Source organism: Paenibacillus plantiphilus (genome assembly GCF_927798095.1).
In the GTDB taxonomy this organism is placed as follows: domain Bacteria; phylum Bacillota; class Bacilli; order Paenibacillales; family Paenibacillaceae; genus Paenibacillus_Z; species Paenibacillus_Z plantiphilus.
In genome coordinates, this window is record NZ_CAKMMF010000015.1 from 1 (window position 1) to 115343 (window position 115343).

At 48.4% G+C, this 115343-nt stretch carries 102 protein-coding genes, 1 pseudogene, 1 CRISPR repeat array and 2 riboswitches (1 of these 106 running past the window's edge); of the genes and pseudogenes, 29 read left to right on the forward strand and 74 right to left on the reverse strand.

What is annotated here, in order from left to right; translation table 11 throughout:
• Nucleotides 1-668: 668 nt before the first annotated feature.
• Both ric and moaA read right to left on the reverse strand, forming a co-directional pair.
• The gene (ric, locus tag L6H65_RS14060; protein ID WP_236343175.1) at nt 669-1385 is read right to left on the reverse strand and encodes an iron-sulfur cluster repair di-iron protein; all 717 of its coding nucleotides are present in this window, start codon (nt 1383-1385) and stop codon (nt 669-671) included.
• 85 nt (nt 1386-1470) lie between these two features.
• Nucleotides 1471-2475 carry a GTP 3',8-cyclase MoaA gene (gene moaA, locus L6H65_RS14065; protein WP_236343176.1) on the reverse strand — a complete coding sequence of 335 codons (1005 nt, stop codon included), beginning with the start codon at nt 2473-2475 and terminating at the stop codon, nt 1471-1473.
• A 282-nt stretch (nt 2476-2757) separates the two neighbouring features.
• On the opposite strand from moaA, the gene L6H65_RS14070 reads away from it, so the two are divergent.
• Genes L6H65_RS14070 through L6H65_RS14090 form a run of 5 tightly spaced genes read left to right on the forward strand, consistent with a single transcriptional unit; the run spans nt 2758 to nt 5540 of the window.
• Entirely contained in the window at nt 2758-2991 is a 234-nt protein-coding gene (locus tag L6H65_RS14070; protein ID WP_236343177.1) for a DUF2249 domain-containing protein, read from the forward strand.
• 20 nt (nt 2992-3011) lie between these two features.
• Complete coding sequence (locus tag L6H65_RS14075; protein ID WP_236343179.1) at nt 3012-3335, forward strand: hypothetical protein; 324 nt, start codon at nt 3012-3014, stop codon at nt 3333-3335.
• 27 nt (nt 3336-3362) lie between these two features.
• Nucleotides 3363-3959, forward strand: coding sequence for a DUF2249 domain-containing protein (locus tag L6H65_RS14080; protein ID WP_236343181.1), 597 nt, complete (start codon nt 3363-3365; stop codon nt 3957-3959).
• Between the two features lie 13 nt (nt 3960-3972).
• Nucleotides 3973-5205, forward strand: coding sequence for a hypothetical protein (locus tag L6H65_RS14085; protein WP_236343189.1), 1233 nt, complete (start codon nt 3973-3975; stop codon nt 5203-5205).
• A gap of 35 nt (nt 5206-5240) precedes the next feature.
• The gene (locus L6H65_RS14090) at nt 5241-5540 is read left to right on the forward strand and encodes a metal-sulfur cluster assembly factor (RefSeq protein ID WP_236343190.1); all 300 of its coding nucleotides are present in this window, start codon (nt 5241-5243) and stop codon (nt 5538-5540) included.
• Between the two features lie 93 nt (nt 5541-5633).
• Here L6H65_RS14090 and L6H65_RS14095 read toward each other — a convergent pair whose 3' ends face one another.
• Nucleotides 5634-6119, reverse strand: a complete 486-nt coding sequence (locus tag L6H65_RS14095) for an HPP family protein (protein ID WP_236343192.1) — start codon at nt 6117-6119, stop codon at nt 5634-5636.
• A 241-nt stretch (nt 6120-6360) separates the two neighbouring features.
• Entirely contained in the window at nt 6361-7068 is a 708-nt protein-coding gene (locus tag L6H65_RS14100; protein ID WP_236343193.1) for a FadR/GntR family transcriptional regulator, read from the reverse strand.
• Between the two features lie 132 nt (nt 7069-7200).
• On the opposite strand from L6H65_RS14100, the gene L6H65_RS14105 reads away from it, so the two are divergent.
• Nucleotides 7201-8433, forward strand: a complete 1233-nt coding sequence (locus tag L6H65_RS14105) for an MFS transporter (RefSeq protein ID WP_236343195.1) — start codon at nt 7201-7203, stop codon at nt 8431-8433.
• Nucleotides 8434-8572: 139 nt separating this feature from the next.
• Here L6H65_RS14105 and L6H65_RS14110 read toward each other — a convergent pair whose 3' ends face one another.
• The 5 genes from L6H65_RS14110 to L6H65_RS14130 all read right to left on the reverse strand — a co-directional run bounded on the left by L6H65_RS14110 (nt 8573) and on the right by L6H65_RS14130 (nt 14567).
• On the reverse strand, nt 8573-10042 hold the full coding sequence (locus L6H65_RS14110) for a glycogen synthase (protein ID WP_236343201.1): 1470 nt from the start codon (nt 10040-10042) through the stop codon (nt 8573-8575).
• Between the two features lie 46 nt (nt 10043-10088).
• The gene (locus L6H65_RS14115) at nt 10089-11237 is read right to left on the reverse strand and encodes a sugar ABC transporter substrate-binding protein (protein ID WP_236343204.1); all 1149 of its coding nucleotides are present in this window, start codon (nt 11235-11237) and stop codon (nt 10089-10091) included.
• A 257-nt stretch (nt 11238-11494) separates the two neighbouring features.
• Nucleotides 11495-12109, reverse strand: coding sequence for a YqaA family protein (locus L6H65_RS14120; RefSeq protein WP_236343206.1), 615 nt, complete (start codon nt 12107-12109; stop codon nt 11495-11497).
• A gap of 184 nt (nt 12110-12293) precedes the next feature.
• Complete coding sequence (locus tag L6H65_RS14125) at nt 12294-13223, reverse strand: LacI family DNA-binding transcriptional regulator (protein ID WP_236343208.1); 930 nt, start codon at nt 13221-13223, stop codon at nt 12294-12296.
• A 162-nt stretch (nt 13224-13385) separates the two neighbouring features.
• Nucleotides 13386-14567: an FAD-dependent monooxygenase gene (locus L6H65_RS14130; protein WP_236343214.1), complete on the reverse strand. Its 1182-nt coding sequence runs from the start codon at nt 14565-14567 to the stop codon at nt 13386-13388.
• A 236-nt stretch (nt 14568-14803) separates the two neighbouring features.
• Between L6H65_RS14130 and xerS the strand changes: the two genes are divergently transcribed.
• Complete coding sequence (xerS, locus tag L6H65_RS14135) at nt 14804-15883, forward strand: tyrosine recombinase XerS (protein WP_236343224.1); 1080 nt, start codon at nt 14804-14806, stop codon at nt 15881-15883.
• A gap of 170 nt (nt 15884-16053) precedes the next feature.
• Nucleotides 16054-16353, forward strand: coding sequence for a DUF3817 domain-containing protein (locus tag L6H65_RS14140; RefSeq protein WP_236343234.1), 300 nt, complete (start codon nt 16054-16056; stop codon nt 16351-16353).
• A gap of 103 nt (nt 16354-16456) precedes the next feature.
• Here the strand turns inward: L6H65_RS14140 and L6H65_RS14145 are convergent, their stop codons facing one another.
• Complete coding sequence (locus L6H65_RS14145) at nt 16457-17350, reverse strand: LysR substrate-binding domain-containing protein (protein ID WP_236343236.1); 894 nt, start codon at nt 17348-17350, stop codon at nt 16457-16459.
• Nucleotides 17351-17574: 224 nt separating this feature from the next.
• On the opposite strand from L6H65_RS14145, the gene L6H65_RS14150 reads away from it, so the two are divergent.
• Nucleotides 17575-18963: a threonine synthase gene (locus L6H65_RS14150; protein ID WP_236343237.1), complete on the forward strand. Its 1389-nt coding sequence runs from the start codon at nt 17575-17577 to the stop codon at nt 18961-18963.
• Nucleotides 18964-19125: 162 nt separating this feature from the next.
• Here L6H65_RS14150 and L6H65_RS14155 read toward each other — a convergent pair whose 3' ends face one another.
• Nucleotides 19126-21294 (reverse strand): anthranilate synthase component I, encoded by a 2169-nt coding sequence (locus tag L6H65_RS14155; protein ID WP_236343239.1) that lies wholly within the window; start codon nt 21292-21294, stop codon nt 19126-19128.
• Between the two features lie 302 nt (nt 21295-21596).
• Between L6H65_RS14155 and L6H65_RS14160 the strand changes: the two genes are divergently transcribed.
• Nucleotides 21597-22118: a DinB family protein gene (locus L6H65_RS14160; protein WP_236343241.1), complete on the forward strand. Its 522-nt coding sequence runs from the start codon at nt 21597-21599 to the stop codon at nt 22116-22118.
• A 76-nt stretch (nt 22119-22194) separates the two neighbouring features.
• Here L6H65_RS14160 and L6H65_RS14165 read toward each other — a convergent pair whose 3' ends face one another.
• The 9 genes from L6H65_RS14165 to L6H65_RS14205 all read right to left on the reverse strand — a co-directional run bounded on the left by L6H65_RS14165 (nt 22195) and on the right by L6H65_RS14205 (nt 32377).
• Nucleotides 22195-22605, reverse strand: a complete 411-nt coding sequence (locus L6H65_RS14165) for a TerB family tellurite resistance protein (RefSeq protein WP_236343243.1) — start codon at nt 22603-22605, stop codon at nt 22195-22197.
• A gap of 88 nt (nt 22606-22693) precedes the next feature.
• Complete coding sequence (locus tag L6H65_RS14170; RefSeq protein WP_236343245.1) at nt 22694-23647, reverse strand: D-alanyl-D-alanine carboxypeptidase family protein; 954 nt, start codon at nt 23645-23647, stop codon at nt 22694-22696.
• A 146-nt stretch (nt 23648-23793) separates the two neighbouring features.
• Nucleotides 23794-24888, reverse strand: a complete 1095-nt coding sequence (locus L6H65_RS14175) for a sensor histidine kinase (RefSeq protein ID WP_236343253.1) — start codon at nt 24886-24888, stop codon at nt 23794-23796.
• On the reverse strand, nt 24878-25573 hold the full coding sequence (locus L6H65_RS14180; protein WP_236343255.1) for a response regulator transcription factor: 696 nt from the start codon (nt 25571-25573) through the stop codon (nt 24878-24880). Before L6H65_RS14180 ends, L6H65_RS14175 begins: the two co-directional genes overlap by 11 nt.
• 84 nt (nt 25574-25657) lie before the next feature.
• Nucleotides 25658-27424, reverse strand: coding sequence for an ABC transporter ATP-binding protein (locus L6H65_RS14185; RefSeq protein ID WP_236343358.1), 1767 nt, complete (start codon nt 27422-27424; stop codon nt 25658-25660).
• 190 nt (nt 27425-27614) lie between these two features.
• Nucleotides 27615-28887: a CRISPR direct-repeat array (repeat unit 32 nt; unit sequence ATTTCAATCCACGCTCCCGCATGGGGAGCGAC).
• Nucleotides 28888-29349: 462 nt separating this feature from the next.
• Nucleotides 29350-30306, reverse strand: coding sequence for a serine hydrolase domain-containing protein (locus L6H65_RS14190; RefSeq protein ID WP_236343257.1), 957 nt, complete (start codon nt 30304-30306; stop codon nt 29350-29352).
• Nucleotides 30307-30448: 142 nt separating this feature from the next.
• Nucleotides 30449-31132, reverse strand: coding sequence for a hypothetical protein (locus L6H65_RS14195; protein ID WP_236343259.1), 684 nt, complete (start codon nt 31130-31132; stop codon nt 30449-30451).
• Nucleotides 31125-32003, reverse strand: coding sequence for an ATP-binding cassette domain-containing protein (locus L6H65_RS14200; protein WP_236343261.1), 879 nt, complete (start codon nt 32001-32003; stop codon nt 31125-31127). The genes L6H65_RS14195 and L6H65_RS14200 overlap by 8 nt, the downstream gene beginning before the upstream one ends.
• Nucleotides 32000-32377, reverse strand: coding sequence for a GntR family transcriptional regulator (locus L6H65_RS14205; RefSeq protein ID WP_236343262.1), 378 nt, complete (start codon nt 32375-32377; stop codon nt 32000-32002). Before L6H65_RS14205 ends, L6H65_RS14200 begins: the two co-directional genes overlap by 4 nt.
• A 148-nt stretch (nt 32378-32525) precedes the next feature.
• Between L6H65_RS14205 and L6H65_RS14210 the strand changes: the two genes are divergently transcribed.
• Together L6H65_RS14210 and L6H65_RS14215 are read left to right on the forward strand one after the other, a co-directional pair.
• Nucleotides 32526-32861 (forward strand): ArsR/SmtB family transcription factor, encoded by a 336-nt coding sequence (locus L6H65_RS14210; protein ID WP_236343263.1) that lies wholly within the window; start codon nt 32526-32528, stop codon nt 32859-32861.
• A gap of 105 nt (nt 32862-32966) precedes the next feature.
• The gene (locus L6H65_RS14215; protein WP_236343264.1) at nt 32967-34292 is read left to right on the forward strand and encodes an alpha/beta fold hydrolase; all 1326 of its coding nucleotides are present in this window, start codon (nt 32967-32969) and stop codon (nt 34290-34292) included.
• Between the two features lie 81 nt (nt 34293-34373).
• On the opposite strand, the gene L6H65_RS14220 is transcribed toward L6H65_RS14215, so the two are convergent.
• The 8 genes from L6H65_RS14220 to L6H65_RS14255 all read right to left on the reverse strand — a co-directional run bounded on the left by L6H65_RS14220 (nt 34374) and on the right by L6H65_RS14255 (nt 41203).
• Complete coding sequence (locus tag L6H65_RS14220) at nt 34374-36548, reverse strand: YhgE/Pip domain-containing protein (RefSeq protein ID WP_236343265.1); 2175 nt, start codon at nt 36546-36548, stop codon at nt 34374-34376.
• A 24-nt stretch (nt 36549-36572) separates the two neighbouring features.
• On the reverse strand, nt 36573-36758 hold the full coding sequence (locus L6H65_RS14225; protein ID WP_236343266.1) for a hypothetical protein: 186 nt from the start codon (nt 36756-36758) through the stop codon (nt 36573-36575).
• A gap of 13 nt (nt 36759-36771) precedes the next feature.
• Nucleotides 36772-37374 (reverse strand): nitroreductase family protein, encoded by a 603-nt coding sequence (locus tag L6H65_RS14230; RefSeq protein WP_236343267.1) that lies wholly within the window; start codon nt 37372-37374, stop codon nt 36772-36774.
• A 90-nt stretch (nt 37375-37464) separates the two neighbouring features.
• The gene (locus tag L6H65_RS14235; protein ID WP_236343268.1) at nt 37465-38187 is read right to left on the reverse strand and encodes a CAP domain-containing protein; all 723 of its coding nucleotides are present in this window, start codon (nt 38185-38187) and stop codon (nt 37465-37467) included.
• Nucleotides 38188-38290: 103 nt separating this feature from the next.
• Nucleotides 38291-39160 (reverse strand): leucine-rich repeat domain-containing protein, encoded by an 870-nt coding sequence (locus tag L6H65_RS14240; protein WP_236343269.1) that lies wholly within the window; start codon nt 39158-39160, stop codon nt 38291-38293.
• Between the two features lie 97 nt (nt 39161-39257).
• Nucleotides 39258-39821, reverse strand: a complete 564-nt coding sequence (locus L6H65_RS14245) for a TetR/AcrR family transcriptional regulator (protein ID WP_236343270.1) — start codon at nt 39819-39821, stop codon at nt 39258-39260.
• 2 nt (nt 39822-39823) lie between these two features.
• The gene (locus tag L6H65_RS14250; RefSeq protein WP_236343271.1) at nt 39824-40240 is read right to left on the reverse strand and encodes a DUF5360 family protein; all 417 of its coding nucleotides are present in this window, start codon (nt 40238-40240) and stop codon (nt 39824-39826) included.
• A gap of 456 nt (nt 40241-40696) precedes the next feature.
• Nucleotides 40697-41203 carry a hypothetical protein gene (locus L6H65_RS14255; RefSeq protein ID WP_236343272.1) on the reverse strand — a complete coding sequence of 169 codons (507 nt, stop codon included), beginning with the start codon at nt 41201-41203 and terminating at the stop codon, nt 40697-40699.
• Between the two features lie 224 nt (nt 41204-41427).
• Between L6H65_RS14255 and L6H65_RS14260 the strand changes: the two genes are divergently transcribed.
• Nucleotides 41428-41598: a hypothetical protein gene (locus L6H65_RS14260; RefSeq protein WP_236343273.1), complete on the forward strand. Its 171-nt coding sequence runs from the start codon at nt 41428-41430 to the stop codon at nt 41596-41598.
• A gap of 42 nt (nt 41599-41640) precedes the next feature.
• Nucleotides 41641-41814, forward strand: a complete 174-nt coding sequence (locus L6H65_RS14265) for a hypothetical protein (RefSeq protein WP_236343274.1) — start codon at nt 41641-41643, stop codon at nt 41812-41814.
• Between the two features lie 123 nt (nt 41815-41937).
• Here L6H65_RS14265 and L6H65_RS14270 read toward each other — a convergent pair whose 3' ends face one another.
• From L6H65_RS14270 to L6H65_RS14310, 9 genes are all read right to left on the reverse strand, one after another.
• Nucleotides 41938-42456 (reverse strand): DinB family protein, encoded by a 519-nt coding sequence (locus L6H65_RS14270; RefSeq protein ID WP_236343275.1) that lies wholly within the window; start codon nt 42454-42456, stop codon nt 41938-41940.
• Nucleotides 42457-42711: 255 nt separating this feature from the next.
• Nucleotides 42712-42894: a hypothetical protein gene (locus L6H65_RS14275; protein ID WP_236343276.1), complete on the reverse strand. Its 183-nt coding sequence runs from the start codon at nt 42892-42894 to the stop codon at nt 42712-42714.
• A 49-nt stretch (nt 42895-42943) separates the two neighbouring features.
• Nucleotides 42944-45244: a 5-methyltetrahydropteroyltriglutamate--homocysteine S-methyltransferase gene (gene metE, locus L6H65_RS14280; protein ID WP_236343277.1), complete on the reverse strand. Its 2301-nt coding sequence runs from the start codon at nt 45242-45244 to the stop codon at nt 42944-42946.
• 143 nt (nt 45245-45387) lie between these two features.
• Nucleotides 45388-45592, reverse strand: a riboswitch (cobalamin riboswitch).
• Nucleotides 45593-45739: 147 nt separating this feature from the next.
• Nucleotides 45740-46180, reverse strand: a complete 441-nt coding sequence (locus tag L6H65_RS14285; RefSeq protein ID WP_236343278.1) for a DUF2203 domain-containing protein — start codon at nt 46178-46180, stop codon at nt 45740-45742.
• Nucleotides 46181-46251: 71 nt separating this feature from the next.
• Nucleotides 46252-47049 (reverse strand): undecaprenyl-diphosphate phosphatase, encoded by a 798-nt coding sequence (locus tag L6H65_RS14290; protein WP_236343279.1) that lies wholly within the window; start codon nt 47047-47049, stop codon nt 46252-46254.
• Nucleotides 47050-47079: 30 nt separating this feature from the next.
• Nucleotides 47080-47814: an ABC transporter permease gene (locus tag L6H65_RS14295; RefSeq protein WP_290370431.1), complete on the reverse strand. Its 735-nt coding sequence runs from the start codon at nt 47812-47814 to the stop codon at nt 47080-47082.
• A complete protein-coding gene (locus tag L6H65_RS14300) occupies nt 47807-48733 on the reverse strand; it encodes an ABC transporter ATP-binding protein (RefSeq protein ID WP_236343360.1) in 927 nt (308 codons plus the stop codon). The genes L6H65_RS14295 and L6H65_RS14300 overlap by 8 nt, the downstream gene beginning before the upstream one ends.
• Before the next feature lie 91 nt (nt 48734-48824).
• Complete coding sequence (locus tag L6H65_RS14305) at nt 48825-49856, reverse strand: sensor histidine kinase (protein ID WP_236343280.1); 1032 nt, start codon at nt 49854-49856, stop codon at nt 48825-48827.
• Complete coding sequence (locus tag L6H65_RS14310; RefSeq protein WP_236343281.1) at nt 49843-50562, reverse strand: response regulator transcription factor; 720 nt, start codon at nt 50560-50562, stop codon at nt 49843-49845. The genes L6H65_RS14305 and L6H65_RS14310 overlap by 14 nt, the downstream gene beginning before the upstream one ends.
• 140 nt (nt 50563-50702) lie before the next feature.
• Between L6H65_RS14310 and L6H65_RS14315 the strand changes: the two genes are divergently transcribed.
• Complete coding sequence (locus tag L6H65_RS14315) at nt 50703-50849, forward strand: stalk domain-containing protein (RefSeq protein WP_290370432.1); 147 nt, start codon at nt 50703-50705, stop codon at nt 50847-50849.
• Nucleotides 50850-50935: 86 nt separating this feature from the next.
• Here the strand turns inward: L6H65_RS14315 and L6H65_RS14320 are convergent, their stop codons facing one another.
• The 3 genes from L6H65_RS14320 to murG all read right to left on the reverse strand — a co-directional run bounded on the left by L6H65_RS14320 (nt 50936) and on the right by murG (nt 55816).
• Nucleotides 50936-53503: a carbohydrate binding domain-containing protein gene (locus L6H65_RS14320; RefSeq protein ID WP_236343283.1), complete on the reverse strand. Its 2568-nt coding sequence runs from the start codon at nt 53501-53503 to the stop codon at nt 50936-50938.
• A gap of 396 nt (nt 53504-53899) precedes the next feature.
• Nucleotides 53900-54721, reverse strand: a complete 822-nt coding sequence (locus L6H65_RS14325) for a PP2C family serine/threonine-protein phosphatase (protein ID WP_236343284.1) — start codon at nt 54719-54721, stop codon at nt 53900-53902.
• A 15-nt stretch (nt 54722-54736) separates the two neighbouring features.
• Nucleotides 54737-55816 carry an undecaprenyldiphospho-muramoylpentapeptide beta-N-acetylglucosaminyltransferase gene (gene murG / locus L6H65_RS14330; RefSeq protein WP_236343285.1) on the reverse strand — a complete coding sequence of 360 codons (1080 nt, stop codon included), beginning with the start codon at nt 55814-55816 and terminating at the stop codon, nt 54737-54739.
• A 99-nt stretch (nt 55817-55915) separates the two neighbouring features.
• Here murG and L6H65_RS14335 point away from each other — a divergent pair.
• Nucleotides 55916-56047: pseudogene (locus L6H65_RS14335) on the forward strand (CatA-like O-acetyltransferase); the annotation flags it as partial.
• Between the two features lie 215 nt (nt 56048-56262).
• On the opposite strand, the gene L6H65_RS14340 reads toward L6H65_RS14335, so the two are convergent.
• From L6H65_RS14340 to L6H65_RS14365, 6 genes are all read right to left on the reverse strand, one after another.
• Nucleotides 56263-58554: a carbohydrate binding domain-containing protein gene (locus L6H65_RS14340; RefSeq protein ID WP_236343286.1), complete on the reverse strand. Its 2292-nt coding sequence runs from the start codon at nt 58552-58554 to the stop codon at nt 56263-56265.
• 153 nt (nt 58555-58707) lie between these two features.
• Nucleotides 58708-60996, reverse strand: a complete 2289-nt coding sequence (locus L6H65_RS14345) for a carbohydrate binding domain-containing protein (protein WP_236343287.1) — start codon at nt 60994-60996, stop codon at nt 58708-58710.
• Between the two features lie 353 nt (nt 60997-61349).
• Nucleotides 61350-63620, reverse strand: coding sequence for a carbohydrate binding domain-containing protein (locus L6H65_RS14350; RefSeq protein WP_236343288.1), 2271 nt, complete (start codon nt 63618-63620; stop codon nt 61350-61352).
• A gap of 197 nt (nt 63621-63817) precedes the next feature.
• On the reverse strand, nt 63818-65506 hold the full coding sequence (gene ilvD, locus L6H65_RS14355; protein WP_236343289.1) for a dihydroxy-acid dehydratase: 1689 nt from the start codon (nt 65504-65506) through the stop codon (nt 63818-63820).
• Nucleotides 65503-66192 (reverse strand): GntR family transcriptional regulator, encoded by a 690-nt coding sequence (locus tag L6H65_RS14360; RefSeq protein ID WP_236343290.1) that lies wholly within the window; start codon nt 66190-66192, stop codon nt 65503-65505. The genes ilvD and L6H65_RS14360 overlap by 4 nt, the downstream gene beginning before the upstream one ends.
• Nucleotides 66193-66294: 102 nt before the next feature.
• Entirely contained in the window at nt 66295-66654 is a 360-nt protein-coding gene (locus tag L6H65_RS14365) for an ArsR/SmtB family transcription factor (protein WP_236343291.1), read from the reverse strand.
• Nucleotides 66655-66840: 186 nt separating this feature from the next.
• Between L6H65_RS14365 and L6H65_RS14370 the strand changes: the two genes are divergently transcribed.
• Nucleotides 66841-67479, forward strand: coding sequence for a hypothetical protein (locus L6H65_RS14370; RefSeq protein ID WP_236343292.1), 639 nt, complete (start codon nt 66841-66843; stop codon nt 67477-67479).
• 103 nt (nt 67480-67582) lie between these two features.
• Here the strand turns inward: L6H65_RS14370 and L6H65_RS14375 are convergent, their stop codons facing one another.
• From L6H65_RS14375 to L6H65_RS14385, 3 genes are all read right to left on the reverse strand, one after another.
• Nucleotides 67583-68113, reverse strand: coding sequence for a hypothetical protein (locus L6H65_RS14375; protein WP_236343293.1), 531 nt, complete (start codon nt 68111-68113; stop codon nt 67583-67585).
• Nucleotides 68114-68161: 48 nt separating this feature from the next.
• Complete coding sequence (locus L6H65_RS14380; RefSeq protein ID WP_236343294.1) at nt 68162-68374, reverse strand: ChbG/HpnK family deacetylase; 213 nt, start codon at nt 68372-68374, stop codon at nt 68162-68164.
• A 160-nt stretch (nt 68375-68534) separates the two neighbouring features.
• Nucleotides 68535-70136: an alkaline phosphatase family protein gene (locus L6H65_RS14385; RefSeq protein WP_236343295.1), complete on the reverse strand. Its 1602-nt coding sequence runs from the start codon at nt 70134-70136 to the stop codon at nt 68535-68537.
• 150 nt (nt 70137-70286) lie between these two features.
• Between L6H65_RS14385 and L6H65_RS14390 the strand changes: the two genes are divergently transcribed.
• The 3 genes from L6H65_RS14390 to L6H65_RS14400 are packed head-to-tail and all read left to right on the forward strand — an operon-like array spanning nt 70287 to nt 74108.
• A complete protein-coding gene (locus tag L6H65_RS14390; protein ID WP_236343296.1) occupies nt 70287-71774 on the forward strand; it encodes a spore germination protein in 1488 nt (495 codons plus the stop codon).
• Between the two features lie 4 nt (nt 71775-71778).
• The gene (locus L6H65_RS14395) at nt 71779-72993 is read left to right on the forward strand and encodes a Ger(x)C family spore germination protein (protein ID WP_236343297.1); all 1215 of its coding nucleotides are present in this window, start codon (nt 71779-71781) and stop codon (nt 72991-72993) included.
• Nucleotides 72994-73004: 11 nt separating this feature from the next.
• Nucleotides 73005-74108, forward strand: a complete 1104-nt coding sequence (locus L6H65_RS14400) for a GerAB/ArcD/ProY family transporter (protein WP_236343298.1) — start codon at nt 73005-73007, stop codon at nt 74106-74108.
• 117 nt (nt 74109-74225) lie between these two features.
• On the opposite strand, the gene L6H65_RS14405 is transcribed toward L6H65_RS14400, so the two are convergent.
• Both L6H65_RS14405 and L6H65_RS14410 read right to left on the reverse strand, forming a co-directional pair.
• On the reverse strand, nt 74226-74627 hold the full coding sequence (locus L6H65_RS14405) for a GNAT family N-acetyltransferase (RefSeq protein WP_236343299.1): 402 nt from the start codon (nt 74625-74627) through the stop codon (nt 74226-74228).
• Between the two features lie 19 nt (nt 74628-74646).
• Entirely contained in the window at nt 74647-74841 is a 195-nt protein-coding gene (locus tag L6H65_RS14410) for a DUF4177 domain-containing protein (protein WP_236343300.1), read from the reverse strand.
• Nucleotides 74842-75157: 316 nt separating this feature from the next.
• Between L6H65_RS14410 and L6H65_RS14415 the strand changes: the two genes are divergently transcribed.
• Both L6H65_RS14415 and L6H65_RS14420 read left to right on the forward strand, forming a co-directional pair.
• On the forward strand, nt 75158-75763 hold the full coding sequence (locus L6H65_RS14415; protein ID WP_236343301.1) for a CPBP family intramembrane glutamic endopeptidase: 606 nt from the start codon (nt 75158-75160) through the stop codon (nt 75761-75763).
• Between the two features lie 100 nt (nt 75764-75863).
• Nucleotides 75864-77057 carry an oxalate decarboxylase family bicupin gene (locus L6H65_RS14420; protein ID WP_236343302.1) on the forward strand — a complete coding sequence of 398 codons (1194 nt, stop codon included), beginning with the start codon at nt 75864-75866 and terminating at the stop codon, nt 77055-77057.
• A gap of 147 nt (nt 77058-77204) precedes the next feature.
• Here the strand turns inward: L6H65_RS14420 and L6H65_RS14425 are convergent, their stop codons facing one another.
• Complete coding sequence (locus L6H65_RS14425) at nt 77205-78584, reverse strand: aminotransferase-like domain-containing protein (protein WP_236343303.1); 1380 nt, start codon at nt 78582-78584, stop codon at nt 77205-77207.
• A 138-nt stretch (nt 78585-78722) separates the two neighbouring features.
• Here L6H65_RS14425 and L6H65_RS14430 point away from each other — a divergent pair, with 138 nt between their 5' ends.
• The gene (locus L6H65_RS14430; protein ID WP_236343304.1) at nt 78723-79139 is read left to right on the forward strand and encodes a GNAT family N-acetyltransferase; all 417 of its coding nucleotides are present in this window, start codon (nt 78723-78725) and stop codon (nt 79137-79139) included.
• A 13-nt stretch (nt 79140-79152) separates the two neighbouring features.
• Here the strand turns inward: L6H65_RS14430 and L6H65_RS14435 are convergent, their stop codons facing one another.
• The 6 genes from L6H65_RS14435 to L6H65_RS14460 all read right to left on the reverse strand — a co-directional run bounded on the left by L6H65_RS14435 (nt 79153) and on the right by L6H65_RS14460 (nt 86448).
• Entirely contained in the window at nt 79153-81291 is a 2139-nt protein-coding gene (locus tag L6H65_RS14435; protein WP_236343305.1) for an MMPL family transporter, read from the reverse strand.
• Nucleotides 81292-81360: 69 nt separating this feature from the next.
• Nucleotides 81361-82503 (reverse strand): NAD(P)/FAD-dependent oxidoreductase, encoded by a 1143-nt coding sequence (locus L6H65_RS14440; RefSeq protein ID WP_236343306.1) that lies wholly within the window; start codon nt 82501-82503, stop codon nt 81361-81363.
• 26 nt (nt 82504-82529) lie between these two features.
• Nucleotides 82530-83246, reverse strand: coding sequence for a methyltransferase domain-containing protein (locus tag L6H65_RS14445; RefSeq protein ID WP_236343307.1), 717 nt, complete (start codon nt 83244-83246; stop codon nt 82530-82532).
• Entirely contained in the window at nt 83239-84402 is a 1164-nt protein-coding gene (locus tag L6H65_RS14450) for a type III polyketide synthase (protein WP_236343308.1), read from the reverse strand. The genes L6H65_RS14445 and L6H65_RS14450 overlap by 8 nt, the downstream gene beginning before the upstream one ends.
• Nucleotides 84403-84886: 484 nt before the next feature.
• The gene (locus L6H65_RS14455) at nt 84887-85330 is read right to left on the reverse strand and encodes a hypothetical protein (protein ID WP_236343309.1); all 444 of its coding nucleotides are present in this window, start codon (nt 85328-85330) and stop codon (nt 84887-84889) included.
• An 80-nt stretch (nt 85331-85410) separates the two neighbouring features.
• On the reverse strand, nt 85411-86448 hold the full coding sequence (locus L6H65_RS14460; RefSeq protein ID WP_236343310.1) for a glycosyltransferase family 4 protein: 1038 nt from the start codon (nt 86446-86448) through the stop codon (nt 85411-85413).
• Between the two features lie 253 nt (nt 86449-86701).
• On the opposite strand from L6H65_RS14460, the gene L6H65_RS14465 reads away from it, so the two are divergent.
• Both L6H65_RS14465 and L6H65_RS14470 read left to right on the forward strand, forming a co-directional pair.
• Nucleotides 86702-88312 (forward strand): MDR family MFS transporter, encoded by a 1611-nt coding sequence (locus tag L6H65_RS14465; RefSeq protein WP_236343311.1) that lies wholly within the window; start codon nt 86702-86704, stop codon nt 88310-88312.
• A gap of 78 nt (nt 88313-88390) precedes the next feature.
• Nucleotides 88391-88855: a MarR family winged helix-turn-helix transcriptional regulator gene (locus L6H65_RS14470; RefSeq protein WP_236343312.1), complete on the forward strand. Its 465-nt coding sequence runs from the start codon at nt 88391-88393 to the stop codon at nt 88853-88855.
• Nucleotides 88856-88937: 82 nt separating this feature from the next.
• Here the strand turns inward: L6H65_RS14470 and L6H65_RS14475 are convergent, their stop codons facing one another.
• The 6 genes from L6H65_RS14475 to L6H65_RS14500 form a co-directional block, all read right to left on the reverse strand.
• The gene (locus L6H65_RS14475; protein ID WP_236343313.1) at nt 88938-89720 is read right to left on the reverse strand and encodes a squalene/phytoene synthase family protein; all 783 of its coding nucleotides are present in this window, start codon (nt 89718-89720) and stop codon (nt 88938-88940) included.
• Between the two features lie 177 nt (nt 89721-89897).
• A complete protein-coding gene (locus L6H65_RS14480; protein ID WP_236343314.1) occupies nt 89898-90428 on the reverse strand; it encodes a GNAT family N-acetyltransferase in 531 nt (176 codons plus the stop codon).
• An 80-nt stretch (nt 90429-90508) separates the two neighbouring features.
• Nucleotides 90509-92092 (reverse strand): alpha-amylase family glycosyl hydrolase, encoded by a 1584-nt coding sequence (locus tag L6H65_RS14485; protein WP_236343315.1) that lies wholly within the window; start codon nt 92090-92092, stop codon nt 90509-90511.
• 37 nt (nt 92093-92129) lie between these two features.
• Complete coding sequence (locus tag L6H65_RS14490) at nt 92130-93152, reverse strand: LacI family DNA-binding transcriptional regulator (protein ID WP_236343316.1); 1023 nt, start codon at nt 93150-93152, stop codon at nt 92130-92132.
• 250 nt (nt 93153-93402) lie between these two features.
• Entirely contained in the window at nt 93403-98871 is a 5469-nt protein-coding gene (locus L6H65_RS26710) for a fibronectin type III domain-containing protein (protein ID WP_236343317.1), read from the reverse strand.
• Between the two features lie 473 nt (nt 98872-99344).
• Nucleotides 99345-100271: a DUF8832 domain-containing protein gene (locus L6H65_RS14500; protein WP_236343318.1), complete on the reverse strand. Its 927-nt coding sequence runs from the start codon at nt 100269-100271 to the stop codon at nt 99345-99347.
• A 284-nt stretch (nt 100272-100555) separates the two neighbouring features.
• Here L6H65_RS14500 and L6H65_RS14505 point away from each other — a divergent pair, with 284 nt between their 5' ends.
• Both L6H65_RS14505 and L6H65_RS14510 read left to right on the forward strand, forming a co-directional pair.
• Entirely contained in the window at nt 100556-101311 is a 756-nt protein-coding gene (locus tag L6H65_RS14505) for a polysaccharide deacetylase family protein (protein ID WP_236343319.1), read from the forward strand.
• A gap of 81 nt (nt 101312-101392) precedes the next feature.
• Nucleotides 101393-102040 (forward strand): YhcN/YlaJ family sporulation lipoprotein, encoded by a 648-nt coding sequence (locus L6H65_RS14510; RefSeq protein ID WP_236343320.1) that lies wholly within the window; start codon nt 101393-101395, stop codon nt 102038-102040.
• 57 nt (nt 102041-102097) lie between these two features.
• Here the strand turns inward: L6H65_RS14510 and L6H65_RS14515 are convergent, their stop codons facing one another.
• The 3 genes from L6H65_RS14515 to L6H65_RS14525 form a co-directional block, all read right to left on the reverse strand.
• Nucleotides 102098-102706 (reverse strand): beta-class carbonic anhydrase, encoded by a 609-nt coding sequence (locus L6H65_RS14515; RefSeq protein ID WP_236343321.1) that lies wholly within the window; start codon nt 102704-102706, stop codon nt 102098-102100.
• Between the two features lie 139 nt (nt 102707-102845).
• A riboswitch (cyclic di-AMP (ydaO/yuaA leader) is annotated at nt 102846-102992 on the reverse strand.
• Nucleotides 102993-103047: 55 nt separating this feature from the next.
• Nucleotides 103048-104202 carry a cation:proton antiporter gene (locus L6H65_RS14520; protein ID WP_236343361.1) on the reverse strand — a complete coding sequence of 385 codons (1155 nt, stop codon included), beginning with the start codon at nt 104200-104202 and terminating at the stop codon, nt 103048-103050.
• 277 nt (nt 104203-104479) lie between these two features.
• Nucleotides 104480-104767 carry a HesB/YadR/YfhF family protein gene (locus L6H65_RS14525; RefSeq protein WP_236343322.1) on the reverse strand — a complete coding sequence of 96 codons (288 nt, stop codon included), beginning with the start codon at nt 104765-104767 and terminating at the stop codon, nt 104480-104482.
• A 171-nt stretch (nt 104768-104938) separates the two neighbouring features.
• Between L6H65_RS14525 and L6H65_RS14530 the strand changes: the two genes are divergently transcribed.
• Nucleotides 104939-106024, forward strand: a complete 1086-nt coding sequence (locus L6H65_RS14530) for a ParB/RepB/Spo0J family partition protein (RefSeq protein ID WP_236343323.1) — start codon at nt 104939-104941, stop codon at nt 106022-106024.
• On the opposite strand, the gene L6H65_RS14535 is transcribed toward L6H65_RS14530, so the two are convergent.
• The 5 genes from L6H65_RS14535 to L6H65_RS14555 all read right to left on the reverse strand — a co-directional run bounded on the left by L6H65_RS14535 (nt 106013) and on the right by L6H65_RS14555 (nt 111725).
• Complete coding sequence (locus L6H65_RS14535; RefSeq protein ID WP_236343324.1) at nt 106013-106237, reverse strand: hypothetical protein; 225 nt, start codon at nt 106235-106237, stop codon at nt 106013-106015. The two genes, L6H65_RS14530 and L6H65_RS14535, sit on opposite strands and share 12 nt — an antisense overlap.
• 2 nt (nt 106238-106239) lie before the next feature.
• Entirely contained in the window at nt 106240-107451 is a 1212-nt protein-coding gene (locus L6H65_RS14540) for a Ger(x)C family spore germination protein (protein WP_236343325.1), read from the reverse strand.
• Nucleotides 107448-108533, reverse strand: coding sequence for a GerAB/ArcD/ProY family transporter (locus L6H65_RS14545; protein WP_236343326.1), 1086 nt, complete (start codon nt 108531-108533; stop codon nt 107448-107450). The genes L6H65_RS14540 and L6H65_RS14545 overlap by 4 nt, the downstream gene beginning before the upstream one ends.
• A gap of 18 nt (nt 108534-108551) precedes the next feature.
• Nucleotides 108552-110159 (reverse strand): spore germination protein, encoded by a 1608-nt coding sequence (locus L6H65_RS14550; RefSeq protein ID WP_236343327.1) that lies wholly within the window; start codon nt 110157-110159, stop codon nt 108552-108554.
• A 570-nt stretch (nt 110160-110729) separates the two neighbouring features.
• Nucleotides 110730-111725 (reverse strand): glycosyltransferase, encoded by a 996-nt coding sequence (locus L6H65_RS14555; protein WP_236343328.1) that lies wholly within the window; start codon nt 111723-111725, stop codon nt 110730-110732.
• 192 nt (nt 111726-111917) lie between these two features.
• Between L6H65_RS14555 and L6H65_RS14560 the strand changes: the two genes are divergently transcribed.
• Nucleotides 111918-112433, forward strand: coding sequence for a Crp/Fnr family transcriptional regulator (locus tag L6H65_RS14560; protein WP_236343329.1), 516 nt, complete (start codon nt 111918-111920; stop codon nt 112431-112433).
• Between the two features lie 52 nt (nt 112434-112485).
• On the opposite strand, the gene hmpA is transcribed toward L6H65_RS14560, so the two are convergent.
• Nucleotides 112486-113703, reverse strand: a complete 1218-nt coding sequence (gene hmpA / locus L6H65_RS14565) for an NO-inducible flavohemoprotein (protein ID WP_236343330.1) — start codon at nt 113701-113703, stop codon at nt 112486-112488.
• Between the two features lie 118 nt (nt 113704-113821).
• Nucleotides 113822-115343, reverse strand: partial view of a non-ribosomal peptide synthetase gene (locus L6H65_RS14570; RefSeq protein ID WP_236343331.1) — the 3' portion only. Its footprint extends 3290 nt past the window's final position; 1522 of the gene's 4812 nt are visible here — the last part of the coding sequence; its start codon lies beyond the right edge, outside the window; its stop codon occupies nt 113822-113824.

Sequence of the window (115343 nt, forward strand, 5' to 3'; positions counted from 1 at the left end):
ACAACCGGATCCGCATCCATTCGACGATCGGTTATCTTACCCCGCATCAATGCGAGAAAAGGTACTACGAGCAACACCAGGGCGCTTAGTTTCTGTGTCTACTTTCTTGACAGAGGTACAGAAAACCCTTCGACTATCTCCATAAGGCGGAAATACCGCTTTACAGCACGAAAAAGCGGCGCGAGGCGCTCTGTAAAGCTGAAAAACCCTCTTACAGACGACAAAGCATCGCAGAAAGCCCTTCGACTATCTCTATAAGGTGGGATATCGCGCTACAGCACGGAAAAGCGGCGCGAGGATCGCTGGATACTTGTGTTGCAAGCGATGGCTGATGCGAACCCTCGCCAGCTGAAAACGCCCCTGTGGACTATCTTAACAGCGAGGATAGTTGCAAAATGCAACGTTGGAGCATCAGCAGGTATACGTGCGGAATGCCCTTTCGCACCGCGCGCTAAGCTCCCAACTTGCCGAGTCGCGATGCATGATGGCGGTTGTTCACTGCGGCATGCAGGAACTGCCGCTGCCATCACGCATCGCCTCACCTGTTGGGAGCTGCGCAAGAGGTGCAGACACTTTCTCAACAGCCTGATTGCAGAGGCTGCATTGTTCTTCATTTCAACCGCGATGTGACCGCTTCGCAAGCTCTCCGGCTAACAATGCCGCGCCTGTCACTTGCTTAACGCCTCTATGCGAGGAAAAAGAATGTTGTTTTCCAGATGGATATGCTGGAACATATCCGATTCCAAGTCGATCAGCTTCTGAAAGGTCAGCTGATACGTTCTGCACGCTTCAGGCGGCAGCGCATAATCGCTCGTCAGCTCTCTTATATCTCTCAGCGCGTCTCCAACCTCGCTATGATCCGATTCCAGCTCATATAAACCCTTTAATACCTGCTCATTGCGAGCTGCCTCTGGCTGTTCAGCATATTGCTGCAGCAGTGGGAACAGCTCCTCCTCTTCAGCCGCCAAATGCTGCTCCAGTTCGGCCTTCATTTGATGAAACTTTTTATGCAGATCAGTCAGCACTGTGCCCTGTGTTGGTCCATGCACGCGCAATATCTTCGTTATAAACTCACTCAGCAGCGGCAGCTCTTCCTTCAAATAAGCATGATGCGCGTTAACGATATGGTGGATAAGCTGCGGTACTGGCACTTCCCGCCAATCCTTCTCGGCATTGATCCCATGATTGATCATCGCATCATAGCTGTCATTCAAGCGGCGAATAATGCCCGCTTCATCCAGGCCCTTCTGCCCAATAACCGATAACAAGGTGCGGTCACCGCCGCAGCAAAAGTCGATCTGCGCTTCCTTGAACAGATTGCTTGCTCCTGGAAACTCGGCTACGATATCACCAATTTTTTCTCGACCGTCATAACGTTTCTCCATCTCTGAACCATCCTCTCTATACGGAACTGACCCCAGTATAAATCGTTCACCGGCCGTCCATTGTGATAGAGATCACCATTTCCGATTATCCCCCAATTTGCGACATGCGCCGGATGGTTGGAGATTGGGTTTGCTGTTGTCCTGCAAGCGCTTTGGCCATCTCATGCGTTTCAGGCTTAGCGCCCAGCGCCTTCAGGAAGATGGCCGCAATAGCTGACGGGTTCCCGATATGCTTGCGGACATTATATTCATCTGACCAGTATAAGCAGGGCTTAATGCTGCCGTCTGCGGTCAACCGCAGCCTGTTGCAGCTGCTGCAGAAGTGATCGCTGACAGGATGAATCAGCCCGAAAGTTCCGGCTGCTCCATCGAATTGGTAGCTCTGCGCCGGACCATTGCCGTACACCTCTCCGCAGGGCCTGTAATCCAGCCCCATTCTGCTGCATCTCTCCAATACATAATCAAGCGGCAAATATGCAGCGCGCCAGCTGCTGTCCGCATGCCCAATCGGCATATATTCAATAAATCGAACTTGAATGGACTCCTTCAGCGTCATACGCAAGAAGTCATCCACCTCGTCGTCATTGATTCCCTTCATCAACACCATATTCAGCTTGATCGGATGAAAGCCCGCACGCTGACTCGCACGCAGACCAGCCAGCACCTTGCTGACATCGCCGCCTCGCGTGATCATCGCGAATCTGTCCGCCCTTAGAGAATCGAGACTTATATTAACCCTGGTCAGCCCCGCTGCTTTCAACCTGTCAGCGAATGGAGCCAAGTATATGCCATTGGTCGTCAGTGCTATATCCTCGATTCCAGGAATCGCTGACAGCATGGAGATCAGCCGATCCAATCCTTTTCTAACGAGCGGCTCTCCTCCCGTTATTCGAAGCTTCTTGATGCCAAGCCCGGCTGCAGCTTGTACAATTTCAGTAATTTCTTCATAGGAAAGAATTCGGCTGTCTGGCTCGAAGCTCAATCCTTCCTCCGGCATGCAATACACACAGCGTAGATTGCAGCGATCCGTTACGGCTATACGCAAATAATTATGCACTCTTCCATGGGCATCAACGAGCTGTGCAGCCAATGCAATCCACCTCCTCCACATTCTCGTACGAGCAACACAAGTTATTGTACCGGCAGCATCTGACCGCTGTTTGATAGCGATCTCATTGATCATGATCTTATACTGCGACGCCAGACTCCTTCAGTGATCTAGATCACACTCCCCTTCGGAGAGCCGATAGATCACCGTAGTCACAAAGAGGAATAAAAGATTTCCACCTGTGATAGAGGTCACAAAGTGCCCTCGTCCGCTGCACTATAATCAAATCAGAAAGGCCATTCAAATATCAGGAGGAATGCAATCATGAGTTCATACACTGCAACCGTTAATGCCACTGAATATCCGCCGCATCTGAAGCACAAGGTCATATTCGAAACCTTCGGCAAGCTGCAATCATCCGAAGCGATGCTCCTTATTAATGATCATGATCCCGTGCCGCTTCGTTTCCAGTTCGATGCGATGTATCCGGGACAATACGTTTGGGAGTATATTCAGCAAGGTCCTGTCGCATTCCAGGTCAGAATTGGAAAATTATAAGAGTATAGGAGCTGGCGCCAATGGCTGGCATCACTATTGTCGATGAACGCACAATCAAGATTAAAGTAACGCTGGAGGACGCCATATCGATGATTCGGGAGTCTTCCCATCATCTGGATGAATATGCCGCCGAGATCGTCACGATCTATGAGAAAATGCCTCAATTTCAATACATTTATTTTTGCTTCTATGCCTATGATAGCGCAAGGCTGTTCGAGCATATGCTCGGGATCGATCCCAAGCAGTATACATCCTTTTCTCTGGATGCCCCTGATGCTTTCTTCTTCGCGCTATATGGCGGCATGGCCGGGCTGTATGAGGAAGCCAAGAGAAGGATTTCATAGGATTCATAGGAAGGAGGACGATACGATATGGAACGACAGCATGCGAAAATCATTGAGCTGGATGTCAGGCCTCATCTTCGCAATAAGCTGGAGCCCTTCCAGCTTATTATGGAAACCGTCAAGAAGCTCGAAGCCGATGATATCTTCGTGCTGCATGCAACCTTCAAGCCTTCCCCTCTGCTCGGAATGCTGAAGCTGCGCGGATTTGCTGGTCAATCCGTACAGAGTGGCAAGGAGCATTGGATCACAACCTTCGTAAGCAAAAAGAATAAGCGCTGGCTTCATGAGACGGTCGATGACGACACGTGGAGCGATGCTCCAGTAGAGGCTTCCGCTGAAGAAGCTTCCTCAGAAGAGGATGCTTCTTCTGATATTTCGACAACAGCAACAGCGAATACAAGCCCTCTTCTCATCGAATTGGATAATCGCGGCCTGGAGCCGCCTCAGCCGATGATTCGGACGCTGGCTGCCTTGGAGCGGATTCATCCTGAAGGCGAGGTTGTCATTCATAATGATCGGGTTCCGGTATTTCTCATCGAGGAATTGAACAGTCTGGGCTGCGCCTATTCAGTTGAGGAACAGCCGGATGGTACGGCAAAGGTGAGCATACGAAAAAAAACATAAGGAGGCGAGCGTTATGTCACGTCTCCCCTTTTTCTTTATCATAACGGGGATGATTGGTTTCGTACTGTTTCACGGTGCGTCCCTGCTTACAGTTTCAGGCTGGCTCGGCGAGAGCGTTCGCGGCCCTTCAGGCTGGTTTCATATCCATTTGTTTGTGCTCGGCTGGGCTACCATGCTTGCAATGGGCGCCGTCTACCAGCTCATCAATGTCATTCTGCAGTCAAAGCTGTACAGTGAACGGCTCGGCTATGCTCATTATGTCTGTTTTACAGTTGGTCTCACTGGGCTGCTCTACGGTTTTCTGCAAGGCGAGGTGTATTATATCGCTCTGTTTGCCACATTAGCTATGGTTGGAATATTGCTTTTCGCTTGGAATATGGCTGTCACCCTGAAACGCGCCGCTCAATGGAATGCGATTACGATCAGCGCGGCCTGTGCAGTGCTGTACCTGGTGCTTACTGCGATCAGCGGCATGATCATGGGGATTAACTTTGCAACCGGCTTCTGGGGCGCCTATCATGAGCAGATCTTCCATGCCCACATCTGGCTCGGCACTATCGGCTGGTTTGGACTGCTCATAACAGGCTTCAGCTACAAGATGCTCCCGATGTTTTATTTGGCTCATCATTACCCCGTCCGGCTGCAAACCATCTCTATGCTGCTCTGGAATGCTGCTGTCCTCTTCGGAACGATTTCATTCCTGTCAGGGGGAGGCAGATGGCCGCAATGGTCCACCCTGCTCCTGCTTGCTCTGGCAATTATTATTTACAATATACATCTGCTTCAGATCATCCGATTTCGCAACAAACGCAATCCCGGGTTCGGAATCAGATGGTCGGTTTATGGCAGTCAAACGTTTGCTGCTGTAGTCATTATCGCACTGCTGTACACATTAGCGGCTCCGCAGCAGCTTTTTCAAGCCGAGTTCGTCCTCATTGCCGGATGGATCTATCTCGGCGGCTGGGTGTCCTTCACTATTCTCGGCTATGCGTCCAAGATCGTTCCTTTCCTCTGGTGGACGCATAAGTACGGCAAGCTTGTCGGCAAACCAGGCACACCGATCATGTCCGCACTGCTCAATGAGAAGCAAGTGAATATTGGTTTAGCAGCCATTGCGGGCTCCAGCCTCCTGCTGTTGTCAGGGCTGCTCTGGCAATCACAGCTCGTCTTCATGCTTGCAAGCTCCGCATACTCGTTGTGCTGCATCGCTTACATCTCAAGAATCGGTCTTGTGTTCACACGGTAATCTAATAAGCCATCATATGGGGGAGGTCTTCACAGATGGAGAATAATGAACAAATACTGAATGTGCTGCGTCAGGTCTATGACCCCGAGCTCGGAGTCAATATTGTTGATCTTGGACTTATCTATGACGTTCGGGAGGAACCGGAAAAAATCTATGTACAGATGACGCTGACAACACCTGGCTGCCCGCTGCATGATACGATAATAGGCGGTGTTCGAACCATACTGCTGGATCAGACGGGCAAAAGCGAGGTCGAGGTGGATGTCGTTTGGGAACCCCAATGGACACCGGAGCGGATGTCGAAGGCTGCCAAAGACTATTTGGCCTATTTTTAAGCCGATGATGATCATAGTGGACCAACTAAAAAACAAACAGGCGCCAGCTCTGAGCCAGCGCCTGTTTGCTTATAATGGATAATGCCGATTACACTACCCCTCCTGCTGCGATTCTACTGCTTTGCCGCGCAATAGCCCCATGTTCAAGGAGCCTTTGCTCAAGCCTTCGAATTTTGCGATCATCCATAAAGGCAGAAGAAGACCAAGCAAAGAAACGATAACAGCGACTGGCAATGTCCACATGGAAACCGGGTGGGCAAAGTATGGAATGAGCGACACCGCAAGAATGGGAGCCGCATTCCATTTAAAATATTGAATAAGCGAAATCGTCACTATGGCGGTAGCAAAAAAGGATACTGCCCCACTATCGATCAAATAGAATAGATTGCCGATTGTAACCGCGATAATCGCCCCAATAATGATACGTTTAATGTCATTAAACTTGTCCATTCGCTGCAGGAACAAAAAGCTGAATGCTCCCAGCGTAGGATAGAATACCATTTCGAGGGAAGGAAAATGGCTCGAAGCCCAATACGCTACCATCAAGTAGCTGCATATAATGACAGATCGCAAATGCATATTGTGATTTACCTATCCTTTTGCAAATGATTTCTAGCATCTCTTACAATTAGCGCTGTTCTATCGCTGTTCGCTAGACACTTCGCATTGTACTATAATCACTTTGCATGCCACAAATAAGAACTATTGATACAAAGGATAGTATTTATTTATGTCAGATTGTGTGACATGATCGTGTTGTGAAGCCGCTCGGATAGAAATTTTATCGGCTCAATCTATATCTTATCGGCGTGTTGCTTACTTATGATCTCTCCGCTTCATGCTGAGGCCATAATTCATCGACACTGCTTTTTAATCCGTCGATCAGCAATTGTACTGCTTTGCCGGCCTCCTCCGGATTCTGCGCTATAATAGCTTCTATCAGGTCCTGGTGATTGTCGCGGGGCAGATGATTCGCGAAGCTCTTCGTCAGGAAAGCTGTATTAGATTCCTGCAGCGCCTCGGTAATATGCGCATACAAATCAAACAGCATCCGATTCCCTGAAGATTCCACGATAGCTTGGTGCAATTGAATGTCAAAGACAACGAACTGTTCAATATCATCAGCCTCGGCATAGTAATTGCATCTCTCCTGACAGTACTTGAACCGTGCTATATCCGCTTCTGTCCGCCGCTCAGCGGACAATCTTGCAGCCTCCAGCTCAAGCGCATGGCGCACCTCCAGCGTATCAAGCAGGCTGGACCGCTGCACACGCCGTTGAATGGCGACACCCAGCGTACTGCTGGAGCATACATAAGTGCCATCGCCTTGCTTTGTATATAATACGCCAGCATGACATAGCGCTTTTATTCCCTCGCGCAGTGTATTGCGGCTAACGTTAAGCTCTGCAACAAGCTCCGGCTCAGCAGGTATTTTTTTGCCCACAGGCCATTTGCCAGATTCAATTAAGGCTTCAATTTGCAGGATGACTTGGTCTACAAGCGTTAAGCGTGTAGTCTTTTTTAACATGGCAGAACAAACCCCCAAACATAGGATGATTGGATCTTTAGTTGACTATTACATCATATCTATTTTATAGTGAAAAGTAAAATCAGGATCGGCGGCAGCGATCACAGCAAAGGAAGTGCAGACAATTACGCTATGAATACCAAAGCAGCAGTTGGCCAAACAGCCTCAACAATCGTTCCGACTACCGTATTCCCTATCCTTTTTGCAATTAGTATCGTCCATCTGCTGAACGATACGATGCAGTCAACCGTATCTGCGCTCTTCCCTATTCTGAAGGCTGAATTAAACCTCACCTACAGCCAGATAGGCATGATCGCGCTCGCGATGAATTTGACCGCATCGGTGCTCCAGCCTCTTATAGGACGCTATGCGGACATAAGGCCCATGCCATCGATTCTTCCGATCGGTGTCTGCTTTACGCTCGCCGGTGTCGTATCGCTTGCTCTCGCACCGAATTATGCCACTATATTGCTTGCTGTCATTGCAATAGGCGTAGGTTCAGCGATCTTCCATCCGGAATCATCCCGTGTCGCGTATCTAGCCGCGGGGTCCAGACGCGGGCTTGCGCAATCGATCTTCCAGGTCGGCGGCAACATCGGCAGCTCGCTCGGACCGATCATGACTGCCGTCATATTCGTTCATCTCGGGCAATTCGGCGTCATCTGGTTTGCCTTCGCAGCATTTGCTGCAATTGCCATTCAAGTCTATGTAGCGCGGTGGTACAGTGATCAGCGTCTGCTGCCAAGGCACACTGCCAAGCCGCGCGGCTCAGCCGGCGGCAAAGCCAGCGGGCTTACACAGCGGCAAGTTTTGTGGGCTGTGATCATTCTCGTCTTTTTAGTTATTTCGAAGAATGTCTACATGGCCAGTATAACAAGCTATTATACCTTTTATTTAATTAACGATTACGGGGTTACTGTTAGTCATGCCCAGTGGTTTCTGTTCGCATTTCTTGCAGCAGCAGCAGCCGGCACATTTTTGGGCGGACCTATGACAGACCGCTTTGGACGCCGCAATATCATTTGGTTCTCCATTCTGGGAACAGCCCCCTTCTCGATTCTGCTGCCTTATGCGAATTTGTTCTGGACGGGTGTGCTGGCTGTATTGGCCGGTTTCATATTGTCGTCTGCGTTCTCTATCATCGTTGTCTACGCCCAGGAATTAATGCCGGGCAAGATCGGACTTGTCTCCGGTCTGTTCTTCGGCCTCGCCTTCGGCGTCGGCGGTCTTGGTTCAGCCCTGCTCGGCTGGATTGCAGATGCAACCGACATTGCTTTCATCATGAAGGTCTGCGCCTTCCTCCCATTGCTCGGCATCCTCGCAGTGCTGCTGCCTAAAGACGAGCGGTTAAGGGAACAGCAATAACGGCACTAACAATAGAGAAGTCCCATAAGGGGAAAGCGAAACGGGACAGTCCCCGAAATGACAATAATAAAGCATCCAAAACCATTTTTTAAAGTGGAGTTGGATGCTTCTTTAATAGAGCGACATAACTATTATTATGTTAACAAATGACTCTTCCATTTCCGATATTTGCCGTATTCTTATAGAGCTCTATATACGACTTGGTCGAATTCTCCCAGCCTACAGGCAGCGTCATCACACGCTCTACCAGCTTCTGCCACTCTTCCTTCCGGTGATATACCTCAATTGCTTTGCGTATGGCATCAAGCATGACCCATTGGCTTGCGTATTTGAACGTAAATCCGGTCCCCTCGCCCGTCTGCGGGTTATAATGCTGAACAGTATCCCGAAGACCGCCTGTTTCACGAATAATGGGGACAGTCCCATACCGCATGCCGATCAGCTGGCTAATTCCGCAAGCCTCGGTATAGGAAGGCATCAGGAATAAATCAGCTCCTGCATAGGTTTTGTACGCCATATTGTCGCTGTATCCCGAATAATACATATTGTCAGGAAAGGACTTCTGCATATTATTGAACAAATAATCGTAATAAGGAATCCCGTCTCCAATGACAACAAACTGAAGATCCTCCTTGAGCAGCTCGTGAAAGGATTTCTCGATCAGATAGAGCCCTTTCGTAATTTCCAGTCTGGAAATTACCGCTACAATCGGCACATCCGCCCTTACAGGCAGGCCGAAGGTCTCCTGCAGCCTTCTCTTATTCTCTGCTTTCCCCCGCAATTGTCTGGCATCATAATTCGCGAACAGTCTCGGATCCACTGCTGGATTATTCTCGTCCAGATCAATTCCATTCAATATGCCATGCAGATTTCTTCTCCGCTTGAATAAGGACTCTGTCAATGGCTCGATATTCATCGGCGATATCTTGCTAATCTCCTTCGCATAGCTTGGACTGACCGTACTTACAACATCTGCAAGCAAGATGCCTACCTTCATGCAATTGACCTGATCGTAATAATCCAGCCCGTTCTCTACGAAATAATCCCAATCCAGGCCAAGCAGCCGCTTCGTATTATTCTTGTTGAAGACCCCTTGATACAGCAAGGCATGGATCGTGAAGATCGATTTCATGGAGCGGTAGAATTCCCGGCTTCTATACTGCGTCTTTAAGAAGAACGGAACGAATCCCGTCAGCCAATCATTGCAATGCACAATATCCGGCTTAAATCCGAGTAATGGCAGCGACTCCAATACAGCCTTGCAGAAGAAAACGAATCTCTCCATCTCATCGTCATAATCATAAATGCGGTCCCGATCGAAATAATAAGGATTATTAACGAAGTAAATCATATTGTCATTATGGGAAATGTATTCTACATCGCACTGAAAGGTTTTCCCCGCAAATTCGATATCAAAGGTGGCAGCAAGCTGCAGCCGATGACCGTACTTCTCTTCAATCCCTTTAAACTTAGGCATCATAATTCTGCAATCATAGCCTTGCGATCGGAGAGACTTGGGCAAGAAGGAAGATACATCAGCAAGTCCGCCAGTCTTGGCAAAAGGGAATACCTCGGTTGAAACAAATAATATCGTCGGTTGATTCTTCATGTACATTCAGCCCTTCCTCGTAATTGACCCCCTTCACGATTCTTATTTATTTAACAGCATTAATGATCATTTCTTCTCTCTGTACAATCGCATCATATGCAGACTCGGCCTGCCCTTTCTGAAGAACATCTAGTCCAGCGCCAATCGATGCCCATATCGCAATCATATTCGGATGGATCGGCATCGTACGGCTATGGTCCAGCAGCGACAGAATGGCTTGTTTATTAGGCGAGCCCTGCGCTAAGAGATTGCGTTGTACGTTTCCGTTACTAGGGATGCGCTGTACAAGCTCTGCCCACTTCATCTGGCATTCCTCGCTCAGCATAAACTGGGTAAAGGAAAGAATGGATTCCCGATCCTCAGATTCAAGAGAATCATTCGGATAGATCAGTCCGATAGAAGAATGAAACGGGACAGACGGCTTGCCCCCAATATCCGGCAGCTTCGCGACTCCCAGCTTTTGGCCAAGGTTTCTGTCCAAGTAATTGAAGATCCATTCTCCGCAAATAATTGCGCCGAGCTCCCCGGCAATAAATTGCTCCAGCAGAGCTGTAGGTCCATCCAGATTGGCCAGTACGCCTTGCTCAATCCGGCTTTTGACGAATTGCAGCGCATCTCTCATACTCTCATTCACGAGATCCGCCTTCCCATCCTTGAGCGGCCAACCGCCAAATGCGGTAAAAAACGGCATGAACCAATAGGATTGGCTCATATCGCCGCCTATAGGCTTAATTCCCCTCTGCTTGAGCGATTCAGACAACTGCTCAATTTCTTCCCATGATGCAGGGGGCTGTGCATAAATGTCCTTGTTATAATAAAGAACGAGATGATTGCCTGTCAGTATAGGTACGCCGTATGCTGTACCCTCCATCGTCATCGACAGTCGCATATTCTCCCCAAGCTCAGAGGCAAACAATTCAACAGGAGCTTCCGATAAAAGCGCACGATCCTTAAAAACGACCATATCTGCAGGGACAAAAGCCATATGCGGTCCTTTTCCAGTATGCTCGATGTCCACTAACCGATCTCCCAGCTCTTGAATGCTCATAACCTCAGAGATAATATGAACGCCGTAACGCTCACTGTATAAACGGCAAATCTCCTCCAGTACCTCAATAGATGTATCACCTGGTCCGTCAAACTCATGCCACACAACAAGCTCTTTCTTATTCTCGGTTTCTCTCTCTTCTCTCATTTCTCTCTAGCCTCCTATGCCATATTTCTGAGCTGTTTCCGACAACAACGACTGTAGGTACGCATGTCATGACCGTTAAGCTCGTAGGTTGTTATCTCCCCCCTCCCGGAATGCGCACAAATGTTTGTGCGGATATGGGAAAAATATATCATGATGAAGATGCCGATGTAAAGAAATGGCTCGTTTTATGTAATGGCAGCCAAAAAAAGCTGTCCGCAGATGCATGCTCTGCTGACAGCTTTATAGAATGAATATGATTATTCGGATGGTGTTTGATCCAGCGCGACTGAATTATTTGCATCCGCGTCCTGCTTCTTCTTCCCAAACTTTCTTTTGAGGAAGAGGCCGATAAGCAGAATTGGAACACCGATAAGAAAGATGTACATCGTAACCTCATGAACCATGCCTTTTGCCGCTCTGCCATAATAGTAGAACAGTGCGCCGATAGCATAGAACTTAATTGCTCTTCCAATAGCAGCATATACGATCAGCTTCCACAACGGAAAGGCAAGTGAACCGGATAGAATCGTAAACACTTTGAATGGAATCGGCGTGAATGATCCGATAAGAATCGCGGCTTCACCATTTTTCTGAAATAAGTTCGTAGCGGAATCTATCCATTTTTTCTTCAGAAATCGGTAGAGGATAGACTTTCCTAGCAGCTTGCCAATATAATAGCCAATCGGAGTGCCTAGCAGACAGCCGATAAAACCTACGGTTGCAAGCCATAGTGCTGAAGAAGGAGTCATAACGCTCAATGAAACCTGTGTGAAGAATGCAGGCACTGGAAAAATGATTGCATCCGCAAATGAGTGGATAAATAACCCCCACAATCCAAAATCTTCAAGAAAGTCTATTATGTTTTGAACCATTGGCGCAAACCCCTTCTAGTCAAACTAAACTTCATCTCTCTATTGTAGGACATTTTGGCTCAAACTCCAAATAGACTTATGTCGGTCATTCATACTGGACCATAGTCGAGACCTATTTCACATCATTTAGGCATATTGTACCATGCAAAAAAACGAATCCTTAGTATTATAGCATTAATTACATTTATTCTTCTACCAATTGCGTTGGAATCCAGATCATTTTTTCTGTTTCATGTTCATATTGGGCCTTTAAATGCATGTTCATTATTTCAAAAGCTCTTTCGGCCTTTCCTTCAAAAACAACCTTGGAAGCGCCGACTGGAACGACATGCGGGCAATCTGCTGTGCAAATAACGGCAAGCCGCTCAGCTTTTATATGCTTTGCAGCCATGGCTGCAATAAATTCATTAATGATAATCCCTTTTCCAGTTGTATGCTCGCTCAGAAAACGGGTTACTCCCGCTTCACTCTCTGCAACATGAATATGCTGCTTCTCCAAACCGCAGGAGCTGCTGATGAGCTGCATGAATTCATCATTGTTATAATTATCTGTTATTAAGAATGATAGGTTGCCGCCGGACAAATCTTTGGCCTGAGCGATAGCTTGAGGGAGATTCGGTACGATTTTGTGGAACAGGTCGTCGTCGATCAGGCTATCGATAATGACTGCGGGCACACCAACGGTGAAATGCTCGGCAATTTGGTAAAAAGCTTTCGTCCGAACACCCGCCATGTATACCCCATCCAAATTCCTCTCCAATATAATATGCAGCCGGGGGTCTTCCTGATCAATTGTCGAAACAAGCAGATGATAGCCCTGCTCCGACCAGAGCTTCTCCAGCCTGCTTAAGAAAGAAGCGTAGCTGAAGGGCCTCCATTCATCCCCTTTGCTGCCCGATGAGATAAGCAGGCCGATTAAGCCAGTCTTACTCTTTACTAACGATCTCGCCGCCAGATTCGGTACATAATGCAAACGCTGCGCAGCCTCCTGCACCATTCGGCGCGTTTCCTCCGGAATCGTCTGGTTCTTCACATTGTTAAGCACGTAGCTGACGGTAGCAACCGACAAATTAGTCTCTTTGGCAATATCTTTCATCGTAATTTTCTTCATCATGTCTCTTCTCCGGTTCTCCGCAGAATGCTAGCCAAGTATGATCATATCCCGTTCTGCCTGCCTATCTTCCATCTGACAGCCAGAATGAAGCAATACTTGATTCTATCATAAATTCGTACTGAGATGAAAATCATATTGATAACATAAATAATATTATGTTAACTATTTTCTTGCAACAGCATCGTAGCCATTCAACCAATCAAATTGTGCGACCTTCAAAGAGGCAGGCATGAGACGAAGCAGCATATTGCGTATGTAGATGGCAGCAGCATTTTCCATCTGGACTACTCTTCCCATTCTCCTGGACTGGCGGACTACACGGCTCGTTCGCGGTATTCGCAGCTGCTCGTAGCTGCGGATACCAGCAGCCACTGAAGAGTCTCGGAGACAGCTGGCCAGAATGACTGCATCCTCCATCGCCTGTGCACCTCCCTGCCCAAGATTGGGAAGCATTGGATGCGCCGCATCGCCCAATAAGACAACCCGTCCGTCGCTCCATCTGCGCAGCGGCTTACGATCATATATATCATGTGCCAGAATAGCCGCAGAATCGGTCGCAGCGATAACAGCTTCAATCGGGTTATACCAACCTTGGAAATGGCGCAAGGCTGCAGCCTTCCGATTCGTCGTTCGCTCAGCCTCTCCTTCAGGCGAATTAATGGCCGCGAACCAGAAAACCTGCCCTTGTCCCAAATGTGAGAAACCAAACCTTTTGCCGCTGCCCCAAGCTTCGAAACCTCCGCCCTTCTCCATGGAATAGCGGCTGTCGGAGAAGCTTGCAATTCCCCGCAAAGCAGTAAATCCACTATAATTACGATTCTCTGAGCCGAACATCAGCTCTCGAACAGTTGAATTCACACCGTCAGCACCAATCAGAATGTCAGCTTGCTCTTCAGTTCCATCCTCATACATGACGGTCACAGCAGCCTCACTCTGTTCATAAGCGATCAGCTTCTTATTAAATTGAACGCCACCTTGGTTCGAATGGTTTAGCCTGTCGCAAAGGATATTCTGAAGCGCAGCTCGATGGATGAGACAGCTTGCATGTCCATACCGCTTCTCTTGCAAATCGGTTGGAAGATCAACGATGAGCCTGCCGTCCCAGGCTCTAATTTCTGCCTTTCCGACTTTAGTCCCGGACTGGAGCACGACTTCAGCCGCTCCAAGATGCTGCAATACCTTCCATGCATTTGCTGAAAGCACGATTCCTGCGCCTAATTGGGCTAATTCATCTCTTTTATCCCCAATGACAACATGCCAGCCCTGCCTCTGCAGCGCAATTGCGGTACACAGCCCGCCAATGCCTGCACCTGCGATTACTGCCTTTCGATTTCCTGTCTGCATATTTCTGCACCTCCTTGCGTTTGCCTATGAACAACTATTATGCCATTAAATCATCAATTATGGTAAACAAAAGGTGTTTGCGCATCTTCCACCTCTTTGTTACCTTCAATTTGTCAGTGTCTTGTTATAAAATAAGAGGGGAAGAATAAGAGCAAGTATTTTAGTTTACATAACATTAATTATGTCGCCTAATATGCAACTTAAAATCGCAGCTCCATCTGAGGGGAGTCTCCATAATGAATATTATAAAAATAAAGGATCGTCAGGAGCTGGATCTTCGAACACCGACGATGCCTTGGTATGTAGAGAAGTTTATCCAGTACAAGCTGCCGGATCTCTCGCCTTCTTCCCTGCTGGAGTATGTTCGCGATTATGAAACCTTCTTCTCCTGGCTTCTGGCAGAGGGGCTGTCGCAAGGACCGGCGATCAGAGATGTTCAGCTTGAGGAGCTGGAGAAGCTTCATATGGATAGTATTGATAATTTCAAAATGTTTCTATCGACGCGTCAAATTCATACGAACAGCAAAACAACGATTTCCCGCAAGCTGTCCTCGCTGCGCTCGTTGTTTCATTATTTGAGCCAAATTGCTGAGGATGATCATTTCTATCCGCTGCTCAAGCGCAATGTTATGGCTAAAGTATCGATCAAGCGAACGCATAAGCCTAAGGATACCGCGGCCAGGCTGGAGGGCAAGCTGCTACAGGAGCAGGAGATCGACGAATTCATCGCCTTCATCAAAGAGGATTACGGCGCCGAGGTCGCCAAGAACAAGCAAGCCCTATACGCCTACATGCAGAACCGGATTCGGGATACATGCATTATCAGCCTTATATTGAACTCGGGGCTGCGTGTGTCGGAGCTTGTCAATATGAATACCGATGACCTTGATCTCAAGAAACGGCTGCTGTATGTGTTTCGAAAGGGTAAGAATGACGACACCTTCAAGACGCCTGTTTACTTTCGTCAGGATGCCATCCAAGAGCTCCAGCAATACTTGTCGCTTCGAGAATCCCAGTATAAAGCGCCCAAGCGGGAAAAAGCTCTCTTCCTTGCCATGGCCAACGGGAAGCAGGAAGGCTCGCGAATGACGAAACGCGCCATTCAGGAGATGGTCATCAAATATGCCAAACGATTCGGCAAGCCCTACCTGTCCGTCCATAAGCTGAGACATTCGTTTGCGACCGACTACTACTTGCGCAATGATCTCTACAAAACGCAGGAGCAGCTTGGTCATGCCTCACCCGAAACGACTCAAATCTATGCCCACTTGACAGACCGTACGATGGCCGAAGCGATTGATCGCATGAAGGAATAATGGAGTAGCAACACAGTTGATTCGCAGTCTTTGCAGCCCTCCAACAACGACACTTCACCAAATTGTCAATAAAGACACAGATCTGTCATAGTAAATAGTCTGCTATCAACAGATAATATTGTTATAGACATCATGTATAATATTATTTGTATCGGAGGATGCTATTTCATATGTTCAAAACTACAGTTGGGCGATTTTGCTTCATCGGCAATATAGAGGGGATCTCTTATCTCTTGCTGCTCTGTGTCGCAATGCCGCTCAAGTATTGGGCTGACATGCCCATTTATGTCGCAATCGTCGGCGCACTTCACGGCTTACTGTTCACCCTTTATCTGCTGGCGCTGCTCCATGTATGGATAGATCGCCGCTGGTCATTTATTCGCGTTGTAATCGCGTTCGTGGCATCACTCGTTCCGCTTGGAACGTTCTTCCTGGACGCTAAATTGCGCAAAGAGGCGTCGAGGTCTTAGATCACAGGCTAAGCATAGAAGCAGCGCATTTATTCTAGTGTAGAACAACGGCTCAGCATGAGCGGCAGTCCGCATTTCGCATTCGCGAATCGGGCTGCCGCTTTCAATTGCCGTCCCCTCGCCCTGCCACATGCTCTGCAAAAGCTTGCGCAACCGGTGGAAGCGGTTCATTCTCGCGTGTTACCATCACAATAGGATTCAATAGCGTTACATCACGCACCATCACCCTCGCCACCTCGCCGCGAGCGACAGCAGTCGCCGCCTCCAATGAAGAGACTAATGCTGCTCCCAAGCCCGCAGCAACTGAAGCGACTGTTTCATTAATGCCATTAACGACAAGGGCTGCCGTTGGCGGCATTAAGCCATTCACCTTGCATAAGGCCAATAGTCTTGCAAGTACAGCGCTCCCTGATTCCCGCATAACAAAACGCTCCTGCACCATTTCAGCCAATGAAATTGAACTTTCGGCGTAAGGATGCTTCGCTGGCACAATAAACCATAATTCGTCTTGACATGCAATCTGATGCGCAAGGCCAGCAGCTTGCTCTCCACCGCCACCGATAAACGCAATATCCGCCTTATTAAGAATCAAGCAGTCAACAGCCTCCTGCGCGTTATGGGTCAGCATTTTCACTTCTACTGCCGGATGCTCCAACTGATAGTTTGACAGCCACTTCGGGAGCAGGAAGTTGGCGGGAAGCGAGGTTGCTGCTATACGCAGCACGCCATTTTGCCCGGAACGATAGCGGTCCAGATCCCTCTTGATATCCTGCTCCAGCGCGAACAATCTTGCCGCATGTCCTGCGACTCTCTCCCCTGCTTCAGTCAGCAGTATCCCTCTTCCCTTGGGCGCGAGAAGTGTAAGCTCCAGCTCCTGGCTCAGGTTCCTCACATGCATCGTGACCGCTGGCTGGCTTATTCGCAGCTCATCAGCGGCACGAGTCACGCTTCCGTTCCGAGCCACATGATGAAACACCTTAAGTGCATACAAATTCATCTCCTTCACCTGCCCCATCTTTGCTGATTATCCGACCGACTTTCTCTATATGTATATTGTAAAGCTACATTCTAGTTACGACAAGCAGTCGCATTCATAATGAAAAGTTATGAGTAGCTGATATTTCGATATTGGAGATATTCCAGCAAATCCATTAACGTAAAGCTATTCTCACTATTAGAGTGACAGACTATCGGCAAATGAAAGAAAGATGAGGCGGGTTTATGAAAACGATATGTGTAAATTGCCAGCGGGAAACATCGTTAACGACTATGAAATATGAGTGCGAATGCGGCGGTTTGCTGGAGGTTGTCCACGACTATAGCCAATTGGATACAGACTATTTGAAGTCACTGTTTGCCAGCCGTCTGGCAGAGCGGAATACGATATACGCAAGCGGGGTTTGGCGGTACAAGGAGCTCATTGCACCGGAAATTCCTGATGACGCCATCGTCAGCAAGCATGAAGGAAATACCGGCATGTATGAAACACATCTGACTAGTACGTATGCGGGAATACGAAGACTGTGGCTTAAGGCGCAAAGCGAGAATCCAAGCGGTTCATTCAAGGATAACGGAATGACAGCAGCTGTATCGCATGCCCACTATCTGGGCTACAATCGTCTGGCCTGCACGTCTACAGGAAATACATCCTCCTCCCTGTCCATGTACGCGGCAATTGCTGGGCTGGAAGCAGTCGTTCTCGTTCCTGATCGGGATATTTCACCGAATAAAGTGCTGCAAACCGTCGCATATGGCGCGGATGTATGTACGTTCAGCGGAACCTATGACGATGGCATCCATTTCCTAGAAAAGCAAGGTGAGCAGCTTGGTCTATACATTTGCAACTCCATCAATCCGCTGCGAATTGAGGGTCAGAAGAGTATCATTTATGAGATCGCGCAAAATCTCGATTGGGAATTGCCAGATTGGATTATCATACCAGGAGGCGCACTTAGCAACGCATCGGCTTTAGGCAAAGGGCTGCAGGATCTGTACACGCTGGGCTTTATCTCCAGGCTGCCCCGAGTGGCAGTTGTACAAGCAGAAGGCGCCAGTCCGTTTCACAGGTTTGTACAAGCCGCACTTGGCAATACGGATACAAGTCCGCAAGCAGAGCGTTCTCCTGCAACTGTTGCAACTGTTGTATCAGCTGTGTCAGCTGTATCAACACCGAGACCAGCAGCCGATTTATCATTCACAGCCGAACTGCGGCCGCAGACGCGCGCATCTGCACTGAATATAGGCAATCCGCCAAGCTGGTATAAAGCATGGCGAATATTAGAGCAAACGAATGGCATCACCGTAGCCGTATCTGATTCCGAAATCATGGAAGCCAAGGCGGTCATTGATCGTTCTGGCATTGGGTGTGAACCTGCGTCAGCAGCGACACTTGCTGGACTGCGCAAGCTCATACGTCAAGAAGTTGTCCACCCCGAGCAGACAGCCGTTTGCATACTAACCGGCCATCTTCTCAAAGATACGGATGCTCTTCGCGAGTATCATCATGAGGGACGTTGGGGTGATCTGCTGCGCAATGGAATCAAGACCGTTGATCTGCAGTCAGCCAATGCAACACTCTATAAGCAGATTGCCGTGCAACAATTAGTGTAAACCGCTGATCCATCCGATGCTCTCCATTCGGTTGCTGCACAAACTCACAAAAAGCAAAAAGTCAATAACCTCACCTCTCAGAATGAAAATGGGAGGTGGGAGTTCGAAGTTACCTCAGTATCCGATCCCCCGATAGACGAGGGATCCTATTCTAGGCTTTCACTATTTCAGCAAAAGAGAAATGACATTCTCAATAATTCGAATGCCGGCATCTCCGCGCAGTGTCGCAATCGACTCTGGATGGAATTGCACGGCTGCAACGGGCAGCGTCTTATGCTCAACAGCCATGACGATGCCATCCTCAGAAGTAGCGGTAACGGACAAGCAAGCAGGAACCTCTTCCGCATAGAGCGAATGATAACGGCCAACATGAAATTCTGCAGCCATTCCAGCCCACATTGCACTCTCAACATCAGCTTTGACAAGCGAGATCTTCCCATGCTGCGGATAGTCCAACACATTCAGCTTCCCGCCGAAAAACTCTACGATGCCTTGTAGCCCCAGACAGACCCCGAAGACCGCCAACCCCTTCTCCATACATAAGCCAATCGTTCCATTCAAATCAAATTGCGAGGGCCGCCCCGGTCCCGGCGACAGCACGACCATATCATACTCCGCATCCCCTTGCAGCGCTTCGCGCGCGTAAGGAGCGCGCATGGTCACAACCTCCGCCCCGGTCTGCTTCATATAATTCGCTAACGTATGAACGAAGGAGTCCTCATGATCGACCAGCAGAATTCTCTTCCCTCTGCCTGCTCCTAATTGCAGCGAAGCTGACTCGCCTCTTCCTGCTCTTTCCGTACCGCGCACAGCACCGACCAGCGCAGCCGCCTTCGTCAACGTTTCCTGCTCCTCATCCGCTGGAACAGAATCGTACAGACAGGTTGCCCCTACACGTATCTCTGCTACGCCATTGCGGATATGGATCGTTCGTAGCGTCAAGCCCGTGTTCAAATTGCCGTCAAAGGAAAAATAACCGACAGCCCCCCCATACCAATGCCTTGGCGATGTCTCATGCTCTTCTATCCATTGAATGGCGGCTCGTTTGGGAGCGCCTGTAATCGTAACGGCCCACATATGGGTCATGAATGCATCCAATGCATCATACTGGGGGCGCAACTGGCCTTCCACATGATCCACAGTATGAATCAGATGAGAATACATTTCGATCTGTCTTCTGCCGATAACGTTAACCGTTCCAGGCTCGCAGATCCGCGATTTGTCGTTGCGGTCCACATCTGTACACATCGTCAGCTCAGATTCATCCTTCAGCGAGTTGAGCAACTCACGAATTTGATCGGCATCCTCGATGGCATTATGGCCCCGCTTGATCGTCCCCGAGATTGGACTCGTCTCAACCCTGCTGCCCTCCACTCTGACGTACATTTCCGGAGATGAGCCGACCAAATATTCCCCGTCAAGATTAATAATGAAGCCGTACGGACTAGGATTGATCCGCTCCAATCTGGAGAAGACTGCAGAAGGCGGACTGGAGCAGGTCTCATACAACGTGTGCGTAGGTACGACCTCGAACATATCGCCAGCCTTGAACGACTTTCTTGCCTCTTCGACAAGCGCAGCATATTTCCCAGGTGTGTAGGGCTCATCAGGCACTTGACCGTTCAACTTGGGCTCACGGCAGGCGCCGCTTCGTTCAAGGCCATCTGTGCTCTGTCCATTGAAGGTGAATTCATACGACAGCTGATAAGCCGCACCCTTGGAATGATCGACGACGATGATCTCATCGGGCAAATATAGAATAACGTCGGACTGGTTGTCAGCACGCTGATGCTTCAGCGGCATGGGCTCGAATTGGAAAACCAAATCATAACCAAATGCGCCATACAACCCAAGAAAAGAATCATTCGGGGCTTGGAAAAGATCGCGAATTGCGCGAATGACCGAGAAGATCGACGCTTGTGTCGTCCGCTCCTCCTCATTCAGCACATGATCACTGCTTCTGATTGTTCCCGTAATTTCGCTTGTCATATAGCGCAAATTTTCAACAGCCGGACAACTGCTCAGCTTGCGATGTATGAGCTCCAGCAAGAGCGCGCCTCTGGCATTCTCTGCCGAAATTGCGAAGCTGCTTTGATCAGCCTTCAGCTGCAGGGCAGGGTTAACAAACCCGATGTCCCACCGAGAATAACGTCCTGGAAATTCATAGCCGCTGGAGAAGAGTGCGCCCTTGCGGCAATCGATCTCATGTAAAATCATCGCCTTCGCGCTCGCAGCCTCAATCGGCTCGGAATGACGAGTGATGACTATTCCTTCTTGGGTAGTATATCTTTCTTTCTTAGGGGCAGCGCTGAATGCGGATAGAATACTCATATTTGTTCCTCCTCTAATCATAGAGGAGAACAGGAGAGTGAACGTATAGAGGGAATTTATTAGTGGAATCATCAAATAAACACTCGGCTCTGCTCGGCTCATCTCAACTGACCTGTTCTCATCTCGTCTGTATGGCATGTATCAATAATCACCTTTAATTTACATGACTCATCAATTAGATGTCAATCCTCGAATTGATTTCAATTCTCGGGCTGGACAGCTCTGTCAGCTTGTTCGACCCTGCGCATTCATGTTACCATTACTTGTAATCAACCATTACTTGACAAGAAGGAGAGATTTGAATGAGCATGCACAGCCGTCCAGATCCATCGTCATACCCGCACGCTGTTGCCAGATACATTACCAATGTACCTGAAGGTGATCTCATCCGACTGCTTCAAGAACAGCTTGATCATACCATCCAGCAATTGAGCAGCATCTCGGCAAGCCAGGAACAGTTTCGTTACGCAGAAGGCAAATGGAGCTTGCGAGAGGTTGTCGGACATATCATCGATTTCGAACGCATCATCAGCTACAGGGCGCTGCGCTTCTCGCGCGGCGATCAGAAGAACCTGTTCGGGTTCGAGGAGAATGACTATGTGCGCGAGTCTCGCTACAGCTCCGCCTCACTTGCTAGTTTAATAGAGGAATTGAAAGCAGTTCGAACCTCCTCCATTCACCTGCTATCCCGATTCACGCAGCAAGATTGGGACAAAACCGGCAAGGTGGAGGGCAATGAAATTTCGGTACAAGCGCTTGCGTACACCTTGTGCGGGCATTGGCTGCATCATTTGCAAATCATTTTGAGCCGATATCTGACATAGAAATATCGCTTGGGAGGATCATGTACAGCACACCATCTGCTGACATCGACCTCCCTTTTATTCTGGCGCTTCCCTTCTAGGAGGGATCAAGAATAAGCCGCATTCCCTCTATTTTAAGCTTGTCCATTCGAATGACCCAATCTCTGTACGTCTCATAGATTTCATCCGAGTAACCGAACAATCGTTTCATCTCCTGCGTAATCTGCTTCTCCGCATCATTATAATCACCATCAGCGAAGGTCAGCAGCAGAATTTCCACCAGGAAAATATTTTTCACCTGCTCGTCCTGAAGATCGCCGATAATTTCCGAGAGCTCCCGCACCGTATCGAACTGATAGTCCGCTGCCGACAGCTCCAGCTCATCCCAATACGCGCGCAAATAGCCCTGTTCCTTTCGGTGCAAAAATCCGTCAGCTTTCGCAACGAGATGCGCCAGCTCTATAAAGGCTTCTTTATGTTCCTTTTTATGCAGAAAATGCAAAAACAAGGCTGTCCACTCCTCTAATTCAAATCGTAGTACTACGTCATAGATTCGACGTCAACATAATTTCTCCTACCTGCTGGCAAGCACTTTATTATGACTTTTCGTTTCTGACGCTGTCAAATCCGTATTGCAGCATTTTCTGTGCATCATACCATACATCTGACGAAGTAGAGTGAAGAACAACAGCGATAAGGTCTGTATTCCCTCGCCCCGCGGATGCGACCAGACAATAGCCAGCCTCGCCGGTATACCCGGTCTTGATCCCGTTAGCGCCCTCATAATAATATTCACTGCCATTCTGCAGCAGCTGGTTGCGGTTAACAAATGTATATGTAGCTTGCTCTGTCCGTACGGTCCGCTCAGCCTCACTCACGATTTGCCGGAAAAGCGTATTCGATCTGGCTGTCTGAGCAATGAGCGCCAAGTCATAAGCAGTTGTATAGTGTTCAGCGTCATGCAGACCATGCGGATTGACGAAGTGGGAATTTATCGCTCCAATCTCTTCGGCCCGCTCATTCATCAGCTTCGCAAAATGTTTCGTCGCTTCCTCCATCGTAACTTGATGTCCGATGTCCAATTGAGTCACATATTTGGCAATTGTGCGCGCGGCATCATTGCCCGATGGCAGCATTAGAGCGGCTATCAGATCCTGCAGCGAGAGACGCTGTCCCTTCTGCAGACCAGATGAGCTCTCCCCTACAGTGCGGAATCGCACCTCATCGCCCACCTCTATCATGTCCTCCGGATTGCCCCGCTCCAATGCCAGCAGCGCAGTAAGAATCTTCGTCGTGCTTGCCGGATATAGACGATCATGCTCATTCTTCCCGTAAAGAATCTCGCCTGTCTTCTCGTTCATGAGAAGCGCGGCATCGCCTTCAAGCTTGCCAATCGTCAAATGCCCGTTGCTAAAGCGCAGTGCGCTAATTTCCTGCCACATATAAGATATGCCTGCTTTAATCGCAGGGCCGTGCACAACTGCCACATATACGATCAATAGTACCATTAGGAATCTGAACGATCTTCTCATAACTGCCGCATTCACCACTGGGGACAATCTCCTCTCTCCACTCTCATTAATCCCAGTATGAACGACAGCTTCTAACCTACCGATACGAAAAGATAACGAAAAGATAACGATTCTATTAATAAAAATAACGTTACCGCCTCCAGGTTCAGAAAGCGGTAACGTTATCAGGTTTGATGCTCCTTCAATCTTACGGAGAATACCGTACGCTCCACATCGCTGAACGCGCCGATTGCGCCGCCGTGCAGCTCAATGATTTGCTTCGCGATGGCTAGTCCCAGCCCAGATCCCCCGGTATGCGCAGAACGGGATTTCTCCACTCGATAGAAACGTTCGAATATATGCGGCAGATCGGATTGAGGGATGACCTCGCCATAATTAATAATGTCCAGCGCGACAACCCCATTCTCAAACTGCCCTTTAATATCCAGATACTGGCCATCCTGCCCGTATTTGATCGCATTCGTAATCAGATTCTCAAACACTCGCCGCAGCTTATTGCCGTCCCCGAGCACATACAATTGCGGTGTTGGAAAATGCAGCCGAGGCTGCAGCTTCGCCGTCTCCAGCTGCAGCTGGAACTGCTCCGTCATCTGATGAAGCATTTCCACGAGGTTAATGCGACTCGTCTGTAGCTTCATCTCATTGTTCCGCAGCCTAGTAAATTCGAACAAATCCTGAATAAGCTGGCTCATTCGCTCTGATTCCTCGTACACCAATGACACATAATAACGAAGCTCCACCTCGTCACGGTACAAATCCTGCTCGATCAATCCAAGGTAGCCCGTTATAGAGGTCAGCGGCGTTCGCAGATCATGCGATACATTCGTAATCAGCTCATTCTTGGTCTGCTGAGCTCTTCGCTCCTCATTCAAGGAGGTGTTCAGCCGTTCTACGAACCGGTTAATATTGCCGGCCAGCTGTCCCAGCTCCTCATCATTGCGGATCGGGATCTTCAGCTCAAAGTCCCCTTCTGCGATCTGCTGCACATGCTGCGTAATTTGCACGAGATATTGCTCGTTGCGAATTCGTTTGTCCCGCTTGAAGAAGTAGTAGACAGCGAGCAGGAAGATCGGAATGCCGGCAATGATGTAGGTTTGCGGATAACCAATATTCCGATACACCCACTGGAAGAACAAATTCGCATTCACGCTGGAGAAGGAGGAGTAGAACAGCAGCTTGCCCACCATAATAAGCGCAAACAGTACGAACGTTGACGCTGCAATACTCCAGAAGATCGGAATAATCCACCTAAGCTTCAATTTTGTAGCCTACCCCCCAAACCGTATGGATCAGCTTCTCGCCATCCATCTCTTTAATCAACTTCTCCCGCAGCCTGCTCATATGAACGGAGACAGAATTGTTCGATTCATAATACTTTTCCTTCCAGATCATCTCGAAAATATCTTCTGAGCTGAATACGCGGCCAGGATGGCTGGCAAGCAGGTAGAGAATGCTGAACTCGATTGGCGTCAGCTTAATCGGTCTGCCTTCAATCTGGACCGTATGCGTGAGCTTGTCAATAACGAGTGATTGCAGCCGAATCAGATGATCCTGCTGGGTTTGAGCCGGCTGAGTATGGTAATAAGTGCGCCGCAGCAATGACTTCACCCTCGCAACCAGCTCCAGCGGATTGAACGGCTTGATCATATAGTCGTCCGCGCCAGTCATGAGCCCCGTTATTTTGTCCATGTCGCCGTCCTTTGCACTGATCATCAGAATCGGCGTTGTTTTGTTCTCGCGGATTTTGAGACAGACGCTCAGGCCATCCATTCCCGGCATCATAATGTCCAGAATGACCAGCTCAATCGTATCGCGCTCCATCAGCTCCAGCGCCTGCAGACCATCGCTTGCTTTGCTGATCATATACCCTTCGTTTGCCAAATAGATCTCAATCAGCTGCGCAATTTTGGGATCGTCATCAACGATCAGAATATGTCGGTTCATTACACCCTTCCTAACTATCAAGCATATCCTACCTTTACTTGACGAAATAGTGTGAAAAAGAGTTTAACATGTATGGCATTGAATTTATATGCTCGCCGGTTCATTCAGGCGCAGCTGCTGAGTAGCGAATTCCCGATACAGCTCATGGGACTTCAGCAGCTCGTCATGTGTGCCGCTTCCCGTAATGGTTCCCTTCTCGACGAAAATAATCTGATCAGCCTCGACAACGGTCGAGAGGCGGTGCGCAATGACAAGCGTTGTCCGTCCGTTCATCAGATTCTTGAGCGCTTCCTGTACGATAACCTCTGATTTGCTGTCCAGACTGGAGGTTGCCTCATCCAGCATAAGAATTTTAGGGTTACGCAGCAGAGCCCGCGCGATCGCGATCCGCTGCCGTTGCCCGCCCGAAAGCATAATGCCTCGCTCGCCTACCTCCGTATCATAACCGCGCGGCATCTCTTTGATGAACGAATCGGCATAAGCCATTTGGGCGGCTTGCTCCAATGCTTCCTGATCAACCTTCTCATTTATGCCGTAACAAATATTATCACGGATCGTGCCGGCAATTAGCGGACTCTCTTGCGATACATAACCGAATTGGCTTCTCCAGGAATGGAGCGAGAACGTATCGATGGGCTCGTCACCCAACAGAATAGTTCCAGCAGTCGGCTCATAATATCGCTCCAATAAGGAGAAGAAGGTCGTCTTCCCGCCGCCGCTTGGTCCAACTATTGCAGTTACAGAACCTGGCGAAACCCGAAAATTGACATCCTGTAGCACAGGCTCGCCCGTTTTGTAATGAAACGAAAGATTGTTGACAATAATGGGCAGATCAGAGCGCTTAATGTCCTGGCCGCTGACATGATCCTCCTCTTCCGCATCCAGCATCTCGATAATGCGTTCAGTCGCACCGATTGCCTTCTGGAACTGCGTGAAGAAGGTCGTAATCTGACTCATAGGCATTACAATCTGAATCAGATACAGAATGAATGCAACCAGCTCGCCTGCCGTTAATGCACCGGAGGACACCCGCATACCGCCATATCCGACGATAATGACAAGCAGCATCATCATCACGAGGAACATAAGGGGCGCTATTAACGCCTGCACCTTCGCTTCACGCAGTCCGAAGCGGAACAGGCTCGTAATGCCCTTCTTGCCGTTGTCATATTCTCTCGTCTCCGCATTGGACGATTTCACGAGGCGAATCTCGGAGAGCACTTGCGTAAGTACAGTCGTGAAGGAAGCTGTTTCTTCCTGCAGCCCTTTGGATATTTTGTACATTTGTCTGCCGAGCGGCACTAGAAACAGCGCAGCCAGCGGAATCACGCTTAGCATGACAACCGTCATTTTCCAATCCAGATAAAGCAATACGACGATGGAGCCGATAACAGACAGAATGCCTGTGAAGAAGCTTGTCATATGGTCAGAGATGAGCGTCTTGACGACACCGGTATCATTCGTCATCCGGCTGATCGTCTCGCCTGTACGATGCTGATCATAATAGCCCACCGGCAGGACGAGCAGCTTCTTCCACAGTCGATCTCGCAGCTCCGCGACGATTCGCTGACCGATACGGTTGAGCAAGTAGATGGACAAGCCGCTCGCAATCGTCTGTACAATGAAGGTACCTCCGATAAGTGCGATCTGCCCCCAGCTCAGATTGCTAATGGAGAAGCCATCGACAAGATTCTTCGTTACGAGCGGGATGAACAATGCTACCAGTGTCGAGGCAATGCTCATGAGAATGGCTATACTCATAACGGCAACGGATGGCTTGGTGCTGCGGATCATTCGGATGAACAGCCTCCAGCTCCCTTTGTTTGGTGCAGTGGTAACGTTGTTGTCCATTTTATCTGTATTTATCATCATGCAGTCCCTTCCGTGAATCAATTATTATTAGACAAGTTTTCACCATTTATGATTACGAATTTCTATAATCGATAGTTGCATTTTCGATAAAAAAGCTGTCTCAACAGTACGGTTTCCACTGTTTGGACAGCTTTTCTGACGGAATGGTGACTACATAAACTCAGTGTCGATTTCAATTCTCGCTCCCGTTTGGGGAGCGACAAGAACAAACCTTCTACTTCTGCCGATGCTATTAATTTTCAATCCACGCTCCCGCACGGGGAGCAACCTATAAAGTCTTCGGGCTATCTATACTGCATGGGGAGCGACACAAGCGGATAGGCTCGTACGGTTCCACGACCGGTTATTTCAATCCACGCTCCCGCATAGGGAGCGACACAGAACGAGCCTTCGACCCAGTAGGTAAATACGATTTCAATCCACGCTCCCGCAGGGGGAGCGACTTCTTCTCTTCCTTCTCTTCCTCAACTGCTTCGATTTCAATCCACGCTCCCGCATGGGGAGCGACGTTTTTTCGATGACCGATACCCCGACTATGATCTATTATTTCAATCCACGCTCCCGCATGGGGAGCGACTGTATGGAGACTTTCATCCTTGGACTGTATTTCCAATTTCAATCCACGCTCCCGCATGGGGAGCGACGATCACATTTTGACCACCTTGCTCATGAGTTTGCTATTTCAATCCACGCTCCCGCATGGGGAGCGACCCGGTCAACCGTTGATGGGTCCATGTGACTAAAATATTTCAATCCACGCTCCCGCATGGGGAGTGACTGTGCATTCAATTTTACGCATTCTCCCTCATAGTTATTTCAATCCACGCTCCCGCATGGGGAGCGACTCAGTTTAACCTTGCTGCCAACCTTGCGCAGCGAATTTCAATCCACGCTCCCGCATGGAGAGCGACATATTAGATGCATTAGGAGTATTTTCGTTTAATGATTTCAATCCACGCTCCCGCATGGGGAGCGACCAAGATAAACACCATCTGCTGAACCTGCATGAGTAGATTTCAATCCACGCTCCCGCATGGGGAGCGACAGTCATTTTTGAATGGCTCGACATTTACAATTCGATTTCAATCCACGCTCCCGCATGGGGAGCGACTAATGATTAAATTAAGATCCATCGTCATATTACTCATTTCAATCCACGCTCCCGCATGGGGGGCGACTCATTTTAATCAGATTGAGTTCCATCGCTCGACGCATTTCAATCCACGCTCCCGCATGGGGAGCGACTACTCGGTTATTAGGGTCAAAATCGTAATAATTATTTCAATCCACGCTCCCGCATGGGGAGCGACTCTCAATGGGCATAGAAAAAAGCCTCCCTAATTGATTTCAATCCACGCTCCCGCATGGGGAGCGACTTCATTCAATGGATTGATGACTCGGAAATGACCAATTTCAATCCACGCTCCCGCATGGGGAGCGACAGCGGGCATTTTGAGCCCTTGTCTGGCAAGGCTTTGGAAGCGCTTAAGTGCGAAAGTCATTTTTTCATGCTTGAAAATGGTAAAATATGTTTATAAAATCCCTGAAAGCTGCACCAGCAGCGAGGTGCGAATCTCCCAGGGATTTCATGTGAGCTTCACATTCGCACCTTCCACCTTCCATATCGGTCAAAATTCGATGATTCCCATATTGTTTATTCACGTTGTTGGTTTAATGGTCTGAATCGAAAATATTTTGCAAATGTTCATTCACATGCAAAGATGAAACTAAAGATTTTACGTTGTACTCCCGACAGCAAACAGCTTTGATTCATGAGAGGTCAATAATGGTTCTATTTCGGCTAATCCCATTGAATTCGAGCAGTGGAATGCAATACCAGCTGTATGTAATTGTATCATACCACAGTGTTTGCTTCAGTCACTACACACTCAACAGTGCATAATCTACTGTTGGGACAGCTTCTCCGGCAGTATAGCCAACAAATGCTCGAACAGCAGCTTCTTCGAGAAAATAGCGCCGCTCTTCCCTTCCGGCTCCTTGCGGATGACCACTACCAGATCCAGCGGAGGGATCACGAAAATATATTGGCCGCCATAGCCCTTCGCGAAGAAAAGGTCCGCAGCGCCGTTATGCTCCTCCGCCGACAGCCACCAATGGTAGCCGTATTCACCGAATATCGGCGGCTCATAATGCAGCAGCCCTTTATGATGAACCGTCGTTGATTGCTCGACCCAGCTCTCAGGCAGAACCTGCTCCCCCATCCAACGTCCGCGCTGCAAATATAATTGACCGAACTTGGCCATATCCAATGATGACAGATGGAGTCCTGCACCACCCTCACTGATGCCTGCCGAGCTGTTCCATCTTGGTTTGCGAACATCCAGCTTGCCGAACAGCTCGCGCTGTGCATACTCATAGGCGGACATTCCCGTTGCCTGGGTCAGAATCGCCGACAGCAGATGCGATCCGCCAGAATTATAGGTGAAGGCTTCGCCTGGCTCGTGCGCCATCGGCTGGGCGAGAATATAAGAGATCCAGTCATCATTTCTTTTCATGCTCCAATAGGGCTTGTCAAAGTCAGGCCAGTGAATTCCCGGCGTCATCGTAAGCAGATGCTTCAGCTTAATCGCTTGCTTTCGCTTATCTGTCGAATGTCTGATCGTCTCGAAGTAATCGGAGATATACTGCTCCAGACTTTTAATATGCCCCTTTGCCAGTGCGATGCCTATGAGAGCGGACAGTATGCTTTTCGTACAGGAGTAGACAGCACCTACCCGGTCCGCCGCTTTGTCATGCCAGTCCCAGAGCAGCTCGCCATGATGAACAATAACGACATCCTTGATTTTCCATTCTGTCAAATGCGGCTGCAGCCTCTCCAACCATACATTCTTTCCCTCCATGCCCACGCTTCCCGCCACCACCATTCGACATCCTTCTACATTCCCATTTATACACTAAAAGAGGACCGCAAAGCAAAAACCCCGCAAAAAAAAGAAGCAGTCCCTCACGGGATGCTTCTTATTAATCCCTTCCCTGCTTCGATCAGATTGTCCTTCTGCTCGTAAACCACCAGCCAGCGGCCAGCAGCAGCAAGCTAATACCCATCGTTAGACCAAAGCCTTGAACCAGCGAATCATTGAAGAGCAAGGTCAGCAATCCGTCCGCCAGCTCTGATCGAAGGGACGCGATAGACGTGCCGATTGAAATTGCAGCAATGAGCAGAATCCAGATCACCCAGCCCAACACATGCCGCCAACAGGAACACAACAAATTTAGAATGGAAATAAGCAGCATATAAGCGCCAAACTGATAGAGGAACATACCGACCACATTGAATTGATCCCAATGAAAAATCTCTATTATATTGAAGGTTTCGATATATTCTCTCAGGAAGCCAACCTCCAGCTTAAGCCATACAATATTCAATAGAGAGAACAGCGCCGCCCAGAATGAATAGGTGACAATCAACCCTGAGTAATACTGCTTGCGGGTTGCGCCCAGATTAATGACCCTTCTAAAGAAGGTAAGCGGAAGACTGATAGCCATAACAATTAATAGGATAGTCAATAAATTCCCTAATGAAACTTGCGTATTATTGTTATCGGGAATGGATACATGAACAATGATATTAACGGCAGAGTTGATAACTACCATTGCAAGAATAGCCAATATATCAATGCGCATATGTCGAAAAGAAGCCATGAACAGCACAAATGATTTACCCAATTTGCTCTCCCCCTTCAATTAAATAAGCGAAAAATTTCTGCAGGGGCAGTCCTTCTATCGATATTCCCAGGCTGTCAGCAATTGCCCTATCTGACTCCTCAATCACATCATACACAGCAGCAAGTGTATGATTGCCGTAGGAATCCTGATAGAGAACCCGCTTGCCAAGTGTAAACTTCGCGATCGCCTCGCTGGCGCCAGTAAGCATATGGGATTGAGCACGAATGTTGTCCACATCATCATGCAGCAGGATCGCACCCTCCTCGATAATATAGATGCGCTCCACTACCTTGGCAATCTCGTCGATCAGATGTGTAGAGAGCAGAATCGTTCGCGGATGCTCCGCATAATCCTCCACCAACAGCCGGTAAAACTTCTCGCGCATAATAACATCCAGTCCAAGCACGGGCTCATCATAGATTGTAAGGGGCGCTCTGCTTGCCAGACCGATAATGTTGCCTACGAGCGATTCCATCCCTCTGGAAAGCTGTCGGATTTTCTTGTTCGGGTTAAGCTTGAAGGTGTGAATCAGCTCATGGGCAAAGTCCCAGTCCCAATTGCGTTGAAACTTGGAGGCCAGCTTCAGAATCTCAATAACCTTGAACCCCTTGAACAGGAAGTTTTTCTCTCTGATATAGCATGTATCTGCTGGAGATTCGCCGCGTCTGAGCGGTTTGCCTGCAATTGCAATTTCACCATAATCGGGGAAATCGCCGCCGGTAATCATATTAAGAAGCGTCGTCTTGCCGGCTCCATTGCGGCCCAGCAGACCATAGATCGTATTCTCCTCCAGCTTCAGATTCAAGCTGCGTACAGCCTTTGATCGGCCATAGCTCCTGTTCAAATTCGTACATTCAACGACTGCGTTCATCCTCTCCCGCTCCCCTTCTCCTCTTTGATCATTGCGATGACATCCTCTGCAGACAGCTCCAGCTTGCTGGCTTCATCAAGCAGCTTCTGGACAAACTCGGTGTAGAATCGATCCCTTCTCTTCCCCATAATCATTTGCTTCGCACCTGCAGCAACATACATGCCCAAACCTCTCTTCTTGTATAAAATGCCTTCATTCACAAGCAGACCGATGCCCTTCACAGCTGTAGCAGGATTGATCTGGAACGTTCGTGAGAATTGTGTTGTCGAGATGATCTGATCATCCTCCAAGTAAACGCCTTTCAGAATATCATCCTCGATCATCTCAGCAATTTGTTGGAATATAGGCTGCCCGTCATCAAAGCTAGCCTTCATAAGATCACCCTATCGGTTAGTTAGTCATGTAACTAACTATAGAACCAACAACTTCTCTTGTCAATAATTAACACAAAAAAAACCACCGGCACATTTGCGATTGATATATACGTTGACACGTATATACGCCTTAGTGTATATTTAATTCATGAACACAACTACAATGCAGTTAACGTTACTTACACTAGCCGAGCCGAATCGCTTCAACATTGTTGAGCTATTAAAAAAAGCGCCACGTTCGGTGAGCGAGATCGTTCAAGCCCTCAATATTGGTCAGCCGCAAGTGTCTCGCCATCTGCGGATTTTGAGCGAGGCTGGGTTAGTGCGCGCCCGCAACAAAGCACAGCAGCGAATATATAGCCTCGAAGCTCAGCCGTTTCAGGATCTGGATGAATGGTTTGATTCATTTAGTATCCTTTGGGAAGAGCGTCTCGATAATTTCGAGGATTATATGCTCGACTACAAAAGAAAGGAAGACGTCTGATAGCCTTTTATCTCAAGCTTTATCGAAGCAATATTCGGAATGACCAAGCACTTTGGAATGAGCGGTCTGCCACGCGAGACAATGATCTGAAAAGGATGAATGATGATGAAATCAAAAACAAGAATTTATAAAAATCAAGCTTCTCGTGAGCTGACTGTGGAACGGTTGGTCGCCTTACCTCCAAAGCTTGCTTGGGAAGGATGGACAAAGCCGGAACACATTGCGCGTTGGTGGGGCCCCAAATTATGGACCTCCACCGTATATGAGATGGATGTAAGACCCGGAGGCGTATGGCGTTATAGTTTGAAATCAGATGACAATAACGGGGAAGAGGCTTTCTGTAAAGCTGTTTATCAAGAGGTTAATGAACCCTCCTCACTGGTATATACCGACTCGTTTGCCGACAAAGACTGGAATATTGTAGAGAACAGCGAGATGTTAACGACCGTTCTATTCGAGAAAACGACAAGTGGCACGAAGCTTAGCATCATAACGAGATTTTCAAGTGCCGAAAAATTGAATAACGCCGAAGCTATGGGGATGGTTGAAGGCTTCACCGAAGCATTTGACCGACTTGAAAACTACTTGGAAACGATAACAGGAGGACATATGAATACAGTTATTTCAAAGGATGGAACAAAGATCGCTTATACAAAGCAAGGAAACGGACCCGCCGTTATTCTCATAGCATCAGCAGTTGCCGACCATCGCGATGCAACCCAGCTTGCCGAGCAGCTTGCCGGTCATTTCACCGTCTACAACTATGATCGTCGCGGCCGCGGCCAAAGCTCTGATGTCGCGCCGTATGCCGTCCAACGCGAAGTAGAGGATATTGAGGCTCTCATTCATGCTGCCGGCGGCAACGCTTGCCTGTTTGGAAGCTCATCTGGTGCGGTTTTAGCCCTTGAAGCGGCTAGCAGCTTAGGGAACCAGGTTACGAAGCTGTATCTGTACGAGCCGCCATTTATTATCAATGACAGCCGTAAACCTGTGCCGACAGATTACGTACAACATTTGAATACGCTTAATGAAGCCGACAGAAGAAGCGAAGCGGTCGAATACTTTGTGTCTGAAGCACTCGGCATTCCAGCGGAATATATCGGCTACATGAAAGCCGATCCGTCTTGGCAAACAATGGAGAGCATGTCTCACACTCTCGCCTATGACGGCATGATTATGTGTGACACGCAATCAGGCAAACCACTTCCAGCCGACCGTTGGAAAGTGAACGTTCCCACTTTGATCATGACAGGTGAGAACAGCGAGCCGCTATTCCACGACTCCGCCAAAGCGCTTGCTGATCTGCTTCCACTCGTTGATTCCCGTACGCTGCCCGGTCAGGACCATTCTGCAGTCGTGATGGCTCCGAGCATCATTGCGAAGACGATTATTGATTTTGACATCGCCAGAGAGGAGTACGAAATTGGCTAAACGAATGAAAGAACTACAGAGTGGAGCAGGGGCCCCTTTGTTCCTTTCAATCGTTCACCGCAATATACAAGAATTTGCCCGTTACGCAGGCATTTGCTGCTCTTGAACACGCCCTTCTCTTCGCAGCAGAAAGTAGATGAGCGTTAACACGAAGAACACCGCGCCGTAGACTGACAATAGTGCCGCCTGACGCCACATATCACTATAATCCCCGCTAGATATGACATCCCTGAAGCCCTGAATGCTGTACGACATAGGCATCCAGGGATGGATGGCCTTCGCCCAGCCGGGAAGCAATTCAAGCGGAAATGTACCTGCACTGGATACTAGCTGGAAGATCATAAGCAGCAACAGAAAGAACCTGCCCGGCTGATCCAGCCAAGTGACGAATGCTTGGCAGATGAGCATAAAGACAAGCCCCACGACCATTGTATACACATAAAACAGCGGAATGCTCTGAACCTTAAGTCCAAGCACAAACACCAGCAGTGTGCATACAATTAACGACTGGGCCAGACTCATCAGTATAAAAGTCAATGACTTGCTGATGAACAGCTTCAATCCCGCAGCGTCTTCCACAGAGGAATTGCGTGGCGAGAAAATCGTTGTAAAGATTAGAGCCCCCGCAAAAAAGGCAATAGACAAGAAATATGGAGCGATTCCATAGCCATACTTCTTAATATGCCGATCATCATTGGCTTTAATCGCAACAGGATGAGTGAACAGCTCCAATGTACGGTCATCTGCCTTCAATTCCGCGCTCCCTTGCGCGGCTTCTTTTAATTTCACTGCCAGCTCCCACGTACCAGCCGCTAATGCAGTGGCTCCTTCATTCAATTGCGTCCCGCCCTGATGCAGCTTTGCGGCTCCATCTGCCAGCTCGCTGCCGCCGCCTTGAAGCTGCTGCAAGCCGGATTGAAGGCGCTGACTGCCACCCTTAAGCTTTGCAGCTCCAATCGCTAGTTGATTCATGCCAGGCGCAAGCTGTGTGAAATTCGTGCTGAACTGCTTTAACCCAACACTCAGCTTCTCCCCGCCAGTCTTGAGGCGCGCTGCGCCTTGAAGCAGCTTCTGCCCGCCATCGCTTAGCTTCTGGCCTCCCTGCAACAGCTTCTGCTGGGCCTTGTTCAAGTCGCGGCTGCCTTCAAGCAACCTGGATTGACCGCTTGCCAGCTCCCTCGCTCCCTTGGCTGCTCCTTGACTCATCGCCAGCAGCTTCTGAAATTGTGAATCGGCAGCAAGCTCCGCATTACTGTTCTGCAATCGTTCCAATTCCTCCGCTATAGCTGAGACAGCGTCAGACAGCTTCCCGCTTGCTGAGAGCGATGCCGTAAGACCGGATTCCAATTGACTGCTCCCCTCTTCTGCCGCTCGGAGACCTGCTGTTAATTGATCCGCTCCTTCCGAGGTGGCGCGAATGCCTGCATCAAGTACGGGCATTCCCGCTACAAGCTCGTCCGCACCCTTTACCAGCTGCTTGTCAGCAGCGGACAGCTTAGATATACCATTCTGTAATTTATTAATGCCATCAAATAAATCCGCAACTCCCTTATGCAAGGTAACAGAACCAGTATGCAGCAGCCCCGCGCTGTCAGTCAGTTTATTAGCCCCGGTTGCCAGCTTCTCCAGATTGTTAGTGACATTAACTATCCCTTCTCGGAGCTTAATGGCTCCGTCATCAAGCTCCACCGCCCCTTCGCTTGCCTTAGCCAAGCCGCCAGATAAGGTTTCAAACTGAGCGAGGATGCTCTTGGAATAAGCTTCTGTCAAATTTTGCGATAGCTGCGACTTCAACTCCTTCGTGGCATTCTCGCTAATCTGCCCTGCGACAAAGTTATAATAGCTGTTCGACTCATAGACAATTTCCGCTTGCCTTGGATTGTCGCTGGTTAGTGAGGCTACAGCCGAGGAGAACTCCGTCGGTATCGTAATGGTGGCATAGTAGCGGTTGCTCTCCATACCCTCTCTTGCCTCATTCTCATCCACAAAACGCCAGCCAAAGCTTTGATTCTTTCTCAGCTCCTGGGCAAATTCCTCACCTATCTTCATCGGTTCACCATCAACGGATGCCCCCTGATCCAGATTGACGACTGCTACTGGCAGCTCCTCTAATTTACTGTAGGGGTCCCAGGCGCCTTTAATTAGAAATCCGGCGTATAGGGTTGGAATGAAAGCTACAGCAGTAAAAGTGACGATAAGCATTGGCTTGCGCAGAAACATTCTAACCTCTTGAACAAATACATCAAACGGATTCATCCCTCAGATTCGCCTCTCCATCTATTAGAATAACGTTTGCAGCATCAGATCCCATTTGCTCCATAGATTGCCCTCTGTCACCCCTAAACATGCGAAACGAATCGGTGCAATTCTGCGCAGCTCACCTGGCAGGTTTGGATGAATCAGAACATAAATAAAGAAGCTTGATCGCTCAAGCTTCTCCATCACTTTATATATAGGGCTGAGCAATTACAGCAGCCGCTTACTTGAACACCTGAACTCGCTTCTCCAATGGTTCGAATGACTTATCATTCGGTCCTGCCGTTGGCTTGCCGAAAGGCATTTGGGCGATTAGTGTCCAGCTTGCAGGTATGCCCCATTCCCTGCCGACCTTCTCATCAATCAAAGGATTGTAGTGCTGCAAGGATGCGCCATAGCCCTCCAGCTCCAGCGCCGTCCATATTACAAATTGCAGCATGCCGGATGAATGCTGCGACCATTGCGGGAACTTGTCCTTGTACGATTCGAACTGCTTCTGCAAGCCTTCGATTACGTTCTCATCCTCGAAGAACAGCACAGTTCCATATCCGCTTCGGAAGCTGGCCATTTTCTCCGCTGTTGAAGCGAAGCTGTCTTCCTTAACAATCGCTTTAAGCGTCTCTTCTGTGATGTCCCACAGCTTGTTATGCTTCTCGCCCAGCAGCAGAACCACACGCGCGCTCTGTGAGTTGAATGCAGACGGCGTATGCATAACAGCTTCCTCTACCAATTTTTCCAATTCATCATTACTGCGGACCGGTTCTTTACTAATTCCATAAATGCTGCGTCTTTTCTTAATGGACTCCAGGAAAGATTGGCTCATCATGATCAGACTCCTTTAGATAATTTTCAGGCTTTGTACATGTTACCCGTTCCAAAGGAGTATTAACCAGTCTTCGGCATACATGCCACCTTCTTAGCCGGTAAATTGCTGTACCCATTCCCCGCTGTAATGAGCGATTCCAATTCGGGTGTAATTTCCGTTCAGAATGTTGGCCCGATGTCCTTCACTGTTCATCCAGTCGTTCATTACCTGCTGGGCGCTGCTTTGACCCTTGGCAATGTTCTCTCCAGCATAACGATAAGAAATCCCGAATTGTCTCATCATATCGAATGGCGAACCGTACGTCGGAGAATTATGGTCAAAATAGTTGTTGTTATGCATATCCTTCGCCTTTGCCATCGCCACATTGGACAGCGCACTGTCCATCTCCAGCGCATTCAAGCCGGCTGTCGATCGGGCTTGATTAACCAATTGAAGCACCTCCTGCTCAAACTGGGAGGCGGTCCCATTATTATTTCCTGTCTTCGTATCTGTATTTCCTGTCGTCGAGCCTGTGTTTCCTGTCGTATCTGTATTTCTGTCTGCGGCTCTGTCTGCTGTCCGATCCGCTGGAGCTGAACCGCCGCCATTATAGATCGGCGCAGGGATAATGGGCAGAAAACCCAGTGGATCCCCCTTCATGCGAATCGGTGATTGCTCCGGCGTTATTGCTGTCGATGAGACGCGTCCGCCCGACGGCGAAGGCGCCGCCGCATAGTCCGGCCCCGGGCCTGACTTTTTGTCGGGCGCATTGTAATTAATAACTAACAGTCCGCCAAGAAGTAGTGCTGCAGCTATGGCAATAAATTTTTTCACAGTCATCATCATCCTCGCTGATTATTGGCGTAGCGAGTTTCAGTATGCCCCACAGCCCATTGATTTATTGCAGCGTATTTGTCCGCTTTGCCGTTACACCGCCTTATTCCATAATAACCCGCACTCCTCTGCCATTCAGCTGTTCCACTACATGCTCTGCCGTATCATTTAAAGGATTATCCGCTATGGAGACGATCTCCAATTGAGGAAGTTCGAGCAATATACTTATATCCTGGATTCTGTTGTCAGACAGCGAAAGAGAGGTAACTTGATCCAAGTCCTTTAACCAAGCGATCGTTGTTATCTCATTATTATCCAACGTTAGCTTCATAAGCTTATTGAATGCACGCAATGCTCCTAAATCCCAGCCGCTCATATCAATACCCTGGATCGTTAAGCTTTCCAGATTGCGGTTGTTCTGAAGATTGACGAGCAAGGATTCCTTAGGTCGAATTTTCGAGAAAATGTCCACTGACTTGAGATTGTGAAATTGCAGCAGTTGTTCATCATTAAACACGAATTCACTTCTACCGCCAATAATCGATAGACTCTGAATATTACGCAGCGGACTAATATCACTAATCTCGCCAACTTCGAAGAACAGAACCCCTTGCAAACTGTCCAGCCTGCCGAGCGGCTCTAGATTGATATCGCTCGCAATAATTGCAAGCTTCATCCCGTGCAAATACTCAATACCTTCTATACTCCTAAACCTTCCGTCAATAAGCAGATTGTCAAAAATAAATGCAGTATCTGTGATGCTGGGATGTCCGCCTAATTTCTTCATATCCTTTCGTTTGACAGCACCTTCAAAATCTTGATTAACAAACGTTATAATCGCTTGCCTTATCATCTGTTCAAATGCCGCATCCTCGAACATAACCTCACGATCCAGCTGCTTATCAACATTCCCGATTGACAGAATGAGCAGCACACAACAAACGATGATGACTACAAACCAGCGCTTCTTCATTCCGTTAAGTCCCTTCACCTAATATTGAACCCGGGATAAAATGAAAGGGAATGCGACAGCCAGAAACAAATTTGCTTTCACAATTCCCCTCCTGCTATCAACTATATTTTTTCACGCCGATTCCTTCGATTAGAAGCTCCGTCATATCCCCTAACGCCTTCTCCAAAGATACCCCCCTCTGGACAGAAACCTGGTAGTCCGTTAAACGATATAACGCTCCAATATAAACCTGGATGAAGAGCTCCATATCAAACTGACGGAACACCCCCCGTTCAATCCCCTCGGAAGCCAGTAATCGAAAGACGTCCCATCCTTGGTTAATAAACTCATCGATCACCCTCCACTGATTAGGATACCGCAGCTTAAGTTCATGCATTAAACGAATATCAAGAATAAATGAGTAGCTCGGCAGTAAAATAAGTGCTTGCTTCAGCTTCGCTTCGATGGATAATGTTTGATCATTAAGAAACTTTTGCTCCTTCTCTTTCATCTCACAGATAGACTGATCGACAATCAAGGAAATGATATCCTCCTTTGAATTAAAGTACTGATAGACCGTCTTTGTACTTATCCCTACCCGGCTCGCCAAGTCTCTAATAGAAAACTTTAAACCGCATTGCTTAATCTCAAGAATGGCTACCTCAATGATCCTCTCTTTCATCGTCATCCCTCCACTTTTGAATACACAGGGCCTAAACTATCTCGCATCAATCGACGCAGAAAAAATAAAGGATATAGGAGTAGAAAAAGATTTGGCGTCCACCACCACACATCAAAGTCAAGACGAATTCCCCAGAAAGCAATCGCTTGCAGTCCTGAGCAGAATGTGAGAACAAGTGAAATGATCGCAAATATTGACCATGACCTGAACTGCCTTCTATAAAAATAGATGCTTAACAACCCTGTAAACGAAATAAGCAGATCTAACGGAACAAAGGATAAATTCCATGATACCAACAATTCATTGTCATAATCCCTATACAAATAATCCTTAGGCAGTAACTCCAGGAAAGTAACTAACCAATAACCCACAAATCCAATATCGGTTATAATCATAAACCATCTTAACGTTCTGCTCATTTTATCACCCTTCCAATTTAAAAGCGGAAAACAAAAGAAACAAATTAGTTTCCCTGTTTTCCACTATATAGAAATCCTTTTTGTTTTGTCAATAACCTTTGATCGGTGATTCCGTTAAGAATAGTCGCCAGCGGATCAGTGTACAAAAAAACACTGACCTCGTGCTGTCAGTGTTCTTATGGTGGAGGCGAGGGGATTTGAACCACTGTCCCTACTCGGCCTTACCGCTTTAATACGTTTAACTAATTCTACGAAACCTTATCCCGTAAGACTTCGTGGAATTTTATTAATTATCTTGTCACTTTTGAATTTACAACAAAAATAGTATCGTCCAGTAGGGGGAGTCTCCCTATAAGACTCGGGGTTGAATCATATCCGCAGCACTTCACTTCTCCGACCATAAAAACAGGCCCCCGTGTTATTCAACACAGAAGCCTGCCGCCTCTTCGCCACTAATTAATCCTTGTACTCTTTTTTCCGTGCCACAAGCAGTAAAGCCCCTGCCAGCAGAATGGCTGCCGCAATGAGCGGCTCTCCCGAAATGTTGTTCAAGAGCGCTCCCGTAGAGAACACCATGAAGAACAATAAGGACAGGACGGTCAGAATATTAATCGGGATAAGCAGCCATTTGTTGCGCCCGCCGAACCAGTAGAATTCAAACAATCCAATTGCCGCCGCCATGATGAAGCCAGGCCACATATAGCTCCAGCTGTCAAACAGCATGGCGAATTGACACACAATACCGGAAGTGAATAGCACGCCGCCTGGGATCAATAATCCGACACCTCTCCGAGCGGTCATGTAGAAATACATCCAATGCAAGAACAGTCCAACAGGGATTACGAATAAGCTCGGCCAGAAATAAGCAAAAATCGTTCCCGGGCCGAATGATCCCCCTCTGTTCAAAAATAAATATGCGCCCAGAAAAACAAGCAATGTCCCGACAATCATCCTAATCTTCATGATACAGCTCCTTTTTTTGTTTCATTGATTGACTTGATTGTAGCATATGAAGGATGACATAGACCTCCTACCCTGGGTAAAACTCGACCTAGACCAAAGTCCAGTATTGTGATAGCAATCAGATGCGGATTTTTCGCCAAAAAATTACCTCCATTCGCCCAAACTTAACTAGCTGTCTCAACATAGGCTGTTATCATAACTTCGTTATAAGGAGTATAGCGCGAATGACAAAAACTACAACGGAACCGGTTGTAACCGAACTATCTGCTGATGATCTCGCTCTGTTCTCTGCAATTATTATTGTTATCGGTGATTTGATCGGACTGCTTTCCGTAATCAAAGCACGCTCTGAAAATAAATCCGCCACTGAAGACGATACCTTAACGATAATATAAGCTCTAATTGGGCACATAAAATGCATCTATGTGGAGGGGAATATGGCTAAGGAGAAGCAATTAACCGCTGAGGATTTAGAAAAAATTGCCGTTTCCTTCTCACTTCTTGGTGAGGCGATCGCATTATTATCGCTGGAGAAAGCGAGCTTGGACAAAAAGAAGGATACAGGAACAATGACAGCTGCGCTTAGCAATTTAATGAAGCGAATTCCTTGAGCTGGAATGAGAAAGCAAGCGGCCCAAACATCCTCATAAGGCAGCGAGGGCTGTCCCTTTAGCAGAGTATGCTTTTAGGAACAGCCTCACTTCTGAATTAATGAATAGTACGAAACGATAATGCTATTGGTTCTTGGTGTACATGTAGAGCGCATAATCAGTAGGAATACCCTGATGACCGATCTGTCTTAGCATGGCTGTTATATTCCCGCGATGATAGGTTCCGTGGTAGACAACATGCTGAATGAATTCAGCATAAGGCGCGCTATATGCGCCGTAAGGGCAAATAGCCGTCAGGTCATCATGCTGGTTAATGAATGCTCTGAATCGAGCGGCAAGACCAGTAAGCATGGTATCCAGCTCATCAATGCTCTTCCCTCTCGTTTCCTCTGTTAGCCGGTCTACAGATGCTTTAAGCTCCTCGATAAATTCCGCTGAGAAATCCGACACTCCGCCTCCGGACATTAATGACAGCCAGCCGCTGTCGATCACATACATATGGACGAGCGCATCATAGATCGTAGCAAAAACGCTAGTCATCTCTAGATGAGCAGCCTCCTCCGGCAATCCCTTCAGATGCTCACTAATCCTTTGGTTAGCCCATACATGATACTCATACTGCTGCAGTACTTGCTTGTTCAATGAATATTCCCCTTTTCCTGTGGGGAATCACGCAGTTAAAGGGCAATTATGCGCTAATCCCCTCAAGTTTATGCCCACTGCTATACGTTCCTTTCATAATAAACGCCTCCCGAAAATGACTTGCTTCAATAATATCACAGATTCCTGTCACGTATACACGTACAGTCCGAGCGAAAAAACCAACCGCCTTCACAGGCGGTTGGCTTAGGTGCAACAGGTACTATAAGGCTAACAGCTATGAGACTCATCAAAGCGCTAAAATGTATGAAGCATGATCTTCTCATAGACCGACTGCCAACGCTCCAGCGATTCTGGCGAAGCATAGCTAAGATAATGGAATAAGGTCGACAAATCTTCTCTGTTCATATTGTTCATCAGGGAGCTTATAACGTGCTCATCTTCCAAAGACATCAGAAAATATAAGAGATCCTGCCGCATATATTCCTCCTGCAGACCGATTTTTGGACCAAAACCAATCCATTCCTTGTTATGCTTTTACATTTTGCAACTTCTCTCTTGCTTGCTTCGCTGCTTGAATCATATTTTTGAGCGATGGCGCTGTCTCTGCCCAGCCTCTCGTCTTCAAGCCGCAGTCAGGATTAATCCAGAACAGCTCAGGGTCCAGCACTCTGAGCGCCCTGTCAATCATCTCCGACATTTCATCGACGGATGGAACACGCGGACTATGAATGTCATAGACGCCCAGTCCAATGCCATGATCATAGCCTTGCAGCTCGAAGCTGGCGATCAGCTCGCCATGGCTGCGCGAGGTTTCGATCGAGATTACGTCCGCATCCAGCGCCAGAATCGAATCGATCATGTCATGGAATTCACAGTAGCACATATGCGTATGGATTTGCGTCGTATCCTTCACGCTTGCCGTTGAAAGGCGGAATGCCTTTACAGCCCAGTTCAGATACGCTTCCTGATCCTGCTTCTTGAGCGGCAAGCCTTCACGCAATGCCGGCTCATCTACCTGTATCATTTCTATGCCGGCATTCTCCAAGGCGAGAACTTCACTTTTCAGCGAAAGCGCAATTTGATTCGCCACAGCCTCGCGGCTGAGATCATCGCGGACGAAAGACCAGTTCAGAATCGTAATCGGACCCGTCAGCATCCCTTTTACCGGAAGGCTCGTTAGCGATTGCGCATAAGCGCTCTCCTTGACTGTCATTGGTGCTGCAAAAGCGACGTCACCGTAAATGACAGGCGGCTTCACGCAGCGCGAGCCGTAGGATTGCACCCATCCGTTCTGAGTGAACAGGAAGCCGTCCAGCTTCTCACCGAAAAACTCAACCATATCCGTACGTTCAAACTCGCCATGCACAAGAACATCAAGACCGATTTCCTCCTGAATACGAATACAGGATTCAATCTCCTTGTTCACATATGCGTCATATTGTGCCTGATCCCATTCATTGCGGCGCCACTTCAGACGAGCCTGACGCACCTCCGGCGTTTGCGGGAAGCTTCCGATTGTAGTTGTAGGCAGAAGCGGGAGCTTCCACTTGTCGCGCTGAACATGAACGCGCTCGCTGAACGGAAGATTCCGGCCATCCCGGACTCCATTGATTGCAGCTATAGAATCAGCTACATCCCTCCTGTTCCGCTCTGGAAGCGCGCGGAATTGCGCTAATGCATCACGGCACTTGTCCCTATCGGCAGTCACGGACTCCTGCTGTCCGTTCAGCAGCGCTTTCAGCAGCATCAGCTCATCGAGCTTCTCGCTTGCATAAGCCAATGCGCCCTTAATGGTTTCATTCATTTTCACTTCGCGCGCGAGCGACACGGGCACATGAAGGAGACTGCACGATGGCTGCAAAATTAGCCGCTCCGCCGGCACTTGCTTCAACAGCCCTTCAACGATCGCAAGCTTGGCGTCCAGATCAGCGCGCCATATGTTGCGTCCGTCAATAATTCCTGCGCCGAGCCACTTGTCTGCCGACCAGCTATGGGCAGCTAGCGAAGCAGCATTGCCGCCATTGTCATGAACAAAATCAAGGCCAATCCCGCTTACAGGAAGCTTAATCAGCTTCTCATAATGCTCCGCAGCTTCAAAATACGTTTGAAGCATAATGTTCAGCTTCGGAACCTCCTTGCTAATCCGATCATAGATGGATTCTACCAGCGCGAATTCCTCTGCGTTCGTATCCGTTACAAGCGAAGGCTCATCAATTTGGACCCATGCCGCGCCCACTGCTTCCAGTTGTTGAAGCATGGTCACATATACAGGCAGGAATTGCGCGATCTTCTCTGGCAATTGTGCCGCAGGAAATCCTTTGGACAGCTTCAGAAATGTATACAGCCCTACAATGACCGGCCTTCCTTCGATTCCTGCTTTCGTTTTCGCGAAGCGATAAGCGGATAATGGCTTATTCTCTGTCAGTCGAGGAGCCTCGTTGCTGATCTCTGGAACGATATAATGATAATTGGTGTTGAACCATTTAGTCATCTCGCAAGCTGTAGCTGTCGCATTGCCGCGAGCCATCGCATAGTAAGTATCCAGGGATACCGTATCTCCGGTATGCTTGTAACGGGCAGGAATAACGCCAAACATCACTGCCATATCCAGCATATGATCGTAATAGGTGAAATCATTGACTGGAATCGAATCAAGCTGCTTCCCTTTCTGTGTTTCGATATGGGCAAGCTGAATGCGCTCCATCTCGGCGACGAACGCTTCCTTCGTGCTTTTGCCGGACCAATAGCCTTCCAACGCTTTCTTCCATTCACGCTCTTCGCCAATTCTCGGATAACCGAGATTTGCAACTGTTACTTGTCCTTGCATCTGTTACATTCCTCCTGAAAAGTTAGTGTTGTGAGCATAACGAAAAAGGCGTCTCTCCCCTTATTAAGACAAGGGGAAAGACGCCTCCATTAATGATTGTATGATGGATGCCGTCTAACACCTCCCTATCTCCCGTAGGTAAAGCAGTGCTGTTGAAACAGGCAGGTCTCCTGGCTAATGGCGTCATCATCTGCAGCAGCCTTCCCGATCATCTTGCAATCAGTGGCGTCATTGCTGCGACTCTTCCTATACAGTGGCGGGACCGCGTCGGCATCGCACCGAACTTCCCTATTAAGCTGATCCAGACCATCGTTCAATCTGAATAGCACCTGTTTCCAATATTCAATTGTCGAGCAAGCTTAACAGCTTGCTGGAATCACAATACATCGTTCATCATAACCAATAGATCGCCATTCGGCAAGTCAGAATTCACACGCCGCAAATTAAATCGCAGCATTAATTATTAATTTCGTTAACTATCATTCACCAGCGAAATTACGCCTCCGGATGAGATTTCCGTCCCCTAAATCCTTCATCCCAGCTGTGATAATGGGTGATGCGCTCTTCCCCTTCCTTCCAACAGATCAGTACATTCTCCCCGTCCAGCACGGCAGGGAAATCGATTAGCCCAGGCGAGATCATTTTCAGAAGTACGCCTTTGCGGGTGAAATTCGCTACTTCCATATCAACCTCAAGCCGTAGAAAATCCAGCCTGCCTTCCAGCTCAAAGAACGGATCATCCCCATCATTAATGCCATTAACATTGTTTTTGACATCCTCTCTTAGGGAAGATGCCCCTTCTTGCGCCCTTCTTCTTTGCAGTTCGCGGTATAGCCGCTCATATTGATCTGCCAATGCCTGAAGCCTTTGCAAATCTGCCTTCAACTGTGGAAGCAGCGCATTCGCTTCAGCGAGCGTAAAGGTTTTATCGTTCACACCATATCAACTCCTGCCTCATTCATAGCCTTGCTGTTATGCCTGCCTGCCTGTCTGCCTGCGACAAACTTCTACAAATAAAGAATGACGAAGAATACAATCGCCAATACAAACCGGTAATAGGCGAACCATGACAATCGCAGACGCTTGATAATGTTCAGGAAGGTGACGATGGCAATCATCGCAACGACAAATGCCGCAACCAATCCGACAAGAAACAACGGAATGTCGCTTGCTGTAAGAAAATCACGGCTTTTGTACAGATCATAGGCGGATGCAGCGAACATAATCGGCACCGAAATAATAAAAGTAAATTCCGCCGCTGCTTTCTGGCTTGTACCTATGAGCATGCCGCCTGAGATGGTAGAGCCGGAGCGAGAGAAACCAGGCCATACCGAAAAACATTGGAATAGCCCAATTCCAAGCGCTTGCTTGTATGTAATATCATCCATCGTCTCTGCGCTTACACGTTTGCGCACTCTGTCTGCGACGATCATGAGAATACCGCCCGCGATCAGCCCGATGAGCACCGGTGTAGGTCCGAATAGATGCTTCTTCAAGTAGCCATAGATCGTAACTCCGACGATACCGAATGGAATGAGGGCGATGCCAATATGAAAAATATTAATGCCAGGCCGTTTGAGCGCGGTTGGCGTAATGTTCATAAAGCCGATAAATCTCCTCCAATAAAGCACAAGCACCGCAAGCACCGCACCAAGCTGAACAACAACCTTGAACGTGTTGGCAAGGTCTCCTTTGAAGTTCAACAGCTCTCCCGTTAAAATCATATGTCCTGTAGACGATACGGGCAGAAACTCTGTTAATCCTTCGACAATTCCCATAATGATGGCGTTAATATAATCATTCAAAACAATAACCTCCACTTTCATCCTGATTTCTTAATGAATGTCTGTTTTTTTGAAATAAACGACAGTTGCAATGAATCCAATGACAGCGGTCAGCAGTATGACGGCATAGGAATAATAGAGCGGATACTGTGGGACGACATCATGATTGGCAATGACTTGTACAGCAGACCATGGATTCAAAGCCTTGTATTCCCTGTTCGCCAGCGCTACGTTGCCCATCGTTATGACAGCTGTGAAGATGATCGAGGGCACATAATTTTTGAACACGAAGCATATGAACATCGTAGGCGTTGACAATAAGAATAGCAGACTGCCTCCTATTATAAATTGTTTAAAGGTTTGAAGTAAAATCGGGATGCGAATCCCTTCAAATTGCCCGATAAGCGCCAGACCAAGTGTCAGAAGCCATGCTGTGATCGTGAGTGCCATGATCCAGAAGAATAGCAGCACTAATTTGCTGGTTATAATGCCGATTCTTGATACCGGGATCGTAAGCAGGTTCTTGAGCGTATCTTCCTCATGCTCGCGGTTGAACAGATACGCCGTTATGACCCCATAGAGAAGCGTGCCGATCAGAAGAAGGATGTAAAGATTGGTGTTATAGAACACTTCTTCGATGTGAATGGGTGTATCCGGCTTCTTGGCTTTCATATCCAGGAAACCAATGAAAACCATAATAGGCGCCGCCGCCGCACCGAACATGCTGACGATTAACATTTTAGCACGTTTCAGCTTTAATAGTTCCGTATACAATAAATTAACCAATCGTCCCACCGCCTATCAATTGGACGAAATAGTCTTCTAATTTGTCTTCGCTTAGCGCGATGCCGGACACTTCAATACCACTCTCGACCAATAGCTTGTTTATTTGGTTCTGCTGCCCGATGTGCGAATATATGCGCAGCTTGCCTTCCCCGAGCACTTCATAGTCGAAGATATTTAAGTGCCGCTCCAGGAGCAACGCGGCTTTATTCTCATTCGACACATGGAATTCAAGAAATCTGCGATTTCTATTCCTCAATTCCTCCATCGCAATCTCTTCCAGCAGCTTGCCCCGATGAATGATGCCAATTCGATCAGCCAGCTGCTCTACCTCGGACAGGATATGGCTGGAGACCAGAACGGTTATCCCTCTCTCTGCAGCCAATGAGGCGATCAGCTTGCGTATTTCTTTAATTCCGACGGGATCGAGACCATTCGTAGGCTCATCCAGTATGAGCAGCTCGGGATGATGAAGAATCGCTCTTGCGATCCCAAGCCGCTGCTTCATGCCAAGCGAATATTGTCCAGCCAGCTTCTTCGTTTCATGATGAAGGCCGACGATCTCCAAAGCTTCCTCGATTGCGTTCTTCTTGTGAACGCCCATCAGTCTTGCGTTGATGAGCAGATTCTCTCTGGCATTCAGATTCGCGTATAAGCCTGGGGTTTCGACAATCGCACCAACACGTCGAAGTATTTCCCTTTGATTATGGGGCATCGCTTCTCCGAAAATCTCAATCTGTCCCTCAGTCGGTTTGATTAAGCCTAGCAGCATGCGGATGGCCGTTGTTTTGCCTGCGCCATTTTGCCCCAGGAAGCCATAGATCTGACCTTGCTTTACTTGCATGTTAAGCTTGTCTACAGCGATATCGTTACCATAAGCCTTCGTTAAGCCAATCGTTCGTATGATCGCGTTCGTGTTCATCGTCATCCTCTGCCTCCTGCTCTTGGTTATTGTAATGAGAGCTCATAGTACTATCATAAGCAGGAGTTTTTATATGCCTCTTAACAAGTTCTTAATTCATTCTTAACTGTGCAGCCTTCTTAATGGTCAAAGTAAAGGTTGTTTTGATGCCTGGTTCGCTTTCAACGGCGATCTCTGCTTCATTCTTGTGTGCAAGCGCTTGGGCGATAGCAAGCCCCAGACCGCTTCCTCCACTCTGCGGATTTCTTGAATGGTCGCCGCGATACATGCGCTGGAACACTTTCAGCCGATCAGCCTCGACGATCCCTGCGCCCTTATCCCATACATGAAGCTGATAGTCTGATTTGCCAGCCGTTAGCGTTATGCCTAGCACCTTCCCGTCTCGCCCATGCTGCACTGCATTTTTGAGCAAATTGCCAATAATTCGAAGCAGACTGATCCGATCCGCCACAATCCAGCATTTCTCATCCGGGACATCCGCCTCTAGAGCAATATCGTATTTGTTCAGCAGGGGCAGAAACTCGATAAGTGTTTCTCTTGCAATCTCTGCCAGATCCAATGCCTCCGGCTTCATCGGTATTTCATCCGCATCCAGCTTGACCATATGAAACAGCTCATCGATCAACCCCTTCAGAGCGCCGGCCTTATTGGACAAAATCTCCACATACGCTTGCTTCTCGACCTCGGAAGCTGCTATATCATCTTTTAGAGCATCGACATAGCCGACAATGGAGGTGAGCGGTGTTCGAATATCATGGGAAATACTTGACAACAGACTCTTTCTCGCAGCCTCGGATTGAATCGACAGGACTTGCTCCCTGGACCATTGTTCAATAAGCAAATTGATTGCGAATATAATTTCGTTAAATAATGGTTCATCCTTCGCTAACAGTCGGGTGTTCAAATTGCCTGTATTGGCGCGTCCAAGGTCCGCTATTATCGTCTTTAGCCTTGCGTTATATTGAAATCTCATCGCAAATAAGCATCCTGTTATTGCCAGAAATGCAGCCAATAACCCCCACATCAGAACGGCTTGGGGCTCCTGCTCCATTCCCGCGAGTACGAGAGCGGCAACGACAATGATTTGCAAGCTGTAGAGCAGCAGGCTTTTATCGCGCAGCATGGCGTTCACCTGCAAACTTATACCCGATTCCCCACACGGTCACGATGAAAGCAGGATTAGAGGGCGCATCTTCGATTTTTAATCTAAGCTTCCTGATATGTACCATGACGGTGTTGTCATCCTCGATGAAATTGCTGTCCCACACTTGACGGAAAAGCTGTGTCTTGGTGAATACCTGCTCAGGATGGGATGCCAAAAATTTCAAAAGCTCGAATTCCTTGGCCGTAAGTGAAATTTCCACTCCCGCCTTCAAGACGATATGCTTCTTGGGATCAATCGTTAACCGATTGAACTGGAGCGGCGTGTCCTCTTGTGCTGCCCTGCCCTCGCTTCCCAGAACCATAAACCTCCTTAATTGCGCCTTGATTCTGGCCACTAGTTCATGAATGCTGAAAGGCTTGGTCATATAATCATCTGCTCCCATGCTTAAGCCGAGAATCTTGTCCAGCTCCTGATCCTTGGCAGTAAGCATGAGAATAGGGATGTTGGATGCATTGCGAATTCTTCTGCACAGCTCAATTCCATCCATCTTGGGCATCATCAGGTCCATAATAACAAGATTGTACCTGTGCCGTAGGAATAGAGTCATCGCTTCATCTCCGTCGGCGGCTGAATCCACCACATATTGTTCTCTCTCCAAATACTTCTTCACTAGCTCTCTGATCTCTTTCTCATCATCGACTACCAGGATGCGTATCTCTTCCATTTTTTCACCTGTCTCATTTCTTCTAAAGTAAACCTATTATACTTTTTCCCTCTATTCGATTTCCACTATTGGCGGATTTCTGGCTGTCTCATGCAACTTTTTTCCAAGCAGGTTCGTCTTTACTCAGGATGTAATATCTGATCAATAACAAGCCTTCCAAGATGCCGAGCAAGCCTTTCACGGTCAATGGCACAGCATATTTGCCGCTTCGATTCATAAGCGAGACTCTCGGCGCGGCGGTCGACTGGAGGCAGAAGGAACATAAAATTGTCATTCAGATGCAATAATCCGCCGTTTATTGCAGGCTATCCAATAGGCGCAGAACAGCCCTATTCCAACTATATGGAATGGGGCTGTTCTGCTTCAGCAAACCTTATTGAGGCGTTCCAGAGGTGATGCTTCCATTGTTCAAGGAAGAGGTTCCTGCGTTGAACCAATAATTGCTGCCGTAGTTGCTATCCCATGACCCGCTCCCGTTGTTGAAGCAGACCTCCGCGCGATTAGCGCTTCCTAGCGATAACGTAATTTTGCTGTAGCCTGCAACCTCTGAGTTCTGCATAACTTGACCCGGAATGCTAGTCCAGCTGCCTCCCTCAGGACGCCAGTGAATGTAAGGCGTGGCAAATCCCCGCTTGTAATAAATCGTTGCTGAATGGACTACAGGAGCTCCTGCAACGATAGTTCCTGAAACAATAGTAGAGGCCCCTAACGGGAAATAATAGTTATTGCCATTGTTGTTGTCCCAAGTCCCGCTGCCGTTGTTAAATACTGCTTCCAGACCACTCGCGGAGCCGACGTTAATGATCGCTTTGTTGTAGCCTGGCACCTCTGATGCAGGCATGACGTCACCTGGCGAATTCGTCCACGTTCCCCCGGCAGGTCGATAATGAATATGTGGCGAAGTATAGCCCTGCTTATAATATACGGTAACGATATTGGCTGCTGGTGCGCCAGAAGTGATGAACCCGCTATCGAAGGTTGAGACGCCGAGCGGGAAATGAAAGTTATTCTCATAGTTATTGTCCCAATTGCCGTTGCCGTCATTGAATACAGCTTCCAAGCCATTCGCAGAACCAACATCAACGGTAAGCTTATTATAACCAGGCACTTCTGAGGTCGACATAGCAACGCCTGGCGGTGTCGTCCAGCTCCCTCCTGCCGGTCGATAATGAATATAAGGCGTGCCGTAACCTTGCTTGTAGTAAACCGTCACTTCTTTTGCGATATCTGTTGTGACTGTGAGAACGGAGCTTGCCGCCGATATATTGCCCGCAGCATCTACTGCTTTAACCATATAACTATATGCGGTACTAGCTGTTAGACCCGAATCTGTAAAGCTCGTTGTCAATGACGTTCCAAGCTTGCTATTGCCTCTCCATATTTCATAATGGACGACGCGCACATTATCCGTTGAGGCTGACCATGCAAGCGTAGCTGTACGGGATGACTTGTCTCCAAGCACAAGATTAGCCGGCACGCTTGGTGGTGTTCGATCAATTACAGGAGCTGACAGATTATCGATTAGCTTCTTCATATCGGGCAAATAGCCAATGAGGTCAGAGACCGGATTGTTTGTTGGCGTATTATAGGCTGGATTGCTTAATAAGCTGCGAACTGCATCCGGTGTATACGGTATGCCGAATTGCGCCTTCGCGATGCCTTGGAGCGAAATTACGGTAGCTGTTATAACAGACGACGCTGAAGAGGTTCCGGAGAAACCGCCTTGATAGCCTGTCGTCGAATTGGGATTGGCCGCCGCCAGCGTATACACATTGTAGCCCCAACTGTTCGTGTCAATGCGGGTCCCATAGTTGGAGAAGGACAATCGCGTATGCGGGACAGAGGATGAAGATGCGCCGACCATAATTGCACCGGAATCCTTAAAGCCTGGGCTATTGCGGTTCAACACATATTTCCCGTCCCAATCCTGGAAGGCATCGAGATCCACGGAACCATTGCCAGCTGCCTCAACGACAGTAACTCCCTTGTTCACTGCATAGCGGATCGCGTCGAACTCTGCTGGATATACCTCAATAGGAACATAGCCGCTGGCGGTGCTATAGGTTGTTTGCACCTCCAACAGAATAACATCACCGGCCTGCAGAGCGTCAGCTGCAACGATGATAGCCTCCGCAATATTATAGCCGCCGACCGCACGGATCGTTGAGGATACCATTGGCTTCGCTTTATTCGCAAGCCCGATAGTTCCTATTGTATTATCAACAGCAGATACAACTCCCAGCACTGCTGTCCCATGATCGGACGAGCTTGGATAGTTCGTGCTGCCAGGCAGCATTGGAATTTGGTGAGCAGCAAGGTCCTCATGGCCCAATGCCCAGCCACGTTCAACGTCCACCCATCGAATTCCTTTGCCATCTCCTCCCTCGAATTGCCATGCATAAGGAGCATCATGACCTTGGGGCGCTACATGAAAATATTTCTGCAAAGAAAAGTAAGGATCATCGCCGGATTGAACGGGTGTCGTATTGGAATCAAAGTCTACAGCAGGATCCTCCACAGGCTTGGGCTTCATATAAGCTGCCTCAATCAGAGAGGATTGCTTTAATTGCTGAAGCAGCTTGCCTTGGTCTGCACCCGCAGGAACCGGAATAGTGAAATATTGATGAAAAACATCAGTGGGGTTGTCCGTTCCATGGGATGGTGAATCATAAATGCTGAACAGCCGATTAAACTTCAGGTCCGGGAACGCAGCGAACACACCCGCTAAAGGTATGTCTCCTTGTTCCAATACTTCTGGCTCGACCCCGTCTTCATAAGGAAGCGACACATCCGGCTTGAATTTAACGACGATTTGATCAGCTTCCTCTGGATAGGGCGGTTGTTCCCCGTTGGCCCATACAGGCACATTGACAAAAGCGGTGGTTGACAGGAATACGACAGCGGACATCACGAGGTTGAAAATTTTCCTTGTTACCATCATTTCTCTCCCTCTCTCTATTTAGATTATAATTGCCGCTAATCTTTGCAGCTAGCTCCTGTCTGATTTGTCAACTATGCAAAGACTACCATAATTAACTATTATTATAGATTCTCCTAACAGTCAAACAGCATGTAACCGCAGACATCAGCTTCAATCTGGGCGAATCTAGCTCGAACTTACTTTTTCTGTTAATTGTGCAAAAGACACTTAAAATTTCCGATAGGAACAGGCATATCTTTCATTTCTCGATAGCTTGCAGTCCTCAGACGGTTCCGGCAACGCAAAATAAGGCCACCCCATAGTAGGTTGCTACTCATGGGACAGCCTCGAAGCTGCACGCATACGGACCCAAAGGCCGCTTCGCTCGCTTTCACTCCCTGCGAAAGAAGCGTTATACTACCCGTCAGACGGGTAGCTTGGCATATGCGTATGATCCGCTGCCGCAACAGACCAAGCAATCATAGTGGCGCTGTCTTTGATTCCGTGTTGATGGGCGCTGGTCAACAGCTCATGGACAGCTGAGGCAAGCTCTCTTTCATATAATTTGCCATAATGCTCTTGCAAGCCGTTCTCCAGCTCCAATATGCCATCCGTCGTCAGCAGCACAACATGCCGCCCCTCTCTAAGCTCGCGAACACCGGTTGAGTAGCCTGGCACCGATTTGTCAAATGTATTGACATTCCCTACCCATTCATAGAAGCTTCTTTGATTAAGGGCAGTCTGCCCGAACCTCATTAGCTCCGGATGGAGCAGATGAACCAGACAGTCACCAACATTAAACCACCACAAGTAAGCGCCTCTTCGGACACAAAGCATACAGGAGGTCTCTCCCGTCAGTTCCCTGCATCCACTCAGAAATGCTTCCGATGTGAAGAATGCAAGTAGGTCATCATGCAGCGCTTGAAACACGTTTGCAGCAGGGCTGTTAAGAAGATGGATAATCGCTGTCCGCCTCGATTCCAGCATCTGAAGCATATAATCGGCGCTCTGCGACGAATGATGAGCATCCAGGAGCATGACAAATTCCCAGCTTCGATCCTGATGTACCCATACCAATGCCGCATCCTCATTCTTATTCGCGCCTGCGGAAGAATTCCCCCCGTACTGGCCAACAATCACCTCTGCGACGACTTCAATATGAGGTTCATCTACATACATATTCATGCTTCCAGACCATTTGTAATCGATAATGCCGTCAACAGAATGATTGGCAGACATGAGCTACTCCTCCAATTACTTGTCGTTCCACTGCTTAGCAGCTCCTGTTATCAGTTCATATACAACAGGAAGCGTATCCGCTGCTTCCCTCTCGCTCATGGCAGCGGTGTAGCGCTTGCGGTTATGAAAGAGATGCTGAATCGCATCTATTAACGTATCCGCTGTCATCTGCTCCTCATACAGTACTTCACAGAAGCCGGAATTCTCGAAAGAACGGGCATTCAATATTTGATCTCCTCTGCTCTGCTCCTTGGTTAAAGGAATTAAGAGCATCGGCTTGTTCAAGGATAGAAATTCAAAGATAGAATTCGAACCAGCGCGAGACACGATCAAATCGCTCATAGCGAGAACATCCGTCAGCCCTTCATTGATATATTCATACTGCCTGTAATCAGGATGAGAGATTCCGGTGTCGACTCCGCCTTTGCCGCAGAGATGCACAATTTGGAAGCGTTCAACAAGACGGGACAGCGCCTGCCTGATCGTCTTATTAATTTTGCGAGCGCCAAGGCTGCCGCCCATAATTAGCAGAACCGGCTTCTCATTCGTAAATCCGCAGAATGCCTTTCCCTTAGCTGCGCTTCCACTGCGAATATCCTCGCGAATAATTGCCCCTACATGATGGCACTTGTCTCTGTTCAAGTGAGCTGCTGTCTCCGGGAAAGTGGTGCATACAGCTGCGGCAAACGGGATTGAAATTCGATTCGCCAGCCCTGGAGTAATATCTGATTCGTGAATGATCACGGGAACCTTGTTCAACCAGGCACCCAGCACAACAGGCACAGAAACAAAGCCGCCCTTGGAGAAAATAACGCTCGGCCTGCGTTTGCGAATCAGCCGGTAAGCCTGCAGCACGCCCTTCACAACTTTGAACGGGTCCTTCACATTCTGCCAGTCTATATATCTTCTGAACTTGCCTGTTGCAATTGGATAATAAGGAACATTCGGAATCGCGGAGATAAGCTCCCGCTCAATGCCTTCATGGGAGCCGATATATTCCACCGACCAGCCCTCCTCCAGAAACCGAGGAATCAAGGCGATATTAACGGTGACATGTCCGGCTGAGCCTCCGCCGGTAAACATTATTCTTTTCATAGCTTTACCTCGCGCCCCTTCCAACTGCTGCTTGCAACATTATACCAAAAGCTGGAACAGCAGGCACACCTTTATTAGTTATGCTTCATACCGCTGTCACTGTTGCCATTATCAGGACAATTCCATCATGCCGTTTGCGACGGTTACCATGCCGGGATGCTGTACAATGAGCTGCAATTACGTGCAGATGCTTGTACGGAATGGTTGCCAAACTATACCACACTACGCTAACTGGGCATAATAGTTAAACATAACGGGTTTCATCTAGTAGTCATGACTACTAGATGAAACCCGTTATTCTAGGTCTTGATGCAGCAGCATCCATAATGAAATGGCATATCAGAGCTGATGAGATATATAGATCAAAGCAGCCTCATTCCGAGTAGGAAATAAGGCTGCTTTGATTGTTTGCTGCACTAGCAGCATGTATGAGCAGTTAGATCATTCTAGGGCGTTCCGGAAGTAATCGTTCCGCTGTCAAAGGTAGACGTGCCCGTATTGAAGAAATAGTTGCTTCCTCCGTTGCTGTCCCACGTTCCGCTGCCGTTGTTGAAGCAGACCTCTGCACGAGCTGCGCTGCCGACTGCCAGCGTAATTTTGCTGTAGCCCGGCACCTCGGAGATCGTCATGGCATCTCCTGGCGCTGTTGTCCAAGTTCCGCCCTCAGGACGCCAATGGATGTATGGTGTGCTAAAGCCATGCTTGTAATAAATCGTTACTGTAGCCGTCATCGGCGGGCCGGAAGTAATCGTTCCGGCAGTAAATGTAGATATGCCGGTCCCGAAAATATAGTTGCTGCCGCCATTGTTGTCCCACGTTCCGCTGCCGTTGTTGAATACCGCCTCAAGGCTCGTCGCCGATCCGATATTTACCGTTATTTTGTTATAGCCGGCCAGCTCGGAGGATGGCATTGCCACTCCCGGTGCAGTCGTCCACGCCCCGCCAGCTGGACGATAGTGGATGTAAGGCGTTGAGAAGCCCTTCTTATAGTAAATTGTTGCTGTATAGCTGCTGGAGGTAGTAGCAACGAGACTACTTGGCAACGATTTATTATTCGCCGCGTCTACCGCTTTGACCGTGTAATTGTAAGTTGTAGATGGACTTAACCCCATGTCCGCATAAAAGTTGTTTGGCGTTGATGCAATCAATACCGAGTTGCGCCATATTTCATAATGGTCTACGGCAACATTGTCCGTTGAAATATCCCACACCAGATTAATGCTCGATGCCGTTTGGCTTGGCGAGGTGAAGTTCCCCGGCTGGCTTGGAGCAATTGTATCGACGAATGGTACAGGCAGATTATCGATAATGTTCTTCAAGTTCGGCAGGTTGCCGATCTTATCCGTTGAAGGACTGCTGGAAGGTGTATTAAGAATCGGATCTCTTAATATTTCCCTCAGCTGGGTAGGCGAATAAGTGACGCCAAATTCCGCTTTGGCAATGCCTTGCAGAGAAATAGCAGCTGCAGTTACGATCGGAGATGCAGAGGATGTTCCGTTGAAACTGGATTGATACCCTGTCGTGGAATAGATATCTGTAGCTGCAAGCGTATACACCCCTGTTCCCCAGCCATAGGCATCAACACGGGTTCCATAGTTGGAGAAAGACATCCGCGTGTGCGGTACTGTATCGGATGCGGCGCCTACCATAATTGCACCGGATTCCTTAAAGTCAGGACTCGTCTTGTTCAGTACATATTTCCCGCTGTAGGACTGGTAAGTATCCAGATTCACCGCGCCATTCCCAGCTGCTTCAACAACTGTAATGCCACGGCCGATCGCATATCGAATCGCATCGAATTCTGCCGCCCAAGTCTCAACAGGCAGCCAGCTTGGAGCATTTCCTGACACTTGAACCTCCAGCAAAATAACATCTCCTGCATCGAGGGCATCAGCGCCGACAATAATCGCTTCCGCAATATTCGTGCCCCCTCCTGTTGCTGTGCGTATCCAAGAGGACACCATCGGCTGTGCCTTGCTAGCGAGTCCAATATTGCCTAATGCGTTATCAACGCCGGAAATGACGCCCAATACAGCTGTTCCATGATTTGCTGAAGAAGATACATTGGTGCTGCCTGACAGCAGCGGTATGCTGTGTGCAGCTAGATCCTCATGATTCAGCGCCCAGCCCATCTCCATATCAACATAGGAGATTCCTTTGCCATCGCCGCCCTCATACTGCCATGCATAAGGAGCATTGATGCCTTGAGCAGCCGCATTCGCATAGCCTTGGAAGATATACGCCGGATCATCGCTCGGCTGAACCGGTGTTGAGTTGGACGCGAGCGTAGGCGTTTGAACCTCCGTTTTCGGATATGCCTCCTCCACCAGCTTGGAATTATTCAGCTTCTCCAACAGCTTCTCTATATCCGCGCCTTTTGGCACAGGTATCGTGTAGTAATTATGGAAGACAGCCTTTGCCTGATCCTCTTTCACCTTCGATTGTTTGTCAAAAATATGAAATAAGCGATTGAGCTTTAAGTCTGGGAACTCTGACAGCACATCGTTTAATGCATTGTCCTTCTTAGCCGCGAGCTCGCGCTCAGCCCCGTCTTCATAGGGTAGATTGACTCCCGGCTTGAATTTGACTATGATTTCTTCCGCATCCAAATGTTTTGTTGACTTGTATTCCTTAACCTCTTTATCCTCGCTTGCGAGGACAGGCGCATTGCCGACAGCTGCGAAAGACGTGAATACAAGTGCGAACATAACAAGGCTTAACAATCCGTTTCTAATCATACTATTTCTCTCCTTTTTCCTAGCAATTTTTGAAGAAAGCAGCCTCTTAGATTTCCTACTCTCCCTGCTCGCATATGAATTCCCCTTTGCCTTCCAGCGTGGATGGCAAAGGAGGGATACGCTCTAATATTTGTGATGGAAATCTACTATTCGTTAAGGAGTTCCGGCCGTTATCGTTCCACTGTCAAAAGTGTAGGTACCCGTATTGATGAAATAATTGCTTCCCCCATTGCTGTCCCACGTTCCGCTGCCGTTGTTGAAGCATACCTCTGCACGGGATGCACTGCCGACTGCCAGCGTAATTTTGCTGTAGCCCGGCACCTCGGAGATCGTCATGACATCTCCTGGCGCGGTCGTCCACGTTCCACCCTCAGGACGCCAATGGATGTATGGCGTGCTAAAGCCATGTTTGTAATAAATCGTTACTGTAGCCGTCATCGGCGGACCGGAAGTAATAGTACCGGCAGTAAACGTAGATATGCCAGTCCCGAAAATATAGTTGCTGCCGCCATTGTTGTCCCATGTGCCGCTGCCGTTGTTGAATACCGCTTCCAGACTCGTAGCCGAACCGATATTCACCGTAAATTTGTTATATCCGGCAACCTCTGAGGCCGGCATGGCCGTTCCCGGTGCTGTCGTCCACGTTCCACCGGCAGGACGATAGTGGATGTATGGCGTTGCAAAGCCCTTCTTATAGTAGACCGTTACTGAATTTCCGGTATCGGTAAAGATATAAAGGCTGCTCGGCAACGATTTGTTATTCGCGGCATCGACCGCTTTAACCGTAAAGACGTATGCGTGACCTGCATCCAATCCCGTAGCCGTGTAGCTCGTTGATGTCGTTGTCGCGATTGGCACCGTATCGCGCAATATCTCATAGTGGTCAACACCCACATTATCTGTTGACGCGTCCCATGCGAGACTGATGCTCGTTGCCGTTTTGCTTGGGGAGATCAAATTCAGCGGCTGGGTTGGCGCTACCGTATCGATGAACGGTACAGGCAGATTGTCTATGATGTTTTTCAGATTCGGGAGGTAGCCGATCTTGTCCGTTGAAGGACTGCTGGACGGCGTATTAAGAGTGGAATCTCTTAATATTTCCCTTAACTGAGTAGGCGAGTAAGTGACTCCGAATTCCGCCTTGGCGATCCCTTGCAGGGAAATTGCCGCCGCTGTTACGATTGGCGATGCAGAGGATGTCCCGCTAAAGCTGGATTGATAGCCCGTCGTGGAAGTGGTATCCGTAGCTGCAAGAGTATGAACACCGGTTCCCCAGCCATAAGCATCAATGCGGCTGCCGTAGTTGGAGAAATACATCCGAGTATGAGGAACCGTATCGGATGCCGCACCTACCATAATAGCGCCGGAATCCTTGAAATCAGGACTCGTCCGATTTAGAACATATTTGCCGCTATAGTCCTGGAAGGTATCCAGATTCACCGAGCCGTTGCCGGCTGCTGCCACTACAGAAATGCCATTGTTGACGGCATATTTGATTGCATCGAATTCAGCTGCATAGACCTCGACTGGCACATAGCCGCTGGCATTGCCATGTGTCGTTTGGATCTCGATCAGGATAACATCTCCAGCTTCGAGCGCATCGGCAGCGACAATGATCGCTTCCGCAATATTCGATCCGCCTCCACGCACCCAGGAGGATACCATCGGCTGCGCCTTGCTGGCCAGTCCAATATTTCCAATCGTGTTGTCAACAGCGGAGATCACGCCCAAGACAGCTGTGCCATGGTTCGCTGATGTCGCTATGTTTGTTCCGCCTGGAAGGAACGTTACACTATGAGCTGCCAGATCCTCATGACCCAGCGCCCAGCCCCTCTCGACGTCAACATAGGAAATTCCTTTCCCATCGCCGCCCTCGTATTGCCATGCATAAGGGGCATTGATGCCTTGCGAAGCCGCATTAGCATAGCCCTGGAAGCTATAATTGGGATCATTGCTTGGCAGAACCGGCGTTGTGTTGGACGCGAGCGATGGATCTTCAACCGGAATCGGCTTCGGATAGGCCACCTCCACCAGCTTGGATTGATTCAGCTTCTTCAACAGCTTCCCGGCATCCGCTCCTTTCGGAACGGGAACCGTGTAGTAATTCTGGAAGACAGCCTTCGCATGGTCTGTGCTTTTGGCTTCTTTATCAATAATGTGGAACAAGCGGTTTACCTTCAAATCTGGAAAATCGGAGAATGTGCTGTCAAGCCCGCTATCCTTTTTGGCCTTGAGCTCACGTTGAATTCCGTCCTGATACGGCACATTGACACCCGACTTGAATTTAACAACGATTTCTTCAACATCCAGGCTGTCAAATATGTTGCTCACACTGACTTCCCTGTCACCACTCGCACTTGCAGGCGCATGGCCGAACGCGACGACCGACGTGAATACAACAGTGAACACAATAAAGCTTAACAATCCTCTTCTAATCATCATTTCTCTCCTTTGTTCTTGTATTTTTTTAGTAGGCAAGCTAACAATGCCTATATTTACTATAAATACAGCCTTTCTATCAGTCAAAAGCCATGTAATCGCATACATCAATTATATTCTAATTATTTTAACGACTCTCACCCCTTTTCTTTAATCTTTTAAATAAATTTCTTATTTCCTATTAATGTTAATTAACCAAGCTGTATCAATGCCCCTTCAAAAATTTGACGATAGGACCAAGGACCTCCCTCGTTTATTTTACTTTTATTGTCATTAATATAAAGAACGCCTCGTTAATTCCATATTGGAAGAATCGAGGCGTTAAAATGAGCATGTATACGAGTTATTAAAAACTGCTAGGGTGTTCCTGAGGTTATCGTTCCGCTATTAAAGGTAGATGTGCCCGCATTGAAGAAATAGTTGCTGCCTCCGTTGCTGTCCCACGTTCCGCTGCCGTTGTTGAAGCATACCTCTGCACGGATGGCGCTATCGATTGCCAGCGTGATCTTGCTGTAGCCTGCTACCTCTGAGTTTGCCATGGCTTGTCCAGGCACAGCTGTCCATGTTCCTCCCTCTGGACGCCAGTGGATGTAAGGTGTTGCAAAGCCTCGTTTGTAGTAAATCGTCACCGTATTCGTCACTGGAACACCGGAAGTAATCGTTCCCGACTTGAATGTAGATGTGCCTACAGGGAAGAAATAGTTGCTGCCTCCATTGTTGTCCCATGTGCCGCTGCCATTGTTGAATACCGCTTCCAGACTCGTAGCCGTACCGATATTCACTGTAAATTTGTTATATCCGGCAACCTCTGAGGCCGGCATGGCCACCCCTGGCACAGTCGTCCATGTTCCTCCCGCTGGGCGATAATGGATGTATGGCGTTGCAAAGCCCTTCTTGTAGTAGACGGTTACCGTATTGCCAGAGTTGGTGGAGATGTAGAGGCTGCTCGGCAACGATTTATTGTTCGCCGCATCAACTGCTTTGACCGTATACACATAAGCCTGGCCTGCGCTTAGCCCCGTATCGGTAAAGCTGGTTGAAACCGTTGTAGCGATCGACACCGAATCCCGTAATATTTCATAATGGGTAACACCCACATTATCCGTTGAAGCATCCCATGCAAGGCTGATGCTCGTAGACGTTTTGCTCGGCGAGATCAAATTCAGCGGCTGGCTTGGTGCTATTGTATCGATGAACGGCACAGGCAGATTGTCTATGATGTTTTTCAAATTCGGCATGTAGCCGACTTTGTCAGTCGAAGGATTGCTAGACGAAGTGTTAAGCGTCGGGTCGCTTAATAGAGCGCGCAGCTGAGTCGTCGAATAGGCCGTGCCGAACTCAGCCTTGGCAATTCCTTGTATCGATATCGCATTCGCCGTTATGATGGACGAAGCTGAGGAAGTGCCGCTGAAATAGCTCTGGTAGCCCGTCGTCGAACTGCTGTTGGCTGCATCCAGTGTATAAACAGACTGCCCCCAGCTATTGACGTCGATCCGGTTGCCATAGTTGGAGAAAGACAACCGTGTATGAGGCGCTGTGTTGGATACAGCACCCACCAATATAGCGCCGGAGTCCTTGAAATCAGGGCTCGTCCGGTTCAAAACATACTTGCCGGCTGTTGTCTGGAATGTATCCAAATTTACGGAGCCGTTGCCGGCTGCTTCAATGACAGTAATGCCGCGATCTACCGCATACCTGATCGCATCGAATGTATCGGGGTATACTTCGACCGGAACATAACCGCTTGCCGTGCTGTAGCCTGCTTGCGCTTCAAGCAGAATCACATCGCCGGCCTGAAGCGCGTTGGCGGCGGACAAAATCGCTTCCGATGTACTATATCCGCCGGCAGACCGGTGCTGGGAGGAAACCATTGGCGTTGCTTTGCTCGTAAATCCGAGAGTTCCGAGAGCGTTATCTACAGAGGAGACCACGCCTAGCACCCCTGTTCCGTGACTGTGGTAAGCAGCATTCAAGCCTCCTGGAAGCATCTGAATGTTGTGCGCCGCCAAGTCCTCATGGCCAAATGCCCAGCCCTGCTCAACATCGACCCAGCTTATTCCCTTGCCGTCGCCGCCTTCATATTGCCATGCATAAGGAGCATCATGACCTTGAGGGGCTGCCGAACTGGCATAGCCCTGGAATGTGTAATAGGGATCATTAAGTGGTTGAACCGGTGTCGTATTGGGCAGCAATACGACTGTTGGCGGTTCTACCGGCTGAGGCTTGAGATAAGCCTCGGATACAAGCTCGTATGCGCTCAGCCTTTTTATCAGCTCATCCGCATTGCCATTCTTAGGAACAGGAACCTTGAAGTAGAGATCAAATACTGTAATCGAGCTTTCAATCCCTTTCACTTGCTCATCGGCAAGGCTGAACAGACGGTTAAACGTCAAGTCCGGGAATGCCTCGAATGTTACTCCAGCCCCTTGCTCTGCCCGGGGCTCTGTTCCCTTAAGTTGAGGGACATCGCTGCCCGGTTTGAATTTGACGACAATTTCGTCGGGATATTGAATAGGGACAGTGGACTCCCCTTTTGCGTCAACAGGCGCAGGATGGGAGAACGCCATGCTTGTCAGGAGCAATAATGCAGCAGCAGCCAGACTTATAACCTTGTTTTTAATCATCATTTCTCTCCTTTTTAATGAATGAGTATCGTGCGGCTGAGCGCAGTCATCCGACTGCCCCTATCCCCCCTCTATCAGACTTTTAAAGCAGCAATATTTTACCTTTTTATGTGATATAGTATTGCATGTTAGGCTATAGCAAAAAAGCCTCTATGGAACTATCTTTCCATAAAGGCTCATATCCAGCATGCAATATCTATTTAGCAGAGATCTGTTACTGCTCCTTTGGAGGCGGAAGAGACGAGTTTTGCGTATTTGGCCAGCACTCCTGATCGGTATTTAAGAGGCGGTTCGATCCAGCTCGCTGCTCTTTCCTCCAGCTGTGCAGCAGAAACATTCATATGAATCTCTTGTGTTTCACTGTCAATGGTGATAATATCACCCTCCTGCAATAACGCAATAGGTCCTCCGACCTGCGCTTCAGGCGCAACATGTCCCACAACGAAACCATGCGAGCCTCCCGAGAATCTGCCATCCGTGAGCAGAGCAACGTCCTCGCCAAGACCTTTCCCTACTATCATCGCTGTAACCGAGAGCATTTCCGGCATTCCAGGTCCGCCTTTGGGACCTGCGTAGCGGATGACCAGCACATCGCCTTTGCGAATCTGATCCTCCATAATCGCTTGCGTTGCTTCTTCCTCGCTGTTATATACACGGGCAGGCCCCGTAAACCGAAGCACTTTCAAACCCGACATCTTCGCCACAGCTCCCTCGGGAGCGAGATTGCCCTTCAGCAGAACGAGAGGACCGCTTGGCTTCAGCGGATTGTCGAATGGTCTGACGACATCCTGATGTTGTGCTAACGACTGCACTTGAGCAAGATTCTCTGCAATCGTCCGACCTGTGACGGTCAAGCAATCTCCATGCAGCAAGCCTTGCTCCAGAAGCAGCTTCATGACGGCAGGAACGCCTCCCGCATCATTGAGATCCTGCATCATATATGCGCCGCTTGGCTTCAAATTGGCGAGATGCGGCACTTTTTTGCGAATGCGCTCGAAATCATCGATCGTAAGATCAACCTCAACAGCGTGTGCGATAGCCAATAGATGAAGGAATGCATTCGTTGAGCCGCCAAGCGCCATAATGACCGTGATCGCATTCTCGAATGCTTGCTTCGTCATGATGTCGTGAGGATAGATCCCTTTCTCCAGCAGTTGTACCACCATTGCCCCAGCCTCCGCACACTCTGCTGACTTGTTCGTTGCAATAGCGGCGGTAGAGGAGGACCCCGGCAGGCTCATGCCCAGCGCCTCAGCAGCCGAAGCCATCGTATTCGCCGTGTACATTCCTCCGCAAGCTCCAGCGCCCGGACATACATGACATTCAATTTCATGCAATTCGTCGGCGTCAAGCTTCCCGTCATGGTATAGGCCAACAGCTTCGAAGGCGGTCACGATGTTGACATCCTTGCCGTTCAGCTTGCCGGGCTGGATTGTACCGCCATACACATAGATCGACGGCAGATTCATTCGACCGATTGCCATGAGACAAGCAGGCGTATTCTTGTCACAGCCGCCGATTGCTACCAGTCCGTCGAAACGTTCGGCATTTGTGACGATTTCGATGGAATCCGCAATAATCTCACGACTGGGCAGCGAGAAGAGCATGCCCTCATGCCCCATAGAAATGCCATCCGAAACCGTAATGGTGTTGAAAATTAGCGGAGCCCCTCCACCGGCCTGCACACCTCTCTTGGCTTCCCTTGCCAGCTCATCAATATGGATATTGCAAGGGGTTACTTCACTCCATGTGCTGGCGACTCCGATCATCGGCTTCTTGAAATCCTCATCCTTGAAGCCTACCGCCCTTAGCATGGCCCTGTTCGGCACTCGATTGACGCCCTCGCTGATCACCTTGCTGCGGATTCTCAAATCTCTCTTGTCCGTCATTTTGATTGCTCCCCTCTTGCATTTAAGATTGCGTGCAGCTCGCGCATCGGTCTGAGCAGATTTTGCTTCATCACGGATGCGGCAGCTTCATGATCTCCCTGCTCCAATACTTTAATGATCGCGGCATGCTCTTCAACTGATGCTGCGGTTGCTGAGACGGGCTGTGCCAAAAATACATACTTGAACCTTCTGATATGGATTTGCAGCGATGCGCTGAAGGCAGCCACATAAGAGTTGTCAGACACTTCAACGATGAGATTGTGGAGCTGTTCATCAATCTCCATCGCCCGATAGGGCTGTCCATTCTCAATCGCTGCGGCAAACTCGGCATTAAGCCCTCTTAGCAGCTCGATCTCTTCCGGGCGAATTAGCGTAGAAGCAGTCTCGGCAGCTAATGCGTGAAGCGCTGCAAGTGTCGTATACATTTTGAGGATGTCATCTTTTTCAATGGTTTGCACCCTAGTATCTCTTCCCGGATGCATTTCCACCAGCCCCTGTACCTCAAGCAGCTGCAAAGCCTCCCTGACGGGTGTTCTGGAGACTCCAAGCGCCTCCGCCAGCTCAGCGTCAACCAGCTTCTCGCCAGGCTGCAGTGTTCCGTCAATAATCCACCTCTGGATTTGTGACAATGCTCGTTCTTTAGCAGACACTCTCGCCGGAGTCGAATAACTTGTCGGGATCGGCATTCCACCCACTCCTTTGTATGCAATATATCGCATACATATATTTTAATCAAGTGAAAATGTTTCTAAACGTTGCTTCCGAATTAAAAAAGGCGATCCAGCGAATTACTCGCGGACGCCTTTCTCGTTATATGGCTCATTCCGAATCACTTCCAGCAATGAAATGGCATCTACAAGATGATTATCAAAGATTCGCTTTGCAACTGCCAGCAGCTCTTTAATGAGCGGGTCCCGCAAGGAGTAAATGACCGATGTTCCATCTTTTAAACCATAGACTATATTTTTATTGCGCAATATAGACAATTGCTGCGATACGGCAGAACCTTCCGACCCGAGTATTTGTTGCAGTTCATTTACATTTTTATCGCCTTCACCAAGAACTTCAAGAATTCGTATTCTCATCGGATGAGCTAATGCTTTAAAGAAATCGGCTTTAAATTGTTGAATGCCCACATTATGATTCATGGCGTATGCTCCCTTGGGTAAACTACTGAATATATGAATATAATAGCATACTTAAATCGTAGCATTGTGCAAAAGATACCAGCTAGAGTCGGGTTTGTCATTCGATTGTAACTTCAGTATAATGCTTTATATATATTCAAATATCTGAATATTTGATTCTTATTATTAAACAAGGAGTGAGCGCGAATGTCAAGCATTATGAAAAGCAATCCATCCCATCCCAATTCGCAAGCCTCCAACGAAATCTCTTCAGAGATGCACCAAATCAGCAGACTATCCGTCATTGATCTCGGCATTCGTGCTCTGCAGGAGGCTGGCTCCGAGCATATATGTAAAGTCTGTATTGCCAATGGCGGCTCCTGCTGCAATGGCTGCCGGCATCTTGTGAATGGTCTCGGATGTCAGCTTCGCAACACAAGCTGTACGGCTTGGTTGTGCGGGTTTCTTAAGTACCTGTTGTATGAAACCGGACAACTGCAGGAATGGAATTATTTCTGGGAACAAGTGCCTGGACAGGATTATCGCGAGGATTTCACACCAGAGGTTTTTTTCGTGGAAAATAGTCTGCCAACCTATAGCTTTGGGGAGCTTAGTGAAGCTCTCGCCGCCGATCTCGATGAGCTGGCACGCGCGCATATAGCAATCGGATTCATCATTATGCTTAGAGAGAAGATTGATAAAAACATTGACCGCCTGGACACCTGCAGGCACGATGTCAAGAAGCAAGCTAGAATAAAACGAAACATCAAAGTTTTATCAAGCCCTTTTCGACGTTTCCGCCTAGCACTGCGGGAGTACCAGCTAAATGGTCCGTCCTCCTCGTGAACGGCTGCATCCAACTCCGCCATTACATTGGCACAATATAAACGCCAACTTCAAGGGTGACGTTGCGAATACAATAAAACCGCCCTCGCGGGCGGTTCGGAAATCAATATGATTCATTGGTCAGTTGCATAAAATCATTGGCATGCGTACGTATATATCCGGCTAGACTAGTGAACGAGCTGGAAGTAACCAGCTGAAGCCGGCCGTAGAAGGCGTTGAAGGACGATAGCAATTCCGGATCATGCTCAAGATCTTGAACAGTTGCATCGAAGCAGTCCAAGCTTCTTGCATAGTCCCTTCCGACGAGAAATCCTTCTATCTCCTCAACGAGCTGCAGAATCCCCAGTTCTCCTATAAGGGGAAGCGTGTTCTTCAACGATGACCAGATGGCAGGCTGTGCATGGTAATAAGCGCTGCGCCAATACAATTCCTCCGGCGATTGAATAGCATGATCGTAGTAAATCCGGAACATAAATAATGCCTGCTGACCGTCTGTAAGACTGCCATAGAATGCCCTCTCGTCTCCCCCGCTTACCCGCAGATTCTTAAACGCACTGATCAAGGGTGCAAAGCAAGCCGAACACAGCGTCTGGTCCTCCATCGTTTCAAACTCATTTCGTTTCATCGTTGCCAACAAATCAAATCACTCCCTCAATGCTATTATATTGCAATAGCGGGACTCCTACCATCCTTGTACATTGATATGCGCGTTCTGCGCACAGAAAACAGCCGCTTCCGCTGCCCAGGTGCAGGGCATCATAATAGACGCAGAAGTGATGGAACGGCTGAGAAACATGTCCTCAATCCCCTTATTCGCATACGGAGATATTCCATAATCATCAGCCTGAATAATAATGAATCGTTCTTGGGATCGGAATCCCGGCTCCTCTAGCATGATCATCTCTCCTTAAATGGTCCTGATTCCATTCAAAAGAGGCGCAGGATCACATTGAAGTGATCCCACGCCCCTGGCAGGTTCAGAAGAAATGATAGTTGTTTCATCCGTCATTATATAACAGAAATTTGAAAAGTAAAGCAGAAGGCGCTACTGGAGACTAATTATTCATCAGAATGCGCTCTATATAGGCTTTAATATCAACGATACGCCTAAATGCTGGCTTCTCTTCGACCCCCCAAATAATTAATGGGATTAAAGACTCGGTCTCATGAAGGGAACCATGCCCGCCTCCGCCCGCATGCGTAGGCGAGCTATGCCCTTTCAGCTCATAACCCTCCTTGGCGGTTACAACGAGAAACTGCCCTTTATGAGACTGTAGAGCGCCATATATCCGTCTAAGCGCATCGGGGTATTTGCCGTAGCGGAGCCCGTTATCGTTCCGTTCCATATGCAGATCCAGCAGCGCTTTATCTCCGCTGAATGTCCATGCTTGACCGTACTGGTCAACGGTTTTCCCTCCAGCTTTGTATTGAAATGCTGTCCGAGCTCCCCCTTGCGTCACGTTGATCCATCCGTCCTCTTTCCATGCAATGAGATCGACACGGCGATCCGCTCCAACCTCGTCTGCCAGTTGGCGCATTGACGCCTCCGTATGGAGCTTGTACACATAAGCCATCGTTTCATTGACGGCAAACACAAGCTCCGTATCCTTCGTCACTCGGTCACCAGGGTGCAAGCTGTTATAGCGGCTATAGAGGGTGGTCAAGTCAATAACAGAGCGTTCCCTTGCAGGCCGCAGCTGACTCATGCCGCTATCGCCAACAATCATAACAGCCGCTTGATCCCTCGCTGCTTCCGGTGATCCGAATGCTTGCAGCAAATCATGCAGCTGCTTATCCAGCTTCACCAGACCTTTCATAGAGGAAGGTCCCTTCTTATGAAGCTCCTGATCAAGATCGGGCAAATAAACATATAGAAAATCAGGCAGCTTATTGTTGCGGATTAAGTAGGCCGCTGTTCCAATAGCAAACTCATTATTAAATCCCAATCGCTTGGCAAGCGAGTCCGGCAGCTGCAGCAAGCCGTCAAGCGGATTCGATAACGAGCCGAACGATAGATAATTCGGTCCCTTGACTGGGATCGTTTCCGGCAAAGATGCAGCTTTGCCCAGCCACCCCGGGATACTTAGTGTATGCTTCACCGGCCCTCGATAGATAAGTCCATTAATAGAACCACTCTTGAGCCCCTTCCTACTCAACTCCTCATAGATCGTAGCTGCGTCGGGATTGAGATCACGACTGTTCAAGTGAAGCAGCCCGTCCCGTACAACATCCTTCACTCCCTTTCGCATAATTTCCATCGGGCCTGTACCGTAATTAATCTCCCTCTGCATATCAGCAGAATACCAGGCCAGCCCGGGAATGTGGTGCTGATCGGGGTAAGTCCCGGTCATTAGGGAACTGTCGATCGTGACGGACATCGTTGGAAACGAGCTTACGACATCCTTGTAGTACTGGCCGTTGTCAATGAGAAGCTTTAATGTAGGCAGCTTCTGCTGCGCTATTCCCGCATCGAGCGCCTGATACATGAGGGAATCCACGAGAATCAGAATGACCTTCTTCGCATGCGGTCCTTCTTTGGATTTGATATGCAGAAGATCCGTTTCCTTCACTTCCTTTTGGCTGCCATTACATCCCGATAGAAGTAAAAGGGCCAACAACAGCCATACAGCAAATCCAACTCGCCCGAGAGCCGCCATTATACTCACACCTTTTAATATGTATTGCCTTCATTGTGTTCCATGAATATAGAAGTATGCGCGGCAAAATCAGGAACAATATGCATAATACGACTATGTGCGGGGGAACATGAAGCGTAATAGATCTTACTTTCAGGGTGGGTGAGACGAATGGGCCAATCCGAATTGCTCTCACATAGTCTTCAGCATAATATCGAGACGCTCCAATCATTAACAGGAAACAGCTCCGATATCATTGTCCGCACCTTTCTAGGCGCGGGCGGTTTGCCTATGGCAGTTATCTATATTAATGGGCTGACTGATTCAGCGATAATCAACGATAACATTATGAAGCCGATTATGTTGTCGGGGCTGTCGAACGAGAATATAGCCGAGTCTAGTGACGATCATTTCCGCATCGTTAGGGATCAGGTTGTTTCTATATGCGCAGCCGGCGAAATAATGCGATGGGATGCATTCATACTGACGATTCATAACGGAAACACCGTTATACTCGGAGATGGCTGGAACCAGGGGATTTCTGCAAGCACGGCCAAATGGGAGCAAAGAAGTGTAGAAGAGCCATCCTCACAGACGGTTATTCGCGGACCCAAAGAAGGCTTTACCGAGAACATCGGCATCAATGTTGCCCTGCTGCGCCGCAAGATCAAAAGCAAAAATTTGTGGAAAATTGACCGTCGAATCGGAACAGAGACACAAACAGATGTCTGTGTCATGTATCTGAAAGGGACGGCCAATGATGAGGTTGTAGCCGAGGTGCTTGAAAGACTTGACCGCATCCAGACAGATAGTATTCTGGACAGCTGCTATTTGGAAGAGTTCATTCAGGACAAGACCTACACGCCGTTTCCGACCATTATTAATACCGAACGCCCTGATAGTGTTGCGGCCTCGATCCTTGAAGGTCAGGTGGCTCTTCTTGTAGACGGCACGCCATTTGCTCTCATCCTCCCCGTTACCTTCTTCAAGTTCTTTAGCGCAAGCGAGGACTATTATCAACGGTTTGATATATCCACCTTTCTCCGTATTCTGCGCTTAGGCTCGTTTACGGTATCGATGATTCTGCCATCGCTTTATTTGGCGATCACAACCTTTCATCAGGAAATGGTTCCAACTACCCTTCTTATAAGCCTCGCTGCACAGCGGGAGGGCGTTCCCCTGCCGGCCTTCTATGAAGCGCTGCTGATGGAGGTCACATTCGAAATTTTGCGGGAAGCCGGGGTTCGCATGCCGCGGGCTATCGGCTCTGCCATTTCGATAGTAGGAGCGCTCGTATTAGGACAAGCTGCCGTTGATGCAGGTCTTGTATCTGCGGCCATGGTAATCGTCGTCTCCTTCACCGCCATATCCAGCTTTGTCATACCAGCTTCCAATGTTGCGGTTGCCGCACGCTTAATCCGCTTCATGCTCATGATGCTTGCCGCAACGTTGGGCTTGTTCGGGATCATGTCAGGAATCTTCTTCCTCTTGATCCATCTGTCATCTCTTCGTTCCTTCGGTGTTCCTTATCTAACGCCAATATCTCCATTCATACCCAGCAACCTTAAAGATACGATCGTTAGAGTACCCTGGAAGCTGATGAATACACGACCGCGTCTATTCGCCAAAAACAATTACAAACGCCAGAAAAGGAGATGATGGTATGAGGCGTTCGCTGTTTCTGGCCTCCGTCATCATCGTTGTATGCTTGCAAACGGGCTGCTGGAGCCGGGTAGAGCTTAACAGGCTGGGTATTATAAGCGCATCTTCCCTGGACTTGTCCGAGGATAATCAATGGGTAGTATCCTTTCAAATTATTATTGCGAATTCTAGCCAAGGCGGCTCCGGCAAGAACGGCTCACATTCCCCTGTAACGGTCGTTTCTATGAAGGGCAGCACGATTCTGGAAGCACTCCAGAAGTGTGATCTGGAAACGCCCCGGCATCTTTTCTACTCCCACAACCGCGTGTTGATTATTAGCAAGCGGGTTGCTGAGCGCGGCATTAATCTGCTCATGGACTACTATTTGCGCAACAATCAAGCACGGGAGAATGTCAATATTCTCATTACGGACGGGGAAGCCAAGCCCTACCTGCAGGTGCTTACGCCGCTTGAGACCATACCCGGAAATGCGATCTCGAATATGCTTAACGACCGGCTGGATGATCAGCCCAAAATGACGTTGTCCAAGATATATCAAGTCATGCTTGCACTAGCAAACCCAACTGCTAGCGCGACTATGCGCGAGCTCAAACTTATCGGAGACGGCTCAAAACAGCAATCATTGGAAGCTTTGCAAACGACCAAAAACGAAGGCAAGCTGAAATTGGACAGAGTTGCTGTATTCAAGGGAGACAAGTTCAAGGGCTGGATAAGCCGGGTAGACAGCTTGGGCATACCCTGGATTACGAATGTGCTGCGAAGCACTGACATCCCCTTTTACTGCAACGGTGAAGCACGCAAGGATCAATTGTCCGGCTTCTATGTCGAGAAAACGCATTCCCAATTAAAGCCTCGGATTAAGGACGGCCGTTTGTACATGTCCATCCACATTAAAGTGAAAGGCAATTTGAAAGAAACCGCATGCAGACTGGAGCTGAAAAAATCGAAAGCTCTAAATCATCTGAAGAAGCCGATTGAGGATGCAATCAAAGAGAATGTGAACCATACCTTCCTCAAGCTGAGGGAGCTGAAGGCAGATGCGCTGGGGTTCGGGGATGCCTTTCACAAGGCCTATCCCAAGGAATGGAAGAAGCTCTCGAAGAACTGGGAGCAGCAGTTTGCGAACATCACAATGGATGTAACGGTCGCCGTCAAAATCCGCAGAGCCGGCATGATCAATGACACCTTCAACATGCTATCGGAAAACAAAGACTAGGGGGCTTTAAAATGGAGCGGATCAGCAAATTTCAATTGGGCGCGATGATCATTTTATTCCAGATTGGAAGCACTCCGTTATTCGAGATCGGCAGCAGAGCCAAGCAGGACGCCTGGCTGGTGGTCGTGGTCAGTATGCTGCTGGGGTCGGTTCTGCTGGCCATGTTCCTATACATTCAACGAAGAGAACCGGAGATGAATCTTAGCGGACTGTTCATGCATTATTTCGGCCCGTGGATCGGGCGTTTGCTGCTGCTGTTCTATGTCGCTGTATTTGCTTATGAGTCCATGCGCAATTTGCGTGACTTTGGAGATCTTACCATCATGACGATACTCCCCCGCACGCCGATCTCCCTCATTATGATCATCATTCTATTCCTGACCATCTATTCGATCTACAAAGGAATGGAGGTGTTTTTCCGGGTTGCTGAATTTATTGTTTGGGGCGTATTGTTCTTTTATTTTGTTCTGTTCGCTATGTATTTGATTTCAGGCATTATCGTATTCGACCATATTCTGCCTGTTCTTGAGAATGGCATTCAGCCTGTCATTAAAGAGAGCCTGTCCGGTTATATCTGGTTCCCCTTCGGTCAGATGATCGTGTTCCTTATGTTCTGGAGCTATCTGAGCGAGAAGAGGCTGCTCGTCAAGACGACGGTGCTGTCCTTTGTTGTATCAGGAATCGTCATCCTTATTACGAATGTGATTAATCTGATGGTGCTTGGCCCCTCATTGCCGGACATCTCTTCAATACCGCTGCTTCAATCTGTGCAGTTGATCCAGATTGCCAACATTCTTGAACGGTTCGATGCGTTCGTCATTCTGCTCTTCTATGCGGGCATATTCATCAAGTCCACACTGTGGTTTCTGGCCGCTGTCCTTGGGCTCTCCCAGCTCTTCCAAACCGAATACCGGAAGTTTGCTCTGCCCGTCGGGGCAATCATTTACTCCTTTACGTTCATCCCGCCCAACTGGCAGACACATGTGGAGATCGGCGAAACGATTGCGAAGAAATATATGCTTAACCCGATCTATATTCTCTTTATCCCGACAATTCTTATGATCATTATGTGGATCAGAGGACCCAGCAACAAGAGCAAGAGCAGCCAGGCATAACACTCAAAAGCCGCATAGATGTGGACATAACAAAACGAACCAGCCAAAGGACAGACCCTTTATCGGTTCGTTTGATTGATATTCCAGCTCGTGCATCCTGCGAACGGGCCGTTGCTGTTATCGGCTTCTTGGTATGAGGAAACAGTTATTTGCGTGAGCAAACCCGATCCGGGGGTAATATTCCATCGCACCCGGCGCTGACAGGAGCACCAGCGAGACTTCTTCCCCTATACGTGCCTGGACATGCTTCACCAGCTCGTTTCCGATGCCAGCCTTCTGATAGTCCGCATCAACAGCAAGATCGGACAAGTAGCAGCAGTATGCATAATCGGTCAAAGCTCTTGCAATACCGATCAGCTTATCCCCATCCCATGCTGTAAGCACGATATCTGCATTGGCAATCATCTGCTCTAATCGCGGCAGATCCTCAACGGGTCTTCTGATGCCGGAGCTGGAGAATACACGTGCTAGCTCCGATGCTGTAATCGCTTTGGTCTCCTTGTAGGTGATTGCCGTCATTGAATGTCTCCCCCTTACTCTATACTCTACGTTTGAAAACAGCTACGATATCTTTCGATTGTCCCTGATAGATGCTCGTATCAAAGCAGGAAACCAATTCCCAGCCCTCATAACCAGCGTTATTAAGCAGCTCCTCGAATTCCTCTTCTTTAATCTTGCCGCCCATGAAACCGCCCGTTTTATACTTCACTGTTTTATACGTCCATCTCTCCATGTTGCCATCTCCTTCTTCACTTCAAATAATAGCAGGCTGACTGTCGAAACCCGATCAACAAAACAAATCTATTTCCGGTATAAATTTGTTTCTCTATTAATAAACTATCACATTTTTCATAGTAAACATATATCAGGAAAGCATCATACTCTAAAATTGAAAAAGTCTGTGATAACGAGGGTTTATTGAGGTCACATTAAATTTTTAGAAAAAAGAAGGACACCGCGTGCCTTTTGTCAAATGGTTAAAGTATCCAATAAAACAACATGGCAGCTCAAACACAGACTCATGCAATGCCAATGAGAAAGGATATTAAATGAACCCCCCCATGTCTATGAATAAAGCGGTTATCTATAGCAGCATTATCTTAATAGTCGTCAGTATGGTGATGATTTACTTTTGGAAAGGCATGAATACAGTAAACTATTTGCTACAATTGTTTTCTTTGAAGTTTTTATTTAAAGACATGATGATTGGACTTATCGGTTCAATTCCCCTTCTACTGCTGCTCGTTGTTCTAATTGTATTTGGAAAGGCAAATCTTCCCGAGACAAAGGGCAGTGTTGATTTAGTCAGTTTTTCACGCCAAAAGAGAATGAATCTATTAACAATCAGTGTAATCACCGTGTTAGGTGAAGAACTGCTGTTCCGAGGGGTCTTTCTAATATGGATGAACTCCATTCTCCCATCTTTGCTTTCAAATATCATCATTTCGCTTCTGTTTACTGCGCTTCACTATTGGGATCAATATGAAGGCCAGCCCTACCTGCTAGTGTACTTATTCGTTATGAGTCTATTGACTGGAATCATTACCTTGGAGCAACAAACACTATGGAGCGCATTGACCATTCATGCAGTGAGCAACTTTGTTGCATCCGCTTTGATACGAACCAAAGTAATAAGACTGCAGAGTGAATGTTAAATCGCAACTACCCATTCCTGTCGATGTTGCTCGTATATTTCATACACCGGCAACATAAACATCTCACAATGGATTTTTTCCTAATCGTGAGGTGAATGAATTGGATAATGGGACAGATAGACCGTTTCCGGCTAAATCGATTCCGCAGCCGATCCGTAGCGACGGCGCCGGTGGAGTGGATAGAGGCCCCAGAGATATTATGAGGGACATGGAAAATCAGAATATGCTGGTTCCGCCCGTGACGGATGCTGGGCTTCTTCCGAACTTGCGATTCTCCTTTTCGGATACCCACATGCAGTTGAACCATGGCGGATGGTCACGAGAAATTACCGCTCGCGATCTTCCGATCGCAACAACGCTAGCTGGTGTTAATATGAGCTTAACGCCTGGAGGGGTACGCGAACTGCACTGGCATCAACAAGCCGAGTGGTCCTACATGCTGCTTGGTCACGCACGGATAACATCCGTAGACCAAGACGGACGTAACTTTATTGCCGATGTTGGGCCAGGAGACTTATGGTATTTTCCACCGGGCATCCCTCACTCGATTCAGGGGCTGGAGGATGGATGTGAATTTTTGCTTGTGTTTGATGACGGGAACTTTTCAGACCTTAACACGCTGTCCCTATCAGACTGGTTTTCCCACACACCGAAAGATGTACTCTCAGCCAATTTTGGGGTGCCCATAGACGCTTTTAAAGATATTCCACCTGACCAGGTATATATTTATCAGGATAAAGTACCAGGATCGGTTGCCTCCCAAAAAGTTGAATCTCCAAACGGTACGATTCCTTTGAGTTTCAAACACGAGCTATTGGCACAACCACCTATACAAACCCCCGGTGGCAGTGTTCGGATCGTGGACTCCACTAATTTCCCCATTTCAAAGACCATCGCAGCTGCACTTGTTGAAATTCAGCCTGGAGCAATGCGGGAGCTGCATTGGCACCCAAACAATGATGAATGGCAATATTATCTTACTGGTCAAGGACGTATGACTGTATTCGCAGGAAATGGTGTAGCAAGAACCTTTGACTACCGAGCTGGCGATGTTGGTTATGTACCGTTCGCATTTGGTCATTATATTCAGAATACGGGTACAGAAACGTTATGGTTTCTTGAAATGTTTAAAAGTGACAGATTCCAGGATGTCTCTCTCAATCAATGGATGGCACTTACGCCTTCCGAGCTTGTTGCAAGCAATCTACATGTTGGTCCTGAACTCTTGGATGCCTTGAACAAGCAGAAATGGCCGGTTGTTAAATATCCGGGATTCACTTTTTATCCAAAGTAAAGGTAAGCAGAGACTGCTCCTGTTGTGGAGAGAAATTTATTCTCATAGGCAGCAAGTTGAGACGGAACTGACCATGGAGCTGTCCAAATTCCAATGTTCCAAGGAGTCAGTCCCAAATGATGTGAAAAGCTGCCTCCAAGCCAAGCTCTATTGCCAGTCTCTTGCTGCACTCGCTCGCCGAAAGGCCTTGTGCTTGGACAGGCTGTCTATAGCCTCCGCTATCAACCGAATGCCGTTGTTAATCTGCTCCTCATTGGTACGAATAATGCTGATCCTTATACGGTTCTCTCTCGGAAAAGCAGGCAGGTAGAAACGATCCGCTGGTGTGACCAGCACATGCCGCTCTTTTAACACGACCGACAGATCCCCTGCATCCATTCCTTCTGGCAGCTTGATGGTACAAAATATTCCGCCTTGCGCGCTATAAACTTGCTGCAACGGAGGAAGGTAACGAAGGCTTGCGGCCTGCAGCTCCAGCATGCGTTCCCGATATCGGTTCCGCATATGGGCGGCATGCCTTTCGAACATGCCATTGTTCAAATAAATTTCCAATGCTGCTTGCGATAATGCCGCCGTACTGGAATCGCAGGATGCTTTGAGCATCGTGAAGGCTTCAATCAGCAGCTTGGGGATGACTGCAAGTGCCAGTCTCAATCCTGGCAGCATGACCTTGGAGAAGCTTCTAATATAAATAATATGGCCCGTTGTATCATAGCTGTAGATCGGGTCCGACTTCCGGTCGACCTCCAGATCGCCCAAATAATCATCTTCCAGAACATATACATCATATTTCCCCGCCAACCGGGCGATTTGCTTCTTCTGCTCCTGGGAATAGCTCCAGCCGGAGGGATTGTGGTATCGCGGAGCAGTATAAAAAAACTTGATCCCGTTGTTGCGAAACTGCTTCTCCAGCTCTTCGAGGTCAACGCCATCCTCAGTCCTTGCGATGCCGATCGCATTGATGTTCAGCAGCTGCAGGGATCGGAGCATGCCGGAGTAAGCTGGCTGCTCCACCAGCACATTGGTCTTGCCATTTGGGAATGGCAATGCATTCAATAGATGCAGCGCCTGCTGCGAGCCCGAGACGATACAGATTTGTTCCGGATTCGCGAATACTTGAGATAGAGCCAAATGCTTTTCCAGCGACTGCCGAAGAGACAAGAAGCCCTGCGGATCAGTATAGGAGAACAGCTCGTCCTTGTAGAGCGCAATCGCCCGGTTTAAACAATGCTGGAAATCCTCGTAGGGCATCACCTCAGGGTCCGGTGCAGCCGAGGTGAAATCGATGAGCTCTGAGAGGGGCCTGGCGGCGGGGTCAGAGCCCATAACCGCATAGTAGCCGCTTTTGGGCACGGAATAGATGAGATGCTCCTTCTCCAAATCATCATAGGCCCGAATAACCGTATTCATACTGCATCCGAATTGCTCCGATATTTTCCGAATCGATAACAGCTTCTCACCAGGCTTAATGCTGTTGGCTTGAAGCTGCTCCTTGATATGACGCTTAATGAGCTCATACTTATTCATTTTGCCCGCCTCATTCTACTGCTTGTTGACATCCCCCATTTCTGTATAGGTACAGTTGGGATAAATGGTTATTTACCGTTCTCTTTTGTACCTATTATACTCATAATATGGATGGATTGCTATTACGGAGGGATACAGATGATAACAGAATGGAAGCATGACCATATGCCGTACACCATTAGTGATGATCGGCAATTGCTGGACTTGAACACCATCTGCACACTGCTGCTGAGCAGCTATTGGGCCTCTGAGCGGAGTAAGGAGCAGATTAGCAAGAGCATGGAGCATTCGCTTTGCTTCGGGATTTATGGAAGTACAGGGCAGATCGGGTTTATGCGGGTGGTCACAGATCGTGCTGTAATCTCATGGGTATGCGACGTTATTATTCATCCCCACCATCGCGGAGTCGGTCTTGGCAAGTGGATCATGCAGTATTTGCTTGCGCATCCGGAAGTCAGACATACCAAAATGCTGCTCGGCACTCGGGACGCACACGGCTTATATGAGCAATTCGGTTTTGAGAGAAGGGAGTTGATGGGGAGATTCGGAGAGTAGAAACAGTCGATTGCTATTCCCTTCTGCTCCATGGTGTCCACCAATTCCAATGACCGAGCCATTTCATAAGCGAGGGTACAAGAACGAGCCGAATAATCGTTGCATCAACCAGTATAGCAACTGCAATCCCAATGCCCAGCTGTCGCACCCCCGCTACCTCGCCAAGCGCAAAAGGCGCTGTGACCGCAATCAAGATCGCGGCTGCCGATGTTATCATTTGACTCGTTGAGACTAAGCCGGTCAGAATCGCCTGCTCATTGCATCCTGACTTTCGGTAGGCTTCATAGATTCGCGATACCAGGAACACGCCGTAGTCCATGCTTATGCCAAACACCAGACCAAATATAAAGACAGGAATCATAATTGCGATACTGCTGGCGTCAATCCCCCCAATGCCTTCATCAAAAATCCACGCAAGAATGCCGAACGATGCACCCAGGCTCAACACATTCATAGCGATCGTCTTCAATGGAATTACAATGGAGCGAAATGCGATGGCCAGCACAATGAAATTAGTCGTAAAAATAAACAGCACAACATATTTAATGTTGTTAAATATGGCGTCATACACCTCCTGCTGATACTTCGCTTCTCCCCCCGCTTGCCAACGCAGCTTCTCTGATTCATCTCCCTGCTGCTCCCATTTCCGCACCCAATCCATCGCTGCCGCTGAAGCTGCGCTCTCCTTCAGAATCACATGAACGAGAAGCTTACCTTCGTTCATATAGGGCTTCCATATCGGCGCATATGCCTCTGACCCAATGGAATCCCCCCACTTCTCGCGCGGCATCGCTATCGTGGAGAAGACGGAATCAACCTTGGCAACGAGCGGGTCACGCTCCAAGCGCTTCACGACATCATGAACAGCCACCACCTCTTCGGCCTCGAAGCGACCATTGCCGGATTGAGCCAGCAAATAAACATGCGCGTTCGACGGAGAATCAAAGTGAAAAGCAAAGGATTGCGAAGCGACACGAGATGCGTATTGCTGAGGCAAAGAAGAGGCATCCGGGATGGCGATTTCCAATTTATTTAATGGCATTAACATAGAAATCAGCAGCAGGGAGGCTAACAGACTCATGATGACAGGCCGTCTCATGACGAAGGATGCCCATCTGTGCCAGAGCGTCCGCATGTGACGGAGGGAGCGAGGCTTGCTGGCCGCCCGCATGAACGGGGACAGCAAAGTCAGCAAGGCAGGCAGCAGCGTAAGTGTCAGCAGCACCGATACGGTCAGAACTGCAATAGCCCCAACGGCAACAGAAGTGAAGATTGGGAGCGGAATAAACAGGATGCCAGCTAAACCGAGACCAGCACAGACCCCTGAGAGCAGCACAGATCTTCCGGCAGTATCCATCGTCGCGGCCATCGCCTGCTTCGCATCAGAGGTCTCTAATTCCTCACGAAACCTGCTGACGATAAGCAGGGCGAAATCTATACTGAGTGCCAGACCGACCATCGGAATGACATTGAGGACAAAGTTGGATAAAGTCAGCGCCAGCCCTAGATGATACATAAGCCCCATCGTGATGGTTACGCTGGTCATACCAATAACAACGGGCAGAATTGCCGGGACAATACCGCGAAAAGCGAACAGAAGCACAACAAACGCAATCGGGATGCCGATCATCTCGGCTTTTCTCAAATCCCGTTCACTAGCTGCATTAACATCGCGCTGGACGACAGATTTTCCCGTCATCGTCACGGTTGCGCTCTCATGTACAGGCAGGCTCGCTGCAGCAGCCTCCAGAAGCGAGTCCATTTCATAGCTTGTATAAGAGGAAACCATGATGGCATAGGCGTAATTGCCCTTCATCATGGCGGGCTGCTCCGATGGAGAGATAATATCGCTAACCCCTTGCAGCCCCTCCAGCTTATATGTCGCAATTCCAATGAACCGCTTGAACTCCAGCGTGGAGAGCTGCGCCTCCCGTTCGAATAACAGAATGACCGGATTATCGGGAATATGAAACTGCTCTGCAAGAAGCCGTTGAACCTTCATATAATCACCGTCCGCAAGCAGACCATGATCCTTCAGCACAGCTGGCAGCTTGGGAGCATCCATGCCGAATAGGAGCAGGAGTATCGCCCAAATTGTTATAACGATTCGAGGAAAGCGCTGGGAAATGACAGCAAGCATTTGAAATCCCATATACAAGCTCCTGTTCACTGGATAGATCTGTTCTTAAATCTACTATTGGATCGAATCAAAAGCAGTCACTCAAATATTTAACCTCGTTAAACGAATCAGTTTACTTGTCAATCCAGGCGCCATTCCATGAATAGCGGCAAACATTCGCGGCACAGCAGGGACGCCTAGCAGCCCCTGCAGCAACCGTCCCCAGTACAGCGGACCAGTGAATTCCCGTTCCACAGCAGCCGAATAATCCCGCTGCCAATCACCTAGCGTCATGTCTCCGCACAGGTAGCTGTGGCCCGCGTTGGCGCATAATTGCGCTGATCTCAGCGCCATGGACATACCGTCACCGCATAGCGGAGGAATCATGACCGAAGCATCCCCCACATGCGGGATGGAATCCCATGCAATCAGTTTGCGGGCGGGATCAACTGGCGCGACAGCCTTTTGCGTGCCTGGAACGGGTATGCCAGCTCTCAATCTCTCTGCAAGCCTCTCATTTCTACTTGCGGCGTAGGCTATCATTCCCGCTATTGATTTATCAGCATCAGCATTCTTAACAGTCTTCTGTGTCAGCAAAGCAGCAACATTGACTGCGCCGCCTTCTATCGGACATAGGCCCATATATCCGCCCGAAAAAAAATAGAGCTCAACAACCCGCTCCATTTCAATCCCCCTGTAATGCGATTTAATCCCGACATACGACTTATTCACCGGCCCCCCTGCCCCATGCGCCAGCAAACCAGCACGCCGGTTTGCGCCCCATGCAGCAATAACAGCTCCGACATCATAGAGCTGCTGCCTATTCTCCTGCTTTGTCATAATCCTATATCGACGATCAATAGAATCCAGACCAGCAGCTGTTGCGCCTGTCACAACATCCACACCCGATCTGCGTGCTGCTTCGTGAATCGCCGCATCCAGCGCATACCGGCTTACACCAAGCGCTGTTCCAGGCAGAGGAATGTCGATCACCGCGCCATGATTCAGAATTAAGCGTACCTGCCGTATCTCGCTAGGCTGAAGCGATGTCACAGCCTCCAGCAGCCCTAGCGAGCGCAAGCTGCACAGCGACTCCGGTGAAAGAAATTCACCGCATACCTTATGGCGCGGGAACTGCTGGCGGTCGATCAATAGAATTCTCCACCCTTTGTCGGCTAAAGCTTTTGCCACGCTGCTGCCCGCAATTCCGGCGCCAAGTACTGCTGCATCATAGACCGTATCCATCTGATTCAACTCCACGAATGATTTGATTACTCCACTATCTTCTCGATAACGACTGCATATCGAAACAGCGCCCGCCATGAGTAGTGCAGCTTCACCGCTGAGCCCAACTCCGCTTTGAGCCGATCCCAATCGTGAGAACGGAAGCCTTTTGCAACGGATAGCGGTCCGTCATGAAGAATGTAACGATTATTCGAGAGCATTCGCGTTGTGAGCCATACGGAACACCATGGCAGCCAATGCCGATGAATATCATTGATGACGATGCCTAATCGTGACAGCTTCAGCATGCTTGCGGCGACATTCGGCAGCTCCGCATCGGAGAAGTGATGAAAAAACTGCGTCCCTGTAACAATATCCGCATGGCATGAAGTCAGAGTGAACAGATCCCCTTTTGCCACGTGAACCCTTGGTTCATTGCGGAAGAAATCCCTTGCCTCCTGACATGCCTCTTCTGTGATATCTATAAGTGTAATGCTGAGATCAACTCCGGCAGCTGAAGCCCATTTCAATAACTGTGCGTTGGCATCACCTGAGCCGGACCCTACATCCATAATCGTCAATCGTTTGGGCTTGTCTGCCAGCCTCCACAATCTGCGCACCCCATACACAGTTGGCGAGGCGGCGGCAAAAATTCGATTAAGCAACCGCAGATGTGCAAGCGCCTCCTGCAGTTCAGCCCCTCCAATGGTGAAATTGTCCATTAGCTCCGGTTCGCTCGAACGTTCCCGCAGCCAACTACGCATAGGCGCCGTAAGCACCCTTCACTTGTCCACTCGTGGACGGGACATAGTGAAAGCACATCATCTCGGCTGTCAGGCCAGGTCCGAAGGCCAGCGCAATACCGCTTTTACAATCGGCGTATGCCGTCTGAACAAGCTCTCTCTTCATTTCGTCCAGGACGAACAATATTGTAGCTGAAGATAGATTCCCGTAGTTGCGCAGCACATTGCGGCTATATCTCGTTTGCACCTCGCCTAGCTCGAACATTTCCTGCATCGTGTCCACTATGCCTCTGCCTCCCGGATGGATCGCCCACAGCTCGGGCTTCGCCCGATCATTCAACAACCGCTGGACTTCGAGCGGGATCGTCTCGCCTAGACGCCGTGGAATTTCCGGGGACAGATACAGCTCGAAGCCATGATCACCGACTTCCCATACCATCTGCCCCGCACTATCAGGCAGCAATACAGAATGCTCGTCACCCAGCTGAAATACCACAGGATGTCCAGCTTCTAATCCAGCGGTGGAGCCTACCACACAAGCAGACGCGCCGTCACCGAAGAAGGAAGACGCCAACAGGTCCTCTTTCTCTGCCGATGGCTGAATATGCAGCGTGCATAACTCTACGCATACGATTAGCACTTGGGCAGACGGCTTGGCAGATACGATTCCTTTTGCTAGACTAATGGCCTTCAGCCCTGCTGCGCAGCCAAGAAAGTTAAGCGGGATGCGATTCACTGTGACGGCTAGTCCGAGCTGCTGAGCTACAGACGTATCCAAACCTGGCAGGAATTGCCCCGTACAGCTCACCGTGATCAAATGGGTGATGTCGTGCGTATTCACATTGCTATCCCTTATTGCTCGTCTAGCAGCCTCCAGCCCGAGTGGAACAGATTCCCGTTTAAATGTTCGCATCCGTTCGGAAGTTGTTGGTATTTCTCCCTCCGTTGTGTGCGGTAAATAACGACAGCTTGCTGAAGGCGCAAGTAGATCTGGATCGCATGTATAGCGGGTATGTACACCGCTTTGCCTGAAAATCCGCTTCGCCCATCTGGCGGCAACGGGATACCTTTCCAATGCCTCGCATAACCTCTGCGATGCATCCTCCTGATCGATCCGGCAATTTGGTACGGCTGTACCTATTCCCAGAATCGCAACGATGGGATCAGCGTGTTCCATCCCTGCAACCATCTCCTTGGACAAGAATCAAGCTTTACAACAGCTTATTCATAGACAGGCTTCAATATGCGCCGTCCAGGTACGACACTCAACATAGCAGCAGGTCTTTCACTCCTTTTACCCACTATCCCCATGACTCAGTGTGACAAATTACAAAACAAATATCGTGACAAATCGCAAGACGAACAGTATGATTTTCACACCGCTCGCAGCTCCCAGCATGCAGTGTTTCGCTGCAAGACAGCGGTCGGTCGACCACATGCACAATTAGCGAATCCGTCGAATCCTTCACCAAAAGGCTGCTCCTCCATCCGTCCTGAGCAATGGGGATAGCGCCCAAAAGGACAACACCCCCCCCTTCCAGCCCGGTTCATCGTGCAGCTCAACAACAGATCCTAGCATCCCGACATCCAGAGGAGCCGCGATTGATCAACAACACAACAAAGCAGATCACCTTCGTGATCTGCTTGTCCATCCCTTACAATCAGCCAGTAAAGTTGCCTGCGACCGCTGTGCCGCTAAAGTTCCTTGCTCCGACAGTAGTACCTGGGTTAGCTGCTGCTGTGAATATTTCCGCCGTATATTGAATCTGACCTGTAGCAACAACCGCTGCTGGCGGAAAATCAACCGTGCTGAAGCCGAATGCTTGATTATCCAAGGAATCCGCAGCACCGTAGACGGTCTCGAAGATTAATACGGCGTTCCGATAAACATGAATCGTCACTGTGCCGAATTGAGGGCCGACAACAACTTTGGCATAACCATTCAATTGCACACGGACCAAGCCATGATTGGCAACCGATACACCCCCAGTTTGCAATCCGATATCACCGAAGACCAACGGAGTTGCAGCAACTGGTATAGCAGTTGGAGAAGCATCGGTATTTGCTTGCTGTGAAATTCGCATATCAATAAATTGAATCGTCATAAAATCACCTCCTGCCATGTTCTAATCTAGCATATGATAGGAGGCTTTAATTGGATTGGACAATCTACTAACAGGAGCGTTTATCCGCTTCTAACCCCGATTGTGCTTAATATGTTATTGAAATCAGCAATATAGCGCTGGGGCGAATACGTTGTCCGAATATACTGCTCCCCTTGCGTTATGATCGTTGTGCGGAGACTCTTGTTCTCGATCAGCTCGACGGCCTCATGAATGGCTTCATTCGCCGTTCCAGACATAAAGAACTTCCCTGTAACGTTATGGATGATTGAGCTTCTGATCCCTTCCGAATCCGTACTCAGAACCGGACAGCGGCAGCTAAGCGCCTCTGACGCCGCGTAACCGAAGCTTTCAACATTCGACGTCGAGATAAGCAAGCCGCCGGAGTCGCTTATGGCTGACAAATAATGAGGCATTTCCGAATGAGGCACATTCGATCGAACGCTAAGTCGATTAACAAGTCTGAGCTGGCGCACCACCGCCTCGAATTGATCCCTTTCATCCGCTTCAAAGATATTGGCGTCCTCGAACATCCATAGTTGCAGCTTCGGATACCGATATAGCAGCCCGCTTCCAATCTGCAGAAACAACCGCCAGTTTTTATTGCGCTCAATTCTTCCTATCCAGGCAATAATCGGCTCCTCGCTGGAAGAATCCAGACTCGTAGGCATATAGCGAAACTGTTCAGAATCGACAATATTCTGCACATAGAATCGGGGAAAGTCGGAAAGATAAGTATTGAACAGCTCCATCAAATGCGGAGTTTCGTGGGTTATCGCACCGCTCGCATAACGTCTGATGTGCGCCACAGCATTCGACAGCGTTGACCGCGCCTGCTCTCTGCTGCCCAATCCCTGCGCTTCATAGATCAGCCGCCCTTGATAGCCGAGCTCGCGAAGTCTCTGCATGAGCAGATGGTCGCATATGGATACGATCACATCATACTGGTTGGCCTGAAGAACCATTCGCAGCTCATCATCCCGATCTGTTATAAACAAGGGGATATCAATTATATTTTGCCGTCCTGCGCCATCTCTCAGGTAGAGCAAATGACATTCAATGCCCGCACGTCTAAGAGCGTGGCATCTTAGTCGATTCATTGTTTCTACCCCGCCGCTCGGCACAACATAACAGAATAATATTCTCATAAGCCCCGGCTCACTCCCCTTAGCTGTTCAGTAAACTATCTCCTATACTATGCCACTAGATAAGGTTTGATTGGGTTATGCTTCCGTATTGATTTTTTATTCACGATGCATTATGATCAATTAATTAGGTTGCCTACCTATCTATTTACTTCAATTTTGTTCGTTTGGGCATCCTATACCTTAATTCACAGAGAGAGGGAAATCTATGGAGCAATTAACACAGAAAGAGAAAGTGACCATTATGTTTGCTTTAATGGCAGCCATGTTCTTCGCAGCCATTAATCAGACAATCGTCAGTTCGGCAATGCCGAGAATTATCGCCCTGCTTGGCGGTATGGAGTATTATTCATGGGTTCTGACCATCTTTATGCTGACATCCACAATCGCAACGATTCTGGTTGGCAAGCTATCAGATATATACGGACGCAAGCCGTTTCTATTGATGGGGATCATCACCTTCATGATCGGCACATTCCTGGTCGGAACCTCGACCTCGATTTTCCAAATGATTGCTTATCGCGGAGTTCAAGGAATCGGCGCAGGCATTCTGATGTCAACCACAATAACAGCAGTGGGCGATCTGTTTGCCCCTCGCGAGCGGGCCAAATGGACCGGGGTTATGATGGCTGTCTTCGGATTCTCCAGTGTGCTTGGTCCAACACTTGGTGGAGTCATGGTCGACCATATGGCGTGGAAATGGCTGTTCTGGATCTTCTTGCCACTAGGTCTCGTCGTACTGGTCATGATATGGTTTATGTTTCCCAAGTCTGCTCGCAAAACCTCAGAATCCATTGATTATTGGGGCTCGCTGTTCCTGTCCATCACAATTATCGGTCTACTGCTCGGTTTCTCATGGGCGGGTTCGAAGTATGACTGGTCCTCCTATCAGATCATTGGACTATTCACTATCTCTGCAGTGAGCCTTGTCATCCTGCTGCTCATTGAGAGAAAAGCGAAGAGCCCTGTCTTGCCGCTGTCTATGTTCAAGAATAGCATCGTGACCGTTTCGAACTCCATCGGCTTTTTGATGAATGCCGGCATGATGGGTGCAATGATCTATCTGCCATTCTTCGTGCAAGGCGTAGAAGGCGTGTCTGCTACGAAGTCAGGCTTCGTAACGATGCCGATGTCTATTATGATGATCATTCTAAGCTCCCTTGTAGGTCGCTGGATATCCAAGTCAGGCAAGTACAAGCGCTACGCCATGACCGGAACCATAATAATGGTCGCAGGCATGATCATGATGGCATTCATGTCCAGCATCGTTATGGCCGTTGCCAGCATGTGTGTGTTCGGTATTGGGCTGGGTCTTTGTATGCCTGTATTCACATTGACTGTTCAGAATGCCGTTGCCCCTTCCCAGCTTGGTGTAGCTACCGCCACATCAACATTATTCCGTAACCTTGGCGGAACAATCGGAATTGCCGTATTGGGCTCCGTGATGAATTCCACCATGTCGCATAAGCTGGAGAATGCGATGGCTACCTCGGAGATTGACCTATCGAAGCTTGAGCCAGAGAAAGCTGGCGAATTGTCGAAGCTGCTTGATCCGCAGCTGCTATTGAATCAGCCCAAGCTTCTGGAGCTGCAATCCACATTGCCGGATCAAATCAAGCCGCTGTTCACCCAGATGATCGATATGCTGCGTTCTGTACTGAGCAGCACGTTAACGATTGTCTTCCTTATTGGCGCAATACTGTTGTTTGTTGCATTTGTACTCGTCTTTTTCCTAAAAGAAATACCGCTGCGCACTTCCAATGCTGCTAACTCCGAGCAAGAAAAGACAAAGGAAGCCGCTCAGCCTGAAGTCAATTAAGATTGCCGCATTTTCTTTTATAAGGTAGACTTATATTAAGCTTTGCATCTTCCGTATAATATGAAAAAGGTGAATCCGATGAATGACGAGCAGTATGCCGAGGTTAAGAAATTGATGGAAACCTTTCAACGTTTCGGCAAGGCGGATTGGAAGAAAGATACAAGATGGGGGATTAAATCAAGCGAAGTTAGAGCCCTGCTTTGTATAAAAGACATATACCGTCATAATGGACACGATGCAACCGTTTCCGACATAAGCAAGAAGCTGAATGTCACCTCGCCAACCGTAACTCAGATGATCAAGAGCTTGACCGCTCATGGATTTATTAAGCGTTCTCCCGATGCCAAAGATAAAAGAATTTCGACGATTAAGCTGACGGAGCGCGGCGAGGAAATTACGGAGAAAGCAATGAAGCGATATCGGACCGTCTACGCCGGCCTGATTGAGAAATTGGGCAGGGAACAGACCGCTACGCTTATTCAACTGCTGGATCAGGTATATGTTTATTTTGATGAAGCGTCGAAGCAACGCGAAGATATTTGATTTTTAATTAAAACAGACGCCAAGACTCTCCTGATTGAGAGCTTGGCGTCTTCAGTCGTTCTATTCACTTCTGCAGCATACATTAACCGTTGATCTTGTTGACAATCTTCAGTACAGCATTTCTCGTCAGCTTGTTGCCACCTGCAGCAAGCAGATTAACAGTAGCATGCGCAAGTGCCAGCGGGATTTTGCAGAACTGCACCGCCGGTCCCTTCTTCAGCTCCATAATATAATCGTCAGCCAGCTTCAGATTGCGCCGGGTGTACTGAATCATATCCTTGAAATCCCAGCCATCGGGGAAAAAATCTACGCCGCGCTTGAGATCCTCATTGCGGTTGCGCAAAATATTAACCGCCTGCAATCCTCTTCCGAACGCGACAGCCTTCCCCATATCAGACTTCGTTCCATCATTCCACTGCCACAGCTCGGAGAGCATTTCCCCTACCATGCCAGCAACACTGTAGGTGTATCGGTCCAGATCCTCTTCCGTAGAAATCTTCCACTTCGCCTGCACCCAATCCGCCATCTGTTCCGACATCATCCCGATATAACGATATACGGTCCCGGCGATTGAAGCCGGGCATAGAAGCATCCATTCATGAAGCCGCATAGACACCTCGGGCAGAATTTCCTTATGCGGTTTCAGTTGGTCCTGTGTAGCTTCCATGGCATTCGGCGATTGGATCGCATCACGTATGCCATAGAGCAGCTCCTGCTTCAATTGATCTGAAATCTCTTCATGATCCTCAATTTCATCAATGGCTCGCATGCATAAATAGGCGGAAGTTACAGCCTCCCTCAAGCTAGCATCCAATCGACTGATTGGAATAAAAAAAGTCCGGCTTGTCTGCTGTAACACGGTCATAGCATCGTTAAGAATGACGTTCGTAATGAGTATTCCCTCCAGAAAGCAGCTTAGCTAATCACATACTGTTAGCTTGTCGTAATTCCATCATACCATACGTTGCTAGGGATAATCTACGTTCCCGCCTACAAACTTGCTTCACTATCTTATGCGTTATGGAAGCAGGCTAATACTCCACTAAGAGATCGTCCTCTGATAACTTACCTGAACCAGCTCCGCGCCTCTCTGTATCAGCCTCTCCCGCCCTGAGAGGATAAAGCCTGCATGCTCATAAAAGCCTCTAGCACTTCGATTATCCTTGAGAACCCATACTATGGCATGCGTCCAGCCCATTTCACCCAGTTGCCGTATTCCCCAATCCAGAAGCATTCTGCCATAGCCTCTGCCACAGTACTCCTGCAGCAAATAAATGCTGTGTATTTCTCCTCCATGACGGTGCTGCGCAACATCATCTGTACAGTGTTCGAGTACCAGATATCCGATCATGCGCTCATCAACCGACATGACAGCTACATGCTCCTTGCCTTCGCTTAACAGCGCCTCGTAACGCTTCAGTTGCTGCTCCAACGTCATGCCCTCCAGGTAGAGGGCAGGCATTATATTCACATACGCGCTGCGGTATGAATCAATATGCACCTGCGCCAGGTTTGGCACATCGCTATCAGAGGCCCAGCGAATGACTGCATCTTGCTTATTTGAGTCGCGCATCCGTTCGTATCTCACCTTCTATTGGGATACATATTCTATTCTGATATGCCTTATTCGGCGTAATACATAGCTGCAGGCAGTTATTCAAGTACGGCTGAGCTGTAGGGCGGAAGCGTTACTTGATTATTCGACAAAATAATATTGTCCTTGCTCCCTGCAAGCAGCGTATCAAACTCATTGCTGTCCTCAAGCTGGAACAACTGCTCTTTCCGGGACAAATTATGCAGAACGAGCACCTTCTCTTTCTCTGTCTCTCTCCTAAAAGCGACCACTGCGGCATGACTGATCGAATAGGGCTTAATATCGCCATGTCGAAGAGCATCAATATCCTTGCGCCATTGTATCAGCTTGCGATAATGAGAATAGAGAGAATCGGAGTCCTTCATCTGGTCCTCCACAGAAGCTGTTAGCGCATTGTATTTGTTGCTGATCCATGTTGTCTGCCCCTCGTATTTCTTCTGGCTCCAGATCATCGGCTCCCGAATATATTCATCAGGCTTCTTGCCCTGCATGCCGATTTCTTCGCCGTAATAAATAAAGGGGTTGCCCGGCATAGTAAGCAGCTGCGACGCAGCCATCTTCGCATGATCGAGATTGCCGTTCAGCTCGCTCATCACACGATTCGTGTCATGATTGGACAGGAAGGGTGCTTCAATAAAGCTGCTGCTGGACATTCTGTCGTAAAGGCCATGAATTCGATCCAACGAAAACGCCAAATTCGATGCCGACTCTCCAGAAGCATTCCATGTCATTTCATTAGCCAGGTTGAAGTTGAAGCTGGAATTGAAGGGCTTCAGATAAGGTCCTATCTTGGCAGCCGAATCGTCCCAAACCTCGCTTACTATATACGTATGTGGATTCACTTTATTCACTGCTGCACGGAATTCATCCCACCAGGCGATGTTTTTGGCTGCTGCTTCTTTGGAAGTCTTGTCTTCTTCCAGATCCTCGTAAATATGCTTGGCTGCATCTATTCGGAATCCGCCAACGCCAAGCTCTAGCCAGAATGCAGCAATCTTCTTCACCTCTGCCCGTACCTCAGCATGATCGAAGTTCAGGTCAGGCAGACTGCCTGGGAAAATGCCGAGATATTTACTGTCCCCATACTCCTTATAAGCCGGATATCCGGTTGCTGCGCTTATCGGCACAGGGTCCGAGGGACCTATCCACTTATACCATTTGCGGTACTTGCCGTTCGGATCGCTGGCAGAGGATTTGAACCACGCATGCTCCGGACTCGTATGATTCACAACGAGATCCATAATTACCGTAATATCGCGCTCACTCGCTTCCTTCAGCAAGTCCTTGAAATCATCAAGCGTTCCATAATCAGGATTGATGCCATAGAAATCGGTTACATCATAACCATGATAGCTCGGCGAAGGATGAATCGGCATCAGCCAAATCCCTTCAACTCCAAGCTCCTCCAAATAGTCCAGCTTCTTCGTAATACCACGAAGATCGCCAATGCCGTCACCGTCAGAATCATGAAACGCTCTTACAAAAATTTCATAATAAACTTTACCGCCAGATTCCTGCCGAATCTCTTCCCCGCTTAATGAGGCCTCTTCATTCGAACAGCCTCCAAGCGCAACAGCTGCCGCTGCCATCATGCCTATCATAAGCAGAAGCACTGCCGCTCTTCTCGTTATCTCTGCAAACATGACCAACCCATCCCCCTGATTAAAATAACCTTACTCGCTATTCAATTTGCTGCAGCTCCTTTGATTGCCGCCACACTGAAAGCTCGGGAGACAGCAGCATCTGCTTCGCTTTCGATTCAGGCTTATCAATCAAATCGATCAATCTTGCCACCGCTTCAATGCCCAGCTTGTATGCATTGGATTGAATAAAGTGCACATCTTTGGTCAGATGGGAATAGTGCTCCGCTATCAAATCGAAACCGAACGATACGATAGGAATCGAGTGCGGTGCATGCGGGTCCGTCAACAGCCGATTGATCAATCTCGTGAACAGCAGGCTGACCAGAATCCCATCGAGCCCATTTTCCTGAATGGCTGACATAATTTTTTGCACATAATCCGGATCATTAATATCATGTCGAATAATGTTCTCGCTCCTATAAGCGATTTGGTAAGAATTATGCGCCATCATGTAGCCAATCTCAAAGTCAGACAGTCGTGTATGCAGTCCTGAGCCTGTGACCATCCCGATATTCGTCGCACCCTGCTTCAATAACAGCTCCACAGCCTCATAGGCTGCCTTCACATTGTCATTATCAACACAATTGATCTTGAGATCCTTAGGCGGCTTCCCAACCAGTACAAACGGCATTTCCTCTGATTCCAATTGGTTCAAATAATGGTGGGAGTTTATCGTTGTCGTAACAATCGCGCCATCGATCGGGAACGTTTTGTCGAACGGGATGACGAAATTTTCTGAGCCCTCCATCTCATTGAGCAGCAGCACTTTATAATTTCGTTTCTCCGCTGCGGCCATCATCCCGTTAACCATCTTCAGGAAGAAAACATCCGTGTTTTCCGTGTCGGGATACTTGGAGCAATAGAGCCCAATAATATTCGTCTTCCTGGAGGCGAAGCTTCTTGCTACAGCATTCGGCTTATAATGGAGCAGCTCGATTTGCTCGTGAATCCTCCTCTTAACCTCATCGGATACGGACCGCTTGCCGCTAAGCACATAAGAAACTGTACTAATCGACACTCCGGCTCCTTCAGCTATATCTTTTATCGTTACCTTCTTCATTCGGGTTCCTCCATTGTTATAGCTATCGAAGCGTTTCGACATTTTCAAATATAGTTGGTTTCCTAATTTTTGTCAACGATTATTCAACAAGCTCGTACTGGCAGCTCATTTTCCTTTTGGCCGCTATCCCCCTCGCTCAGTGACTGAGCAAAGGGGATAGTGGTCAAAAGAGACAAGAAAGGACTGCCCGTAAGCAGCTAAACTGCTTCACGGACAGCCCATTCTATTCTTGCTTGCCAGCTACTCCATATTAAGGAGTTACTGGAGTGCCTGTTACAATAGTTCCACTATTGAAAGTGGATGTTCCTGCATTGAAGAAATAGTTTTTCCCGCCATTGCTATCCCAATTTCCGGCTCCATTGTTGAAACATACCTCTGCCCGAGCCGCAGTGCCAATTGTCAGCGTTACTTTGCTGTAGCCAGCAATTTCTGAGGCCTGCATAACCTGACCCGGAGCCGATGTCCATGTTCCGCCTTCTGGACGCCAGTGAATATATGGAGCTGCATAACCTTGCTTGTAATAGATGGTGACAGTGTTCTCAGCTACAGGCACTGGAACGCCTGATGTGATCACTCCGCTTGAGAAGGTCGACACGCCTACTGGGAACTTGTAGTTTTGACCGCCATTGTTATCCCATGTGCCGCTGCCATTGTTGAATACAGCCTCCAAGCCGTTAGCTGTTCCTACATTCACTGTAAACTTGTTGTATCCAGCTATCTCGGATGCCTGCATCGCAACTCCCGGTGCAGTCGTCCAAGCTCCTCCAGTCGGACGATAGTGGATGTTAGGATTCGCGAAGCCTTTCTTGTAGTAGATCGTCACTTGCCCAGTTGCAGGCACATCATTGGTAGTGACCATAAGGCCAATGCTTAATGCCGACAAATTGCCTGCTACGTCGAATGCGCTCACTTGATAGTTGTAAGCTGTGCTTGCTGTAAGTCCAGAATCCGTGTAAGAAGCCGTAGTTGATGTTCCGATCTTCGTATTTCCGCGCCATATTTCATAACCGGAAACACCCTTGTTATCGGTCGATGGCGTCCAGATCAGACTGACCGATGTTTCGGTTTTACCGCTCGATGCAAGACCTGACGGTACAGTAGGCGCTTGCGTATCAATTTCTGCAGCGGTAACTACCGTTGCTTCATTGCTTGCTGCTGACAGGTTGCCAGCTGCATCGTAAGCTTTAACGGTGTACTTGTAGGTTGTTTCTGCCGTTAAGCCTGTATCTGTGAAGCTTGTCGTTGCGGACGTGCCGATCTTCGCGCCATTGCGGAAGATCTCATAGCCTGTTACACCTACATTGTCGGTAGAAGCCGTCCAGGACAGGCTTGCCGTAGTGTCGGTACTACCCGTGGAAGCAAGGCTCGCAGGTATGCTTGGCGCTTGTGTATCCACTGTGTTCTCTTCTTCTGTAAGGAGTTTCATGTCATCCACGATAAAGCTTCCTGCGCCACCAGCTGCGGAGCCGCGAAGAATCGCGTAGACCCTAGCTCTAGTTGTACCTGCTGGCGTATCGCCACTCAGTTGAAGCGGAATAAAGCCGCTCGTAGTTTGCGTGTAATCCTGCTTCTTGGTGCCAACCAAAGTGCTGCCATTAAAGAAGTCAACATACAGCTGAACTCTTGCATTGGTCAGGCTGTCGATTTTGAATTGACCGCTTGCAATGTACGGCGTGTTCTCTGCAATTGGTACATATTGATTAATCATGACTGCATTGCCATTAGCCAGAGCGGAGCCCGAAATTTGCTGTGCGCTGCTTCCGGAAGCCACTGGTGTAGACACCACTTGGAATGCGGAAGTTACGCCTGCTGTTACGGATTTGTTCCAGCTATTCGCTATACCTGTCGTTCCCGTATAGGTTTCGAAGCCCGGGTTGACAACCAGGTTGCTAGTAGCAACATTCTGTGTCGTTACGCTCAAAGGCTGGCTCGCATTGGACTGATTGCCCGCCGCATCCTTCGCCTTCACTGTCAAGCTGTAAGTCGTATTTGGCGTCAGACCTGTAACCGTGTAGCTGGTAACTGTTCCCACTACACTTCCGGCCAGTACGCTGCCATTATAGATGTCGTAGCCTGTTACACCAACGTTATCCGTGGATGCTGTCCATCCCAGAGTAACGCTGTTTGCCGTTTTAGCGCTTTCCACAAGGGAAGTTGGCGCTGTTGGCGGTTGTGTATCAGAACCGCTGTCCGTCTTAACGGAGATGCTGCTGCTCGCTGCTGATACTTTGCCTGCTGCATTATAGGCTTTGATTGTGTAGCTGTAAGTCGTATCCGCTGTCAGTCCTGTATCTGTGTACGAGGTAGTCGCAGTTGTTCCGACTTTCACACCATCGCGCCAAACCTCATAACCAGTTACACCCACAACGTCCGTAGATGCTGTCCAGCCGAGCGTGATACTGTTTGCAGTTTTGCCGCTTGCTGCCACGTTCGTAGGCGCTGTAGGCGGCTGCGAGACTGTAGCGTCCGTCGTAACGGAGATGCTGCTGCTCGCCGCAGATACATTGGTCGCTGCATCATAAGCTTTGACCGTATAGCTGTAAGCTGTATTAGCGGTAAGCCCTGAATCGGTGTAGGAAGTAGATGCTGTAGTTCCTACCTTCGTAGTGCCGCGCCATACTTCATATCCGGCTACAGCTACATTATCTGTAGATGCTGTCCAGCCAAGCGTTACGCTGGTTGCCGTTTTATTGGTTGCTGCCAGTGCCGTTGGAACGGATGGCGCCTCAGTATCCACGCCTTGCGGCGCTCCAATTGTGATCGTACCGGCTGAGAACGTTGAAGTTCCTGCTTGGAACTTGTAGTTTTGTCCGCCGTTATTATCCCATGTTCCGCTGCCATTGTTGAATACGGCTTCCAGACCGGAAGCGTCAGCAAGGTCAACGGTAAATTTGTTGTAGCCGCTCACTTCTGAAACAGCCATTCTCACTCCTGGCGCTACAGTCCATGCGCCGCCATTAGGACGGTAATGGATGTAAGGCGTTGTGTAGCCTTGCTTGTAGTAAATGGTCGCACTGTTGCCCTTATCCGTTGTAGATACAGCGAATGGAGCGCTGAAGTCAGAAATATTGCCTTTTTTGTCATAGGCTTTAATGGTGTACGTGTAGCTCGTCAGTTGGGTCAAGCCGCTATCTGTGTAGCTTGCAGTTGCGGAGGTTCCCACTTTCGTACCGTTGCGATAAATTTCATATCCAGTAACTTTCACATCATCCGTCGAAGGCGTCCACGACAAGCTGATCGTCGTTTTGGAGCTTGCAGGAGAAGTGACAGCTGTTGGAATAGATGGAGCTGTTACATCATCAACTGGCGGTTTATCCGTAATGAACGGATACGTACCTTCGATATCGCCATTAATGTCTTCTACAATCTTGCCGCCCTCACGTTTGAATTTACCTGTGCCGACGTATACCTGTTGAATATCGCTCTTCGTAACATTGCCCTTGGAGTCAACCGCTTCAATGTAGAAATCGAGCAGTTGATCGCGGTATTGGTTCAGGTACGTGAAATACAGATCGCCGATCTCTTGAGCTGGCACTTTCTTAAACATTTGCGTCGAGCTTGCTTGCCACTCAACACCGTTCATATCCGGTTTCAGATCGCGCTTGTTCATAGGATATTCAACCCAATTGCCAACCTTGGCTGGATCGATTCCAGGAACATTCTGTGCTTTCAGAGCCGCTGGATCGTACACGCGGAAAGTGTTGTCCGATGCATCTGCGGATTTGTTGGTATGGGTACGGATTTTCAGCTTAATGTCTGTGATGCCGTTCAAATCATACGCGTACGTATAGATACCGAACGTATTGTCGAAGTAATGCAGAGTCCATCCTTGGGATTTATCCACATTCGCGCTGCCTGGGTTGTACGGCCATCTCTGAGGCCACCAGACAGATGGACCCGTCTTGTCTTTGCTTGCGTTGCTTGTTACATAAGGCTTCGAGAAGTGCAAGGATTGATTGAATGAAAGCGTCGGTTTAACGCCATCATCGACATTCTCATCATAGTAACCGAAGCCCGAATCAAGCGCTGGGATCAGGAAGTACCATGACAATTCAGCCGGATTCGCTCCTCCTGCATAATTGTTTGAAGCATTTCCCTTAACCGGAAACGACATCATCCACGGATTCAATTGATTGCCTTGGTAGGTCACTTGACGATCAAGCTCGGTCGTCGGCGACCAGTGATTCGGATTATCGTCGAGCCAGATTTGCTCTGCTGTTTTCGCATAGTTAAGCGCAGCTTGCAGCAATGCAAAGTTCCGCTCCAAATAATGGTATCCGTACTCGAAGGAAACAGTCATTCCGTCTTGTTGTCCGGAAAGATTCTTCTTAGGCTCGTAGTCTGTTCCATTCACACGGTTGAAATCTGCAAACTGACCTTTCCAGATTCCGAAAGGCAGCTTCCAGTGATGCCATTGCGGATCAGAAGAAGAGTCGCGCGTATCAATCCAGGAGCCATCCTGAACGTGTACAACATCGCTTGCAGGCGGCGTATTATTGACCAAGTACTCATCAATACCGATACCTTTAACGCCAGAATCGCTGTAAGTGACATTGCCGGCATTCCGCCAGGTTCCTTCGTCCCCTGCACGTCCTTGCGAGTTGTCGCCATCATGAGCGATAACGAAGAACTGCTTCTGCGGCACCAAGCCCTCGAACGGCTTCAGCGCTTTGGCTGTTACAGAGCCTTGGTAGCCTTCCTCCCAAGATTCCGCTTGAGCAACAGGAACGCCTACGATTTTGGATTCGCGGCCCGTTGTCGGATCAACATATTTCACCCAGTGAGGCGTCGATGCGAACGGGAATTTATTGTGAGTAACCTGCTGTTCATTGAACATAGGCTGTGAAACCCATGAACCCACATTGCTGACATTCTGAAGACTAGCTCTGTTAGGCGGGGATACCATCGTATCCTTGCCCGGATCGTTCAAATACGGGTAATCCTTCAACGTTCTGGAGAAGTGATTGTTCCCGATTACCGACCACTTAATGCCAAGCTTCTCCAAGACAGGAATAATCCGTTCCGAGAAGCCAAGCTCCGTCGGGAAAAAGCCATTGGAGGACTTGAAATCATTACCTAAGAAATATGGCTGTGCAAAAGTAACATTCTGATAAATGAGATCTTTGAGCATATACTCATTTCCAGTGAGCGGTCCCATGGAGTGATGGCCTGTAAAATGGATCATATCCATCGTCCGTTTGCCGCTTGGGGTCTTCAGCGTGTTGTACGCATTCTTCCAAGGAGTGCCCCAATTGACATTGTTGTACCCACCAAGGTTGTTCGTGTACATGAAGCTGTTGACGTTGTTGACAGCAGATGCAGACATCGTGACCTGCATTTGTGCTGATGGATGATTAGTCTTCAGCGACTGTGCTACGCTCCAAGGCCAGTATTGATACGCGCCTACCTTGGCATGATGGGAATAGTAACTGACCAAGTCATCATGCGGCATCGGGCTGCCATTAGGCAAGAAATAAGGATAATTCGCCGGAGGGCTGTTCTTAAGATCGATAACTTGCCCGTCGTACATGTAGCGAACCTCTCCACCTACAGGAGTGCTCGCATACTTCGAAGTATCATAATAAGGCCAGAAATTCGGCATATGATTATGATACACATGGGACGCTGCGATTTCAGCGAATGCAAAGCTCGGTGATATAAGCGAGCTGATCAGCACGCTTACTAGCATCACTCTTCTCAATAAAGACAATTTTTTCATAATGCACCTTCTTCAAACAAATTTGTTGCGCAAACGTTTACACAATGTTGCGCGTTCTCTCTCATCTCGTATTGCTTTATTGATAGCAGGGAGATAAAAATATGTATGTACTTCCCTCGCTATCAGTCTTTATGATCGCCCCCTTTAGTTAAAGCGCTTACAGAAACCGGTATAGTAAAGCAATGCGATTCGGGCAATAATAAGAGTGCGATGCGTTTAACTTGATGTAAGGAAACCGGTTTCAATCGCGATTTTAATTTAGCATGATCCTACCAATAAATCAATCCATTATAACGAGTCTGAGATTTCTTTAATCTAAAATAATTGATTCCATAACATATATTACATTTATTTACTTATAGACCTTTCGTAATAGGCAGTTTGGCTTATAGATTTTCAAGATATGATGTCGGGGAAGGGAGATCTTCCCCGACTCTTGTCTTATTCTTACGCTGTACGCGCATCCATTCGTGCTATTCCGTCACATTGACAACATAAGGTACGGTGAAAGCATTCCCTTCATGCTGAAACTGTCCCCAAATTTTATACACACCACGCTTAGAAAATGTCGTTGCAAAGCTCGCAACCGGCCCAGCAGCATGCTCATCAATCGGATGGACATGGATGTATTCTCCGGCATCCTCAGATAAAATAACAACATGGCCAACAGCGCCCAGATAAGGGTCCAGGTTCGTAATCTCCTTCTTGGAATCCGCCGCTCGGATATGAAAGGACAACGTAACCTCTTCTCCAGCCTTGCTGCTGCTCATTTGCATCTCGACCTCTTTGCCGGCCTCCTCCTTCACAAGCGCCTTGTCAGGCTTAACCTCAGAATGGCTGCTCGCCTTCCCGCTTACTTCTACCCAATCACTCTTCGTAACAGCAGAGCCTCCAGCGGGCATGAAGTCCGCGAACAGCTTATATTCCCCGCCCGCAGGGAATGTCGTCTTGATCGTAAACTTTCCGCCGCCTTCATAGGCCGGATGGATATGATTGAAGTAGCCCAGGCTGTGATCCACAATTATAAGATGAAGCAGCTTCTCATGATTTTCTGTAAAGTCACTGATTGGCACGCCATCTTCTCCAGCAATTGTAATCGTCAATTCAGTTTCTTCATTAGCTATGGGCGCTTCGCTGTCAAAGGTGAAAGACGCCTTCACCTGATCCTCTGCCTGCGCTGCATGATCATTATGGGAACCTCCATGATTGCCATGACCTCCACTTGACATGCCCTCATCGGCAGAAGCGATTGCTGGCTTATCCGTTCCACTCGCCGAGTGATCTTCAGCCCCATGATTATTATGACCTGTCTCCTTGCTGCACGCGCTTGGCAGTGCTGCAAGCAGCAGTGCTGCTGCTAATACCTTCAACAAACTAAGCTGCTTCATTATACATTCCACGCTTTCTCCTACCAGTTTAGGCGTAAAGAGCATTGTTGACTGCCTTGCTCCGGGAAGCCTATCATTTGAATTGTTGTCTGATCGGTTGCATTTCATACTGCTGCTCCTTCACAAATATACCCCCACTCCCTGTCCATTCTTGCTTGCTCGGACATTTCTATACCCCTTAAATTGAATACATCGGTGTTGGAACAGCATGCCCCCTTCTGAATGCGAAACCGCCTTTTATGAAACGATAACTAGGAATGGAATAAAGTCATGTTATCTGCAAAGGATGGAGATTCATGCTCGTACGCAATTGTTTGATTGGCATCTTGAGTGTTATGGTGCTGCTAGCCGCTGCTGAAACGAATGGGCAGCCTTTGAAGAAGGACCGCTTTTATTATGAGAAGAAGGGAGAGATGATTTGGGAGGTTCAAACGAAGCAGAAGCTTATCGCTTTAACTTTCGATGATGGGCCAGACCCCGTCCAAACGAATGAAATATTGGACTTGCTGGAGCAGTATGATGCGAAATGCACTTTTTTCGTTGTTGGCAAACGTGTTTCCCAATATCCCGAAATTGCGAAGCGGATTGTCGCCGAGAAGCATGAGATCGCGAACCATACGTACAGCCACACCTACTTCCATATCCCCGCTGCCGAAAATATTGTAAGAAATGAAATAGAACGAACAGAAGATGAAATTTATAAAGCTACCGGGCGAAAATCCGTTCTGTTCCGTCCTCCAGGCGGCAAGTACGACGAAACAATCATTAAAGTTTCTAACGGGATGGGCTTAGTTCCCGTCATGTGGTCATGGCATCAGGACACACAGGATTGGAGAAGACCGGGTGTTCAACACATTCTCAATAAGGTGCTGCGCAACGCCAGGAATGGCGACATTGTACTCTTCCATGACCATGTGCAAGGCAAATCACAAACGATCCGTGCATTAGAGCTTATTTTGCCTGAACTGCATGCTCGCGGTTTCCGCATGGTCACCGTATCGGAATTAATCAAATCGTCAATTGCCGAGACGCATCAGCGTACAGGCAGCTAATGGCCGTATGGATGCAATTGATTCCCAGCATAATCATCATAACGCCGTAGCATTCTACACTCAGGAGGTGACAAAACAAACATGAAAAAAAGCTTTGCTGTTGTTCTGCTGCTGTCATTGGTCCTTGTTTTGGCTGCTACTGGTTGTATGCGAAATGACGGAATGAATGCGAAGCAATACAGAGCCCGTTCGTCAGACCACCGGATGAACAATGACCGCTTGAACAATGACGGGTATACGAATCGCTCCATTACAAACCGCGCCCTGACAGGCACGGATGGTCGTTCGAATGGCACGCGACCGCTAACGGACATGAATCGTTCCACAAGCCGTGCTCCATCCACGCTGGACGGCATTGGCAATGGTCCTGGCAATGGTGTGCGCAACCCTAATGACAATGTATCAGGAAAGCTGCTGAAGCATATTTCGTCCGTGAAAGGTGTGGACAAAGCAACTGTCGTCATCAATAACCGCGACGCCATTGTCGGTGTCGATGTTAAAGCTAGCGAGAATTCAGCTGCTGTCGCGCAAAGAGTCCGCAATGCGGTCAAGAAGGCAGAGCCCGGCTATACCGTTCATGTAACGGCTGATAAGAACCTGCATACCCGCCTGCAAGGCATGCAGCGTCAAATGAAGCCGCTTGACGGACATCCGATCCGCAATATGACCAAGGATATCGGAACCTTAATCCGTGATATCGGACGAGCAGTAACTGCGCCACTTCGTTAATACAAGAAAAGCCATGATGCCTCATTTCTGTCTGGCATCATGGCTTTTTTTATACCATTAATCGAATGGTATCGACTTATAATTAACTGAGCTCAGTTTGCGCGAATCCTTATCATTGTAGCCTTCATGGATAAGTTCCAGGCGTCCTGTAGTCGGGTCCATTACGAAGCCGTGCACAGGAATACCGGTCGGAACCAGCGGATGCTTGCGAATCATATCTACGCTATGCATGACCCCTTCCTCTGCGGACTCGAAGCCTTTCAGAAACCGGCTCATTCGTATGCCGGAATTTTCAAGCGTCATGAGCACTTCCTCCGAAATGCCATTCTGCAAAAACTTCTGGACCAACGAATCCGGATCAACATTCGTCATTCCGCAGCCGTGATGGCCAATAACAAAAATCTCCTGAACATCCATTTCATAAATCGCCATTAAAATGCTTCTCATCGCACTGCCGAAGGGCTGTGTTAGAATAGCGCCGGCGTTCTTAATAATTTTGGCATCGCCGTTGCGAAGATTCATTGCCTTGGGCAGAAGCTCCACAAGTCTCGTGTCCATGCAGGTAAGAATGGCAACTCTTTTGTCGGGATATCTGTCTGTCACATAGGATTCGTATTGCTTATTTTGAACAAATTTCTCATTGAAGGCCAATATTTCATTTATCATAACCAGTACCCACTCCTTCTCTATATTATACATGGCGCACACCGAATTATTATGAATCCCATGAGCTGATCCAGGATCAAAAAGAGAACACAAAAAGACCCTATATGAATAGGGTCTCGGCTTCATCGATGCTTAAATAATCAAGACCCATCTCTGCTGACGAGGTTAGCTGACGGGCTCGGGTAGATGGTACCCTACATGATGCTTGATGCTCAATGATTCGCCCCAATTGACTGGTTCCCCCGCTTCCCAACAATGGATGCTGGCAATTAAGCGTATTCCTATTGTAAATGACAGCACTCAGAAAAGTCAAAAGAAACATCTGAATGTTTTGTAAACGATTATTGTACGCCACCCTCCACAGCAGCAGTCTTCTGCTTGAAAAACAGCTTCATCATCGGCGGCGTAACGATGGTGGTAATTAAGACGACAACGACGAGCACCGCGAACATTTGCCCATCCACCAAGCCTGCTTCTTGACCGATAGCCGCAATAATTAAAGCCACTTCTCCGCGTGAAACCATCGCAGCGCCAATCCCCATTGCGCTTCTCCAGTTAAATCCCGCTGCCTTCGCCCCGATTGCCGCGCCAACGAGCTTCGTCAATATCGCGACAATACTTAGTCCAGCAATGAGGCCAATTTGGGACGAGATCCCCTCGAACTCAACTTTAACGCCGATGGAGGTGAAAAAAACGGGAACGAATACCGCATAGCTAATCGTCTCCACCTTCCCCGTAACCTCATGCTTGTAATTGGTCAAGCTGATGGCTACGCCAGCCGCGTAAGCTCCGATTATGGCTGCTACACCTGTATATTCAGCCATATAAGCATAGAGGAAGCAGATGATCAAGCCCGCTGAAACAACAGCCTCCGTTACCTTTAACGGGGCGAACCTCCGCAGTATCCAAGGTACTATTTTCCACCCGACGAGAATAGCTCCTGCGAAGAACAGCACCTTCTTCAGCACCATCATGCCAAGATCAATGTCGCCGCCTGCCATGCTCATAACGAAAGCAAGCGCAATAATGACGACAACATCATCAATAACGGCTGCGCCAAGTATCGTCGTTCCTTCTCTGCTCTTCAGATGTCCAAGCTCCTTGAGCGCCTGAACAGAAATGCTCACACTTGTCGCAGAAAGCAGCAGTCCGAGAAATACAGCATTCAGTGCAGACATGCCAAGCAGAACGCCCACCCAGTATCCGATTCCAAGCGGAACAACAATTCCGGCTAATCCAACATAAGCGGAGGCCTTGCCCGACCTTTTGAACTCCCCGGTATCGGTCTCTAGTCCCGCGATGAACATGAGCAGAATAACACCAATTTGACTGATTTCCTCCAGCGTGTCTGTACGAGTAATAAGCCCAAGAACAGCCGGGCCCAGGATGATGCCAATTAGCAGCTTCCCAAGAACAGCGGGTTGACGAAGCTTGACACTCAGATCACCGGCCAGCTTGGACGCGAGTAAAATAATAGCTAGTTGAAAAATTAGCAGCAATTCGGTCACCTTCCCTTGTTGAATAGGATGTCCTTCTACACAACGAAGGAGTCATGTCGTCACGTAATGCTGCGATTAGACACAGCAATCCCGTGGTGACAGACTCCTCCATAAAAACCTGTTTTATTCATTTGGCCTTGCGTGATGTGATGCGAGAATCCGAAAAAAGACAAAAGGAGCCTGTTGGTGACAGGCTCCTCCGATTCACGCATATACAATTACCTATAATTATAAAGGGTGTCCGATGAAATGTAAAGCTCCTACTGCAGTGCTCCTAGCTTACCTCCATCACAATCTCTTCCTGCTGTTCATCCCAAGCTATTCGCAGCTTCTTGTTGTCCAGATACCATAAATTATCCTCTTCCATAAAAAAAACGATGCCTTCAGAAACATGATTAAGAGCCGGATTGCGTGGAACATCTCTCATTACACCCAGTGAGAATCCTGGCTGGACACTGCCGCAGCCGCCTAATCGCACAAAAATTCTCAGATGATCCCCTTCCTTCAACGACATCTCGCTCCTGTACCAATTCGCCGCCGCTTGCTCGACCAACAAACGCATCGTATCCATCTCCTTTGTAGGGATAGGCTCATTTACGAATAATTCGCCATACGCCATCCATTCCCCTTCTCGGTGAAAAACATTCCCTCCAAACAATCGCTATTATATAATATGTATATCCCGCACGGCAGGCATGGATCATCAGCCGAACGCCAAGATTGGAGCAATCAGATGGATATTATTGAAATTCCAACACATTTAATTGATGAAGATACCGATCAGCCCAGATATCAGTTCGATGAAGAAGCACTGCAAGAGCTGATGAACAGCATCGAGGAGCTCGGCCTGTTATCACCTATTAAAGTAAGAGCAACGGATAATGGACGCTATAAAATCATCTATGGCAATCGACGCTATAAAGCATGCAAAACGCTGGATCGCAAGTCAATCCCCTGCATCGTATCTACTGTTACGGACGATCTTGAAATTTATCTGGAGCAGATTGCAGAGAATTTAACGAGGGAAGGCTTCTCCCCGATTGAAGAAGCAGAAGCATTTCACAAGCTTATGACCGATACCAAATTCAGCAGCTCTACCAAATTTCTCTCCAGCAAGCTCGGCAAGCCCGAGTCCTATATCAAAAATAAATGCGAGCTGCTGAAGTTCGGCAGCGCGGTGAAGAAGCTCATTGTTAGCGGCACGGAGATTCGCCGGGACAAGCTGACAGAGGAGCAATTGCTGCCGCTCCGAAATCTGCAGATCGAGCACCGTGATCCGCTGGCGCTAATTATCGCCAAGGACGAGCTGCCAGTATCAGATGTCAAGAAGATCGCCAAGCTATTCATGGACTCAGACCTATCAACGGGCACGAAAGACAAGCTGCTGTACAAGTCCGGCCGTGATCTGCTCGAAACCTGGTCTGTTTATGAGCATAACAGGAAGGAAAGAGCCAAACGTGCTGCTGAGGCGGCTGAGGCGGCCAAAGCGGCTGAAGCGGCCAAAGCGGCTAAAGCTGCTGCTGCCGAAGGAGCCGCTATATCGCAAAGCGCGGACATCGCTGCTCAGGAGCAGGCTGCCGCTGTGAAGGAGCCGCTTATCAAGAGCAAGCTGAAGCGGATGCTCTCTTCAATGCCGATTCATCATCCCCTTCAATCGGATGTGCTTCACTCTCTGGAAGCCATTAGCGAGAATGACAGGGCAAGCCTGCTGAAAGAGCTTGACGGACTGATCCTGTGCCTTGAGAATCATTTGACAGATTGGAAACAGATCAGAGATGCAGCCAGCCAGTCCAGCCAAGTGCCAGCGTTATCCGAATAACCGTGTGAACGGCTTGAATATGATTGCAATCCATTCCGAGGGGCTGCTGAGGTCAGGCGCTAGTATTAGAATGACTGCAAGCAGCCAGCCTCCACCGGTCATAGCCAGATAGGCTGCTCTTTCTTTAAGTGAGTTCTGGGGAATGGATCCCCATTCCATCAGCAGTATCAACATTGCAACGATTGTGATGCTAACGAGATAGACAACGGTCATTATTATCCTCCTTCGCCGTTTTTGCGACTAGTCGTCGGCGACTCCCGTTTGCCTGGATTAATAATGACCGTCTTAATCTCATACTTCACCTTCACCTGAGGAAAGATTTCGTCCCAGTTCCCCTTTTCTTTTTCCCACAATTTTGGATACTTGCGATGAAAGGCCTCACCGAAGCCCAGTACGTCGGCATTCATTTTCCTTTGCATTATGGATAACGTTTTATTCATTATTTTTTCAATATCCTGCTTCACCTTCTCCTCTACAATTTGAGTACCCTTTAAACGGGAAATATCAATCCGCGAGGTGTTCTGAATAAGAATTTCTCTTGTATCCACTTCAACCAGAACCTCCCACACACCATTGCTAATTCGCGGCTTTAGCTTGGACTTTCCCCGATTCAACAGTACTGAGATCGGCGCCTTTGCGCTTCCTGCCGCTATTGTTACGGTTACCTTATCAATTTGATTGCGAAACCACATGACGCCACGCATCGTCTTCTCATCGATAAATCCGGCCAGCTTCTCCTGCTTCAGAACTGCACACCCGACAATTGCAGGATATCTTCTATTGCTGGGCTGTCCTTCAGGCGGCGGCATAATATCAACACTTGGCAGTATGCCTGTGCCATTCCCGCCTTCGAGCATAATATTCAATTTTCCAACCGACATCGTAAGATTAAGCTTTAAATTATTGCTCTCCTCCAGCATATCCGCTGAATTGCTTCGCAGCTGTGGTGTCAATGCCAGTATTTCCTTCGCTTTCGTTCGGCTCGCAAAGATGAGCGCACTGCCTCGTATTTGCGGAACGCGCAGTATATAATCCAGATGACCGGCAATATTTCGCTTTACGATCTCATGCCCTAATACAAAAACCTCCACCTGGCCCCAGAACAGCAGACGTGGTACTTTCTCTTGAATTTTGGAAACTGCATCTGCGATATTCACACCGGTTGCCGAGATGACTGTGGACTGATTCTGACTGTTCTTCTCCTCGCTTCCCGACATATCGGTGCTGCTCCCGGCCCGAGGCGGAGTGTAGATTTGGAGTGAAACCTCAATCAGATTATCCGAATATTGATCGATCCCGGCTGCCGTAATGGTCGCCAAATCATTCACCTCAACGCGATCCCAGCAGCCGGAGAGCAGACAGGCCGAGACTGTAACCATCAGAATGACCCCCCATCCTCGCACGACTGCCTCGGGCTTGCTGATCATTTCGATGGCCTCCTCATTAACCCGATTAGAAGCAGAAGTAAAGGAACGGCAATTTGCATCATCAATAAATAATAAGGAATCACTGTTTCAAATAGATGGTCCAGTTCTTGCAGGCGCGGCTGCCCCCACACGCTAAGGAGTACGACAAGGAAACCGACAGGGAGCGCCATGATGCGATATTGAGACAGCCCGATCCATTGTGAGGTTCCAATCGTACATGCATAAAGAAACATGGACAGCTTAACGAATGTGCCTGCTACCCATAAAACCATTATTAATGACTCCAAGTGCTGGAAGAATCCAGCGACACTTATCGTTCTAGCTACGCCGATCAGCGGATAGTTGTAATATTTCGTATCCACGCCCATGAGCATGAGCGAGACTAGATTTACGAATACAAGAGTCAGCATCACAGCCACCAATGTGAAGGCTCCGGCCTTCATGCCTTCTTCGCGCTTGTGCATATAGGGGAGCAAGAAGGAGAGGATGAAAAACTCGCTGTACCAGGCCTGAACCGTAAACGAGCCTTTCATAGACGGCAATATGCCATGCTCGAAAATCGGCAGCATATTGGTCGGTTGAAGATCTGGAATAATCAGGACGAGTACAGCTACAAGCACAATGAATGCGATGGGTGTAACGAGCGAGGCTGTCCTGGCGACAACTTCAACGCCTCCGCGTGCAGTGAAGATGCACAACAACGCAAAGCTGGACACAATTACAAGCATCGGCGTTTTGAAGTAAAAATTCCCAATAATGAAATTCCCATATTCCTTCAAAATAATGCTTGAAATATGGATATAGAAAAACAGATAGAGGAAGCCTACAAGCTTGCCGAATACCCGTCCGAGAATCCGATCGCAATATTCGATAATCGTTTCTTTGGGATACATTTTGTTCAATTGGATGGCAATCAACAGACCTGCAGCTCCTGCCAGCATTGCCCATACAGGCGTTAACCACATATCGCGTCCAGCTTTCTCAGCGGCCATCGCCGGGAGCGATAAAATAGCGGTAGCGATTATAGTCGGATACATGATCATACACAATTGGACAGCGCCAACCTTACCTTTTTCAATCACAAGGCTTCACCTTCAATTTCATTGATCATCTTGTTTATCGTATACATCGGGTTTCGATGGCTGTCTATGGATATTGTTGTTGATCGTTAGGGACGGCCGTGTATTCATCTTCCACCAGGGAGCCCGGACTAATATATCCTTGAGGTCCTTCTGCTCGACCGTTGCTACGGGTGACATATAGGGGACACCAAAGGATCGCAGGGTGCACAAATGAATCAATACCGCAAGAATTCCCATGATGACGCCGAGCAAGCCGATGACTCCAGCCAGCAGCATAATAGGAAATCGGATGATTCGAAGAGAGAAACCGATCGCATAATGCGGAACCATGAAAGAAGCAATTCCTGTAATTGCAACAACCATTACCATTGGCGATGAGACAATACCGGCAGCGACCGCAGCCTGTCCGATAACAAGCGCCCCCACGATACTTACGGCGGAGCCAACCTGCTTCGGCAATCTGACGCCAGCTTCGCGCAGCGCTTCGAATGCAATCTCCATAATGAAAGCCTCCACCACCGCAGGGAAGGGCACGCTCTCTCTAGAAGCAGCTATACTGAAAAATAAGGAGCCCGGAATCATTTCCTGATGGTATGAAAGTATCGCCACATATAACGAAGGCAGAACCATGGATATAAACAGAAATACATAACGCAGCCAGCGAGTAACGGTACTGAAAATAAAGCGGTCATAATAATCCTCAGGTGATTGCAGTAGCGAAAAGAAATTAATCGGAACGATTAGAACAAACGGAGTCCCGTTAACGAATATCGCAATTCTTCCCTCCAGCAAATTCGCCGCAACAACATCTGGCCGTTCCGTTACGAGCGATTGCGGAAATGGCGAAAGCGACTTGTCCCCGATCATTTCCTCGATATAGGAAGTTTCCAGAATGCCATCGATGTCTATACGTTTGATTCTGGAAATGACATCCTTAACCAGATCTTTTAATGCGAGCCCTTCTATATAAGTAATTGCAACTTCTGTACCTGTATATCTGCCTACTGTGAGCGCCTCTGACTTTAAGAGAGGGCTGCGGATTTTCCGGCGAACGAGCGATAAATTAACCGTTAACGTTTCAGTAAAACCTTCGCGTGGACCCCGAATGACGGATTCGGCCTGGGGCTCTTCGATTGCTCTTTTATCAGACTTCGCAATAGCAATTGAGATGCCTTGCCGTTGGCCTTCAATAATCAGAACAGTATTGCCATTGGACAACTGCTCCACGCAATCTCCTAATGTTTGGAGCAGCTTCACTTGCGATACCGGCAAAGCGTTTTCAATAAGACTGCTCAATCCCTCGTCCATGGTCCACTTCCCCTGCATTAGGGGCGCAAGCACAAGCTCACCGAGTGTTTCCTGATTGGCGAGTCCATTGATGTAAATAATAGATGCCGTCGTTGTATCCCCGATCTGAAAGGGACGAAAAACAACATCCGAGCATTGTTTATATATCGTTTGAAGCCTGGCTATATTCGAAACATAGTTATCCGTCAGCTTGTCTTGTGACTGCAATTGCTGCTGTGATTGCAATTGCTGCTGTGACTGCTGTTCCTCCTGTGGGCGACTGTTGCTCTTCGAATTCGTTTGGGACCACTTCCAAAGCAGTCTCATTAGCAGTCTCATTTCCTCGTCGCTCCTCGCAGGATGATGGACCTATTTTTTACCAAGCTGTTGAAATATATGCGCTCCTTGCTGTGAGTTGAATCTATAAGGGGGGATGATGATAGCTGGAATCAGTAGGGTTTTATCAGAATAGCGTCGCCAAGCCAGGCTGTCGCAGAGCTGTAAGTGGGTTTTTCCGTGCTACAGCTGATTTTGCGAGGATTAGTTGCGCTGTAAGCAGGTTTTTCCGCTTTATAGCTGCTTAGAACCCGCCATGCTAGGCTGTCGCAGAACTGTAAGCGGGTTTTTCCGTGCTACAGCTGATTTTGCGAGGATTAGTTGGGCTGTAAGCAGGTTTTTCCGCTTTATTGCTGCTTTGAGCCCGCCAAGCTAGGCTGTCGCAGAGCTGTAAGCGGGTTTTTCCGTGCTACAGCTGATTTTGCGAGGATTAGTTGCGCTGTAAGCAGGTTTTTCCGCTTTATAGCTGCTTAGAACCCGCCATGCTAGGCTGTCGCAGAGCGTTAAGCGGGTTTTTCCGTGCTACAGCTGATTTTGCGAGGATTAGTTGTGCTGTAAGCGGGTTTTTCCGTGCTACAGCCATTTATCAAAAAATGCGCGATAGCCTTCCTTCATCACACGGGAAGAGAAATGCTGAAAGGCGTATTCCTTGTTCTCGTTTGAATATCGGGTTGGCGCAGCCAAAGCCATGTTGACAAGCTCGAACCAATTGTCCTCATTGCCGGCAAACGTATGCCGTGATGAGATATGCGAATAGCAGGGATGGTCTGGTCTGATAATGATTTTGCCCATTGCCATCGCTTCTGATAAAGGCATGGCGAAGGTGTCAAACACCGAGCTGCTCCAATATACTTTAGCTGAATTCATCAATTCGAAAATTTGTGGCCGAGACAACGCAAAATGCAGCTTCACATTGCCCGGCAAGTTATACTTCTTCATGCTCTCCTTATACCGCAGCCCGCCAAAAACCATATGCACCTCAGCGTGAGGATTGTTCCGCGCATATTCAATCGGCATCTCAGGCCTTCGATTAGGCTCGTCCCTTCCGACCCACAGCACCCGATTCTCCACGATTGCAGTTGGATCGAAGGACCGCTTCGCGATCTCCTCCTCGAACCCAATCGGGATCACATCCACATCGGTTACCCCATAATCCTCGCGAAAGCTCTTCTTCAAATATTCGGTATGCACGATTGCCTTGTCCACAATATCATAGAACGGCTTCATCATTTCATGTCCGGTCAAGTATGGATTGGGGTAAGAGTGCGGAAAAAGCACACATTTGTCGAAGAACATGCGGAGGAATGAGAAGCCGGATACAGTATAAATGACATGCTTGATCCCCGCCTTCTCAAGCTTGTCGAGTACGATATCGTAGTTAACGATATCACCCTTCTCATATTCGTAGCCAGGCGCCTGATCATACTCGCTCACATGTCTTTCGGGGGAAATGAACACAATATCAATACCGAGCTCCCGCCCGATTGCTTGCAGACGCTCCGCATATATTCTCGGCCCCTGCGCTTCGGCAAATTGAATCTTTCGCATTACGAGTCCAACTCTGTTCATGAAACCATCCTTTACAATAGCAGTAAGCTAACTATTAATACGCTAATCATACACCTTCTTTGTCGCGTTCAGCTACAGGCTGTTGCTATTCCTGCTATAATGGGATTACAATTATTCCAACGAATATGAAATGCCAAACAGCGATATGCCTTCATGATCCGGCTATCGCTATTTGGCTGAAGTGAGGATTAGATGATACTGCATAAAGGTGAAACATTATTTCGGCAAGGGGAATCGGGTCCGCTCTATCATCTGGCAAGCGGTCTGCTGAAGATCGTCCGCAACCATGAGGATGGCAACGCTGTTCTTGTCAATATTATCGTCCCGAATGAAACCATTCCGCATCATTCGCTAATAAGTCCCAAGCCTTATTACGGTACGGCAATCGCGCTTGTAACCTGTGAAATTCAAGTGTTATCCGCTGCCGAGTGGTATCGGGAGCTGGAAGGGAATCCTGATAAATCACATGCGATAGCGCTGCAGCTGCAGGACAAATTGCGGATGATGCAGCAGCGAATAGACCAGCTTACGCAAGTAACGCCAGCGGAGAAGCTGCGCAAGCTCCAGAGCTGGTTCAAAACCTATATCGCCCCTGCTGCGCTGACAGATGTTCTAACGCAGGATGAAATCGGTCAATTCATTGGCCTCCGGCGTGAAACAGTCAATCGTCTGCTGCGGGCTCAAGCCTCGTCTGTTCTTGTGGAGTAATCAGTCTATTCACAACTTCTTGCCAATCGCATCGTAAGAAGCGCGCCAATCGCTATTCCAGGCTTTGCTTGGGACCAAAAAACTCATAATGAATATCCGCCTCTTGAACGCCGCAGCCCAGAAGAGCGCGATGGACTGCCTTCATAAATGGCGTAGGCCCGCAGTAATAGAAGCCGGCATCAACCGTTGGCAGTACACCTTTCAACCATTGCTGATCGATAAAACCGGTATGGTGAGCCGTACCCGAAGCTGCATCGTTGTCGGTCGGCTGCTCATAGCACCAGTAGACCTTGAGCTGTGGATGCTTGGCAGCAGTTTGCTCAACATGCTCACGCATCGCATGGACGGAGCCATTGCGCGCAGCATGGATGAAGATCACTTCCCGCTGCGGTTGCTTATCCACGATTGTGTTCAGCATACTGATCATTGGCGTCAGTCCAACCCCGCCGCTTAGAAGAACAGCTGGCCTGCTGTCGGTCTGATCCAGCGTGAAATCTCCCGCAGGCGCAGATAGCAGCAGCTCTCCGCCTTCTTCTATATGATTGTGCAAATAGACAGAAACCTTGCCTGCAGGACGACCTTCCAGAGCATCCTCGCGTTTAACCGATATGCGGTAACAGCTTTTGCCCGGCGCATCTGACAAGCTGTATTGCCGAATATGCGTATACTCATCTCCAGGTATATTCACCTTCAGACTGACATATTGCCCCGGTTCAAAGCTCGCTACAGCCCTGCCATCCTTGGGAACCAGATAGAACGATGTAATGACCTCGCTCTCCTGAACCTTTCTCTCTACGCGAAACGCCCTGTAATCGGCCCATCCACCTGGCTGTTCCTCTGCTTGCTGATACATATCTGCTTCAACCTGAATGAAAGCATCTGCAATGACGCCATAAGCTTCAGTCCATGCCTGTATGATCTCATCCGTTGCCGCATCACCGAGAACCTCCTTGATCGCAGCAAGCAAATTCTGGCCTACAATCGGATAATGCTCCGCTTTAATACCTAGACTGCGGTGCTTATGAGCGATCTGCTTCACAGCGGGAAGGATGTTCTCCAGCTTATCGATATGCAATGCCGCTGCGTATACCGCATTGGCCAGAGCTGTCTGCTGCCTGCCTTGCTTTTGATTCGCATGGTTGAAGATATGCAGCAATTCGGGATGATACGTGAACAGCCGCTCATAGAATCTTGTTGTGATCGCTGTACCGTGAACTTCCAGGACGGGCACAGTTGATTTGATGATTTGAATCGTTTGATCTTTAAGCATATCGGGGATCGCCTCGCTTTGTTAGAGTTCGTATGAGCTAAGTATAGACAAACCGGCGGCGAGCACCTGTGATTTCAATCACACCAATTGCCAACAATATGTGACGGTATAGCTTACCCTATTCTTCTATGTCTTCATACCTCTTCTGGAGTTCCAGCGCAAGCAGCTCCAGCTCCAGAATAAAGTTCTGATTCCAGCTCTCGATCGTAGCTGTATCATGAAGCTCACTGCTATAGTCCCAATCGATGATTAGCTCATCATTCTCTACTCCGCAGTTGAAGATAATCAGGTTGGATCGGATCATATCCCCGTTTGATTCCACATCTGGAAGCCCGACCCCTTGTATCCCGTTCAACTGATCAGCTTCTTCAATACTCTGGTTTCCCTTGAAATTAAAGTTGACCTGCGCATCAGGAATCTGCGCCATCTTCTGGCGAATCTCTGCAGATGAATGACAATAACGCAATAGACCGTAGCTATTATCCTTAGGAATTTCCCGGTTCTGCTGCTGTACATTCACCAGAACATCGAACAAGCTTTTTTCAGACTGGAATTCATACTTAACCGGGAACATGCTGTTCATCCAGCCCATCGTATTGGAAAGATCAAGCTCGGGAGAATACTGGAAACGTCCTGTATCGAATATATTCATTATCAAATGCTCTTTGCCCGACCAGCGGCTGTATGAGATGAGGAAAGCAGTCAGCATAATATCGTTCAACTGTATCCCGTCAACCTTTAGCGCTTTCTTCAAGGTGTCGATTTTCCCTTTGAGCGGGTAACTGGACCAATGCTGCTTGAATGACCAGCTAATACATTCCCCGTTCGGATTATCGAGCGGTATCCGATGGTCCAGCTTCGTCAGCTCCAGCCAATAATCAAGCTTGCTGGTACATGCTTCACTCTCCGCATAACGCTGCATCGCCTTAGCGAAAGAGGCATAAGTGGATGTTCGGGGCGGAAGAACGATCTCCCTTCCTTCCATCTGGGACTGTATGCACAGCATCATCTCGGCTAACAGAACATTCATAGACATTTTGTCCATACAATAATGATGAAGGAAATACATCAGCTCGCTTGGTTTTCCTTCGCCGTAATCGAACAAGCGCAGACCGAACAACGGACCGTACTCCAAATTCATTTCTTCTTCCATTTGTCTAAGCTTCTGGAGCTTGAAATCATACTGCTCGTCTTCAGCTAGATCCGCCACATCAAACCAATCAAAGGGAATATTGCCGTTATAAGGAGCAATGCGCTGGATCCAGCCTCGCTCTGACTCAACAACCTGAATCCGCAACGCATCATGCCGTTCAACCATCAAACTCGCTGCATTGCGAATCCAATCATGCTTCAGCTGTATCGGGAATTGGAAGACACGTCTTTCACCCCAACGGTATTTGAACGGATTGTTCGGAAATGACAGACTGTAGGCCAAATTCGGGTGAATCGGAATTTCGCCGAATTCCTCCTCGTCGCCAGCAGCCATCGTGTCATTGAACGACAGATGCGGAGACAGCTCCTCGATAGTCAAGTAAGCGAACAAATCCTGCACAGACACTTTCACTCCGCGATGGGACAAGCTGGTATTCACATTTATAATCTGCATTGAGCTTCCGCCCAGCTCGAAGAAATGATCCTTA

Excerpts from the sequence above, each read along its gene's own strand:
- L6H65_RS14505 (WP_236343319.1), top strand. The coding sequence starts at position 100,556 with ATGCTCGTACGCAATTGTTTGATTGGCATCTTGAGTGTTATGGTGCTG.
- L6H65_RS14190 (WP_236343257.1), bottom strand. The coding sequence starts at position 30,306 with ATGGAGGGAAAGAATGTATGGTTGGAGAGGCTGCAGCCGCATTTGACA.
- L6H65_RS14535 (WP_236343324.1), bottom strand. The coding sequence starts at position 106,237 with ATGACCGTTGTCTATCTCGTTAGCATCACAATCGTTGCAATGTTGATA.
- L6H65_RS14475 (WP_236343313.1), bottom strand. The coding sequence starts at position 89,720 with ATGACCGTGTTACAGCAGACAAGCCGGACTTTTTTTATTCCAATCAGT.
- L6H65_RS14400 (WP_236343298.1), top strand. The coding sequence starts at position 73,005 with ATGGAGCGGATCAGCAAATTTCAATTGGGCGCGATGATCATTTTATTC.
- L6H65_RS14415 (WP_236343301.1), top strand. The coding sequence starts at position 75,158 with ATGAACCCCCCCATGTCTATGAATAAAGCGGTTATCTATAGCAGCATT.
- L6H65_RS14445 (WP_236343307.1), bottom strand. The coding sequence starts at position 83,246 with ATGCGTAGTTGGCTGCGGGAACGTTCGAGCGAACCGGAGCTAATGGAC.
- L6H65_RS14145 (WP_236343236.1), bottom strand. The coding sequence starts at position 17,350 with ATGAATTTGTATGCACTTAAGGTGTTTCATCATGTGGCTCGGAACGGA.
- L6H65_RS14440 (WP_236343306.1), bottom strand. The coding sequence starts at position 82,503 with ATGGATACGGTCTATGATGCAGCAGTACTTGGCGCCGGAATTGCGGGC.
- L6H65_RS14155 (WP_236343239.1), bottom strand. The coding sequence starts at position 21,294 with ATGAGTATTCTATCCGCATTCAGCGCTGCCCCTAAGAAAGAAAGATAT.
- L6H65_RS14350 (WP_236343288.1), bottom strand. The coding sequence starts at position 63,620 with ATGATGATTAAAAACAAGGTTATAAGTCTGGCTGCTGCTGCATTATTG.
- L6H65_RS14260 (WP_236343273.1), top strand. The coding sequence starts at position 41,428 with ATGACAAAAACTACAACGGAACCGGTTGTAACCGAACTATCTGCTGAT.
- ilvD (WP_236343289.1), bottom strand. The coding sequence starts at position 65,506 with ATGACGGACAAGAGAGATTTGAGAATCCGCAGCAAGGTGATCAGCGAG.
- L6H65_RS14540 (WP_236343325.1), bottom strand. The coding sequence starts at position 107,451 with ATGATCAGCAAGCCCGAGGCAGTCGTGCGAGGATGGGGGGTCATTCTG.
- L6H65_RS14395 (WP_236343297.1), top strand. The coding sequence starts at position 71,779 with ATGAGGCGTTCGCTGTTTCTGGCCTCCGTCATCATCGTTGTATGCTTG.
- L6H65_RS14320 (WP_236343283.1), bottom strand. The coding sequence starts at position 53,503 with ATGATGGTAACAAGGAAAATTTTCAACCTCGTGATGTCCGCTGTCGTA.
- L6H65_RS14390 (WP_236343296.1), top strand. The coding sequence starts at position 70,287 with ATGGGCCAATCCGAATTGCTCTCACATAGTCTTCAGCATAATATCGAG.
- L6H65_RS14140 (WP_236343234.1), top strand. The coding sequence starts at position 16,054 with ATGTTCAAAACTACAGTTGGGCGATTTTGCTTCATCGGCAATATAGAG.
- L6H65_RS14435 (WP_236343305.1), bottom strand. The coding sequence starts at position 81,291 with ATGGGATTTCAAATGCTTGCTGTCATTTCCCAGCGCTTTCCTCGAATC.
- L6H65_RS14325 (WP_236343284.1), bottom strand. The coding sequence starts at position 54,721 with ATGTCTGCCAATCATTCTGTTGACGGCATTATCGATTACAAATGGTCT.
- L6H65_RS26710 (WP_236343317.1), bottom strand. The coding sequence starts at position 98,871 with ATGAAAAAATTGTCTTTATTGAGAAGAGTGATGCTAGTAAGCGTGCTG.
- L6H65_RS14425 (WP_236343303.1), bottom strand. The coding sequence starts at position 78,584 with ATGAATAAGTATGAGCTCATTAAGCGTCATATCAAGGAGCAGCTTCAA.
- L6H65_RS14485 (WP_236343315.1), bottom strand. The coding sequence starts at position 92,092 with ATGTTTGCAGAGATAACGAGAAGAGCGGCAGTGCTTCTGCTTATGATA.
- L6H65_RS14560 (WP_236343329.1), top strand. The coding sequence starts at position 111,918 with ATGATACTGCATAAAGGTGAAACATTATTTCGGCAAGGGGAATCGGGT.
- L6H65_RS14180 (WP_236343255.1), bottom strand. The coding sequence starts at position 25,573 with ATGAACCGACATATTCTGATCGTTGATGACGATCCCAAAATTGCGCAG.
- L6H65_RS14265 (WP_236343274.1), top strand. The coding sequence starts at position 41,641 with ATGGCTAAGGAGAAGCAATTAACCGCTGAGGATTTAGAAAAAATTGCC.
- L6H65_RS14275 (WP_236343276.1), bottom strand. The coding sequence starts at position 42,894 with ATGCGGCAGGATCTCTTATATTTTCTGATGTCTTTGGAAGATGAGCAC.
- L6H65_RS14380 (WP_236343294.1), bottom strand. The coding sequence starts at position 68,374 with ATGCTAGAGGAGCCGGGATTCCGATCCCAAGAACGATTCATTATTATT.
- L6H65_RS14210 (WP_236343263.1), top strand. The coding sequence starts at position 32,526 with ATGAACACAACTACAATGCAGTTAACGTTACTTACACTAGCCGAGCCG.
- L6H65_RS14460 (WP_236343310.1), bottom strand. The coding sequence starts at position 86,448 with ATGAATCGACTAAGATGCCACGCTCTTAGACGTGCGGGCATTGAATGT.
- L6H65_RS14245 (WP_236343270.1), bottom strand. The coding sequence starts at position 39,821 with ATGAAAGAGAGGATCATTGAGGTAGCCATTCTTGAGATTAAGCAATGC.
- L6H65_RS14450 (WP_236343308.1), bottom strand. The coding sequence starts at position 84,402 with ATGGAACACGCTGATCCCATCGTTGCGATTCTGGGAATAGGTACAGCC.
- L6H65_RS14150 (WP_236343237.1), top strand. The coding sequence starts at position 17,575 with ATGAAAACGATATGTGTAAATTGCCAGCGGGAAACATCGTTAACGACT.
- L6H65_RS14530 (WP_236343323.1), top strand. The coding sequence starts at position 104,939 with ATGGATATTATTGAAATTCCAACACATTTAATTGATGAAGATACCGAT.
- L6H65_RS14515 (WP_236343321.1), bottom strand. The coding sequence starts at position 102,706 with ATGATAAATGAAATATTGGCCTTCAATGAGAAATTTGTTCAAAATAAG.
- metE (WP_236343277.1), bottom strand. The coding sequence starts at position 45,244 with ATGCAAGGACAAGTAACAGTTGCAAATCTCGGTTATCCGAGAATTGGC.
- L6H65_RS14220 (WP_236343265.1), bottom strand. The coding sequence starts at position 36,548 with ATGAATCCGTTTGATGTATTTGTTCAAGAGGTTAGAATGTTTCTGCGC.
- L6H65_RS14455 (WP_236343309.1), bottom strand. The coding sequence starts at position 85,330 with ATGACGATTCAATTTATTGATATGCGAATTTCACAGCAAGCAAATACC.
- L6H65_RS14105 (WP_236343195.1), top strand. The coding sequence starts at position 7,201 with ATGAATACCAAAGCAGCAGTTGGCCAAACAGCCTCAACAATCGTTCCG.
- L6H65_RS14130 (WP_236343214.1), bottom strand. The coding sequence starts at position 14,567 with ATGCAGACAGGAAATCGAAAGGCAGTAATCGCAGGTGCAGGCATTGGC.
- xerS (WP_236343224.1), top strand. The coding sequence starts at position 14,804 with ATGAATATTATAAAAATAAAGGATCGTCAGGAGCTGGATCTTCGAACA.
- L6H65_RS14070 (WP_236343177.1), top strand. The coding sequence starts at position 2,758 with ATGAGTTCATACACTGCAACCGTTAATGCCACTGAATATCCGCCGCAT.
- L6H65_RS14525 (WP_236343322.1), bottom strand. The coding sequence starts at position 104,767 with ATGCGTTTGTTGGTCGAGCAAGCGGCGGCGAATTGGTACAGGAGCGAG.
- L6H65_RS14340 (WP_236343286.1), bottom strand. The coding sequence starts at position 58,554 with ATGATTAGAAACGGATTGTTAAGCCTTGTTATGTTCGCACTTGTATTC.
- L6H65_RS14205 (WP_236343262.1), bottom strand. The coding sequence starts at position 32,377 with ATGAAGGCTAGCTTTGATGACGGGCAGCCTATATTCCAACAAATTGCT.
- L6H65_RS14305 (WP_236343280.1), bottom strand. The coding sequence starts at position 49,856 with ATGCTGCGCGATAAAAGCCTGCTGCTCTACAGCTTGCAAATCATTGTC.
- L6H65_RS14230 (WP_236343267.1), bottom strand. The coding sequence starts at position 37,374 with ATGATGAGCCAATCTTTCCTGGAGTCCATTAAGAAAAGACGCAGCATT.
- L6H65_RS14240 (WP_236343269.1), bottom strand. The coding sequence starts at position 39,160 with ATGAAGAAGCGCTGGTTTGTAGTCATCATCGTTTGTTGTGTGCTGCTC.
- L6H65_RS14120 (WP_236343206.1), bottom strand. The coding sequence starts at position 12,109 with ATGGTTCAAAACATAATAGACTTTCTTGAAGATTTTGGATTGTGGGGG.
- L6H65_RS14430 (WP_236343304.1), top strand. The coding sequence starts at position 78,723 with ATGATAACAGAATGGAAGCATGACCATATGCCGTACACCATTAGTGAT.
- L6H65_RS14075 (WP_236343179.1), top strand. The coding sequence starts at position 3,012 with ATGGCTGGCATCACTATTGTCGATGAACGCACAATCAAGATTAAAGTA.
- L6H65_RS14385 (WP_236343295.1), bottom strand. The coding sequence starts at position 70,136 with ATGGCGGCTCTCGGGCGAGTTGGATTTGCTGTATGGCTGTTGTTGGCC.
- L6H65_RS14200 (WP_236343261.1), bottom strand. The coding sequence starts at position 32,003 with ATGAACGCAGTCGTTGAATGTACGAATTTGAACAGGAGCTATGGCCGA.
- murG (WP_236343285.1), bottom strand. The coding sequence starts at position 55,816 with ATGAAAAGAATAATGTTTACCGGCGGAGGCTCAGCCGGACATGTCACC.
- L6H65_RS14110 (WP_236343201.1), bottom strand. The coding sequence starts at position 10,042 with ATGAAGAATCAACCGACGATATTATTTGTTTCAACCGAGGTATTCCCT.
- L6H65_RS14090 (WP_236343190.1), top strand. The coding sequence starts at position 5,241 with ATGGAGAATAATGAACAAATACTGAATGTGCTGCGTCAGGTCTATGAC.
- L6H65_RS14095 (WP_236343192.1), bottom strand. The coding sequence starts at position 6,119 with ATGCATTTGCGATCTGTCATTATATGCAGCTACTTGATGGTAGCGTAT.
- L6H65_RS14550 (WP_236343327.1), bottom strand. The coding sequence starts at position 110,159 with ATGAGACTGCTAATGAGACTGCTTTGGAAGTGGTCCCAAACGAATTCG.
- L6H65_RS14470 (WP_236343312.1), top strand. The coding sequence starts at position 88,391 with ATGAATGACGAGCAGTATGCCGAGGTTAAGAAATTGATGGAAACCTTT.
- L6H65_RS14480 (WP_236343314.1), bottom strand. The coding sequence starts at position 90,428 with ATGCGCGACTCAAATAAGCAAGATGCAGTCATTCGCTGGGCCTCTGAT.
- L6H65_RS14125 (WP_236343208.1), bottom strand. The coding sequence starts at position 13,223 with ATGATGAAGAAAATTACGATGAAAGATATTGCCAAAGAGACTAATTTG.
- L6H65_RS14365 (WP_236343291.1), bottom strand. The coding sequence starts at position 66,654 with ATGAATCATAATGTGGGCATTCAACAATTTAAAGCCGATTTCTTTAAA.
- hmpA (WP_236343330.1), bottom strand. The coding sequence starts at position 113,703 with ATGCTTAAAGATCAAACGATTCAAATCATCAAATCAACTGTGCCCGTC.
- L6H65_RS14250 (WP_236343271.1), bottom strand. The coding sequence starts at position 40,240 with ATGAGCAGAACGTTAAGATGGTTTATGATTATAACCGATATTGGATTT.
- L6H65_RS14360 (WP_236343290.1), bottom strand. The coding sequence starts at position 66,192 with ATGCCGATCCCGACAAGTTATTCGACTCCGGCGAGAGTGTCTGCTAAA.
- L6H65_RS14490 (WP_236343316.1), bottom strand. The coding sequence starts at position 93,152 with ATGAAGAAGGTAACGATAAAAGATATAGCTGAAGGAGCCGGAGTGTCG.
- L6H65_RS14100 (WP_236343193.1), bottom strand. The coding sequence starts at position 7,068 with ATGTTAAAAAAGACTACACGCTTAACGCTTGTAGACCAAGTCATCCTG.
- L6H65_RS14115 (WP_236343204.1), bottom strand. The coding sequence starts at position 11,237 with ATGAGAGAAGAGAGAGAAACCGAGAATAAGAAAGAGCTTGTTGTGTGG.
- L6H65_RS14555 (WP_236343328.1), bottom strand. The coding sequence starts at position 111,725 with ATGAACAGAGTTGGACTCGTAATGCGAAAGATTCAATTTGCCGAAGCG.
- L6H65_RS14405 (WP_236343299.1), bottom strand. The coding sequence starts at position 74,627 with ATGACGGCAATCACCTACAAGGAGACCAAAGCGATTACAGCATCGGAG.
- L6H65_RS14185 (WP_236343358.1), bottom strand. The coding sequence starts at position 27,424 with ATGGACAACAACGTTACCACTGCACCAAACAAAGGGAGCTGGAGGCTG.
- L6H65_RS14160 (WP_236343241.1), top strand. The coding sequence starts at position 21,597 with ATGAGCATGCACAGCCGTCCAGATCCATCGTCATACCCGCACGCTGTT.
- L6H65_RS14255 (WP_236343272.1), bottom strand. The coding sequence starts at position 41,203 with ATGAAGATTAGGATGATTGTCGGGACATTGCTTGTTTTTCTGGGCGCA.
- L6H65_RS14510 (WP_236343320.1), top strand. The coding sequence starts at position 101,393 with ATGAAAAAAAGCTTTGCTGTTGTTCTGCTGCTGTCATTGGTCCTTGTT.
- ric (WP_236343175.1), bottom strand. The coding sequence starts at position 1,385 with ATGGAGAAACGTTATGACGGTCGAGAAAAAATTGGTGATATCGTAGCC.
- L6H65_RS14085 (WP_236343189.1), top strand. The coding sequence starts at position 3,973 with ATGTCACGTCTCCCCTTTTTCTTTATCATAACGGGGATGATTGGTTTC.
- L6H65_RS14465 (WP_236343311.1), top strand. The coding sequence starts at position 86,702 with ATGGAGCAATTAACACAGAAAGAGAAAGTGACCATTATGTTTGCTTTA.
- L6H65_RS14345 (WP_236343287.1), bottom strand. The coding sequence starts at position 60,996 with ATGATGATTAGAAGAGGATTGTTAAGCTTTATTGTGTTCACTGTTGTA.
- L6H65_RS14310 (WP_236343281.1), bottom strand. The coding sequence starts at position 50,562 with ATGGAAGAGATACGCATCCTGGTAGTCGATGATGAGAAAGAGATCAGA.
- L6H65_RS14410 (WP_236343300.1), bottom strand. The coding sequence starts at position 74,841 with ATGGAGAGATGGACGTATAAAACAGTGAAGTATAAAACGGGCGGTTTC.
- L6H65_RS14370 (WP_236343292.1), top strand. The coding sequence starts at position 66,841 with ATGTCAAGCATTATGAAAAGCAATCCATCCCATCCCAATTCGCAAGCC.
- L6H65_RS14215 (WP_236343264.1), top strand. The coding sequence starts at position 32,967 with ATGAAATCAAAAACAAGAATTTATAAAAATCAAGCTTCTCGTGAGCTG.
- L6H65_RS14080 (WP_236343181.1), top strand. The coding sequence starts at position 3,363 with ATGGAACGACAGCATGCGAAAATCATTGAGCTGGATGTCAGGCCTCAT.
- L6H65_RS14300 (WP_236343360.1), bottom strand. The coding sequence starts at position 48,733 with ATGAACACGAACGCGATCATACGAACGATTGGCTTAACGAAGGCTTAT.